Consider the following 111,938-nt stretch of genomic DNA (forward strand, 5'->3'; position numbering starts at 1 on the left):
GGGTCGATGAGGCGGGTGCGGAGGGGCGTGGGGTGGGCTCCGCGGAAGGGCGGCGAGGAGCGGAGCCGCACGCCGCTCCGGAGCGCCCACCGCGCCGCTCAAGACAGCCGGACGCCCGTCAGGGCGAGGCCCGCGGCGGCCGCCGCGACGGCGAGCGCCGCCGTGCCGACGCCGTACCCCAGGCCGGCCGCCCAGCGCCGGTCGAGCAAGAGCCGCGCGGTCTCGACGCTCGCCGTGCTGAACGTGGTGAAGCCGCCGAGCACGCCCGTCCCGAGCACGGCCCGCCATACCGGGTCGAGGACGCCGGCCAGCACGAGCCCGGTGACGACTCCGAGCAGCAGCGACCCGCTCACGTTGATCAGCGCGGTGCCGACCGGCCAGCGCGCCGGCACGAGCGACCGCGCGACCCCGTCGACGACGAGCCGTGCGGCCGCTCCGACTCCGCCCGCGAGAGCGACCGCGAGCAGCAGGCCGGGCGTCACGCCGCCGCCCTCCGCCGCCCCGCGACAGCGATGCCCAGCGCCGCGGCGAGCACGCCCAGCACGAGCGTGCCGCCGGTGTAGAGCAGGTACTCCACGACGTGGCCGCCCTCGAGCAGCGCGACCGTGTCGAGCGAGAAGGTGCTGTAGGTCGTGAATCCGCCCAGCACGCCGGTGCCGAGCAGGAGGCGCAGGGTGCGGCGCCCGCCCTCGTCCGGCCCGCGCCGCGCCAGCGCCTCGAGCAGGAGGCCCAGGAGGAACGCGCCCGGCAGGTTCACGGCGAGCGTCGCGACCGGCACGACGCCCAACGGGGGCAGTGCGGCGCCGATCGCGGCGCGGGCAGCCGTGCCGACGGCTCCGCCCGCCGCGACGAGGAGGATCGCGGAGGGGCGCAGGTGGAGGGGTCGCGTCACTCCGCGAGGTCCCAGGGCGCCGGGCGCGACGGGTCGCGGTCGGCGCGCGGGACGACGAGCACGGGGCGGTGCTGGCGGTGCGCGAGGTGGGCGGCGACGCTCCCGCTGAGGAACTCGGCGATGCTCGCGAGCACGCCCGCGTCGCGGGTGCCGACCACGATCATCCGCGCGTCGACCTCCTCGGCGACCTCGGCGAGCGCCAGGGCGGGCTCGCCCCGCGCCGCGCGCAGCGACCACTGCACGGTGCTGCCGTCCAGCTCGTGCTCGACCGTCTCGCGGAGCCCGGGCGGGAGGGACGGGGCCTCGCCGCGGTCGGCCGCGGCGCCGACGAAGCCGAGCGGGATGCCGCCGGTCATCGGATCGACGTACTCGCCGACGAGGTACGGATCGGCCGAGACCGACACGAGCAGCAGGGCGGCTCCGGCGTCGGCGGCGACGCGGGCGGCGGTGCGCAGGACCTCGGGTCGCTGGCCGTCGACGATGCCGACGAGGACGGGCCCGGTGGGGGTGGGTGCGGTCATGAGGAGCTCCTTCCCGGTTGCGCCCCATCCTGGCACCGCACGGGCGCGAGCGGTCGGAGCATCCGTGCCGGATCCGTCGTGATCGTTCCGTTATGCGCGGGCCTCGGGCTAGAGTGGCTCGTCGCCGGATCCCCACCGGCCCCCGACCCCCCCGTCACCACCGTCATCCGAGGAGAACGCACGCGTGTCGAAGCCAGGCATTCCCACCCCTGAGGAGAGTGCCGGCACCCCGACCACTGCACCCCTGACCCGGCGCGAGGCCCGCGAGGCCGAGCGCCGTGCGGCCCGGGCCGAGACGGAGACGGGCGCGGCGACCGCCGGTGCCGCGGTCGAGGGCAGCGGATCGGACGACTCCGCCGCTTCCGCAGGCGCTGGCGACTCCGCGGACTTCATCGTCGACGCCGCATCGGCCGTGGCGCCCGCTCCGACCGTGTCGGTCGAGGTCCCCGCCGTCGCCTCCCCCGCCTCCCGGTCGATCCCGGCCTCTCCGCGCCGCGCGTCCGCCTCCCGCCCCGTCGCTCCCCGCGTCGCCGAATCCGCCCGGGCCGGTGGCCTCAGCCGCCGCGCCCTGGCCTTCGGGACGTTCTCGGTGGTCGGCGGCCTCTTCGCCACGGCCGCGATCCCCGCGTACGGCGCCCGCAGCTCCTCCGCCACCGCGACCGGCCGCGCCGCCGCGAACCGGGTCGGCCTCCAGAACCTCACCGTCTCCTCCGACGCCGCCGGCCAGACCGCCGTCCGCGACGCCTTCGCCGCACCGACCCAGGCGCAGCTCGACGAGGCCAGCCGCCAGGCGGCCGTGCTCTCCGGATCCAACGGCGGCGAGTTCTCGACCGTGCAGACCCGCGCGGTCGGCGACGACTACCCGTGGCCCTACGAGACCATCGACGACGACGGCGGCGGACTCTCGCCCCTCGGCTACTACTACCGCGAGTGCGTCGACTTCGTGGCCTGGCGCCTCAACCGCGACGCCGGTCGCACCTCCGCGCCGTGGAAGTACACGTGGGGGAACATCACCCCGCTCGGCGGCAGCGCCTACGAGTGGCCGGACAACTGGGCCGCGAAGGGCTGGGCGACCAGCAGCGTCCCGATCGTCGGCTGCGTCGCGTGGTGGACCTACAACCACGTCTCGTACGTGCAGAAGGTCAACGACGACGGCACGGTGCTCCTCGAGGAGTACAACTACGGCGGCAAGCACAGCTACGTGACCCGCACCTTCCCCACCGCGCAGATCCCGCTCTTCCTGTACCCGCCGGTCCTGTAGGGGGCCTGTTCCCGTCCCGCCTCGGCGGGCGGAAGCGTCGCAGTCCCGCTCCCGGCGCGCGTCAGCCGAGCGCGGCGAGGAGGATCGCGAAGGCTGCCGTCGTCGGATCGACGAGCGCCATGTGGTCGGCGTCTGCGAGCTCGTGCAGCTGCACGGCGGGGTGCCGGTCGGCGTATCGGCGGCTGTAGGCGACGGGGACGTCCTCGTCGAGTACGCCGTGGATCAGCGTGGTCGGCTGCGGCGGCGCGGGCAGCTGCGCGGGGTCGGCGCCCGGGAGCAGCGCGAGGTCGCCGCCGAGGAGCTCCCCCACGGCGTCGCCGCTGAGGCGGTCGGCGGAGGCGGCGGCCAGGTCGAGCACGCCCGCCAGCGCCACCACAGCGGCGACGTGCGGCGACGGACGGGCGGCCTGCGACCAGACGGCGAGGTGGCCGCCGGCGGAGTGGCCGACGAGGGTGACCGGTCCGGCGCCGGGCAGCAGCGCCGGGAGCGTCGCGAGCACGGCCAGGACGTCGTCGCCGGTGCCCGGCCAGCCGCCTCCCGTGTCGCCCGCGCGCCGGTACTCGGGGAGGAGCACGTCGTGCCCGCGGTCGGCCAGCGCCGCCGCGAGCGGCCGGGCGTGCCGCCGGTCCCACCGCGCGCGCCAGAACCCGCCGTGCACGAGCACGATCGGCCGGCGCGCCCCGCCGGGCGCCCCGCGGAAGACGTCCGCGATCTGCTCCGGAGCCTCCCCGTACCGGCGCACCTCGTCCGGCTCGCGCCCCTCCGACTGCTGCATCCCCCCAGTACCTCCCCGCGAGACGCCACGTCGGTGCGCCCGGCACGGCGTGTCGCGTACCGGAGCGGCATCCCGCGGAGAGGGAGGGGACCGCGTCAGGACTCGAACCAGCCCCGGGGGTGGTGGTCGGCCGTGAGGGGCGTGCGCGGCCGGGTCGGGCGGGCCCAGCGGACGGCGTTCGCCAGCACGCGCCGGATGTCCGGGTGGTGGTAGACGGGGTAGTCCTGGTCGCCGGGCGAGAAGTAGAAGACCTTCCCGAGGCCGCGGGTGTAGGTCACGCCGGAGCGGAACACCTCGCCGCCGGTGAACGTCGACAGGAACACCGTCTCCTCCGGCACCGGGATGTCGAAGTACTCGCCGTACATCTCCTGCTCGGGGATGATCAGCGGGCTGGGCACGCCCTCGGCGATCGGATGCGTGGGCGCGATCGTCCAGACCAGCTCGCGGTCGCGGTCGTTGCGCCACTTCAGCGAGCAGGTCGTGCCCATGAGCGCTTTGAAGATCGACGAGTAGTGGCCCGAGTGCAGGACCAGGATCCCCATCCCCTCCTGCACGTGCCGCAGGACGCGCTGGACGACCTCGTCCGACACCTCCTCGTGCGCGATGTGCCCCCACCACAGCAGCACGTCCGTCGTCGCGAGCGCCTCCTCGGTGAGCCCGTGCTCGGGCTCGGGGAGCGTCGCGGTGCGCACCGAGACGGCGTCGCCGAGCGACTCCGCGAGTCCGTCCGCGATGACGCGGTGGATGCCGTCCGGGTAGTGGCGCAGCACGGTCTCGTCGCCGCGGGTCTCGTGGCGGAACTCGTTCCAGACGAGGACCTCGATCGGGGCGCTCATGCGACCGTCACCTCCTGCTTCTCGGCGGCGGAGCGGTAGATCGCGTCGACCACCCGGCTGCGGTGCAGCGCGTACTCGCCGTAGTGGCCGGAGTAGCGGGGGCCGCCCGCGGGCGCGTCGGCTCCCGAGGCGATCGCCTCCAGGAACTCGGCGATGACCGAGCGGTGGTGCCCGGCGGGGACCTTCACGTCGGGGTGCGAGACGGTCGGCGCTCCGGCGACCTCGGAGTAGAGCGTCAGAGTCCCCTCCGTGGCGTAGTCGGCGATGTGGAGGCGCGCGCCCCCGGCCGAGCCGAGCAGCTCGACCTCGATGTCCTCGTCGACCTTCGAGTAGCTGGCCCAGGAGGCGTCGAGCTGGAGCGAGCGGCCGTTGTCGAGGCGCAGCAGGGCGCTCGAGAAGTCCTCCACCTCGAACGCGTGCGTGCCGGTGGCGGCGACGCCGTGCGGGCGCCCTCCGCGGCCGGAGCGGCCGATCTCGCCGTACGCGACCGCCGAGACGCTGGTCACGCGCGGCTCGTCGAGCAGGTGCAGCGCGATGTCGAGCACGTGGGAGCCGAGGTCGATCAGCGGGCCGCCGCCGGCGAGCTCCTTGCTGGTGAACCAGGAGCCGATGCCGGGGATGCCGGTGCGCCGCTGCCAGCTCGCGCGGGCGTGGTAGACGTCGCCGAGCGGTGCGTCGTCGAGGTAGTCGCGGAGGAAGGCGACGTCGGCGCGGCGGCGGTGGTTGTAGGCGATCTCGAGCAGCCGGTCGTTCGTGCGGGCGGCCTCGACCATCTCGGCCGCCAGCTCGGCGGTGGTGGCGAGCGGCTTCTCGCAGAAGACGTGCTTGCCGCTCGCGAGCGCGGCCACGGCGATCGGGTGGTGCAGGTGGTTCGGGACGCCGATGGAGACGACGTCGAGGTCGTCGCGGGCGACGAGCTCCTCCCAGTCGGCGTAGAGGTCGGGGACGCCGCGGGTCGCGCCGAGTTCGTGCAGGCGCGCCTCCTCCTGGCCGGCGAGCGCGACGACGCGGGCGCCGGCCAGGGACTGGAAGGCGTCGAGGTGGGTGGTGCCGGCGAAGCCGAGGCCGACGACCCCGACGCGCAGCTCAGTGGTGTTCTCTGTCATGCGCCGAGCCTACTCGAATCGATTCGAGCACTCCACGGGCGGTGCGGCTTCCTAGAGCATCCGGCAGGCCGGCTTCAGGCCGCGAGGCGCGCCTCGAGCGCGGCGAGCGACGCGCGCAGGGCCGGCGCCTCGAGGGCGTCGCCGTCGGCGGCGGCGTGCGCGGCGGCGAACGCCTGGACCTGGCGGTGCAGCTCGACGCGGGTCCCGCCGCGGGCGACGACCGCGAGCCGCTCGGCGAGGCGCACGCCGGCGCGGACGACGAGCGGCTGCTCCATCGCGTACGAGCGCAGGGCGAGGAACACGTCGGCCAGAAGCTCGCCCGCTCGAGGCCACGGGACGACCAGGCGGACGACTCCGTCGGCGTCGGAGTAGCGGCCGCGCGCCTCCGGCCGACCGCAGAGGTCGACGAGCGCGCTGGTCAGGGCCTCGACGGCGCCGACCGCGGTGTACGGGTCGTTGGTGCCGGTCGCGAGCCCGCGGACTCCGATCTCGACCACCTGCTGGACGGCGTAGCGGAGGTCCTGGTGCGGGGTGCGGGCGTCGGCGACGACGACCGCGGCGACCGCCTCCTCCTGCGCGACGGACCCCTCCAGGACCTCGAGCACCGGGTCGCCGACGAGGACGTGGTCGCCGGGCAGCGCGAGCACCCGGAGCCGCGCGTCGCCGCGGCGGGCCAGGGCGACCAGCCGCTCGACCTCGAGCTGCTCGACGTAGCCCCCGCGCACCGCACACAGCACGACCGGCTCGCGCCCCGCCGGCGGCAGGGCCTCCTCCGCGAGCAGTGCCCCCTCCGCATCCGTCGGCTCCTCCCCGTCCTCAGGGTGCAGCCGCTCGATGACGTCGACGAGCTCGCCGAGCACCCGCTGCTGCAGCGTCGTCACCTGCACCGACAGAGCGATGTGGTGGATGAAGTAGACGAGCACCGCCACGTCGCCCACCGCGAGCAGCACCGAGAACGAGACGGCCACCACCGGCACGAACGTCAGCGACGCGTCCTCCTCCGTGTGCACCGCGCGCAGCACGATCAGGGAGTACAGGAACGTGGAGGTGAGCACCGCCAGGACGATCTGGTTGCCGCGGTCGGCCATGAAGTTGCGGACCAGCCGGGGCCCGTAGGCGGAGGACGTGGTCGCCAGCACCGAGATCGTGATCGAGAACGAGGTCGCGGCGACGCCGAGCATCGTCCCGCCGATCGCCGAGAGGATCGCCCGGCCGCCGGTCGGCGACAGGTCCTCGATCAGGGGGATGTCGCTGACGCCGGCGCGGACCAGCAGGTGGTCGACCTCGACCAGCCCCAGCGCCAGCCCGACGGCGAGGACGCCGAACAGGGCGGGGAGGAACCAGAAGGATTCGCGGAGGTGGAGGAGCCGGGAGCGCATCCTCGAAGGCTAGAGCGGCGCCTTTTCGCGGGCCGCGCCGCCGCGGAGGCTTGCGCGCCGGGCCGGGACGTGCCGCGGTGCCTGCCGCGGAGGCGACGTCGCGTCAGGGCCGTCCGCACTGCGGGGGCGTCGTCGCGACGGACGCCGGACGCGCCGGAGGCGCCGACCCACGGGGATCGGCGCCTCCACGGGGCGTCAGGTGACGTTGATGAGCGTGCGCTGCCAGCCGGAGGAGCCGTCGGGCGCGACCGGTGCGCGGTCCTCGATCTGGACCATGCCGTTCTTGTCGACCGCGCGTACCGCGACGTAGTGCGAGCCGGGCTGGGCGTCCCAGTCGACGAACCACTGCACCCAGGTGTCGAAGTTGACCGGGGTCGAGAGCGTCGCCTCCTGCCAGTCGCCGTTGTCGATGCTCACCTCGACCTTCTCGATGCCGATGCTCTGCGCCCAGGCGACGCCCGCGATCTTGAGAGCGCCCGAGGTGACGGGGACGCCGATCCGCGGGGTGTCGATCCGCGAGGACATCTTGATGGGGGCCTCGGCGGAGTAGCCGCGCGGGGTCCAGTAGGCCTGGTCGGCCTCGAAGGTGGTGACCTTGAGCTCGGTGAGCCACTTGGTGGCCGAGACGTAGCCGTAGAGGCCGGGCACGATCATCCGCACCGGGAAGCCGTGCTCGAACGGCAGGGGCTCGCCGTTCATGCCGACGGCGAGGATCGCGTCGAGGTTCTCGTCCGTGACCGCGGTGATCGGGGTGGACGCCGTGTAGCCGTCGCTGCTGGTCGAGAGGAGCATGTCGGCTCCGCTCTGCACGCCGGCCATCTTCAGCACGTCGCGCAGGGGTACGCCGAGCCACTTGGCGTTGCCGACGAGGTTGCCGCCGACCTGGTTCGAGACGCAGGTGAGGGTGATGCCGTACTCGTCGAGGCCCATGTCGAAGATCTGCTGGAGGTTCAGCGTCACCTCGCGGTCGACCATGCCGGTGATCTTCAGCGACCAGGCCGACGGGTCCAGGTTGGGCACGGTGAGGGCGGTGTCGACGCGGTAGAAGTCGGCGTTCGGCGTGTAGAGCGGCGTGATGCCCTCGATGTCGAGCTCGGCGCCCGCGGGGACCGAGACGGTGCTGCGCGGGGACGGCAGGCGCAGGGCGTCGCGGACGCCGGCGAGGGAGGAGGTCGCCGCGTTGACCAGGCGGGCGCCGGTGCCGACGACGGCCGCGCCGACGGCGGAGATCAGCGCGATGCGGAAGAAGCCGCGGCGCTCGAGGGCGCCCGGACGGGCCTCGGAGGATGTTCCCCTGGCCTCCGAGGCCCGGGCCGCACGCCAGCCGCGCAGGCGCGTGAAGAGGAGGTGCATGACGACGACGGCGACGACGAGTCCGACCAGCGTGGGTACCGCAGCGAGCGGCGACGCTCCGGTGCGGGTCACGATGGCGGCGATCGAGAGGCCGCCGGCGATCACGAGCAGCACCTGGCCGAGCGGCGGGCGGACCAGCTGGAGCACTCCGGCGATCGCGGCGGCGACGACGACCGCGGCGCCCACGCTGCCGAGCAGGAAGGTCTTGTCGTTCTCGCCGAACGTCTCGATCGCGAACTCCTTGAGCGGGCGCGGGACGATGTCGACGATGAAGGCGCCGAGCGCGAGCACGGGGCTCGCGGTGCGGGCGACCGCGAGGGCGATGAGCTCGGCGACGGCGAGAAGGACTCCGCCCGTGACGATGCCCGCGAGGGCGGCGAGCAGGAAGTAGAGAGCTCGATGCTCGCGCACGGGTGCCGCTGTCTGGTTCATGGAGGAGAGTTTTCTCCCGCGACCTGCCGTTTCCCAGGGTGTCCCTGGTTTGGTCGTGTAAACGCCTTTTTCATAACGAACAGGTAACGCACAGCGGCGGCATCTCGACGGGATCACCTCTCGCTCGGCCCGCCGCCGGGCCTCACCGCGCGCGACGCCCCCGCCGGAGGACCGCCGCGTTCGCGATGACGATGAGGGCGATCCCTATCCATCCGGCCGCGCCGACGTCCTGCCCGAGCACGACCGCGCCGATGAGGGCGGCCAGGACGGGATTGACGCTCATCAGCGTCCCGAACACGCTCGCCGGGAGCCTCCGGAGCGCGATCACGTCGGCCACGAACGGGACGGCCGTCGCCAGGACGCCGGCGCCGACCGCCAGGAGCACGGTGCCCGCGTCGGGGCGCGTCGAGACGAGCGTCCAGACGGCGACGGGCAGGAAGACGGCGGCGGAGATCCCGGTCGCCGTGGCGGTCCCCTGCGCTCCGGGCAGCCGGAGTCCGATGATCCGGTTGAGCAGGATGTACGCGGCCCAGCAGCACGCGGCCGCGAGACCGAGCGCGATCCCCAACTGGTCGGACGAGGGCCTCGGCCCGGCGATCGCGACGACGCCCGCTCCGGCGACGAGGGCGCAGAGCGCGCTGGTCCTGCTCCGGGAGCCGAGGAGCGCGACCGCCAGCGGCCCGCAGAACTCCAGGGTCACCGCCAGCCCCAGCCCGATGCGATCGATGGCCGCGTAGAGCGTGAGGTTCATCGCTCCGAACACCACGGCGAGGAGCAGGACGGGCCACCACTGCGCGCGGGTCAGGTCGCGGATCCGCGGCCGCACGACCGGGAGGAGGATCAGCGCGGCGACGATCTGCCGGACGGCGACCACTCCGACGGATCCCAGGACCGGGAAGGCCAGAGTCCCGGAGGCCGCCCCGAGCTGATTCGAGAGGGCGCTCGCGAGGGCGGTCGCGACGCCGACGGTCCGTCCGTCGCCGGGGAGCTGCTTCGTCATGCCGGAAGTCTGCGAGCCGTCCGGCCCCGGCTCACAATGCATCACCGGTCCGATCGATGCGGGAACCGCATGAATAGGATGCGGTCATGGATCTGGAACTGCGCCACCTCCGGTCGTTCGTCGGCGTCGTGGACGCCGGGACCTTCACCGACGCGGGGATCGACCTCGGCATCTCCCAGACGGCGGTCTCCCGCAACGTCGCGGCGCTCGAGTCCGTCCTCGGACGAAGGCTCCTCCACCGGACGACCCGCAGCGTCGAGCTCGCGCCGGCGGGCGAGCGGGTGCTGCGGCACGCCCGCCGCGTCCTGGCCGTCGTCGACGATCTGCGCGAGGAGGCGGCGGCCGGGACGGACACGATCCGGATCGGCTACGCCTGGTCGGCTCTCGGCGAGCACACCCAGGAGTTCCAGCGCCGCTGGGCCGCGGCGCTCCCCCGCCACGAGCTGCGGCTGATCCGCTCCAACACCCCCACCGCGGGGCTCGCGGAGGGCCTCAGCGACCTCGCGATCCTCCGGCGCGGATCTCCGGCTGCGGACGTCGAGTCGGCTCTGATCGGCACCGAGAAGCGCTACTGCGCCCTGTCCGTCGACGACCCGCTCGCCGCGAAGCGCACGGTCACGCTCGCCCAGGTGGCGACCGCTCCGCTCGCGCTCGACGACCGGACCGGGAGCACCCGGCTCGACCTCTGGCCCGAGCACGACCGGCCGCGGATCACCGTCCCGACGACCGACGTCGATGACTGGCTCACGGTGATCAGCAGCGGCTCCGCCCGCGGAGTGACCGCGGAATCGACGGTGAGCCAGTACCGACGGCAGGGCCTCGCCTACCGGGTCGTCCGCGACGCCCCGCCGGTCCCCGTGCACGCCGCGTGGATCCGGAGCGACCCGCCGCCCCTCCTGGGCGACGTCATCGGGCTGCTCCAGGGCCTCTACCGCACCTCCGACTGACGACGACGGCCGCCGGGGGCGATCCCCGGCGGCCGTCGTCGTCACGTCACTTGCAGGTGAGAGCGGAGTACGCGGCCTGCTTCGTGGTGGTCACCGATGCTCCGTCCACGGTCGCCGTCGCGGTCACCGTCGCCGAGCCCGCGGCCACCGAGGCGGCGCGGGTGGTGAAGGCGTGCGAGGCGCTCGACCCGGGAGCGATCCCGGTGAACGCCTTCGAGCCCCAGGCGGAGCCGAGGGTGATCCCCGCCGGGACCTTCGCATCGTTCCGAGCGGTGACCGTCACCACGACCTTGCCCGCCACGCAGCGGCTGGTGGCCGCCACGGTCGTCGGTACCGTCGCCGCGGAGGCGCGGACGATGGAGAGGCGGTAGGTCGCTGTCGTCGTGTGGTCCTGCGCCGACGACTCGACGACCACGCTCGTCGTCCCCGAGGCCGCGAGCGGCACGGTGCGGCGGACGGTGTCATCGATCAGCACGCCGTCGACCTTCACCAGGCCGCTGGGCACGGCCGGGTCCAGGTCGAGCGAGACGCTCGTCGTGCCGGCCGGCACCGTGAGCGTGTGGTCCCTGACCCCGGCGGCGAGAGCCGGCGAGAGCGTCCCGACGTCGGAGGAGAGCTTCGTCAGCTCCGGGTCCGCAGCGTAGGTGGTCGACTCGGTCGTGTAGACCCCGAAGACACCGCCGACGTAGCTGGATCCGGTGCCCTGGAAGCGCACCGTGACGACGGGGATCTTCTGCCCCTTCGCGTCGAGCACGTACTTCCCGCTCTGGTCGCGCTTGTAGCTGTCCTTCGCGGCGAGACCGCTGAGGATCGACGCCGGGATCCGGTCGTACTGGACGTACCAGCTCGTCGCTCCGGCCGCTCCCGAGACCACCTCGGTCTTGAGCTTCACGTCGTTGAGGTAGACGTCGAAGGTGCGTCCCGCGTCGCCGCCGTAGTAGCGGACCCCGAGGTAGTTCGCCGGCAGAGCCGGGTCGACGATCATGTCGTACTGGAAGTACGCCTCCGCCGAGCGCTCGCCGTCGCGGTACCCCTCGCCGCGCCAGGTCCCCACCGAGGACCGCGCGGTCTTGTAGTTCTTGTCGGCCTCGCTGTTGTTGTTGTCGAAGGAGGTGAGGGAGTCGATCGTCGTCTCGTCGACGCGCAGCTGCTCCTTCTGCGTCCGGATCAGCTCCTGGGCCGCGGCCGAGTCGGGCTCGATCAGGGTCATGTAGGTCGCGTATCGGGCGTTGTAGAGGCTGTAGTACGGAGTGAACACCCGGGCGGCGGACGCGGCGTCGACGTTCTTCATGCCGAAGCGCATCGTCGTGCGGCCGTTGCCGTCCGCGCCGTCGGGCAGGCGGACCAGGTTGCCGCGGACCGCGGACTTCCAGGCCGCGGAGTCCGCGACGACGACGTTCGAGTTCACGGACTTGTCGGCCGTGCCCATGCGCACCAGGACGCCGGCGACGTAGGACGCCTCGACGTTCGAGCGGTTGAGCTCGGTCGCCAGCAGCACCGGTCCGTAGCGGAACGCGGTCCAGTCGGGGTTCTCCGTGTCCGCGACCGCGCTGACCGCGGCGGGCAGCTTCCAGGTCAGCACGTCACCGGCGGCGACGGCGACCGAGACGTATCCGGCCTGGGCCGTGACGGCACGGACGGCACCGTTCACGGTGAGCGTCGGCGCTCCGTCGATCCAGGACGGCACGCGCAGCTTGAGGGTCGTGTCCGCGGCCACGGCTCCTCCGGCCAGCGCTTCGACCCTCAGGGTCGCCGTGTCCGTGCTCGGGATGTCCGCCGTCTGGGTCAGCCGGAGGTTGTTCGCGGAGGAGCGGAGGACCGAGGAGCGGAACTGGTTCACGAAGACGGTCTTCGGCTTCTCGAAGTAGATCGAGTCGCCGAGCTTGGTGAAGCTCTCGATACCCGAGCCGTGGTCGCACCAGAACTCGTCGAGCTCGTGCCCGAAGACCTTGGCGTAGCCCGCGGTCTGCGGCTGGAAGTAGGTCACCATGCCGGTGTCCGGGTTCTGCACCGAGAGGACGCCGTTGATGAACGTCTCCTCGTAGAAGTCGGCGTACTTCACGTCCTCGGTCACCTGGAACAGCGCCCGGGTGAGCTTGAGCATGTTGTAGATGTTGCAGCCCTCGGAGGTCGAGTTCTCGCCGTAGCCGGTGGTCTGGCCGTTCGTGGCGTACTCGTACAGGGTGCCGGGTGCGTGGAAGTGCTCGGACTGGCTGTTGCCGCCGTTGGCGTAGGTGTGGGTCTCGTCGACCATGCGCCAGAAGTTCTCGGCGGCACGGCGGTACATGTCGAGATCCGACTTCTCCGCGGCGGTGAGCGTGGCGTAGAGCGCCGGGTCGTCGGTGAAGACGCGGTAGCGCTTCAGCGCGCCGATCAGCTTCGGGATCGTGGTGTTCGCGTGCAGGCCGTTGAGGACGTCCTCGTTGTTCGCCAGCTTGCGGAACAGCGCCGTCTCGTCGAAGTACTCCGCCGCGCGCTTGTGCGCCGGGTCGTGCGTGGTCTCGTAGAGGCGGTAGAGCGCCTCGTTCATCCCGCCGTACTCGGTGTTGAGGAGCTGACCGGGGTTCGCCTGACGGCCCGCCCAGGCGGTGATCCAGCTGCCGAAGCCGCCGGCGACGGTGAGCGCCTTCTGCGAGACGGCGTCGGGCGCCTGGTCGTGGGCGTCGAGGAGGCCTGCGAGCACCTTGTGCAGGTTGTAGAAGGGGACGAGCAGGCCGTCGCCGCCCGAGGGGAGGTAGCGGGTCGGGAACGGCGAGACGTAGCCGGCGTTCGCGGGGTCCTTCAGCGCGTAGGCGTCCTGGACCTTCTTCAGACCGTCGACGGAAGCGGTGAGCTTCGCGAGCAGAGCCGCCTTGGTGGCCGCGTCCTCCTCGATCGCGTAGGCCTGCGAGAGCGCCGAGAGGTAGTGGCCGAAGAAGTGGCCCTGGAACCGGGTGCCGTTCTCGCGCTCCCAGCCCCCGTATCCGCCGCTGGTGGTCGGCGTGAGCCCGGCCTCGCGGTAGAAGGAGTAGAGGAACATCTCGGGGTCGAGGCTCAGCAGGTACTCGACGGTCTGCTGCTCCCCGTTCTCGAGGTAGGGGTCCTGCACGGAGACGTCGGACAGGCCGGCCTCCAGAAGGTAGTTCGACGTCTTCACTCCCCGGGGCTGCACCTGGAGAGTGTAGGTCTTCGTGACCGCGGTGCTGCCCCCGTAGGTGGCGGAGCCGGTGAGGACGACCTGCGTCGCGGAGCCGGTGGGCGGCGTGACCGCGGCCGTGCCTCCGCTGATCGCGACGGTCGCCGGGTCGGAGGAGGTCCAGCTGAGGGCGGACCCCTTCGCGCCGACGGTGGGCAGGGTGAAGCCGGTGCTGGTGCTCGCGGGCGGGGCGACCAGCTCGAGGTCGGCCCGTGCGATGCTCGCGGGGTCGAAGGAGGGGTTGCCGGCCTTCGTCAGGGCGACGACGTCGGTGGTGGTCGCGACGCCGTTGTAGAGCGCGTAGTCGTCGAGCAGGCCGCGCAGGTGCGCGCCGTTGTACTGGGGGCCGTTGAAGCCGAGGGTCTTCGTCGAGGTGCTCTCGGAGCCGAGGACGCCGGATGCGGAGGAGGACGGCGCGGTCTTGACGACGGCGGTCTGCTTCACCCCGTTGCGGTAGAAGGCGACGGCCTTGGTGCTCTTGTCGTACGTGGCGACCACGTGCGTCCACTCCCCCGCGGGGAAGAAGCCGGAGCGGGCGGTCTCGACGGCGACCTTGTAGGGCTGACCGCCGGACGGGCCGATCGAGAGGGCGAGCGGAGTGCCGTCGCCCTCGGAGGTGAGGTACCAGCCGTCGGAGTTGTAGGCGGTCTTGTTCCAGGTGAAGACCTGCTCACCGGTCATCGCGCTGGTCGGCTTGTACCAGAACGAGACGGTGAGGTCGGCGGGCTGCAGCGCCGCCGCAGTGCCGAGCGAGATCGCGTTCGATCCGGTGAACTCGAACGCCCGGCCGTTCAGGCCGGTGCCGTAGGAGGCGGTGCCCTTCTGCATCCCGAGGGCAGTACCACGACCGCTGGTGTCGGCGAGCGACCCGTCGAACGGGAGCTCGAGCACCTTCGCGGCGTCGAGCGAGGTGGTGGGGGCGGCCTGGGCCGTGGGGCCGACCGACAGGAGACCCGCCGTCAGCGCCATCACCGCCACGGTGGCCAGGGGGAGTCGTCGTCTCATTCGTGAGGCCTCTCGTCGTTGAGAAATCCGGCCCAGGGGGGCGGGCCGCCTCGAATGTTACCGTTAACAATAGTTTTCGGTGAGGTTTCGGTGAGAGGACTGACAGGGTCCTCGAGCGCTCAGCGGCGCCGGTCCAGAGCCGCCCGGAGGTACGGAGCGGTGCGGCTGCCCGCGGCCTCGGCGACCTCCTCCGGAGTGCCCGTCGCGACCACCGAGCCGCCGGCCCGGCCCGCCCCCGGGCCGAGGTCCACGACCCAGTCCGCGTCGGCGACGACGCGCATGTCGTGCTCGACGACGATCACCGTGTTGCCCGCGTCGACGAGGTGCTGCAGGTGCTCGAGCAGGCGGTCGGCGTCGGCGGGGTGCAGGCCCGACGTCGGCTCGTCGAGCAGGTAGAGCGTGTCCCCGCGCTGGGCGCGACGCAGCTCCGAGGCGAGCTTCACCCGCTGCGCCTCTCCCCCGGACAGCTCGGGCGCCGGCTGGCCGAGCGAGACGTAGCCGAGCCCCACGTCCACCAGAGCGTCGAGGTGGCGGGCGACCTCGCGGTCCTCGGCGAAGGCCTCGCGCGCGTCGGCGACGCTCAGCGCGAGGACGTCGGCGATCGTCCGGCCGCCGAGGGTGACCTCGAGGGTCTCGTCGTTGTACCGGGTGCCGCCGCACGCCGTGCAGGGCGCCTCGACGGTCGGGAGGAACAGCAGCTCCACCTCCACGGAGCCCTCGCCCTTGCAGACGGGGCAGCGCCCGCTGGGCAGGTTGAAGGAGAAGCGGCTCGCCGAGAAGCGGCGGCGCTTCGCCTCCGGGGTGGCCGCGAAGAGCGTCCGCACCCGGTCGAACAGACCCGTGTAGGTCGCGACGTTCGAGCGCGAGGTCCGGCCGATCGGGGTCTGGGTCACCTGCACCACCCGGCGCAGGCGGTCCGCGGGCCCGGACGCGGTGCCGCGGGTCGCCGCCGCGGCCGCGTCGAGCAGCGGGTCCGCCTCCCCGCCCTCCTCGGCCGGCGCGTCCTCGGCGACGTCGGCGCGGAGCGAGGCGCGCAGCAGATCGGGCAGCGCCTGGTTCACGAGCGTCGACTTGCCCGATCCGGAGACACCGGTGACCGCGGTGAGCACCCCGACCGGGAACGCGACGGAGAGGTCGTCGAGGGTGTGCCGCGAGACTCCGGCGAGCTCGATCCACTGCTCCGCGGTGCGGCGGGAGCGCAGCGGCGCCGGGTCGCCCTCGGGGAAGAGGTAGCGGCGGGTGACGGAGCCGCGGGCGCCCGGCAGGCCGTCGAGCGGGCCGGAGTAGACGACGGTGCCGCCCCCCGACCCCGCGCCCGGGCCGATGTCGACGATCCAGTCGGCCTCGCGGATGACGTCGAGGGAGTGCTCGACGAAGAAGACGGTGTTGCCGGTCGCCCGCAGGGTCCGCAGGATGCCGAGCAGCGCCTCCGTGTCGGCGGGGTGCAGGCCCGTGGACGGCTCGTCGAGCACGAAGACGACGCCGAAGAGGCGCGAGAGCACCTGCGTCGCGAGGCGCATCCGCTGGAGCTCCCCCGAGGAGAGCGTCGGCGTGGAGCGGTCGAGCGAGAGGTGGCCGAGGCCCAGGTCGACGATCGGCGCGAGGCGGGCGACGAGGTCCTCGACCAGCCGCTGCGCGGCCAGGCGGGTCTGCGGAGCGCCGTCGGCCGGGGTCCAGCCGGGCTCCAGCACGCGCCGCGCGACGACGACCAGCTCCTCGAGCGGGAGCGCTGACAGCTCGGTGATGTCGAGCCCCTCGAAGGTGACGGCGAGCGCGTCGGGCTTCAGCCTCCGGCCGCCGCACACCGGGCAGGCGACGCTGACGACGAACGAGGCCGCGCGCTCGCGCATCCGGGCGCTCTTCGAGCCGGCGAAGGTGTCGAGCACGTAGCGGCGCACCCCGAGGAACGTGCTCATGTAGCGCGGCTCGTCACCGGCGGCCACGGCCGCGCGCACCTCCGCGGGAGAGCGGTCGGTCCACACGGGAACCTGCGGGGAGTCAGGAGTGTGCAGGATCCAGTCGCGGTCCTCCGCGGGCAGGTCGCGCCACGGAGTGTCGATGTCGTGTCCGAGCGAGATCAGGCTGTCGCGCAGTTGCTTGCCGTGCCAGGCGGTCGGCCAGGCGGCGAGCGCCCCGTCGCGGATCGAGAGGGAGTCGTCCGGCACCATCAGCTCGTCGGGGACGTCGTAGACCCGGCCGATGCCGTGGCAGCTGGGGCACGCGCCCTGCACGGTGTTGGCCGAGAAGTCCTCTGCGAGCAGCATCGGCGCGCCCTCGGGGTAGGCGCCGATGCGCGAGAACACCATCCGCACCACGCTCGAGAGCGTCGTCGCACTGCCGACCGTGGAGCGGGCCGAGCCTCCGGAGCGCCGCTGCGGGAGGGCGACGGCCGGCGGCAGGCCCTCGATCGAGTCGACGTCCGGCACGCCGACCTGGTCGATCAGCCGCCGCGCGTAGGGGGCGACCGACTCGAAGTAGCGGCGCTGCGCCTCCGCGTAGAGCGTGCCGAAGGCGAGCGAGCTCTTGCCCGATCCGGAGACCCCCGTGAAGGCGACGAGGGCGTCGCGCGGCACGTCGACGTCGATGCTCCGGAGGTTGTTCTCGCGGGCGCCGCGCACGCGGACGTGGTCGAGGGGGTCGGTGGTTCCAGGCGCGCTCATCCGTACAGCCTGCCGTGCCGGGATGTGGGGCGGCCGCCGCGGAGCTCCGAGGCGCTCGACGCCGAGACGGCCCGCTCCCGGCCGAGGCACCACAGTGGGGCGGTGTCTCGGCGGGGGCGGGCCGTCTCGGCGTCAGCGGCGCGCGTGCGTCAGCAGGTGCGCGCCGGGTAGGCCGCGGTCAGGGCGCCCGCGGTGAGCGAGGCGGCCGGGACCGAGGCCTGACGGGTGGTGAAGGCGGCCGAGGCGCTGGCGCCGGGGGCGGCGGTCAGCGTCTGCGAGGCGCCGAACGGCGAGCGGATGACGACCGAGAGGGGCGTCGTGCCCGTGTTCTTCACCACTCCGGTGAGGACGACCTTGCCCGCGACGCAGCGGGTGGACGCGGTGAGCGTCGAGGTCGGTGCCGTCACCACCACGGTCGCGGTGACCGTGACGGCCGTGGAGCTCGAGAGCCGACGGTCGGCGGCGTTGTAGGCCGTCGATCCGTTCGCGCCCACCCACTGGTTGTCGTTCGCACCGATCGTGCGGACGACTCCGGTGACGGAGTAGCGGCCGGGCGCCGTCGCCACCGCGGAGGTGTTCCAGGTGACCGGCTGCGAGGCGGTGCCCCGGTTGTAGGCGAGCACGACGTCGGCGCGGGCGGGCAGAGCCGCCGCGGCGTCGGTGCCGGAGGCGACCGTCACCTCGCCGAGGTCCGAGCGGACCGCGGAGGCGGCGTCGGCCGAGCGGACCTCGGCGTACTGCCCCGCGGTCAGCGAGACGATGCCGCCGTGCTTGGTCGACGAGGCGAGCGAGAAGCCCGGGTCGGTGAGCTGGGTCCAGCCCGTGTCGAGGTCGTTCGTCACCATCGGCTTGTAGCCGGTCGCGGGGATCACGTCGACGTACAGGTACCAGGTGTCCTCGCCGTGGTCCTTGAACACCGCGGGGCCCTCGACCCCACCGGGGTTGCCGCCGGACCACACCGCGCCGATGCGCGACTGGATCTGCGTCCACGAGGTCGTCGGCAGCCACCAGGTCGCCGAGGTGGTCGACTCCATGTAGATGCCCTTGCCGGTGCCGTTGTCCTTCGAGATCCGGTAGGTCGTGCCGGAGTCCTGGATCAGCGTGGTGTCGATCGTGTCGGCCCCGGTGTCGATGAAGGTGCCGCCGTACGAGTAGGTGGCCTGCGTGAAGTCCGTGGTCGCTCCCCAGAGCACGCGGGAGGATCCGGTGCCCGGCGTGTGCGCCGCGGTCGGGTAGACCGTCGAGGACCAGTAGACGACGAACGCGCCCTTGCCGGGTCCCGCGTAGTCCGGCACCCACGTGGCCTCGGGAGCCCACATCATGCCGGCCTCGAGCTTCTTCGTCCCCGCGGCGTCGAGCGCCACGTCGAACTGGCGGACGTCGCTCCACGACACGAGGTCGCTCGACTCCCAGACGTTCATCTTCGTGCTGCCCTTGGTGGTCCAGTAGCACCAGGTGTCGCAGGTGCTGGGGCCCCGGTCGCCGCCGAAGACGCGGAGGTCCGTGGCGATGATGTAGTACTTCTTCGTGTCGGGGTTGTAGGTCAGGTACGGGTCGCGGACACCGGTGGTGCCGAGGTCGGAGGCCAGGATCGGCTTCGCGCCGTTGAGCGGGTCCCACTTCTCCGGGTCGTCGCCGCGGGAGACGTCGAGGTAGATCTTCTCGGCGTAGCCCTGGGAGTCCTCGACGAAGTGGACCATCATGTAGCCGTAGGGGGTGTCGACGCCGACCTGCGGCTCGACCGTCACGGCGATCGAGCGGGTCTGCACGATTCCGCGGATCGACGCCGTCGCGGTGAGCGTCGAGGCGCGCGCGGCCTGGCCCACGGCGGGGCGGTCGGCGCTGAGGGTGCGGCCGTCGGCCGAGACGCGCAGGGTCGGGTCGCTGGAGGACCAGGTCACCGCTCCCCCGTAGTCGGGCAGGTTCGTGGTCGAGTCGTCGACGGTGAGCGGGGCGACCCCGGCCAGCACGGCGGCGGCGATCGGGGAGAACGTGGAGGCGTGAGGCTTCGCGTCGACGCTCGACACGGCCACCACCTCCGCCCCGGTGAGCGCGCGGTCGTAGACGCGGAACGCCGAGACCTCGCCCGTGTAGAACGGGTCGGGGTACGGTGCTCGGCCGATCGTGTTCAGCGACTGGTCCGCCACCGACGAGGGGCGCAGAGCGGTGGGCGCCGAGGCGACCTGGACGCCGTCGACGAAGAACGAGATCGTGCCGGCGCTGCCGTCGATCACCGAGGTGAGGCTGTACCAGCGGTCGGCGGTCAGGGCGGAGGCGCTGCGGGCGTTGTTCTCGCCGTTCCCTCCGCTGGTCGTGATCGCGGTGCGCACCCGGTCGCGGACGGACGCGAACCAGTACTGGTTCGTGCTGTCGCTGCCGATGTTCCACAGGAAGTGGAAGTTCGAGAGCATCGACGCGTCGGCGCGGGTCTCGATCGTGACGGTGGCCGACGAGCGACCGGTCAGCAGGTTCGCGGGCAGCTGCACCCAGGGGGCGGTGGTGCTGCTCTTGGGGCCGCCGGTGAGGCGGAGCGACGTGCCGGTCCAGAGCGCGTCGGTCGCGTTGCGGACGGTGGCGGCTCCCACGCCTCCGCTCACGGTGTTCGGGACCGTGCTGCCGGTGGTCTGCGTGAACCGGTAGTCGGCGAGGAGGCCCTGCTGCGGGATCACGGCATCGGCCGCCTGCGCGGCCGGAGCCGGGGCGACGAGGCCCGAGAGCAGCACTGCTCCGAGGCCGAGCGCGGCGAGCGCTGCGCGCAGCGGCGCTCGCCGCGCGGGTGTGGTGGTGGGGGGCATGGTGCTCCTTCGGTGGAGTGGTGCGGTTCGGGGAGGGGGAGAGGATCTCGGGGTGCCGAGCCCTGCTCGGTCGAGCAGCGCCGTCAGGGGCGTGTCGGAACCTGTGTGCGGAGCACGAGGGGCTCGATACGCCGCTGGGCGGCTGCTCGACAGGCAGGGAGGGGCAGCCGCTCGACCGGCACGAGGGATCAGCCGCCGGGGTTCATGTCGGTGTACCCGGTGGTCGGGGCGGTGGTGCCGAGTGCCGCGAGGGTGGGCGCCCTCCGCATCACGACGGGGTTGCCCGGGCTGTCGCGACCATGGAGCAGTCGCCGTCGTGGAACTCGATCGCGGGGTCGGCGGTGTCCGGCGCGATCGGGTCGGTGGAGGTCGGCTCGCCGAGGGCGACGGCCGGGGAGGCGGCGGTGTAGGGCAGCGGAGCCACCGCGGCGAGGAGGATCAGCAGCCCGGCCGTGTGGTGGCGCCGGAGCCCCGCGGATCGGGGGAGCTCGGCGTCGACGGGCGTCGATGCGGTCGTCATCGTGACTCCATCGTCAAGGGGCGGCGTGGGGCCCGGAGGCGCACCGTGAGCGGCGCGCCCCCGGGGGCTGGGGGGCTGCGGAGAGGCGCCGGAGGGCGCCAAGGGGAGAGGCCCGGTGGACCTCGGAGAAGAACTCGCCGTGACTCGCAGGATCCGGCGCGACCTCCACCTCGAGGCCTCCGACGCCGCCAGCTGCACGGTTTGTTCACGGTAACAGGGCGTCTGCGCAAACTCAACGGCCCCCGTGAGCGGGGGTGGCATCACTTCACGGCGCCTGCGGTCCGCGCGGTCGCTTTCGTCACGGAGGAAGGATCCGCGGCGCCCCGTGGAACGGCGCAGGCGACGTGGGCCGGATCGGACGTTCGTCGTGAGTCGTGATCAGCACCGCCGTCCCGAGCCGCCGCCCTCGGCCCTCCACCGTCGCTCGGGCCTCCGCCGCCGCTGTCAAGAGGGGAGAGACGGGCCGCGCCCCTCGCCTAGGGTGCCGGGATGCCCCGCACCCGGACGTCCCGCGCCGCCCTCGCCTGGCGGGAGGCGGTCACCGGCTCGCGCCTCATGCTCGCTCTCAAGACGGCGCTGGCGGTCGGCATCGCCTGGGCCGTCGCGCCGCTCGCTCCCGGAGTCGCGGAGCAGTACCCGTACTACGCGCCGCTCGGCGCCCTGGTCAGCATGTACCCGACCCTGATGGGCTCGGTCCGCACCGGACTGCAGACCCTGCTCGGCCTGGCGGCGGGGATCGGGCTCGCCGCCCTCGTGGTGGCCACCGTCGGCCCGACCTGGTGGACGATCCCGCTCGTCGTCGGGATCGGCGTGGTCCTCTCGGGGACGGGGTGGTTCGGCGCGGGCCGCGAGTACGTGCCGATGGCGGCCCTCTTCGTGCTGATCATCGGCGGGGCCGACGCCGAGGACTACTCCCTCGGCTACCTCGTGCAGATGGCGGTGGGCGTGGTGGTGGGGCTGCTGGTGAACGTGGTCGTCGCCCCTGGGCTCACCGTCGAGGCGGCGTCCGCCCGGGTCGACGCGTTCCAGCGCGAGCTCGCGGAGCACCTGCGCCAGCTGGCCGCCGCGCTCGAGGAGACGTGGCCGCCCGAGCACGAGGCGTGGGCGCGCAACGGCGAGGAGCTGGCCCGGACGGCGGAGGAGGTCCGCGCGGCCCTCGCGGACGCGGACGAGAGCCGCAAGGGCAACCCGCGCGCGCTGCTGCACCGGCGCGACTCCCGACCCGACCACCTCCGCCTCGAGACGCTCGACGCGATCCTCTTCCACGTCCGCGATCTGAGCGGCGCCCTCGCGGACACCATCTGGGAGCGGCCGGGCGCGCTCCCGTTCGATCCGGCCCTCGGCCCGCCGCTGAGCGAGGCCTGCCGGGCGGTCGCCGACGCGATCGACCGCGATGACGCCGGCTCCCCCGCCGCGCACCGGGCGATCGGGGGCGCGGCCCGCGCGATCCGGCACCTCGTGCAGGTCGTCGACGAGCGGACCGCCGCGACCTCCCGGACCCTCGGGCCCGGCGTCCTCGCGGCGATGCACCTCCGCCGCGTCCTGGTGCGCCTGCAGCACGACGGCGCGGAGCCGCAGGAGGAGTGAGGGCTGGCGCCTCCTGCCCCATACTGATATGGTGATGGGACATCAGGAGGACGGGGACGACGTGGAGCGGACGGTGACGACGACGAGCCTCCGTGGTCGCACGCCGGAGCGGGTGACCACGGAGGCTCGTCTGGCCGTCGGGCAGGCGCTACTCGCAGACGAAGAAGGCGACCTCCACGTAGCCCATCGTCTGCGAACGGGTGTCGACGTCGGAGTTCTCGACGGTCACGCCGGACGCGGCGAAGCTGCTGCCTCCTGCGCCCGTCGACGCGTTGGCCGCGTAGGAGCCGCCACCGCGCACCCACAGGGAGGTGCCGCCGCCGGCACCGCCGAAGTAGCCGCCGCCGCCACCACCGGACGCGTAGGTCACCTGGCGGCTCGCGTTCGTCCTGGCTGCGCCGGCACCGCCGTCGCGCCCGGAGCCCGGGCTGCCGAGAACCGTCTCGGTCACGTTCACCGTCGTCACACCGGGCTGCCCCGGCCCGGTCTGGCTTCCGCCAGTGCTCCGGGCCTGCTCGGTGGAGCCGGTGCTGCTGTCCGCGCGCGAGACGGCGCTCTCGTAGCCGGAGCCGCCGACGGGACCACCGGACCCCGCGTTCGGCCCGACGCGGGCGGACCGGGTGAAGTCGTTCGAGGTGAAGCCGGCTGCGCTACCGCCGCCGCCGCCCGCGATGACGAGCAGGGAGCCCGCGGCGGTGATCCCGCTGGCCCCGCCCCCTCCTCCGGAGCCGATGTAGCCCGGAGTGCCCGGAGCCCCGCCGTTGCCGAGCCCCCGGCCGCCGGCCTGGTTGCTGCCGCCCGAGCCCGCGGTGATGACGATCTCGGACGCTCCGCCGAGCGCGTCGACGGGGATGGTGCCCGTCACCCGCGCACCGGCGCTGGTGACGTCCGACCCGGTGCGGACGCCGCCGCCGTCTCCGCCGACCGCCGTGAAGCGGACCCACTGGGTTCCCGCGGGCACGGGGATCGTCCGGGCCGCGAGCGCGGTGGTCGAGGTGGCGTCGATGCGCTGCGCGTCCTGCAGGGCGCACTGGGGGGCGGTTGAGGCCGACGCCATCGGAGCGGCGATCGAGGCGGCCACAACAGGAATCGCCCATGCGGCGCCCTTCACCACGGTTCGGCGCTGGGTCAGACGATCGGGGGCGCCGGTCGGCGTGCTGGTGTCTTCGTTCTGCATCGGAGTCCTTCTGTCATCGTGCACCCCTGGGTATCGGGGGCAGAGTCGGGTGAGAGGCGCGGGAGGATGCCCGTGCCGCTCCGACAGAGTCGCCTGCTCCGCGACGGGGCACGCCGCTCGAGGCCGCTCTGGCGCGAACCTGCCCTGAGGCGGCGCGCCGCGCCTCCCGCGCCTCATCCTCAGCAGCTTCTCCGCACCGCCGACCAGTCGTGCACGACGTCGCAGATGCCCCGTCGGACTCGCCGATACGGACCCTCCGAGCGGGCGGCCCGACTCGCGAGCACCCTGGACCGAGCGGCCCGGAGAGCCCGCGACGGCCGAGCGCAGAACCCGACGTCAGTCCGTCGCCGGCCCGCGACGGCCGAACGGGCAGCCCGGCATCAGCCCAGCGCCAGCCCGGCGTCAGCCCGCGTCGGCGAGCAGCGCCTCGCGGTCGAGCCGCTTCGCGTAGCAGCGCGCGCTCGGCTCGTCGCCCCAGTAGCCGTAGCCCGCGATCGGGTCGTAGCCGGCGCTCGCGTAGAGCGCCATCGCCTCCGGCTGCTCCGTGCCGGTGACCAGTCGGAGCAGCTCCACGCCCTCGCGGGCCGCCAGCCGCTCGACGCCGGCGAGCAGCACACGGCTGAGCCCGCGGCCCCGCGCGGCGCTCACCACGAACATCCGCTTGATCTCGCCGATGCCGTCCTCGACCGCGAGCGCCACGGAGCCGACGAGCCCGCCGTCGACCTCGAGCAGCAGGGTCGGAGCGTCGGCGGGCGGACGCGGACCGGTGTCGTCGCCGCCGTAGCGGGCGAGGAGGTCGGCCTCCTGCAGGGCGAAGAGGTCCGTGGCGGCCGGGTCTCCGGCCGTGGTCTCGATCAGGCGGTGCACGGCACGATGCTACGGCGCGGCGGCGAGCCCCGCGGCGATCCCGGTCAGCTGCTCGAGCACGACCCGCACGGCCGAGCGCTCCAGCGTCTCGGGTCGGGCGAGGCAGTCGATGTGGCGGCCGAGCCCCGGGATCCCGAGCGGCCGCAGCACCACCTCCGGCGTGCGCCGCAGGTCGGTCGTGTACCGCGGCAGCAGCGCGACGCCGTCGCCCGCCGACACGACCGCCGCCGCGACCAGGAAGTCGTTGATCCGGTGCGGGATGCGCGCGTCGCCGCCCGCGAGGACCGCGATGGCGTCGATCGCCCGCTCCAGGGGGAAGCCCTCGTGCACCGCGACCCACTCCTCGTCGCGGAGGTCGGCGGGACGGACGACGTCCTTCGCGGCGAGCGGATGGTCGCGCCGCAGCGCGAGGTCGAGCGGCTCGAAGAGGAGGGGCGTGGAGCGCACGGTCCCGGGCCACTCGGCGCTGCCGGCGAGCCGGTGCGCGACGACCAGGTCGTGGTCCGCGGTCAGCCCGGCGAAGGCGCTCTGCGCCACGTCGAAGTCGGCGAGCGCGACACCCGGCAGACCCGGTGCGCGCAGCGCCTCCAGCAGCGGACCGAACATCGCCAGCCCCGCGCTGTGGAACGCGGCGACCGAGACCGTGCCGCTCGGCTCCCCCTCGAAGTCCGCGACCGCCCGGGCCGCGCGTTCGAGCGCCACCTCCACCTCGACCACGGCCGCCGCGAGAGCGCGGCCGGCGGGGGTCAGCGCGGTCCGGCGCCCGTCGCGGAAGGTCAGCGCCGTCGGGGTGCGGCGCTGCAGCGCGCTGATCTGCTGCGAGACGGAGGAGGGGGACACCCGCATCGCGGCGGCGACGGCGGCGATGCTCCCGCGCTCGCCGAGCTCCCGCAGAGCCCTGAGCTGTCCGAGTTCCATGAGTTCCAACTTACGCGTCGGCGAAGAAGATGCAGTCTTGTCCTGCGGGTCTCCGTGCCGCCACGATGAGCCGTGCGCGCTCTCTTCTCCCGCTTCCGGGTCGACCTCCTCCTGCTCGTGGTCGCCGCCTCCTGGGGCTCGACCTACTTCGCGGCGAAGGAGCTCGTCACCGACTCCAGCGTGATGGCGCTGCTCGGCTCGCGGATGACCCTCGCCGCGCTGTGCCTGGCCGTGATCGTCGCGGCGCGGCGGCACCGGATCACCGCGGCGGAGTGGCGGGTCGGCGTGACCATCGGGGCGCTGCTCGCGACGATCTTCGCGCTCGAGACCTACGGCATCGCCGGCACCTCCGCCACCAACGCGGGCCTCATCATCAGCCTGACGATCGTGATCACGCCGATCCTCGACTCCGCCGTCTCGAAGCGCCGGCTCCCGGGCCGCTTCCTGCTCGCATGCCTCGTGGCGGTCGTCGGAGTCGCGCTGCTCGCGGGCAACGGCGCCCTCCGCCCGCTCTCCCCCGGCGACCTGCTGATCCTCGGCGCCGCCGTCGTGCGGGCCGTGCACGTCACGTCGATGCACCGCCTCTCGGCGCGGGCGCCGATGGACTCCCTCCGCCTGACCACGGTGCAGCTCGGCACCTGCGCCGTCGTCTTCAGCGCCGCGTCGCTCGTCGTCGGCGTGCCGATCCCCGAGTACGTCGCGGGGCTCGACCCCGTGGGCGCCGGCCTGTTCCTCTACCTCGTCCTGGTCTGCACCGTCTTCGGCTTCCTCGTGCAGACGTGGGCGGTCCGCCGCACCTCGCCCTCCCGCGTCAGCCTGCTGCTGGGCACCGAGCCGGTGTGGGCCGCGGTCGTCGGAGTCGCGCTCGCCCGCGATCCGATCGCGCCGGTCGGCTTCCTCGGCATCGCGCTGATCCTCGTGGGCACGGCCTGGGGCCGCTCCCTCGAGCAGCGGACGGCGCCCGACGTGCCGACCGCGGCGGCCGCTCCGGAGGCGCTGCTCGCCCCCGAGCCGGAGGACGAGCAACGGCGTCCCGTCGAGCGGTAGCCGGGTCAAGGGACTCGCGTGCGGCGTCCCGATGTGGGGGAATCGGGTCGGGAGGCGTCCGCCGCGGGCGCCGCCGGAGGAGGATCCATGTCGCTCAGCGTGCTGTTCATCGGCGGGACGGGCATCATCAGCGCCGCCTGCGTCCGCGAGGCGCTGCGGCTCGGCCACGACGTGACCGTGCTGAACCGGGGGCGGACGTCGCTCCGCCCGCTGCCCGAGGGCGTCCGCGAGGTGCAGGCCGACGGCCGCGACCGCGACTCCGTCACCGCCGCCCTCGGCGACCGGAGCTTCGACGCCGTGATCGACTTCGTCGCCTTCACGCCCGAGCACGTGCAGCAGGACATCGACCTGTTCGCCGGCCGCACGGGCCAGTACGTCTTCATCAGCTCGGCCTCGGCCTACCAGAAGCCGCCGCGCAGCCTCCCGGTCACCGAGTCGACTCCGCTCCGGAACCCCTACTGGCAGTACTCCCGCGACAAGATCGCGTGCGAGGACCTGCTCGTGGCCGAGTACCGCACGAGCGGCTTCCCGGTCACGATCGTCCGCCCCTCGCACACCTACGACCGGATTGCGCTGCCCGTCGACGGAGGCTGGACCGTCGTCGACCGGATGCGGCGCGGCCAAGAGGTGGTCGTCCTCGGCGACGGCACCTCGCTCTGGACGCTCACGCACGCCGACGACGTCGCCGTCGGCCTGGTCGGGCTTCTCGGCGCCTCCGCCGCGATCGGCGAGGCCTTCCACATCACCGGCGACGAGACCCCGACCTGGGACGAGATCCACCACGACCTCGCCGCTGCGGCCGGAGTCGAGCCGCGCCTCGTGCACGTCGCCTCCGACGCGATCGCCGCGGCCGACCCCGAGCTCGGTGCCGGGATCATCGGCGACAAGGCGCACTCGATGGTGTTCGACAACGCGAAGATCCGCCGCCTCGTCCCGGCCTACTCCCCCTCGGTGCGCTTCAGCGACGGCGCCCGCGAGATCGTGGAGTGGTACGACGCCGACGAGTCGCGCCGCGTGGTCGACGAGCGGATGAACGGCCTGTTCGACGCGCTGATCGAGCGGTACCGGCCGCGCCCGCTGTGAGGGTCGGGCGGGGGGTGCGCGAGTCCGCCGACTCCGCCCCTCCCGCCGCTGCGCCCCGCTCCGCTCCTCCGCCCGCGCCGGCGCCCCCGCTCAGCCGATCGGCTCGAGCCGCACCAGGAACCCGCCCGGCACTCCCGGCTGCAGCTCCTGGTACTCGGACGGCACGCGGTAGGCGCCCTCGCCGACCGCGGTCACGGTGAAGGCGACGTCCGTGCGCGTCCCCGCGAGGAAGACGGTGTAGACGTCGGTGCCGTCCTCGGCGGTGCGCTTCCCGGCCGCCGCGCCGACCCAGCGGTGCCCGCCCGGATCGGCCGTCGCCGTCTCCCCGAGGGTCGCGTCGATCGCGGCCGGGTCGACGCCCACGGTGCGGATCCCGTCCTGGCACTCGCGCCAGACGCCCGTGAATCCCGGATCGGGGTCGGAGTAGCAGAACATCATCGACCCGTCGGGCGCGACGTGCAGGTCGCCGTAACCGCCGACCACCGGCCCGGAGACGGGGGCTGTCGTGGGCCCGGTCGTCGGCTCGGGGTCGGCCGGCGCGGTGCACCCGGCGAGCGCGAGGACGAGCACCGCCACCGCTCCCGCTCGCCACCTCATGTGCGCAACCTACTGGAGCCGCGCCCCCGCCCGTCCGTGTGCCGGGCCGGGAGTCCGCCGGGAGGCGGCCCGCCCTCAGACCAGCCGGCGGCCGCTGAAGCGGTCGACGGGGGCGTCGTGGCGCATCGCCCGCTCGTACATCCGCCGGAACGGCTCGGTGAGCAGGCCGTTCGTGCGGTCCAGCGAGTCCTGCCAGGCCACGATCTCCCCCAGCTGCGCGGCGAGATCCGCGCGGAGGGCCGCCTCGTCGACGGTGGTCGAGACGCCCTTCGAGACGACGATCCGGCCCGCGACGATCACGGTGTCGATCGACGAGCCGTTCTCGGAGTAGACGAGCTGGTTCTCGAGCCGCTGGCGCGGGGTGAAGTTCAGCGTCTCGAGGTCGTAGACGACGAGGTCGGCCTGCTTGCCGACCTCGATGCTGCCGGTGACGCCGTCGAGCACGGCGCTGCGCGCGCCTCCGATCGTTCCGGCCGTGAGCACCTCGGACACGGTCGGCCAGGTGGCGATGTCCGGATCCGTGACCTTGTGCAGGAGCGCCGCGGCCTTCACGACGTCGAGCATGCGCGGCGAGTCGCTGCTCGAGCAGCCGTCGGTGCCGAGGCCGAGGTTCACGCCCGCGTCGTGCAGCGCGCGCCACGGGGCGATGCCCGAGCCGAGCTTGAGGTTCGAGATCGGGTTGTGCGAGACGGACGTGCCGGCGGCGGCGATCCGCTCCATGTCGGAGTCGGTGAGCCAGATCCCGTGGGCGAAGGTCGTGTTCGGCGAGAGCGCGCCGATCCGCTCCATGTACTCGACCAGGGTCGAGCCGTAGGACAGCTCCCCGGTCACCAGCTGCGTCTTCGTCTCGAGGACGTGGATATGGCACTCCGCCCCGTGCTCGAGCGCCAGCTCGGTCGCCCCCACGAGCAGCTCGGGCCCGCAGCGCTGAGGAGCGGACGGCGCGACCATGTAGCGCAGCCGACCGCCTCCCCTCCCGTGCTGGGTCGCGAACGCCTCGCGGCTGAAGGCGAGGTAGCCCTCCGTCGTCGGGCGCGACGCCGACCGCGCCTGGTCGAGGATCTCCGCGGGCACGTACTCCTCGAGGAACGGCATCGTCTCGTGGAAGGGCCTGCTGATCACGTGGCCCGAGATGTTGGCGCGGACTCCGATCTCGTCGTACGCGTCGAAGACCGCGGCGAGCTGCTCCGCGTCCTGGTCCGGGTTCTCGAGCACGTCGTCGACCAGGGTCGTGACCCCGGCCTTCAGCGCTTCGAGGGCGAAGAGCGACGAGCGCAGCCGCACCAGATCCGGAGCGACGCGGCTGTTCCCGAGGATCGGGTACGACAGCAGCATCCACAGCTCGAGCGGCAGGTTGTCGTAGCGGCCCTTGTAGAGGTACTCCCACGAGTGGGTGTGGGCGTTGATGAAGCCGGGGACGACCAGGCGGTCGCGCCCGTCGATCACCTCGTCGCCCGGCTCGGGGACGAGGCCCGGGCCGATCGCGACGATCAGCTCGTCGACGATGCGGATGCTCGCCGTGATCGGGACGGCGCCCGAGACCGGGTCCATGGTGATCACGGCGGCGTCGGAGAGGAAGAGGGGCATGGCGGTTCCGTTCGTGGTGCGGGGTGGGACGGGGCGGGCCGACTCGCGAGGGGGCCGGCCCGCGGAGGGGCTCGGGCTCAGCCGCGGACGGGCTCGGGCTCCGCGGCGACCGGCGCGGCCGACTCCCGGCGCTCGACCCAGGCGGGAGCGTCCCGGCCGAGCAGGAGGTAGGCGATGCCGGCCGAGACTCCGCCCGCGAGCCACGAGACGTCGACGCCGCCGAGGGCGGTCGCGGCCGGACCCTGCAGGGCGGGCACCGAGCCGTTCATGAACAGCCAGGTCAGGGTCGCGCCGATCGCGAAGGAGAGCAGCGCCCGCCAGCGGACGTCCGGCAGCAGCGGCGAGCCGACGGGGGCGAACAGGTGCCCGAAGGAGCGGACGCGCGGCTCGAACACGGTGTAGTGCACCAGCACGATCGCACCCCACGGGGCGACCCAGCCGACGAGGCCGACCAGCCACGCGTCGAGCGTGGTGGCGAGGTCGTCCTGGAAGACGAAGAACACCGCGGCCGCGAAGGCCAGGACGCCGACGATGAGGCTGAGCGCGCGGCGCCCGAGCCGGATGTCGAGGGCCTGGGTCGCCATGCCGAACGAGTAGATGTTGAGGACGTTGGTCGCGATCGGACCGTGCACCACCAGGAGCAGCACGGGGATCGCGAGGGCGCCGAAGTTCTCGACGATCAGCTCCCCGGGATCCACGGAGCCGTTCTTCGTCGCGAGGGTCGCGCCGAGGACGCCGAGCCAGACCACCGGGATGAACTGGCCGAGGACGCTGGCGAGGTAGAGCCCCCGCTTCGAGGAGCGGGGTCCGACGAAGCGGGAGTAGTCGCCGGCGTAGGCGAGCCAGGTGAGGCCCCAGCCGATGCCGATGGCGGTCATCACGATGGACATGGCCGCGATGCGGTCGCCTCCGGTGAGCGCGCCCTCCGCGGGGCCGGCGTAGGACCAGTCGATGTCGAGGAAGAACCAGGCGACGACCGACATGATCGCCAGCACCAGGAGGGTCGGCGGCACGGTCCAGCGCTCGAAGGCGGCGATCGCGCGGTAGCCGAGGAAGGAGATCGCGACCTGCACCGCCATGATCACCGCGGCCACCGCGATCTTCCAGCCGACGTTCGCCTGCTCCGGGTCGACGACGCCGACGGAGCCGAGGAGCGCGATGACCAGGTCGAGGACGATCCAGGTGTTGATGGCGCACCAGCCGATCACGACCACGGCCTGGATCGCGGCCGGGACGTAGTTGCCGCGCCGGCCGAAGATCGCCCGTCCCACGAGCATCCCGGTCGCCCCCGTCCGCTGGCCGAGGAGGACGAAGAAGCCGAACACCGCCATCCCGACGACGTTGCCGAGCACGAGGACGGTGACGGTGTCCGCCAGGCCGAGGCCCATGTTCACGCCGAGGGCGCCGAGCACCCAGTTGATGGGGGCGATGTTGGCGCCGGCCCAGATCCAGAACTGCCCGTCGAGCCGGGCGGTGCGCCGGGAGTCGGGCAGGGGACTCAGCGCGTCCTCGGCGTCGGCGGTGCCGTGCAGGGTGTCGGTGCTCATGGCGGATCCTCTCGGGGAGGGGGATGAAGGGGAGGGCGGGGCGCCCGGTGAGGCTCCACTCTCGTGCGGACCCGTTTCGGGCGGCGCGTCCGCGTGTAAATTCGCCGTGACGCGAGAGGACGTTCTGTATGGCCTACCTGCTGTCGGACGCGATGCGGGATCCGCGCCTCGCCGCCATGCTCCCGGTGGTGGCCGCCGGGCACGCGGCCGCCGAGCGCGCCGTGATCCGCTGGGCCCACACGAGCGAGCAGCTCGACATCGCGCCCCTCCTCCTCGGAGGCGAGCTGCTCCTGATGGAGGGCGCGCTCCTCTCGACCGACCAGGACCCGGCGGAGTGCCGCGAGTACGTGCGGTCTCTGGTGGATGCGGGAGTCGGCGCCCTCGCTCTCGAGCTCTCGCCGCGCCTGCCCGCGGTGCCGCCGCCGATCGTCGCGGCGGCCGACGAGCTCGGCCTCCCCGTGCTCGCCCTGCCCCGGCGCGTCCCCTTCGTGCAGGTCTGCGAGAGCATCAACACCCACCTCACCGAGCAGAAGTTCCGGAGCATCCGACTGGCGGACAGAGTGTCCGGTCTGCTGGCCGACGCAGCCTCCGGGGACGCGGGCGTCGACGAGCTCCTGCAGGTCGTCGCCTCCGCGACGGGCGCCTCCGCCTCGCTCGTCTCGCTCACGGGCGACGAGATCGCCCGCGCCTCGCCCGGGCCGGGCGTCGACACGGAGCCGACGGCCGGGACGTTCTCGAACGTGCTGCACGCGGGCGACTCCCTCCTGGGCACCCTGCATCTGCGGGCCCACGCCGACGCCGACCTCCACGCCGTCGCCGTCGCGCTCGACCGGGCGCCGGACGTCCTCGCGATCGCCGTGCTCCGGCACCGCCCGCCGTCGGTCACCGAGCGGCTGACCGCCCAGCTCTTCGCGATCGCATCTGTCGAGCGCGCGGACCCGGCGGCCGACCTCCAGATCGACGCCTTCCTCGGCCGCCTCGGCGCCGGATCCCGGGAGCGCTACCTCGGCGTCCGGGCCGACACCGGTCACGACGACCGGCGGCTCCGCGCTCTGCTCCGCCTCCTGACGGGCGCGGGAGCGGATCCCGGCCCGGTGCTCTGCGTGGTCGGCTCCGAGCTGCTGGCGCTGCTGCCGTTCGCCACCGCCGCCGCGATGGAGGAGGGCCGGACGGAGCTCCTGCGCCTCGGCGCCGCCCTCGACTCGGACGCTCTGCTCTGCGTCGGAAGCGGGCTCGGCGGGCAGGAGCGGGTGCCCCGGGAGCTGGCGGAGGTGCGCGGCGCGCTCGAGTGGGCGCCCGCAGGCGGAGTCGTCGACTCGCGCCAGTACCGCCTGGAGCGGTTCGCGAGCTCCCTGCAGGACGATCCGGAGGCGGACGGCCTCGTCGAGGAGGTGCTCGGGCCCCTGCGCGCCCAGCGCGGCGAGCTGCTCGCCACCCTCGAGACCTTCGCGTCGCTGTGGGGGAGCAAGACGGCGACGGCGTCCGCGCTCGGCATCGGCCGGCAGACCCTCTACGACCGGCTCGCGCGGATCGAGGAGCTGATCGGCCCGCTCGACTCGTCGCCGGCCCGCGCCCGGGTCGTCATGACCGCCGTCTTCCTGCACCGGGCGCGCGCGGCGCTCCCGGCGGGCTCGCCGCCGGTCGGGCGGACGTTCCCGCCTCCCGCCGAACGCTGACGCGGCCGGACGGGATCGACCGGCTCAGGCGGGCAGCAGCTCCGCGACGAGCGCCTGCACGCGGGCCCTGATGTCGTCGCGGATCGAGCGGACCTCCTCGAGCGGTCGGCCCTTCGGGTCGGCGAGGTCCCAGTCCTCGTAGCGCTTACCGGGGAAGACGGGGCAGACGTCGCCGCAGCCCATCGTGATCACGACGTCGGAGGCCTGGACCTGCTCGGTGGTCATCAGCTGCGGGACGGCCTGCGAGATGTCGATGCCCTCCTCCGCCATCGCCTCGATCGCGATCGGGTTGATGCTGTCGCCGGGCTCGGAGCCGCCGGAGCGGACCTCGACGGCGCCGCCGGAGAGGGCGCGGAGGTAGCCGGCGGCCATCTGCGAGCGGCCGGCGTTGTGGATGCAGACGAAGAGGACGGTGGGGGCGGCCATCGGGGCTCCTGGTGTCGAGGGGCGGTGCTCGGAGGAGCACGGGGCGAGGGTAGCGCGCCCGGGCGAACGGCTCGCGCGCCTGCGGAGCCGGAGGAGACTCCGACGGCCGGGTCGGGAATATACCCCCCGGGGGTATGTTGCACCCCCCTGGACCGAACCGGAGGAGACACCATGACCGACCACGCCCACCACCACCCGACCACCTGGCGCGCCGCCGCCCTCGCGACCCTGCACTGCCTGACCGGCTGCGCGATCGGCGAGGTCCTCGGCATGGTGATCGGCTCCGCCCTGGGGCTGCCCGCCCTGACGACGGTCGCCCTCTCGATCGTCCTCGCGTTCGTGTTCGGCTACGCGCTCACGCTGCGGGGCGTGCTCCGCTCCGGAGTGACGTGGCGCGCCGCCGTCGGCATCGCCCTGGCGGCCGACACCGTCTCGATCGCCGTGATGGAGGTCGTCGACAACACAGTGGTGCTCGCGATCCCCGGAGCGATGGACGCGGGGCTCTCGTCCGGCCTCTTCTGGGGCTCGCTCGCCGGCGCCCTGGCCCTGGCCTTCGTCGTCACGACCCCGGTGAACCGCCTGCTCATCTCCCGCGGCCGCGGCCACGCGGTCGTCCACGGCCTGCACGGCTGAGCCGCGCGGGCCTCGACAGGGCGCCTGCGGCGGCTGCTCGACCAGCAGGAGGCGCGTGCCGATCGAGCCGCCCGGGCCGCGGGCGCCGCGAGATCCCGCCGGGCGTCAGCCCTGCAGGCGGCGGTAGTGGCGGTTGCGGACCGAGAGGATCGCGCCTCCGATCACCGCCGCGAGGAACGAGCCGGCCAGGACGCCGACCTTCACGTGGTCGTCGGACTCGCTGCCCGCGCCGAACGAGAGCTCGCCGACGAGCAGCGACACCGTGAATCCGATGCCGGCCACGAACGCCATGCCGATCACGTCCACCCAGCGCAGCGACGGATCCAGGCCGATGCCGCGGAACCGGGTCAGGAGGAAGGTGCTCCCGGCGATGCCGAGCGGCTTGCCGAGCACGAGGCCCGCGATGATGCCCACGGCGATCGAGTCCTGGAACGAGTCGACCAGGCCCGCGACTCCGCCGACCGTCACTCCGGCCGAGAAGAACGCGAAGACCGGCACCGCGACCGCGGTCGAGAGGACGCTCCAGCGATCGGCGAAGTGCGCGGCGAGGCCGTCGTAGACCGGGCGCCCCTCCGCATCCGACCCCACCTGCACCCGGGCGCGCTTCGTCGCGACGACCGGCACGGTGAAGCCGAGCAGCACGCCCGCGACCGTGGCGTGGATGCCCGAGGCGTGCACGAGCGCCCACGTCGCCACTCCGAGCGGGATCAGCACCCACCAGGCGCGCACGCCGCGCTGCACGCAGACCGCGAAGACCGCCAGCGGCACCAGCGCGAGCAGGAGCATCAGCACGTCGATGCCGGCGGTGTAGAAGACGGCGATGATCGTGATCGCGATGAGATCGTCCACCACGGCGAGCGTGAGGAGGAACGTCCGCAGCGCCGGCGGGAGGAAGCGGCCGACCACGGCGATCACCGCGACGGCGAAGGCGATGTCGGTGGCGGCGGGGATCGCCCAGCCGTCCAGCGCGGCTCCTCCGCGGGGCAGGTTCACCGCGGTGAAGATCAGGGCGGGGACGGCCACGCCGCCGACGGCCGCGACGATCGGCACGAGCGCCGTCTTCGGGTCGCGGAGCTTGCCGGCGACGAACTCCTCCTTGAGTTCGAGCCCGACGACGAAGAAGAAGATCGCGAGCAGGCCGTCGGCCGCCCACGACCCGACGCTCAGCTCGAGGTGCAGGGCCTCGGGGCCGAAGCGGAAGTCGCGGACCGCGCTGTAGAGCGCGGACGCGGGGCTGTTGGCGACGATCAGGGCGAGGAGGGTCGCGGTGAGCAGGAACGCTCCGCCGACCGTGTCCTTCTGGAGGGTCTGGCGGAGTCCCCGCCAGATCGAGTGGGGGGCCTGATCGGCGGGCAGGGGCTCGTGCGGCATGAGGGGTTCCGTCCGGAGGGGTGGGTGAGCGCGGGGACGCGGCCGCGGGCTCCGGAGGAGGGGCGGTCGCGGGTCAGCCGCGCGGCGGCGGGCAGCCGGCGATCTCGCCGTGCGCGTTCGTCCCCCACGAGCTGAGCCATCCGTTCGTGCCCGAGGCGCGCTTGGTCAGCAGCTGCCGGGTGGGGTACGCCGCGGCGGCGCGCGCGCGGGCGCGGCTCAGCGGAGGGAGGGTCAGGGGCACCGCACCAGGGTACCGGTGGCACCCGCGAGGGGGCCGGGTGTGCACGAGCGCTCGGAGGAGGAGCCGCCTCTCCCGCTGCCGAGCCTCCCCGCCCCCTCCACTCAGGGGACCTCGTGCCCCGGGCCCGGCTGCCCGCCGAGCAGCGGGCGCAGCGCGGTCGCGACGGCGTCGGCGCGCTCCTCGCCGCCGAACCACGCGTTGCCGGCCCGCACGAGCGGGTAGGCGGCCGCGAGGAGGTCGCGCCCCGCCGGGGTCAGGGCGATCCGGGAGTGACGGCCGCGGCCGCGCTCGGCGCCCCGGTCGAGCAGGCCCCGCTCCGCCAGCCCGGCGACCAGGGCCGTCATGCTCTGCGGGCGGACGCCGACGGCGCGGGCGAGGTCGGCCTGCGTCAGCCCGTCGGCCGCCGAGAGCTGCGCCAGCACGCCGAACTCGACCGGGCTGAGCCCGACCGGCGCGAGCGCGTCGCCGACCCGCCTCGCCAGGTCGCGGGCGGCGCGGATGACCGTCCAGGCGGCGATCGCGTCGACGTCGTCGCGGGTCAGGGAGAACTCCGAGGACATGGACCGAGCGTAGCGGCGTAGTCTTCGAGTATCAGTTAGTTGATACCTAGGAGGAATCATGAGCGACGTGATCGCGATCACCGGAGTCACCGGCGACGTCGGCGGCAAGACATTCGAGCGGCTCGTGGCGGCCGGCGCGCCCGTCCGCGCGATCGTCCGTCGGCCCGAGCAGGCGGCGGCCCTCGCGGCCCGCGGCCTCGACGCGCGGATCGCCGATCTCGGCGACGGGGCCGCACTGACCGCCGCCCTCCGGGGCGCCGACCAGCTCTTCCTGGTCACCGCCGCCACCCCGCGCCAGGCCGAGCACGGCGCCACCGCCGTCCGTGCCGCCCAGGAGGCGGGCGTCCGCGCGCTCGTGCAGCTCTCCGGCGGCGACGCGGCCGAGCACTCGCCGCTCCCCTGGGGCCGCGCGATCTGGCGGACCGACGAGCGGGTGCGCGCCTCCGGGCTGCCCGCGACGATCCTCCACGCCTCGGGCTTCCTGACGAACCTCGAGCCCTCGGCGCCCGCGATCTCGCGCGGCCTGCTCCCGCAGACGATGGGGCGCGGCGTCATCCCGTGGATCGACACCGCCGACATCGCCCGGGTCGCCGCGCACGTCCTCGAGGCGGGAGGGCACACCGGCGCCGAGCCCGTCCTCACCGGACCGGCTCTGCTCGACGGGCCCGGCGCCGCCCGCGAGCTGACCGCGGGGCTCGGCCGTCGCGTCCGCTACCTGCACCTGCCCAGCCGCGTGTTCGCCGCTGTCCTGCGCCTCACCGGCATGTCCGCGTGGCAGGCGGAGGGGCTCCGCCGGCAGTTCGGAGTCGTCGCCCGCCGCGGCCTGGACGGCGTCGACGTGCTCACCGACGAGGTCGAGCGGATCACGGGGACGCCGGCCCGCTCGACGGCCGACTGGGCGCGGTCCCGCCGCTCCGTGCTCCTCGGACGGGAGCAGCCGCGACCCCTGCACGCTCCACCCGGCACCGGTACCCCTACCCGTGGATCCGCCGCAGGCGCATCGTAGGGCTATGAAGCAGATCCAGTACGCCGGCGCGACCTTCCAGGTGGGGGACGCGGTCGCCGACGCGCTCGTCTCCTACGCCTCCGGGCTCGCCGCCCACGGCCGCACCGACAGTGTCGAGCTCCCTGTGCTCGGCGGCGACGGCCACGCGACGGTCGTGACGCTGCTGCTCAACTCCGCGACGAGCCTCTTCGTCTCCGGCGCCGCAGGCCTCCTGCCCGGGCTCGACGAGAAGGCGGTCGCCGCCGACCTCCGCCAGCGGACGCAGTGGCTGGACGCGGTCCCGGCGGTCACCGCCGTGGAGCCGAGCGCTCCGGAGGACCTGATCTGGCTCGAGTTCCCGGAGGTCGCGGCCCTGATGGACCCCGAGACCGGCGCCCACTCCCCCGCGACGCTCCACCTCGTCGAGCACTCGCCGCGGCGCGACTCCCTCGTCTTCACCGTCGTCTACGTCAGCACCCTCGACCGCGACCTGGGCTCGGGGGAGATCCGCCGGCTGCTCGAGACCTGCCGCCGCAACAACGTCGAGCACGGCGTCTCGGGGATGCTCGTCTTCCGCGGCCGCCGCGTGATGCAGCTGCTCGAGGGCGAGGAGTCCGACGTGCGCTCGCTCTACGCGCGGATCCTCGCCGACCCGCGGCACGAGGGAGTGGTCACCGTCTGGACCAGCGTGCACGAGCAGCGCCGCTTCCCGGACTGGTCGATGGGCTTCGACGAGCTCGACCTGCCCGTCGAGCGGCCCGCCTCCTGGCCCGAGCCGGACCTCCCCGAGCAGTCGATCGACGCCGTGGCGGACGACTACCTCCGCCGCCGGTCGGAGGCGCTGCGGAGCGCGCTGGTGAGCAGCGACCCCCTCGTCGCGAGCCTCGCCGTCATCCTGCACGGGCACCGCCCCGAGCGCGTCCTCGAGGGCGGCGCCGGAGTGCGGCTGCGCTGCGCCGAGTGCCGCGCCTTCGACGCCCACGACGGGTACGACTCCTACCCCTGCGCGACCGCGAGGACCGCGATCCAGGCGCTCGAGGCGGCCTGACGCGAGCCGGGCGGCCGTGCGGGATCACCGTCCCGGGGCACTCCGAGCGCACCCCCCTTCCGCGGGTCTGCGCAAGCCCGTCCGCTCGCCCCGGCGCGCCCCTAGGGTGAGGCCATGACCGATCCCGGCGCGGCCCGCCACGACGTCCTCATCATCGGCGGCGGCAACGCCGGACTCTCGACCGCGGGACGGCTGCGGCGCTCCGGAGTGGACGACGTCGCGGTGATCGAGCCCCGGTCGACCCACGTCTACCAGCCGATGCTCTCCCACGTCGCGGGCGGCACCGCACCCGCCTCCGCGGCGACCCGGCCCCAGGGCTCGGTGACGCCGAAGGGGGTCGTCTGGATCCAGGACCGCGTCGAGACGCTCGACCCGGTCGCGCACACGGTCACCCTCCTCTCCGGCCGCACCGTCGGCTACGGGCAGCTCGTCGTCTGCCCCGGGATCCAGAAGGACTGGGCCGCGGTCCCCGGGCTCCAGGAGGCGATGGACTCGCCGTTCGGAGTGTCCAACTACGAGTACGAGTACGCCCGCAAGGCGTCGCAGGTGCTCCGCGAGGTCCGCTCCGGCACCGTCGTCTTCACGCAGCCCGGCGGCCCCGGCACCTGCTCCGGCGCCTCGCAGAAGCCGATGTACCTCGCCTGCGACTACTGGCGCGCGACCGGCGTCCTCGACCGCATCCGCGTCGTGCTCGTCGTGCCGACCCCCACCCTGTTCGGGATGCCGCTGATCGACTCCGAGCTCGAGCGGAAGGTGGCGGAGTACGGGATCGAGGTCCGCTACGGCCGCGAGCTGGTCGAGGTCGACGCGGCCGAGCGGAGGGTCGTCCTCGCCGTCGACGAGCGCGCAACCGCCCTCCCCGGCCCCGACCGCGCGCGGCGCTCGACCGACGGCCCGCGCGAGACGCTGTCGTACGACGTGCTGCACGCCGTGCCCCCGCAGTCGGCCCCCGACTGGCTGGCCGGCACCGGACTGGCCGCCGAGGGCGACGAGGGCGGCTTCGTCGAGGTCGACCCGCTGACCCTGCGGCACCCGCGGTTCCCCGACGTCTGGGGGCTCGGCGACGCGGCGGCCACGGTCAACTCGAAGTCCGGAGGAGCGCTGCGCCAGCAGACCACCACGCTCGCGAAGAACCTCGTCGCCGCGCAGAAGGGCCGCCCGCTCCCCCGCGTGTACAACGGCTACTCCGTCTGCCCCTTCGTGGTCTCGCGGTCGAGCGTGGTGTTCGCCGAGTTCGACGACCGCTACCGCCCGAAGCCGACCGTCCCCTTCTGGACGGGCCTGGCGAAGGAGCGGCGCCTCACCTACCTCGCCGACCGCCGCGTCCTGCCGTGGGTGTACTGGAACCTGATCCTGCAGGGACGGGCCTGAGCGTCCTCTTCCGGACATGTCCGGAAGAGGCGCTTGCCGCTGCCGGAGGCGCTCCCGAGACTGAGGGGTCGGCACCACCGTCCGACGTGCCCCCTCGTCTCCTGGAGGACCCGATGCGGCCCAGCCCGACTCCCGACCGCTCCGGCACCGCGCGATGACGACCGCGCAGGACTGGGGGCCCTCGACCGACGCGGACTCCGCCGGCGGTCCGCCTGCCTCGCGGAGGCAGCGCGTGCGCGCCTGGATGCGCGGCGGCTCCTTCGGGCCGACCGGCCTCACCCGGCGCGGCTGCCTCCTGGTGCTGGCGTCGGTGCTCGTGGTGGCGGTGCCGGTCGTCGCGCTGACGCTCGCGCACGTCGATCCGCACGCGTCGCTCAAGGTCTGGATCCTGGCGATCACGCTGATCGCGCTGGTCGGAGCGCTGCTCCGGGTCGTCGCCGACGCCGGTCCGGACCCGCAGGCCGACCTCGACCGCGCGGGCAAGGCGGTCGGAGCGGTGGCCGCGGCCTACACGGCGCTGGCCGTGATCATCGACTGGGGGATGCTGCACCTCTGAGGCGCGGTCAGCGGGCCTCGTCGCGCGGGTCGTCCGTGCCGTCGGGAGCGCTGCCGATCACGTCCGGTGTGCCGCCGGTGCCGCCCTGCGCGCTCCCGGTCCCGCCCTGCGCCGCTCGCTCGTCCTCGCGCCGGCTGAGCCAGCCCGGGCCCTCGCGCCGCAGCCGCTCCGCCTCCGGACTCGGGACGGGCGGCGCCGCCGGCCGCCGCAGGAGCCGCACCTGCCGGACCGCGCCGAGCACCACTCCGGCGCCGAACAGCGGCAGGCCGAGCAGGAGCACCAGCCACAGCGGCGCGTGCCGGCGTCCGCCGCCGACGACCGCGCCGAGATCCCAGCCCGCGTCCGCCGCCAGCCAGAGCATCCCCGCCACGAAGACGGCGCTCACCAGCGAGAGCGCCCAGGGCTGCGCGAGGAGGAGCGCCTGCGTGCGCTCCGTGCGGAAACCCTTCGCCATGCGCCGATCCTAGGCGGGCGTCAGTCGGCGAGGATCCGGTCGACCAGCCCCTGCGCGTCGCCGTCCGCGGGAACGATCTGCACGGTGTCGCCCTCGATCGGCTGCATCACGGAGAGCGCAGACTCGACCCGGTCGCCCACGCGGAGGAGGAGCCGGGCGTCGACCCCCTCGTCGATGGCCGCCTGGGAGCCGCGGCGCAGGAGGGCGGCGCCCGCCTCGTCGAACCGGACGTCGACGACCCCCGTGCTCGGATCCGCCTCGACCGCGACGACGCCCGCGCGGGTGAAGTCCTCGGGATCGACGAGGACGTCCTGCCCGCCGACCGGGACGCACTGCGGATCGGAGCCGGCCTCGCAGAGCGCCGAGACGGCGACCCCCAGGCCGCCGACCGGCTCCGGAGTGGCGGCCGGGGACGCCGCGGGCGACGACCCGGCGGAGCAGCCGGTCAGGGCGAGCAGGAGGAGCGCGGCGGCTCCGGGGGCGGTGCGGCGGATCACGGGATCTCCTCGGGTCGCGTCGGAGCGCGCCACGATACCGAGGACCCTGCGCGGCGGCCACTCCGCGGCACGGCTCGGGCTGGGCGGCTGCGGCGGGCGGCGGCGGACCGGAGGAACCCGGCCGGATCCCCGGGCTGGTCGCTCGGCGCCGGACCCCGCCCGATCCCTCCGCACGGGGCCGGTCCGGAGCCCGGCCTGCCGGAGCCCGCCCCTCAGAGCCGGACGACCAGCTTCACCGCCGACACACCCTCGTGCAGCCGGTCGAGGGCGGGCTGCAGCGCGGCGAGCCCCTCACCCACCACCTCGGGCGCCGGGGCGCAGACGTGACGGCCCTCGGCGAGCGCCGCCGGCAGGTGGTCGCGCCACAGCATCGGCCCCACCTCGTTCGTCATCAGCGAGCCGCCCCAGACGAAGCGGGCGCGGATGCCGCGGCGCCGGGCCGCGATCTGCAGCGCCGCGGTGCCGCCGACCACGCGCAGCATCGTCCGTACGAAGGCGGCGCTGACACCGCGCCGACGCGGGAGCGAGCCGAACGAGACGGAGGGGCTGGCCAGGGCGACGCGTCGCGCTCCGGTGCCCGCGGCCACCGCCACCGACGGAGCACCGGAGCCCGTCCCGATCGCGAGCACCCCCGCGACCTCATGGCCCGCGAGCGCCGCCACCAGGTCGGCGACGACGGTGGGGCTGCGGTAGTCGAGCACGATCTCGGCGCCCAGCTCGCGCATCCGATCGTGGTTGCGGGGGGACGCGGTCGTCGCCACGCGGTGCCCGGAGGCGACGGCGAGCTGGATCGCGTTGCTCCCCACGCTCGTCGTCCCGCCCCAGACCACGACCGTCCTGCCCGTCGGCCGGACCGGGACGCTCGGGTGCAGCAGGGCGAGGTGGTCCCGCTGGAACAGCGCCGTCGCCGCCGTCGAGACCGCGAGCGGCAGCACCGCCGCCTCCTCGAAGCCCAGCCGGTCGGGGATCGGCGCCGCCAGGTCCTCGCGCACGACCGTGTACTCCTGGAAGGCGCCCTCGTCGCGGTTCCGCCGCCCGCGCTCCATCCCGACCGCGTACGCGACGACCCGGTCGCCGACGGCGAAGCGCGTCACTCCAGGGCCGACCGCCTCGACCACTCCCGCCACGTCCTCCCCGAGCACCGCCGGGTACGGCACCCACCGGAACATCAGATCGCCCGTCCACTGCTTCATCTCGTCGACCGGATTCACGGCCAGGGCGCGGTTGCGCAAGAGGACCTCCCCCGGACCGGGGACGGGCATCGGAGCGGGGCGGACGACGAGGTCGGCCCGCGGGGCGGTCAGCAGGGCGGCGGCGTTCTCGGGCACGGGCGGCTCCAGTCGGAAGTGATGGCAGGACGTGTCGTCACACTACTCCTGATGACACGTCGTGTCGTCAGCTATCCTGGGCGGATGTCACGCTGGGCCCCCGATGCCGCCCTCCGCCTCGAGCAGGCGGCGATGGAGCTCTTCGCCGAGCACGGCTACGCGGGCACCACCGTCCCCGCGATCGCGGAGCGCGCCGGGCTCACCACCCGCACCTTCTTCCGCCACTTCGCCGACAAGCGCGACGTCCTCTTCCTCCGCGAGCGCGAGTTCCCCGAGATCGTCGGCCGCCTGCTCGCCGGCGCCCCCGCCGGCCTCGCGCCGATGGACCTCGTGATGCACGGCCTCGAGGCGGCCGCCTCGGGCGACCTCCAGACCTGGCGCGCTCCGATCGCCGCCCGCCGTGCCGTCGTGCGCTCCGAGCCGCAGCTGCGCGAGCGCGAGCTCCTGAAGTCGGCCGCCCTCGCCGAGAGCATGCGCGCCGCCCTCGTCGACGCCGGAGTCGCGCCGGAGGACGCGGCCCTCGCCGCCCTCGCGGCCTCCGCCCTCTTCGACCTCGCCCTGGAGCGCTGGCTCGCCGCGCCCGAGGGGTCCCTCCTGGTCGACGTCCTCCGCGCCGAGCGCGCACGCCTCGGCGCGCTGCTCGCGCGCTGACCCCGCATGACGCTGTCGAGGCGTCGCGAACGGTCGTCCTCCGCGGCGGGAGGCGGCCGTTCGCGACGCCTCGGACCGGCGAGCGGGGGACGATCCGCTCAGAGCGCCCAGGGGAAGGCGGGGGCGTTCGAGCGGGCGCCCTGCGCGGCCTTCGAGCGGCCGGGCTCGCCGAGCTCGGCGAGCAGCGCCTCCGACTCGCCGACGAGGACCGCGAGCGCGCCGGGCGTGAACCAGTCGGGGCGCAGGGCGAACAGGAGGTCCTCGGTCGCCGTGTTGCCGCTGGCGCCCGGTGCGAAGGGGCAGCCGCCGAGGCCGCCGAGCGCGCCGTCGACCACCGCGGCCCCGGCCTGCACGGCGGCGATCGCGTTCGCGACGCCCGAGCCCCAGGTGTCGTGGCCGTGGAACACGATCTCGCGGGGCGGGGCCTCCGCGGCCACGCGCGAGACGAGCGACGCCACCTGGCCGGCGTGCGCCTGACCGAGCGTGTCGCAGACGACCACGTCGGCCGCTCCCTCCGCCCGCGGGTCGCGCGCGATCGCGAGCACGCGCTCCGGGTCGACCGGGCCCTCGAACGGGCAGGTGAAGGAGGTGGCGATGCACAGCTGGATCCGCCCGCCGACGCTCTCGGCGAGCGCGACCGCCTCCGGCATCGCGGCCATGCTCGCCTCGGTCGGTCTGCCGACGTTGGCGAGGTTGTGCGAGTCGGACGCGGAGAAGCAGTACTGGAAGCGGCGCGCCCCCGCAGCGGCCGCACGCTCGACGTGGCGCGGAGTCGCGACCCACACCCAGCACCGCTCCAGCTCCTCGGGAGTGAGCGCGGCGATCACGTCGAGGGTGTCGGCCATCGGAGGGACGAGGTCGCCGCGCGCGAGCGAGCCGATCTCGAGCTCGGGCACTCCCGCGGCGAGCAGCGTGCGCGCGAGGTCGACCTTGCGCTCGGTCGTCAGGAGCTTGCCGGTGAGCTGCAGGCCGTCGCGGAGGGTGACGTCTCGCAGGCGCGCGGTGGCGAGCGCGGTCACCGGCCGGCCTCCTCGGCAGCGGCGGCGGAGGGAGCGGCAGGAGCCCCGCCGGCGGAGGGAGCAGCGGGACCGGTGCGCCGGAGCATCCCCAGCACCTCCTCGGTGTCCTGGCCCAGGTCGGGCGCGAGCGAGCGGATGGGGAGGGAGCGGCCGCCGAGCACCGGCACGATCCCCGGGAAGCCCACGCCGCGCAGAGTGCCGCCGGCGTCCTCGACGTCGAAGGCCTGGATCATGTCGCGCGCCGCGTACTGCTCGCTCGCGCTGATGTCGGCGGCCGTGTAGATCGGGCCGGAGGGGACGCCCTCGTCGTCGAGGACCGCGAGCGCCTCGGCGGCGGTGCGGCCCGCCGTCCACGCGCCGATCGCCGCGTCCAGCTCGTCGCGCCGGGCCCAGCGCTGCTCGTTCGAGGCGAGCGCCGGGTCCTCGCCCAGGTCGGCGCGGCCGATCACCGCCATCAGCCGCTGGAAGATCGCGTCCGCGTTCCCCGCGATCACGATGCTCGCCCCGTCGGCGCAGGTGTAGGCGTTGGTCGGGGCGATGCCCTCCATCCGCCCGCCGACGCGCTCCCGGACGATGCCGTGCGCCTGGAAGTCGGGGATCAGCGACTCCGTCATCGAGAACATCGCCTCGTGCAGCGCCACGTCGACGACCCGCTCCGCCAGCGGTGCCGGATCCAGCCCCGCGGAGCGGCGGGTCTCGCGCTGGAACAGCGCCATCATCACTCCGTAGCCCGCGTACAGCCCGGCGATCGAGTCGCCGATCGAGACGCCGACGCGCACGGGCGGCCGGTCCGGGTCGCCGACCAGCTCGCGGAACCCGCCCATCGCCTCCGCGACCGCCGCGAACCCGGGCCGGGCCGACAGCGGGCCGGTCTGCCCGAACGCGGAGATGCGGCCGATCACGATGCCGGGCCGGGCCTCGTCGAGCACGTCCGGCCCGATCCCCCAGCGCTCGAGCGTGCCGGGCCGGAAGTTCTCGAGCACCACGTCGCACTCGGCGACCAGGCGGCGGACGGCGTCCCGCCCCTCGTCCGTGCGCAGGTCGAGCGCGATCGAGCGCTTGTTGCGGTTGATCGTGTGGAAGAGGAGCGAGGTCTCGGACCCCTCGTGCAGCCGCCAGCGGCGCAGCTCGTCCCCCGTGCCGGGCCGCTCCACCTTGATCACCTCGGCGCCGAAGTCGGCGAGCAGTCGGCCAGCCGTGGGCGCCGCGATGAAGTTGCCGAGCTCGAGGACGCGGACGCCCGCGAGCGGGAGGGGTGCGGTCATGGCACGGCCTTTCGCTCCCGTCGAGGCTAGCGCGGAGGACGGCGCCACCCCCTGCCCTCACGCGGACGCCCGACCTACACTTGCCGGACATCATGCGCAGACACACCCTCACTCCGCGACCGGACTGGCGAGCCCGCTGCGACGAGATCGGCTTCAGCTTCTACGACCTCCCCTCCGAGGGCGGCCGCCCCTACTGGAACGAGTCCGCGGCGTACTCCTTCGAGCCCGCCGAGATCGACCTGCTCGAGCGCACGACCTCGGAGCTCTTCGACCTCTGCATGGAGGCCTGCGAGCTCGTGGTGCGGAAGGGCCGCTTCGCCGAGTTCGGCATCCCGCCCCGCTTCCACGAGCTGGTGCGCACCTCGTGGGACGAGGACGACCCCACGGTCTACGGCCGCTTCGATCTCGCCTACGACGGCGCGGGCGCGGTGAAGCTGCTCGAGTTCAACGCCGACACCCCGACCTCGCTGGTCGAGACCGCCGCGGCCCAGTGGCAGTGGCTCGTCGAGACGAAGGGTCCCGACGCCGACCAGTTCAACAGCCTGCACGAGCAGCTCGTCGAGCAGTGGCGCCACCTCCGCCTCGAGCGCTGGAGCCTCGACGAGGGCGCCCGGCTGCACCTCGCGTCGCTGCACGACTCCGGAGACGGCGAGCTGATCGTCGAGGACGCCGACACCGTCGCCTACATGGCCGAGACCGCGGCGCAGGCCGGCTTCGACCCCAAGCTGATCTTCGTCGAGGACATCCGCTACGAGCTCGACGGCGCCGGCTTCCTCGACGGCGACGGCGAGCCGATCCGCCACGTCTTCAAGCTCTACCCGTGGGAGTGGATGCTCGGCGAGCAGTTCGGCGGCCTCCTCCTCGACCGGCGCGAGCGCACCCGCTGGGTCGAGCCGGCGTGGAAGCTCCTGCTCAGCAACAAGCAGCTGCTGGTGGTGCTGTGGGAGATGTTCCGCGGCCACCCGAACCTGCTGCCCGCCTCCGTGCATCCGCTGCCCGGCACCGCCCAGGTGCGCAAGCCGCGCCTGGGGCGGGAGGGCGCCAACGTGACGGTCCTCGACGCCGACGGCTCGGTCGTCGCCGAGAACGGCGGGAGCTACGGCGCCGAGGGCTTCATCCACCAGGAGCGCGCCGAGCTGGCCCGGGTCGACGGGAAGACCGTCGTCATCGGCAGCTGGATCGTCGGCGAGACCCCGGCCGGCATCGACGTGCGCGAGACGAGCAGCCTGATCACCGGCGACCTGGCGGAGTTCGTCCCCCACTACATCGAGGGCGGACGGAGCGACGGGGCCGCGACGGACGCGGACGCCGCGTCGGCCGCCTCCCGCCCCGGGCACGGCGCCACCCCCGCCTACGGCGCTCCCGCGTCCGGCACCCCCGCGCCCGAGTACGGCGCCCCCGAGCACGACCGGCCGCAGGACACCCGCGCGGCCCGCCCGCAGGACGAGGAGACCCGATGACGGACGACGACCGCACCCCCGGCGATTCCGGGACGCCGAACTCCGGGAACGACTGGGGCAGCCGCGAGCCCGCGGCGGGCTCCGGCACGCCGAGCGGCGGCTCGAGCGGCGGCACCGGCCGCGGCGACGGCCCCACCCGCACCGCTCCCCACCGCTCCCGGAGCGTCGGCATCAGCGGCATCGCGAAGAACCGCCGCGGCCTGCTCATCGGCGGCGCGGTCGCGGTCGGCGCGGTCGGCCTCGCCGTCGCCCTCGCGAACGGCGGCCCCTCGACCGACGGCGTCGTCGCCACGGGAGCGGACGGCCAGGACTACGTCATCCCCGAGAACGCCGAGCGCCCCGTCTACGCGAGCCGCGAGGACTGCCTCGCCGACGTGCGGGAGCAGATCGCCCAGCTCCAGGCGCAGGGCGAGGAGGTCGGCGACGACCCCGAGCAGCTGTGCGAGGCGACCGACGAGTACCGCGGGCACTACGCCGGCGGCTTCTGGCTCGGCCCGCTGATCTTCGCGTCCTCGCGCTGGAACTCGACGCGGGCGACCAGCTGGGCGCCCGTCGCGTCCGGCGGCTTCGCGGCCCGCGGAGCGACCCAGCCCGACGTCGTGCAGCGCGCGCCGGCCGGCTCGACCGTCGGCTCGAAGGCGACCCTCTCCGGCGGCTTCGGCGCCTCCGGCAAGTCCGGCTTCGGCTCCACCGTCGGCGGCTGACCGCGGCGCACCTCCGCCCTCGCGCCCGGGACGCGGGGCGAGACATCCGCCGAGACACCGCTCGCACGCCGGCCGTCTCGTCGATCACGGGGACGGCTCGCCGCCGCTCCCGCTCTCAGGAGGAGGGCGTCGCGCTCGGGAAGAAGTGCCGCTCGACGGGATCGCCGTCGGCGTGGGTCAGCGCCGCCGCGCGGATCTCGCGGTCGCGGCCGGTGAGCCGCTGGGTCTCCTGCCGCCGGAACTCGCCCCACGAGGGCACCATGAACGTCTCCAGCTGCACGTCGGCCTCCTCCCCGCTCCGGTAGAGCGCCCACCGCGAGGCGCCGGTCCGGCGGCGGGAGCTCTCCAGCAGCCGCATGGCCGATCGGAAGTCCGCGAGGGAGTCGGGGCGGACCGTCCACGAGATCTGCACCATCACCGGCCCGTCCGTCGGCTCCGGCTCGAACACCAGCGTGGGCGTGGGCCACGACATCGAGATGCTGCGGTCGACGGTTCCCGTCCCCGGCAGCAGGGGCAGCACCCGCACGCTGGCCGCCACGAGGAGGAGCAGAGCGGCCGCCGCGGCGTACGCGGGCGCGGTGCCGAGCACCTGCGCGGCCAGGCCCCAGCCGATCGACCCGACCGCCATGGTCCCCATGAAGACCAGGATGTAGATCGAGGCTCCGCGGGACCGCACCCACTGCGGCAGTGTGAGCTGCAGTGCCGCGTTCAGCACGGTGAGGGTGCCGATCCAGGCCAGCCCCGCGAGGACCAGCAGCAGCAGCGCCGGGACGAGGGGCAGGAAGGCCGCCGCGAGCGTCCCCGCCGCGAACAGCACGGCGCTCGCCCCGATGACGACGTCGTCCGAGAGCTTCCGGCGGGCGAGCGGCAGGGCGAAGACGCCGAGCACGGCACCGGCACCGAGGGCCCCGAGGAGGAAGCCGTAGCCGCTGGAGTCGAGCTGGAGGCGCTTCGCGGTGAGCGGCAGCAGCGCCCAGAGCGCACTGGCCGGCAGGGCGAAGAGCGCGGAGCGGAGGAGGATCCGGCGGACGAGGTGCGCGGAGGCGACGTACCGGATCCCTCCCTTCAGCGCGGCGCCGAACTGCTCGCGGTCGTCGAGGCCGGTCTGCGTCGGCCGCTTCCACCAGAGCAGAGCGAGCACGGCGCCGATGAAGCTCAGGGCGTTGATGCCGAAGACCACCGGAGCGCCGAACGCCGAGAGGACGACTCCCGCCAGGGCCGGGCCGACCGCGCGGGCGCCGTTCACCGTCACGCCGCCGAGGGCCGACGACGCCGCGATCAGGTTCCGGGGCACGAGCTCCGGCTGGATCGCCTGCCAGGCGGGCGAGGTCAGGGTGGAGGTGATGCCGAGGAGGAAGGTGAAGGCCAGGATCGTCCACGGCGTCAGCGCGCCGACCGCCGCCACGACCGTCAGAGCGGCCGCCAGCAGCGCGCTGGCCGACGACCCCCAGATGAGCAGCCGCCGCCGGTCGAGCGAGTCGGCCAGCACGCCCGCGGGGAGGGCGACGAGGATCGAGGGCGCCAGGCTGGCCGTCTGCACGAGCGCGACGACCGCCGCGCCCGCGGCCGCCTCGACCAGGTACCACTGGGCTCCGACGGTCTGCATCCAGGTGCCGATGTTGCTGCCCAGCTGGGCGAACCACAGCACGCGGAAGGCGGTGATCGCCATGGGCGCCCAGGCCGACGGCTGCGCCGGCGCGGACGTCTGCGCCGGGGCGGCAGGAGCCGGAGCGACGTCCTCAGTCACGGGGCACGGCCTGCCGCACCGAGAAGAGGTTGCCGAACGGGTCCAGCAGCTGGCACAGCCGCTCCCCCGTGAACACCGTCTTCGGACCGCGGTGGGCGACGGCGCCGTTCGCCGTCCAGTCGGCGACGACGGCGTCGACGTCGGGGACCGTCCAGTACGGGCTCGTGCCGTCGGGTCCGGGCCGGTTCAGCTCGTCCCGCTCGTGCAGCGTCAGGCGGGTGCCGTCCAGGTCGTAGGCCACGAGCGCCTCGCCGCGGACGACGGGCTCGCGCCCGAGCCGCGCCGAGTACCAGTCGATCGCGGCGTCGAGGTCGTCGACGAAGTAGAAGACGTTTCCGACTCCGGCGAACTCCGTCGTCGTCATGCTCGGGCCGGCGGGAGGGCGTCGCGGAGGAAGGCGAGCGAGGGGCCGATGGCCGCCTCCGTGTACCCCTCGGCGTGACGGGTGCCCGGGATCAGCTGCAGCGTGCTGGCGACTCCGACCGCGGAGAGCGCCGCCTGCATGGCCTGCGCGTCGCTCACGGGGACGAACTCGCCGAGCGAGTTGGCCAGGAACACCGGCCCGCCGTCCGGGGAGGCGTGGCGCGTCGTGGAGGCGGCGGTGAGCAGCCCGCGGTCGCCCCCGACCTCGTTGAGGATCGTCCAGCGCAGGAAGGCGTCGTTCCGGCCGGTCTGGTTGATGTCGGCGCTCTTCATGGCGTCGAGGTCCTGCGTCGTCGGCGTGGCCGGGAGGTCGTCGGTCGCCTCGACGATGCCGAGGAGGTCGAACATCCCCGACCAGCTGACGGCGGGCCGGCCGGTGGCGATCGCGGCCTCCACGACCAGGTTCCCGCCCGCCGATCCGCCGAAGAACGCCAGTCTGCTCCGGTCGAACGCCCACTCGGACGCGACCGCCCACCGCTCCGCGGCGAGCACGTCGTCCCTGCTGGCCGGGAAGACCGAGTCCGGAGCCTCGCGGTAGTCCGCCGCGAACACGAGGTAGCCGGCGTCGACCAGCATCGTCGCGAGCGCCCGCTCCTTGCTCTTGTCCCCCCGGAACCACCCGCCGCCGTGGATCAGCACGACGGCCGGCCGAGCGGCGTCCTCGGCCGGGGACACCGACCTGCTGTACACGTCCAGCACCTGCGGCGACGACCCCCCTTCGACGTACGGAACCCCGATGCTCACTGACGGCTCGTCCGACACGGTGACCCCCTCCGGTCCAGATTCTCGACTGCAGTCAGACCGTAGGAGCCGGGGGCGGCGCGAGCCAGGCCCTGCAGGGGTCACCCAGGAGGGCGCCCGCAGGCCCGCCTCCCGCGGCGGCGCCGATCGCGACTAGCCTCGGAGGGTGTTCCTGACCGAGCCGTACGGCTTCCGCGACCGCTCCGCCCTCGACGAGCGCCGGGCCCTGCTCGAGGACGAGCCCTCGGTGCAGCCCCTCCGGGCGTTCCGCGAGGAGCTCCTCGCCCGGCGCATGCGCAGGCATCCGGGTGCCGTGGTGCCCGACTTCGACCCGGCCGAGGCCGGCGTCGAGGCGCGTGCGCTCATCGTGCTGGAGGCCCCGGGACCGATGTCGACCGGCCCCGACGGCTCCGGCTTCGTCTCGGTCGACAACGACGACGCGACCGCCGCCTCGACCTGGACCCTCCGCGACCAGGTCGGACTGCACGCCCGCACCCTGGTCTGGAACATCGTGCCGTGGCAGCTCGACGGCGCCCCCGACGCGGACGAGGTGCGGCAGGGCGCGATGGAGCTGCGCCGGCTCCTGCCGCTGCTCCCCGACCTGCGGGTCGTCGTCAACGCGGGGACCGCGCCGACCAGCGGCTGGAAGAAGAACATCGAGCCGTACCTGGTCGACGGCCCGACCGTCATCGACTCGTGGAGCCCCGGCCAGCGGGCGATGAGCCAGCCCCGCAAGCGCGACGAGCTGAAGCGCGCCTTCGAGCGCGCGACGCACCTGGTCGGCTGAGCCCCCGGGGCTCCGAGGCGTCACGAACGGTCGTCATCCGAGCCGGGAGGCGGCCCTTCGCGACGCCTCGACCGCCGGCGGGCGGTCCGCTCAGGCCGAGCGGGCGTCCCGCAGCGCATCGGCCGACTGCTGCGCGGCGCGGCGGACGTCGCGGTCCGGGTCGCGGAGCATGCCCGTCAGGACGGCCTCGACGCTCGCCGCGAACTCGCCCTTCGCGTCGCGACCGGAGGAGATCCCCGCCAGAGCGGCCGCCACGAGAGCGCGGGCTCCTGCCGCGCGGACCCGGGGGTGCTCGTCGGTGGTCAGGCGGGACAGCTTCTTCTGCCCGCCCAGCACGCGCTCGGCGCAGACGCGGGCGCACATCTCGCGGACGCGCCAGGAGGGGTTCGCGAGTCCGGCGGTCACCGCGTCGGCGGCGTCGTCGTCCCAGACGTAGAGGAGCGCGCGGGCGCCCCAGAGCTCGGGCCAGTAGAGGGAGGGTGCTCCCTTGAGGATCCCGTCGGCGTGCTCGCCGCCCACGGTGAGGAGGAAGGACTCGCCCTCGTACCCGCCGGTGAGCAGGGCCGCGGATCGCAGAGCGACGTTGCGCTCCCCCTCGCGGGCGACCTGCGCGCGCAGGCGCTCCTCGAGCGGATCGGTGAGGGTGACGGTCGGTTCGTTGTCGCGTGCCATGAGGCTCCCGAGAGTACTCGCCCGCCCCGCGCCTTCGAAGACCCGCAGCGTTCGGCGCCGCGGCGGTCGGCCCTCTCCGTCCTGCGGCGATGGTCCGATCAGCACTCGTGCCACCTGCTGGTCGAGTGGCGCCGCAGGGACCACGGCTGAGGGACGCCTGGTAGATTCGATCCGATCGACCCCCTCCCAAGCCTCTCCGCGATGCTCACATGGGAGGGGCCTTTTTCTTCGGCACCGAGGTACTGCGATGGCACGGAAACCGAGCCTGTCGTGGAAGCAGCAGGTCCAGCTCCTCCGAGACCGCGGGCTCGGCATCGCCGACGGGGAGGCCTGCACGAGCTACCTGGCCGCGCAGAACCACTACCGCTTCTCCGGGTACGCCCGCTAGTTCCAGCAGGCTCCGCACGACGGGGACGACTCGTTCGCGGACGGAGTCTCGTTCGAGGACGTCCGAGCGGTCTGCGACGCAGATGAAGCGCTGCGGCAGAGCCTGCGTGCTCGACTGGCCCGTGCCGAGATCCTTCTCCGCAGCCGTACGGCTCATGTCATCGCTCGTGAGGACGGCCCGCACGAGTGCTCTCTCGAGAAGAGCTTCTACTCCGAGTCTCCGAACGCGGAATCGACAGTCGATTCGTGCCTCCGCGACATCGAGCGCAGCAGGGAACGGCATGTCCTCCGCTTCACGGAGCTCCCCGGCGGCAGGGGCGCGGCCGCCTTCGGCGAGCTACCGGTGTGGTCGGCCGTCGAGGCCTGGTCCTTCGGAACTCTGTCGAGATGCATCGAGCGAGGGGCACGAGGATCGCTTGCGGGGGGACGTCGCGTCCGGTCTGGGAGTCGCCCGAGCCGGTTTCGCCTACCGGGTCCGCGCACTCGTCTACCTGCGCAACCGGTGCGCTCACCACAGCCGGCTCTGGAACCACTCCGTGATCGATGCGGGCCCCACGCCCAACAACGTCCGTGCGAAGGCGAAACGTCTCGCCGGGCAGTTCACTCCGCGCTCGGTCGTGGACGTCATCGCTTCGTTGGACGACATCCTCCTACGAGGAGCGGACGCGGCCCCGATCCTTCCGGAGCTCGTCGCCGAGCATTCCCTGCACGACGTGTTCTGGCGAGGGCTCACGACGCCCCGGACCCCCCTCGATCATCGAGGACCGCAGTGGGAGCGACGCGTCCGGGACGGTCCCGCCCGCCCCGCGCCACGGCGGATGCCGCAGCGGATCGGACGATGCCCGCCCGCTCAGGAGGCGCCCACCGGGAGGTCGGCCCCGCCTGACTATGCTGGTGCCACCCCCGGCAGCCGAGCCCTCTGAGCCTCGTCCGCGCCGGGGTGGCGCGGCTCACCCGCCCGGGGAGCGGAGGAGGTCCTCTCATGGCCGATCGGCCGAACCTCCGCCATGTCGCGGCGGTCGCGGGCGTCTCGCACATGACCGTGTCGCGCGTGCTCAGCGGGCACCCCAACATCAAGGAGTCGACCCGCCAGAAGGTCCTCGAGGCGGTCGACGAGCTCAACTACAGGCCGAACATCGCCGCCCGCTCCCTCGTCACGCAGCGCACCGACCGCATCGGCGTGATGATCGAGAGCGGCGCCGAGTACGGGCCGTCGAGCACCCTCCGCGCGATCGAGCGCGCCGCCCGCGAGAAGGGGTACTCGATCACCTCCGTCGCGCTGCGGCCGGACCTCGAGATGACCCCCACCGACGCGATCGCCCACCTGATGGGCCTCGGGATCGACGCGCTCTGCGTGATCGCGCCGCGCTCCTCCTCCGTGGCGACCCTCCGCACCGTCGAGATCGGCGTGCCGACGCTCGTGGTGAAGAGCGATAAGGATCCGAGCTTCCTCACCGTCTCGGTCGACCAGCAGGCCGGCATGTTCCAGGCCGTCGACCACCTGGGGAACCTCGGCCACCGCGACGTGCTGCACCTCTCCGGCCCCCTCGACTGGCTCGACGCGCGCGCCCGCGAGCGCGCCTTCCACAGCCGCGCGAAGTCGTGGGGGATGCACGAGCGCCCCATCGTCATCGGCGACTGGACCCCGGACTCCGGGTACGACTTCGCCGCGAGCCTGCAGTCGGTGCCCGACTTCACCGCGATGGTCGTCGCGAACGACGAGATGGCGCTCGGAGTGATCCACGGCCTCGTCGAGCGCGGGATCCGCGTGCCCGAGGACATGAGCATCGTCGGCTTCGACGACCTGCCCACCGCCCGCCACTTCCTCCCGCCGCTGACGACGGTCCGCCAGGACTTCGACAAGCTCGGGACGACGGTCGCCGAGGTGATCCACGCGAGGATCCGCGGCCAGGAGATCCCGCAGCGCACCCGGATCCCCACGGAGCTGGTGATCCGCTCCTCCACGGCCGCTCCCCGATCGTGACCCTCCTGTTCCCGTCCCGCCGCATGCGCTCGCGTATCATCGGCGGCAGCCCCTGGCACGCCGGACCCTGACGGCGCGCCGCACACGAACCGAGGACGGCACGTGGCGATCTCATCGAGGACGACCCGGAGCTCCGCGGCACCCGTCGTCGAGATGACCGGCATCCGCGTCTCCTTCGCCTCCGGACCCGCTCTGACGGACGGGAACCTGCGGCTGGTGCCGGGCGAGATCCACGGGCTGATGGGCGAGAACGGCGCGGGCAAGTCCACGCTGATCAAGACGCTCACCGGCATCCACCAGCCCGACGCGGGCGAGATCCTCGTCGACGGCGTCGCCCGGCGCTTCAGCGGCCCGGCGGAGGCGAAGGCAGCGGGCATCACGGCCGTGTTCCAGGACGAGCGCCTCACCGACAACCTCAGCATCGGCGAGAACGTGATGCTCGGCCACGAGGTCCGCGGCCGCTTCGGCATCTCCTGGTCGCGCACCCACCACCGCGCGGCCGAGATGCTCGCCGAGCTGGGCCTGGAGGACCTCGATCCGCACCTGCCGCTGCGCTCGCTCTCGCCGGCGATCCGCCAGCTGGTCGCGATCAGCCGCGCGATGGTCGACCGTCCGCGCGTGCTCGTGCTCGACGAGCCCACCTCCAGCCTCGACCTCAGCGACGTGGCCCGCCTCTTCACGGTGCTGCGGAGGCTGCGCGACCAGGGCGTCGCGATCCTGTTCGTCTCGCACTTCCTCGAGCAGGTCCTCACCCTCAGCGACCGGCTGACGGTGCTCCGCGACGGCGGCACCGTCGGCGAGTACCCGGCGCACACCATGGACCGCGCCGAGCTGATCGCGAAGATGATCGGCAAGGACATCGATGCGCTGCGGCAGATCGGCTCCGACCGCCGCGAGCACCGCCGCCAGCCGGTCGGCCCGGCGATCTACCGCGCGCACGGGATCGGCCGCCGCGGCGCCGTGGGTCCGACCGATCTGGAGCTGCACCGCGGCGAGATCGTGGGCTTCGCGGGCCTGCGCGGCTCGGGGCGCACCGAGCTGGCGTCGCTGGTGAGCGGGGTCGAGAAGCCGGACACCGGCGAGGTGCTGATCGACGGCCAGCCCGCGCACATCTCCGACCCGGTGTCGGGCCTGCGCCACCGCATCGCCCACTCGAGCGAGAACCGCCGCGAGGACGGGATCATCGGCGACCTCTCCCTCCGCGAGAACCTCGTGCTGGGCCTGCAGGCTCTGCGCGGCTGGGCGCACCCGCTCTCGGCTGCCGAGACCGACACCCTGGTGCGCACCTACGTCGAGGCGCTGAACATCTCGCCGGCCGACCCGGACATCCCGGTGAAGTACCTCTCCGGAGGCAACCAGCAGAAGGTGGTCCTCGCGCGGTGGCTCGCGACCCGTCCGCGGCTGCTCGTGCTCGACGAGCCGGCGCGCGGGATCGACGTGGCGTCGAAGGTCGAGATCCAGGCGCACATCGCGCAGCTCGCGAAGGAGGGGGTGACCGTCGTCTACATCTCGTCCGAGCTGGAGGAGGTGGTGCGCCTCAGCGACCGCATCGTCGTCTTCAAGGACCGCGAGAAGATCGGCGAGGTCAGCAACGGCCCCTGGCTCACCGTCGACACGATCGTCGAGATGATCGCCGCCGACCGCGACGACGACCTCGACGACGACGACTGACCTCCCCCGCCGGCCGAGCGGCCGCACCGTCCACCGGGTCTCGATGAGCCGTCCGGGCTGCTCGACCGCCAGGACCTCGGCGCGCCGGCGGGTCCCGCTCGGGCGCCGGGCCTGCGAGGATCCGGGGGTGGACGATCAGCGACCGGACGAGCTCGCGGAGCTGCAGCGGCGCGCCTACGGCCGAGGCTCCGACATCGAGCGGGACCCCGGCGCGCTCGCCCGGCTCTCCGCGCTCGAGGCCCGCGTCCGTCCCGCCCTCGGCACCGCACTGCCGGGCGCGGTGGTTCCCGCGGACTCCGGGGACGCGGCGCCGGAGGACGCGGCACCTCCCGCGGACGCCTCCGCCGACGAGGCGTCCGACCCCCTCGGCCACGTCCCGCCCCGCCGCTCCCGTCGGCGCGGCCTCCTCCTCCCCGCCGCGCTGGCCGCGACGGCCGCCGTCGCCGCGGGGGCCACCCTCCTCGCCACCGCCGAGGACGGACAGCCCGGCCGCGAGGTCGCCGTGCTGCCGCTGTCGAACGGCACCGACCTCCCCGGCTGGGAGGGACTGGGGTTCGACGGATCGGTCACCACCGAGGACTTCGGCGGGCTCACCGTCGTGCGGCAGAGCCTGCCCGCCGACACGGGGCTCACCGTCGTCCGGCAGCGCCGCTCCTCGAGCGCCGGCTCGTGCCTCTCCATCGTGCGGACCGCCGAGCCGCAGGACGGCCTGTTCTTCCAGGGCTGCACGGCCGGAGCGTTCCCCGCGGTCGCGCAGTTCACCGTGACGTCGGCGGCGCCGGAGGCCCTGCGCGAGCGGTTCCCGATCGGCACGTCCCTGCGGTTCGCCCTCGAGGGCGACGAGATCCGCGTCCGATCCGACGCACCCTGACCACTCAGATCCCCGTCCGTCCGTGCGGATCGCCCACCTTCTTCGACTCGCTCGACCCGCGCTCGCGCAGGAACACGGCGAGCGCCGCCATGCTGCCCGCCGCGAGGAACTCCGACTGCCAGTTCTGGAGCGTCCGGTTCCAGAAGTCGGCGGAGGAGACGTAGCCGAGCCAGTCGACGGGCGCCTCCAGGCTCGTCAGCTGCTCCTCGTTGTAGGCCACGACGCCCGTCACCGACTGCGCCGCCCAGGACAGCAGGAACACCGCCCCCATCACCAGCAGCAGCGAGTGCGAGAACAGCGCCTGCCGCAGGCCGCCGGCGGACGCCGAGGGCGGCGAGTCGTCCTCCGCGGACGCCCCCGCCTTCTGCTGCTCGTCGGTCTCGAGGCCCTCCTCGCCCACCCGCTTCGACTCGGGCGAGCCGCGCTGCACGAGCCAGACGGTCGCGCCGATGTAGAGGAAGAACTGGAGGTACTCCGACTGCCAGTTCTCGGCGACGTCGATCGCGAAGTCGGAGGAGGTGACGAAGCGCCAGTAGCCGACCTCCCGCAGCCCCTCCGCGACCTGGGTGTCGTTGTACGCGGCGAGCCCGGCGAACGACTGCCCGAGGAGAGCGAGCAGGAAGATCGCGAGGAAGAACAGCGAGAGTCCGTTCTCGCGCGGGAAGCGGCGCATCCGGCTCACCTCCCGAGGATCCCGACGGCGAAGAACCCGATCAGGCCGAGCACGATCACGGCGTAGTACAGGGCGGAAGCGGTGCGCACGTCAGCTCCCGTCCAGGACGCAGTCGAAGGGCGCGTCCGCCACCGGCGTGCACCCCGCCGCGCGCACCAGCCAGCCGTCGTCGCCCGGGGTGAGGAACACCGCGCTGCCGCCGGAGCGCACGATCGCCGCCCGGCCGTAGACCTCGGCGTCCCCTGCTCCGTCTTCCGCGATCCCGAGCTCCAGCACGCCGCCGGGGCAGTCGCCCTACCGGTCCTCCACGGCCTCGCGGGCGGAATCGGTGAGCAGCGCGCACGCCGCGCGGCCGTCGCCGTCGGCGAGCGCGGAGAGGAAGGCGTCGGCCGCGCGGCGGGCCGCCGTGCCGTCCGCGGAGCATCCGCAGAGCGCGAGCACGAGGGCCGCCGTCGCGGCCGTCGCGGGGACGGAGCGCGATCGAGGGAGCATCATGGCCAGGGAAGCTACTCCCGGGCCCGACCACCGGGCAGAGGGTTACCATCGGGCCCTGCGGGCCCCGCGACCGGATCGTTACCGAAGCGCACCGCCGTGCTGTTGCGTCACAAGAATTGTTCACGGTAACATTTCGACGTGGCGCTGCTTCGGCCGGCGCCCACTGCACATCCTGCACTCACCGCACCTCGGGCCGCTAGGCCCGCATTCGAGGCCCTTCGGGGTCCACCATCTCGGGCACTCTCTTCGTGCCCGCGATCTCAAGGAGGAGATCTATGTCCAAGACGAGGCGTATCGGCCAGTTCCTGGGTTTCGCAGCAGTCGGCGCACTCGCGTTCGGACTCGCGGGCTGCTCGGGCGGTTCCGGCACCGATTCGGGCTCCGGCTCGAGCGGTGACCTCACCACCGTCGGCTTCGTGGCCGTCGGCCCCGAGGGCGCGTGGCGCCAGGCGAACGAGACCAACATCGAGGACACGTTCACCAAGGACGCCGGCTTCGACCTGAAGTACGCACCCGCCACCAACGGAGACCAGAAGTCGCAGATCGACTCCTTCACCTCCTTCGTGGACGAGGGCGTCGACATCATCCTGCTCTCCGCCACGGAGGGCTCCGGCTGGGAGGACTCGCTCGAGCGCGCCCAGGAGGCCGAGATCCCGGTCATCCTGATCGACCGCGGCATCGAGCCGGACAACACCGACCTCTACGTGACCCGCATCGCGCCGGACAACATCGCGGTCAGCACCTCGGTCGCCGACTGGGCCAAGACCACCTTCCCGAGCGGCGCGAAGTACTTCACGCTCGAGGGCCCCGCGGGCGTCTCGGTCGTCAACGAGCGCAACGAAGGCTGGGACGAGGTCATCGGCGCCGACTCGAAGTTCACCAAGATCGGCGCGCAGACCGCGAACTGGTCCACCGAAGAGGCCAAGAGCGTCTTCGAGACCGTCCTGAAGTCGAACAACAACGACGTCCAGCTGGTCTTCGCCCAGAACGACGAGATGGGCCTCGGCGCTGTCCAGGCCGTCCAGGAGGCCGGCCTCACCCCCGGCACCGACGTCAAGATCGCCACGATCGACGGCACCAAGAACGCCCTGCAGGCGCTGGCCGACGGCGAGCTGAGCTTCGTCGCCGAGTACAACCCGCTGTTCGGCGAGACCGCCCTCGACGCGGTCGAGAAGACCCTGGCCGGCGAGACGGTCGAGTCCTCGATCGTCGTCCCGAGCGAGACCTTCGACTCGCCCGAGGCCGCCACCACCGCGCTGCCCGACCGCAAGTTCTAGTCGCTCAGCACCACCGGTCGCCCGGCGTCCTCCTCGACGCGGCACCACTCCCCCGGAGCGACCGGGGCCGGCCCACCCGCCGGCCCCGGTCGCTCCGACCCTTCGGCGCACCTGTTCGGCTGCGCCCCGCTCGAGAACGGAACGACGCGACATGACAGGTTCGCCTCCGATCGTCGAGATGAAGAACATCTCGATCAGCTTCCCCGGCGTGAAAGCCCTCGACGGCGTCGACTTCCGCCTGTTCCCGGGCGAGGTCCACACCCTCATGGGTGAGAACGGCGCCGGCAAGTCCACACTCATCAAGGCCCTCACCGGCGTCTACCGCATCGACAGCGGAGACATCGTGATCGACGGGGAGACCCGTCGCCTGACCGGCACCGCCGACTCGCAGGCCGCGGGCATCTCCACCGTGTACCAGGAGGTCAACCTGGTCACGAACCTCTCCATCGGAGAGAACGTGATGCTCGGCTACGAGGTCCGCGGACCCTTCGGCATCAACTGGAAGGCCACACACCAGGCCGCGAAGGTCGCGCTCGAGAAGCTCGGCCTCGGCCACCTCAACACGCGCCAGTCGCTCGCCTCGCTCTCGATCGCGATGCAGCAGCTGGTCGCGATCAGCCGCTCGACGGTGAGCGACTCCAAGGTGCTCATCCTCGACGAGCCGACCTCGAGCCTGGACGCGAACGAGGTCGAGAACCTCTTCGTCGTCATCCGCCGCCTCCGTGCGGAGGGCGTCGCGATCCTCTTCGTCTCGCACTTCCTCGACCAGGTCTACGCGATCAGCGACCGCCTGACGGTGCTGCGCAACGGCACCTTCGTCGGCGAGTACCTGACCCACGAGCTCGACCGCACCTCGCTGATCTCGAAGATGATCGGCAAGGACATCGCGGCGCTGCGCTCCCTCGACTCCGAGCGCGAGAGCCAGGACCACCTCTACCGCGACGCCCCGCTCTACACCGCGAAGGGCATCGGCAAGAAGGGCTCCATCGAGAGCACCGACCTGACGCTGCACCGCGGCGAGGTCGTCGGCTTCGCCGGGCTCCTCGGCTCCGGCCGCACCGAGCTCGCGCGCCTGATCTACGGCGTCGACAAGCCCGACACCGGCGAGATCACGATGCACGGCAAGAAGATCGACGTCCCGACGCCGACCGCCGGCCTCGCCCACAAGATCGCGTTCTCGAGCGAGAACCGCCGCGACGAGGGCATCATCCGCGACCTCTCGGTCCGCGAGAACCTCATCCTCGGCGTGCAGGCCAAGCGCGGCTGGGCCCGCCCCCTCTCCAAGAAGGAGAAGGACGAGATCGTCGGCAAGTACCTCGTCGAGCTCAACGTGCGCCCGGCCGACCCCGACCGCCCGATCAGCAAGCTCTCCGGCGGCAACCAGCAGAAGGTCCTCCTCGGCCGCTGGCTCGCCACCGCCCCCGAGATCCTCATCCTTGACGAGCCGACCCGCGGCATCGACGTCGGAGCGAAGGCCGAGATCCAGGAGAAGGTCGTCGCCCTCGCCGGCGAGGGCGTCGCCGTGGTCTTCATCTCGTCCGAGCTCGACGAGGTCGTCCGCCTCAGCGACCGCATCATCGTCCTGAAGGACCACCGCGTGATCGCGGAGATCCTCAACGGTCCCGCTGTCACTGCGGAGTCGATCGTCACTACCATCGCCGCAGAGGGAGTCGTCGACGAGGACGTCGTCGTCCTCGAGAGCGCCACGCAGGAGGCCGCATCATGAGCAGCGACACCCGACCCGCCCGGGGATCAGTCCTCGGCGGGATCATCCGCCGCCAGTACTTCTGGGGAGTCGTGGCGATCGCCCTGCTCCTCCTCGTCAACGTCGTCAAGGACCCGGGCTACCTGGCCGTCTCGGTCAGCCCCACCACCGGCTACCTCGTCGGCAACGTCATCGACATCGCCCGCGCCGCCGCTCCGATCCTGATGATCGCCGTCGGCATGTGCCTGGTCGTCGCGACCGGGGGCATCGACCTCTCGGTCGGCTCGATCATGGTCGTCGCCGGCGCCGTCTCGATGGAGTTCCTCAACTCCGCGGGAGCGCCCGACTCGCTCGGCGCCGCAGCGGGAGCCTTCGCGGTCGCCCTCCTGGTGGCCGCCGTGCTCGGAGCCGTGAACGGCATCCTCGTCTCGGTGGTGGGCCTCCAGCCCTTCATCAGCACGCTCGTCGTGATGCTCGCGGGCCGCGGCCTGGCGAAGGTCATCACCGGCGGCCAGAACACCGCCGCCACCAACGAGCCCTTCCGCTGGCTCGCGAACGGGTACGTCTTCGGGCTCCCGGTCGTGTTCCTCCTCGCCATCGCCATCGTCGTGGTCGTCGGAGTCCTGGTGCGCCGCAGCGCCCTCGGCCTGATGATCGAGGCCATCGGCATGGACCCGAAGGCGGCCCGCCTCGCGGGCATCAACCGCCGGGGCCTGCTGATGACCGCCTACATCGGCAGCGGCATCCTCGCCGGAGTCGCGGGCGTGTTCGCCACGGCGAGCGTGATGACGGTCGACGTCTCGCGCACCGGCTACCAGCTCGAGCTCGACGCGATCCTCGCGGTCGTCATCGGCGGCACCTCGCTCGCCGGCGGCAAGTTCAACATCACCGGTGCCGCCGTGGGCGCGATCCTGATCGCCACCCTCGACAAGACCGTCGTGTTCCTCGGAGTCTCGTCCTCCGCGACGCCCGCCTTCAAGGCGATCGTCATCGTCGCGCTCTGCCTCCTGCAGTCCGAGCGCGTCCGCTCCGCCTTCAAGTCCCGTCGCGAGGCGCACCGCAGCGTCCCGCAGAAAGAGGCGATCCCCGCATGAGTGCCGTGATGACCCGCTCCGCCCCTCCGGCGAGCACCAAGCGCACCTCCGGGGCGCGCGGCTGGCTGAGCCAGCACCTGGACAAGCTGCCCACCCTGGCCGCGCTGATCATCTTCTTCGGGATGATCGTCTACGGCGAGGCCGCCTACGGCCGGATCCTGCAGGCGAGCACGATCTCGAACCTGCTGGTCAACAACGCGCACCTGATCATCCTCGCCGTGGGCCTCACCTTCGTGATCCTCACCGGCGGCATCGACCTCTCGGTCGGCGCGGTGATCGCGTTCAGCAGCGTGAGCGGCGTGCTCCTGATCAACGCCGGCTGGAACCCCTGGCTCGTGATGGTCCTGATGGTCGTGATCGGCGCCCTGTTCGGCGTGATCTCCGGCGTCCTGATCCAGTACTTCAACGTGCAGCCGTTCATCGCGACGCTCGCGATGATGTTCCTGGCCCGCGGTCTCGCCTCCATGCTGAGCACCGTCCCGGAGCGCCTCCCCGAGGACTCGGCCGTGCTGAGCCTGGCCACGCCGATCAAGCTGATCGACGGCCCCAAGGTCAACGACTTCGTCATCAGCCCCGGCGTGATCATCGCGATCCTCGTCGTGGCCGGCGCGTTCTTCGTGCTCCACCGCACCCGCCTCGGCCGCACGGTCTACGCGATGGGCGGCTCCGAGCAGTCGGCGGCCCTGATGGGCCTCCCGGTCGTGCGGACCAAGCTGTTCATCTACATCATCAGCGGCACGCTCGCCGGTCTCGCCGGTGTGGTCTACACCGCCCGCCTCGGCAGCGCGCAGAACATCACCGGCACCGGCTGGGAGCTCGACGCCATCGCGGCGACCGTCATCGGCGGCACGCTGCTCACCGGCGGCGTCGGGTTCGTGCTCGGCTCGGTGGTCGGCGCCCTGGTGCTCGGACTGATGAACGTCCTGATCACCCGCGACGGCGGCATCCCGCCGGAGGCGACCACGATCATCACCGGAGGCATCCTCCTGGTCTTCGTCCTCCTCCAGCGCGCCGTCATGGCCCGCAGCAAGACCTGACCGGGCTCCCGCCCGATCTCCCCCGGCGCCCCCTCGTCCCTCCGCGGACGAGGGGGCGCCGTCGTGTCCGGGGCGCTCCGCCGGCCTCAGGAGGCGGAGCGGCTGAGCGTCAGCGCGGCCTGCTCGCGGGTGGCGTAGCCGCACTCCTCGGCGAGGCGGGCGAAGTCGGCAGGGCCCCGCCGCCGCAGGCCGATCCGGCGCCGGAGGGTGCCCGCCCGGCGCGTCTCGATCTCCTCCGCCGGCGTGCGGCCGAGGAACGCGAAAGCCTGCGCGAGCATGCGGGGGCAGACGAGCAGCTCCCGGGCGAGCACCGCGGCGGAGAACGCCGGGTCGCGGTGGCGCGCCTCGATCACCGGGATCGCCTCCGCGTAGACCTGGTCGGCGCTCCGGGTCCGGACCCGCGGAGCGCTGTGCTCGACGATCCCCTCCAGCAGCAGTTCGCTCGCCCGCCTCACGCCGGCGGCCCCGAGCACGGCCGGATCGCCCTCGATCAGACTGTTGGCGAGGGCACGGGCAGGCGTCCAGACCGACTCGCGCACCAGCACGACCTCGTTGATCCGCTCGCGGACCCACCGGTGCTCGAGCACGGCGGCGTCGAAGCTCCAGGTGTACGAGAGGGTGGGCCGCCGGTAGTCGATGCGCACCGGGACCCTGGCGTCGAGGAGCAGGACGCTGTTCGGCGTCGCCTCGAGCACGCCCTCGTCGAGGACGACCTCGCCCCCGCCCTCGACGATCAGGGAGATGTGAACGCCCACCGGCCTGTCCGCCCTGTCGACCGACGGCGAGAGGGCGACCCTGATCCCGTTCGGCCCCCACACCCGCGTCAGCGCGAGTCCCGGTCCGTCCGCTGCGTCCATCCGCAGACCGGGAGCGCCCGTCCCGCGCTCGTCCCCTGCGCGAGCGAACGCCTGCATCCGCTCCTCTGCGGCCCCCATCTCCCGCCTCCTCCGCGTCGAACGAACAGAATCCCTCATCTGTCGATCACCGCCGGACGTTCGCACGGATCTCCCAGGCCTCCGCGCCTCGCGCTCGGAATCCGGCCGCACGCCGTCGCCGGACCGGGAGGACGGCCACGGGGACCGTCCCGGTCAGCAGCGCTGGGAGAGCCGCCGCAGCGCGCGGTGAGCGCTCCCCACGGAGGCGAAGCCCGCCTCCTCGGCTGCGCGCGCGAAGTCGGCGATCGCCAGGGACCGCCCGCCGATCAGGAGCAGGAGGGTCCCCGCCCGGCGCCGCTCGAGCTCGTCGTCCGCCGTGCGTCCGAGGAAGGAGAACGCGCGAGCCAGCGTCAGCTCCGACACCAGGAGCTCGCGGGCGAGCCGGGCGGCGGTGAGGGCGGGATCGCGGTGGCGCTCCTCGATGAGGGCCATGGCCTCCCCGTAGACCTCCTCGGCGCGGGGACGTCTGCGCGGCGCGGAGCTCTCGACCAGCTCCTTCAGGAAGGCCTCGCCCGCCCGGGCGACGGCAGGCTGCTCCGCCAGAGCGGGGTCGCCGTCGAGGAGACCGTTCATCAGCGCCCGCGCCGGGGCCAGGAAGCAGCCGGCGACGGGCAGGATCTCGCCGAAGCGCTCCGTGAGCCAGCGCTGCTCCCGCGCCCGCTCGCCGAGCACCCAGGCGTAGATCACGGTCGAGCGGGGGAAGCGCGCCCCGGTCCGCGGCTCCGCGTCGATGACCACCAGATCACCACTGCCGCACTCGAGCGTCCGTCCGTCCTGTCGGATGCGTCCTCCGCCCTCGACGACCAGCAGCAGATGCGCGCCCGGCGGGCAGCGCGACTGCGGCTTCTGCTCGAGAACGCAGCCACCGGGGATCCACAGTCTGGCGATCTCGAAGCCGAGCGAGCCCGTCGCCTCGACCCGCAGTCCAGAACGGGCCTCCACGCCGTTCCAGTGCTCGGCCATCCGCCGGTACATCTCGGCCGATCTCGACCTCATCGGGCGCCCCCTCCTCGCGGGCACGCTGACGCCTCACCACGGGAGTGATTCGCAGCCCGCGCGTGCTCCGTTTGTCACCGGATCGGTCACAGCGGACGGCGACGCTCCCGCTCACCGCGCCGGCGGCGCCCCGGCGGCAGCGTGCGACCGACGGGATCACCGGGTCAGGAGGGCGATCGCGACTCGGAACGGCGCCGGAGCACACCACTCCCTCCTCACGGCGGCGCCACTTCCTCCTCACCTGCCCCCGAGCGCTTGGGCCGACCGACCGCCCGCGGGAAGACTCCCCAGCGGTACGGCGCCCGTCGTACCCGCCGAAGCGGCCGAGCGGACGACGACCGTCCTCCGAGCAGGCCGCCGGCGCGAAGACAGACCGAGGAGCTTCACTGTGACTTCCGACAACTCTCCCGCTGAGCAGGGTCCGCTGAGGCGACGCACCGTCGTCGCCGGCGCCACCTGGTCCCTGCCCGTGATCGCCGCAGCGACGGCCACCCCGGCCGCCGCCGCCTCTGCCACGCAGACCCTCGTGTTCAGCTCCATCCCGACCATGATCGCGTGCATGCCCAACACGGCGCCGATCACGCTGACCCTCACCGGCGGCAACGTCGCGAACGTCCCTGTGCGGGTGAACACCCCGCCCGGCTTCCGCTTCGGAGGGAGCGGGACCGACACCTTCATGACCGACGCGAACGGAGTCGCCACCATCCCGGTCGGCGGCGTCATCGCGGGCCCCTCGACCGGCTCGGCCCTCGCCTTCGGCGGCTCGGCGAAGACGAACGCCCCGTTCCCGGTCCGCCAGACCGGCGACCTGCAGTACAGCACGGGCCTCGCCACTGTTCCCGACAACTCCGGATTCATCCACACCTCCTCGCAGGGTGTGAACGGCAACGTCTCCGTCAAGGCGAACGGCGACATCTGGCAGTACCGGCGGTCGGACGGCTGGCAGAAGCTCGGCACGGGCGCCTCCACGGAGCCCAGCACGTCCGGGCTCACGCAGCAGCCGGACGGAACCTACAACGCGCACTGGATCAAGGACGGAGTCCTCCAGTACGGCAAGGCGCTCGCGACCGTTCCGAACAACTCCGGATTCGTCCGCACCTACGGTCAGGGCGCGGACGGGAACGTCTCCGTCAAGGCGAACGGCGACATCTGGCGTTACAACCGCCAGGCCGACGAGTGGACCCTTCTGGGCACCGGCGCCAGCACCGAGCCGAGCGCGGCCGGCATCTCCGCGAACCCGGCCGGGACCCTGAACGTCCACTGGATCAAGAACGGAGTCCTGCAGTACGGCACCGCAGCGGCCACGGTGCCGACCAACTCCGGATTCGTCCGCGTCTACGGCCTCGGCACCCGCGGCACGATCGCCGTGAAGTCGAACGGCGACATCTGGCGGTACACCCCGCAGGGCAACGTGTGGGACCTCGTCGGCACCGGAGCCAGCACCGAGCCGAGCGCCGCCGGACTGACCCAGCGGCCGGGCGGGACGTTCGAGATCCACTGGATCAAGGACGGGGTCCTGCAGTACGGCACCCGGCTCGCGACCGTTCCGGAGAACTCCGGGTTCGTCCGCACCTACGGTCAGGGAGCGGATGGGAACGTCTCCGTGAAGGCGAACGGCGACATCTGGTACTACAGCACGGCGCAGAACACGTGGACCAAGATCGGCTCCGGTGCCAGCACCGGCCCCGATGCGGCCGGGATCACCGCCCAGGGAGACGGCGCGTTGAACCCCCACTGGATCAAGGCGAGAACCGACTGCCGCTGATCCGCGCCCGGCGGCCCTCTCCGCCCGCGTCCTGCCGGACCGCGGGCGAGGAGGGCCGCCTCCGCCCTCCCGCCGAGGACGGGCGCCTCGTCCGAGGAGGAACGCGCCACCCCGTCTCGGCGCCCCTCCCCCGGCCTAACGTGGTCACCGCCCGCGCACCCCGTCCCCGCTGCGAAGGAGCCCGGTGACCGCTTCCGAGCAGCCGGCCGCCCCGCGCGGTCTCGTCGAGACGCTGCAGCTGAGCGGTCCCCGCGTGGAGGCGTGGCTGAGGAGCCTCGGCTGGGCGAGCGACGGAGCTCCGCCCCTGCACCTCGCCGGGGACGTGCTCGCCGTCGACGGCTTCCGGCTGAGCCGCCTCTGGCACACACCCGGCACGCTCCGGACCGACCCGCCCCTCCCCGCCCCCGACCGGGCCGAGGTCGACCTCATCGTCCCGGTCGCCGGCGAGATCGTCGTCGACGGCCCTCTCGAGGCCGCTCGTCTGCGGCCCGGCGGGCTCGCCCTCCTCCGACGCGACGACTCCGCTCGGTTCCGGGCGGAGGAGGACTCCGCCTGGCTGGCGCTGAGGACGTCGTGGGGCAGGCTCGGCCTCACGAGCGCACAGTCCGACGGGCCGTCCTGCACCCTGCTCGCCGCCGACAGCTACAGCGGCGCCTTCGTCTCCCTCGTCAACGCGACCCTCAACGCGGACCTCGCGGCGGGCGATCCCGGCTTCAGCGAGCTGCGCCGGGCGCTCGAGGCGACCGCGTCGGCCCTGATCAAGCAGAGCCTGCCGCCCGCCCGTCCGGAGGACGGACTCGAGGGCGTCCTCCTCCGCGCGATCGCCGTCATCGATGCGGAGGCGGGTGACGCGGACTTCACCGCCGGCGTTCTCGCGATGCGGCTCCGCGTCTCGCGGGCGACGCTGGACCGCGCCTTCCACCGCCGGGGCACGACCGTGGCCGCGACCCTCCGCGAGCGGCGCGTGCACCTCGCCGCGTCGCTGCTCGCCGCGAGCCCGTCGCTCTCGCCCTCGGCTCGCGCGGCCGTGGCCGAGCGGGCCGGCTTCCGGACGCTGAGGGCGATGGACCGCGCGCTGAGCCGTTCGCGAGACGTCGACCGCGGCTGATCCGACCGGACATCGGCGTACGCGTCGCTCCAGGATGCACCCGGGATTCGTCGAACCGGTTCGCCTCTCCTCTGGAGTGTCGGGAAATGATCCGGTTAGGCTCTTCACGTTGTCGTCAACATAGTGTTACCGTGAACATTGCCGCGTACGAAGCCGGCACACTCCCTCCCCTCAGCAATGGTGCCGACCCTGGAGCAAAGCGCGATGAAGCCTTTCCTGCGACCACTCGTCCTCGTGACGGCCGTGGCCCTCACCGTCCCCCTTCTGACGGCCCAGTCGGCGAGCGCAGCTCCCTCCGACAGCCTCGTCCTGCGCTACGCGCTCGACGAGACGAGCGGCACGACCGTCGCCGACAGCTCGGGCAAGGGCCGCACCGGCACGCTCGTCAACGGAGCCGCTCCTCGCGGAGCCGCGGGCGTCGCCCTCGACGGGACCGACGACTACGTCAAGCTGCCCGACGACCTGCTCGCGGGCCTGAACTCGATCACGGTCAGCACCGAGGTCCTGGTGAACGCGAACCAGGGCACGCCCTACTTCATCTGGGGCCTCGGCAACACGACGAACGGCGCCGGGAACGGCTACCTCTACACGACGGGCAACGGCTACAAGGCCTCGATCGCCACCGGCAACTGGACCACCGAGCAGACCGTCAACTCCAACGCGAACCTCGCGCGCAGCGTCTGGAAGACCCTCACCTACACGCTCGACGACGCGAGCGACACCGCACGCCTCTACCTCGACGGCACCCAGGTCGCGCAGCAGACAGGAGTGACCATCACTCCCGCCGCGATCGGCAACGGCACCACCACCGCGAACGCGATCGGCCGCTCCGTCTACACGGCGGACAAGACCCTCGCCGGCTCGGTCCGCGACTTCCGCGTCTACAGCACGGCGCTCAGCGCGGCCGACGTCGCGACCCTCCAGGCCCCGGACAGCACGCGCGTCTCCCGCGACTCCGCCGCCCTGGACCTCGGGAGCCTCTCCTCGGTCTCCGCGAACCTCACCCTCCCGACGACCGGCCCCAACGGCTCCGCCATCGCCTGGGCCTCGAGCAACTCCGCGGTCGTCTCGACCAGCGGAGTCGTCACGCCGCCCGCGACCGGGGTCGCCTCGGTCGAGCTGACCGCCACGACCACCCGCGGCTCGGCCACGGCCACCCGCACCTTCACCGCCACCGTGCCCGCCAAGGACGTGAACGCCGACGCCCAGAAGGCGCTGGACGCCCTCTCGATCGTCAACTCCGGCGACGTCCGCGGCAATGTGACGCTGCCCGCGAAGGCCGGCTCCTACGACGTCGCCTGGGCCTCCTCGAACTCGGCCGTGCTCAGCACGACCGGCGTCGTGAAGCGCCGGTCCGCCGCCACGCCCGTCACACTCACCGCGACGATCGCCGGCACGACCGCGACCCGGCAGCTGCCCGTCACGGTGACCGCGGCTCCCGCGGACCTCGACACCGAGTACGACGCGGGCTACCTCTGGACCCACTTCGCCTCGACCGACTACGAGAAGATCTACTTCGGCTCCAGCACCGACGGCCTGCACTGGTCGAAGCTCAACAACGACAAGGCCGTGCTCGCCAACCTCGGCGGCACCCTCGGCGTCCGCGACCCGCACCTCGTGCGCTCCCCCACCGGCGACGAGTACTGGATCATCGGCACCGACCTGCACGCCGAGGGCACCGCTCCCGGCGGCACCTGGGACCAGACCAACGCGAGCAAGAACCTCGTCGTCTGGCGCTCGACGGATCTCGTGAACTGGAGCGATCAGAGCATCGTCTTCGCCGGCTTCCCCGACGCGGGCAACGTCTGGGCTCCTGAGGCGATCTGGGACGACGCGACCGGCCAGTACTACGTCTACTGGGCCGCCCGCGACAAGACGCTGACCGGCGGGGCCTCCGCCCAGCGCGTCTACGTCTCGACCACGCGCGACTTCGTCGGCTTCTCCACCCCGAAGGTCTGGCTGGACGAGAACCCCGCCGCCGGCGGCGGGAGCCGCGGCAGCATCATCGACACGACCATCGCGAAGGAGGGGGACACGTACTACCGCTTCTCCACCGCCGACTGGCGCACGGTCGTCGACAAGGCCCCGAGCCTCGCTGGCCCGTGGACCCGCGTGATCGGCTTCGGCGAGGAGAAGTCCCGCGGCCTCTCCGACCACCTCGAGGGCCTCACCGTCTACCAGCTGCCCGACGGCCGCTGGGTCGTCATGGGCGACTCGTTCGGCTACTCCGCCTACGTCACCGACACCCTCGCGGACATGCGGTTCACGGCCCTGCCCGTCGGCACCACCGGCGCGAACACGTACTCGTTCTCGAAGCCCTTCCGCCACGGCTCGGTGCTCCGCCTCTCGAGCGCCGAGGAGGCGCGCCTGACGGCCGCCTACGGCACCAGCAGCACCGGCCCCGCCGCGAAGCCGATCAACGCGGCGGGCGAGATCCTCCGCTACACCTTCGACGGCGGCTCGGGCACCACGGTGCGCGACAGCTCGGGCAACAACCAGAACGGCACGCTCCCCTCGGGCGGCACCTGGAAGGACGGCGCCCTGCAGCTCGACGGCACCGACGACTACGTCAAGCTGCCGAACGACCTGCTCGCCGGAGTGACGGACCTCACCATCCAGTCCGACGTCTGGATCGACCCCGCGCAGGGCGGCGCCTACTTCCTCTACGGCCTGGGCAACACCACGAACGGCGCCGGCGACGGCTACCTCTTCACCTCGGGCAACAACTACCGCACCAGCATCGCGACCGGGAACTACACCACCGAGCAGACCGTCGCCGGCGGCTCGGCCCTCCCCCGCGGCACCTGGGCGCACCTGACGTACACGCTCTCCGGCACCACCGGCACGATCTACCTCGACGGAGTGAAGGTCGCCAGCGGCACCGTCACGACCGACCCGAAGGACATCGGCGGCGGCTCCACCTCGGCGAACTACATCGGGCGCTCGAACTACGACGCCGACAACCGCTTCCGCGGCCAGATCCGCGAGTTCTCGGTCTACAACCGGGCCCTCAGCGCCTCCGAGGTGCTCGCCGCCTCCGGCAACACGTCGGCCCTGGTCGACCTGTCGCTCAGCGGCGACGTCCTGAAGACGGCCCCGATCGTCGACTCGGCGAGCAGGACGGTCACCTTCCCGGTGAAGCCGGGGACCGACCTGACGAAGCTCACCCCGACCTTCTCCACCGCGGCCGGCGTCACGGCGAGCCCCGCCTCCGGCACCGTCCGCGACCTCTCCACCCCGCAGACGGTCGTGCTCACGCCCGCCGCCGGCGGCACCGCGACCACCTGGACCCTGAAGGCCGTCGTCATGAAGTCCCCGGTCCTCGCGGGCCTGAACGCCGACCCGAACATCGCGGTCTTCGGCGACACCTACTACCTGTACGCGACCTCGGACGGCTTCGCCGGCTGGGGCGGCAAGACCTTCTACGCCTGGTCCTCGAAGAACCTCATCGACTGGACCCGCTCGGAGCAGCCCTTCCTGACGCTCGACGGCGCGAACGGCAACGTGCCGTGGGCGACCGGCAACGCCTGGGCGCCGACGATCATCGAGAAGAACGGGAAGTACTACTTCTACTTCTCCGGCGAGAACTCCTCGCTGAACCGCAAGACGATCGGAGTCGCCGTCTCGGACAGCCCGATGGGCCCGTTCACGGCGCAGCCGACCGCGATGATCACCAACGGCGAGTCCGTGCGGTCCGGCCAGGCGATCGACCCCGCCGCGTTCACCGACCCGAAGACCGGCAAGAGCTACCTCTTCTGGGGCAACGGCGACCCGCTCTACGGGGAGCTGTCCGACGACATGCTCTCGATCAAGACCGGCACGATCAAGAAGATCAGCGGTCTGACCGACTTCCGCGAGGGTGCGTTCCTGAACTACCGCGACGGTCTGTACCACCTCACCTACTCGATCGACGACACCGGCTCGGAGAACTACAAGGTCGGCTACGCCACCTCGACGAGCGTCGACGGACCGTGGACCTACCGCGGCGTGGTCCTCGAGAAGGACACCTCGCAGGGCATCCTCGCCACGGGCCACAACTCGATCGTCAACGTGCCCGGCACGGACGACTGGTACATCGCCTACCACCGCTTCGCCATCCCCGGCGGAGACGGCCAGCACCGCGAGACGACGATCGACCGGGTGACCTTCGACAAGACGACCGGGCTCATGCAGAAGGTCGTCCCGACCCTCACCAGCGTCGCCGCGCAGACGATCGTCGACACCGCGCCGCTCGCAGCCTCGATCACGGGGAAGGCGACGGTGGGCAGCACGCTGACCGCCTCCGCCTCCTCCCCGTGGACGGCGACCGGCTTCCAGTGGAAGCGCGGTGGGACCGCGATCAGCGGGGCGACGGCGTCGAGCTACACGCTCACCGCCGCCGACCGCGGAGCGACGATCTCGGTGGCCGTGACCGCCGCGAAGCCGCAGTGGACGCCGGCGACGGCCTCCGCCTCCGTCGGTCCCGTGACCGACTCGGCACCCGCGATCGCCGTGACCACGACCTCCACGACGCGCTGCGCCGCCGGGAAGATCGTCGTCACCGCGACCGCCACGAACCCGAACGCCTTCGCCGCGAAGATCGTGATCGGCACGACGTGGGGCTCCAAGAGCTTCGCCGACGTCGCTCCCGGCGCCACCGTCTCGGCCGCCTTCACCACCCGGGCGACGAGTGTGACCGACGGATCCGCGACCGCCACGGCGACCGCGTTCATCAGCGGGAAGCCGGCCACGGCCTCCGCGACCGCCCCCTACTCCGCGGCCAGCTGCAGCTGATCCGCGGGCACGACCCACACCCATTGAGATCGAGCCGGCGACGACGCCGGCCGGAGAACGGAGAACACCCGACATGAACACCCGATCCCTTCTGATCCGCGGAGCCGCTGGACTGGCCGGAGGCGTCCTCCTGCTCGGAGTCGCCGGAACGGCGTTCGCCGCCGAGGTCAACTACGGCAACGATGACGTCGACATCAACGTCGAGATCGCCGACCTCCCCGGTAACGGTGCCCTCTCGATGACCGTCGCCGCGGACTCGACGACGCTGACCGAGACCGGCTCGGACAACGTCCGCCGCCAGTTCACCGGCACCCTGCCCACCGTCACGGTCACCGACACCCGTGACGCCGCGGACGTCTCCCCCGACTCCGCGTGGTACGTCATCGGCACGGCGAGCGACTTCACGTCGGCCGACGGATCGACCATCGGCGCCGAGAACCTCGGCTGGACCCCGGACCTGGTCGACGGTGGAGACCTCGGCGAGGTCGCCGCGGGCGATGAGGTCGGCACCGCCATCGACGGCGGCGCCAACGGCGTCGGCCTGAAGGGCAAGGAGCTGCTCGCGATCGTCGCCAGCAACTCCCAGCAGGTCAACCCCGAGGGCTCCTGGAGCGCCGACGCCGACCTCTTCCTCCGCACCCCCGTGAACGTGGACGCCGGCGCGTACTCGTCCACCATCACCCTGTCGCTCTTCGAGTGACCCGTCGCGGCCGGGGGACGCACTCCCTCGGCCGCGATCCCACCACGGCCGACGCGGCCGGGCCCGCCCGCCCGGCCGCGTCGTGCTTCCCCCGTGCGACCATGAGGTTCTGATGACTGCTCCGCGCCGCTCCGCCGCTCCCCGCCGCCCGCTCCTCCCCGCGCTGCTCGCGCTGATCGTCGCCCTCCTCGGCGCGGGAGTCGCTCCGGCGGCCGTCGCGGCCGACGGAGCGATCACCTGGGCGGTCAGCCCCTCCACCGACGGCGTCCCCGACAAGCGCGCGTGGGTCGAGCTCGAGCTCGCCCCCGGCGCGAGCGCCTCGGACGAGGCGGTCGTGCGGAACCTCAGCGACCAGCCCGTGACCTTCAGCATCACCAGCGCCGACGGCTACTTCACCGACACCGGCCGCTTCAACATGCTCAACTCGGACCAGGAGTCGGTCGACGCCGGGCTGTGGATCTCCGCCCCCGAGACCGTGACCGTCGATCCGGGCAGCAGCGGCGTGGTGCCGTTCACCGTGACGGTCCCCGACAACGCCACCCCTGGCGACCACGCCGCCGGCATCGCCGCCTCCGTGCTCTCGCAGGGCACCGAGGCGGGAGGCGCGAACGTCGGAGTGGAGAGCCGCATCGGCTTCCGCGTGATGACCCGCGTGACCGGCGAGGTGACCCCCTCCTTCTCCGTCGAGGACCTGGCCAGCGACTACCGCCTCTCCTGGAACCCGTTCCAGCCCGGCTCCCTCTCGCTCGTCGCCGACGTGGTGAACACTGGCAACGTGCGCCTGCTGCTCGACGGCACGGCGAGCGCCCAGGGCGCCACCGCCCCCGTCGTCGCGGCCGACGCGCCCCAGCAGGAGCTGCTGCCCGGCGACCGGCGCAGCGTCTCGGTGCAGCTCGACGGCATCTGGCCCCTCTTCGGGGTCGGCGCCGACCTGACCATCGCACCGACCGTCGCCGCCGCCGATCAGGAGCCGGTCGCCACCGCTCCCGTGACGGAGTCGATCACGGTCGCCGCCGTGCCGGTCCCGCAGCTGCTCGTGATCCTCGGGGTCGCCCTCATCCTCGCGGCGCTGCTCGCCGGGCGCTCGCGCTCGCGCCGCCGCATCGCCGCCCTGGTGCAGCAGGCCAAGGAGGAGGGCCTGCGCGAGGGCGCGCGCGTCTCCTCCTGAGCACCCCCTCCGCACGCTCCCTCCCCCCTCCCTGCCGCCGAGGGGCCCCGGGCCGTCGAGGGGACCCGCTACACCGGGTTCCCCCGACGGTCCAGGGTTCGCTCACCGCGCGGCCATGCGTCAGAGTAAGCGGATGACCACCACCTCCCTGGAGGCGCCGACTAAGCGTCTCGGCCTCATCGCGCTCATCGCGACCCTCGGCGGCCTCCTCTTCGGCTACGACACCGGCGTCATCAACGGCGCCCTGGAGCCAATGTCGACCGAGCTGGGCCTCACCGCGCTGACCGAGGGGGTCGTCACCAGCTCGCTCCTCTTCGCCGCCGCGATCGGCGCGATCTCGGGCGGACGCCTCGCCGACGCCCTCGGGAGGCGGACCACGATCCGCCTGCTCGCCGTGCTCTTCCTCGTCGGCGCCCTGGTCTGCGTGGTGGCGCCGGGCTTCGGCGCGATGGTCCTCGGGCGGGCGGTCCTCGGACTGGCCGTCGGCGGCGCCTCGGTGGTCGTGCCGATCTACCTCTCCGAGATCTCCCCCTCCGAGATCCGCGGCTCGCTCGCCGGCCGCAACGAGCTGATGATCGTGATCGGCCAGCTCGCCGCCTTCGTGGCCAACGCCGTCATCGGCACCGTCTGGGGCGAGCTGCCCGGCGTCTGGCGGATCATGCTCGCCGTCGCCGCGCTCCCCGCCGCCGCGCTCCTGCTCGGCATGACCCGGGTCCCGGAGTCGCCGCGCTGGCTGATCGCGCACGGCCGCCGCGACGAGGCGCTCGACGTGCTCACGACCATCCGGACGCCCGACCGGGCCCATGCGGAGGCGGAGACCATCGCCCGCTCGATCGGCGCGAAGGACGGCCCGAGGATCCCCCTGCTGCAGGCGCTGCGCGAGCGCTGGGCGGTGCGCATCCTGCTGGTCGGCATCGGGATCGGAGTCGCCCAGCAGCTCACCGGCATCAACTCGATCATGTACTACGGCCAGTCGGTGCTGAAGGAGGCGGGCTTCGACCACGACGGCGCGCTCGTCGCCAACATCGCACCCGGGGCGATCGCCGTGATCGGCGGCCTGATCGGGCTGCGGCTCATGCAGACGATGAACCGCCGCACGACCCTCCTGCTCGGCTACTCCCTGACCACCGCGATGCACTTCCTGATCGGCATCGCCTCCGTCGCGCTCCCCGTGGGGAACCCGGCGCGGCCGTACGTGATCCTGGTGCTGGTCGTCGCGTTCGTGGGGAGCATGCAGACGTTCCTCAACATCGTCACCTGGGTGATGCTGTCCGAGATCTTCCCGCTGCGGATCCGCGGCGTCGGCGTCGGCATCGCGATCTTCTGCCACTGGATCACGAACGCGGTGCTCGGCCTGTTCTTCCCCACCCTCGTCTCCGGCGTCGGCATCACCGGAACGTTCTTCCTGTTCGGCGCCGTCGGCCTGCTCGCGCTCGTCTTCATCTGGAAGCGCGTGCCCGAGACCCGCGGCCGCGCCCTCGAGGAGGTCGAGGCGGGCGTCGTCTCCGGCGAGCTCTTGCGCCGCTGACGCCCGCCCTCGGGATCCGCCTACTGGTAGGTGACGAGGTCGGGGAGGGGGCGGACCTCGGCCATGGTCTCGGCGGGGGTGAGCATGGGCGCGTCCTCGTCGTAGAAGTTCTTCCAGCCCCAGCCGATGCCCTCGGGGGCGCCCTCGTGCAGCGCGTCCCAGGTCGCCTGCTTGTCGGGCTGCGAGCCCTGGCCGTCGACGTGGATGAGGAACTCCAGCTCGGGCCGGTCGCGGCGGATGCTGTCGCGGTCCTGCAGCATCGACAGCCGGAACTGGTGCAGCACGAACATCTTCGGCGGCAGCCCCTCGCTCTGCACCAGGTCGGCCAGCCACTCCGACACGCTGTCGACCTCGGCGGCCGAGACGCGCCCGATCTGCTGCAGCGGCTTCTGGCCGGGCAGCAGGCGCCACTCCGGGTCGAGCGCGAGGCCGACGTTGGGCAGCGACAGGAGGTCCGCGTACTGCTTCGCCTGGGTGAGGAAGTCGGTCAGCCCCGACTGCAGGTCGAGCACCACGTACATCCCCGCCGCCTGCGCCGCGTCGATGTAGGGGCGGATGTCGGCGGCGTCGAGCTCGTTGGAGTAGTCGCCGTCCTTGCCGGGGTCGCCCGCCGCGACCGTGGTGATGATCTCGAGGCTCGGCACGACCTGCTTGTCGGTGAGCGCCCGGTACGGCTCGGCCACCGCCTCCGCCCGCGCGATCGTGGGCTCGAGGCCCTGCTCCCCCAGCACACCGAGGACGGGAGCGCCCGGAGTGCCGTAGATCGCGACGAAGAGGTGCCCGCCGAACATCCGCTGGCCGCCGCCCGGCAGCTGCCAGCCGCTCGCGGCCGCGCGCACGGCCCACTCGGGCTCGGGCTGGGCGGCGAGCACGGGGCCGAGCAGCAGCGTGCAGGAGGCGTCGGCCTCGGCGATCGCGGTCACGGCTCCGCCCGAGGCGAGCAGGTCGTCGCCGTCGACCACGGTGACGGGCACGCCGGCCGCGCGGGCGGTCGCCAGTGCGGCGACGTCGGCGTCCTGCGCGCGGGCGAGAGCGTGCAGGCCGGTCAGGGCGTCGGCCCGGGCCGGGAGGGCGCCGAACGGAGCGTCGGAGGCGGTGGACGGCGCGGCGGCGGCGAGGTCGGCGAGCGCCAGGTCGGTCACGGTCACGCCGGACGCGCTGCTGAGGGCGGCCGCGTCGGAGGCGGAGGCGACGACGTCGACGCCCTCGGGCGCGGTGACGTCGCCGATCGCGAGCACGCGGGTCACGCCGAGGCGGGCGAACTCGGCGGCGAGGGCGTCGGAGGTCGGAGCGGCGGAGGACGGAGCGGCGGACGGGGTGGCGGATCCGGGCGCGGAGTCGGACGGGCCCCCCGGATCGGACGGCGTGTCGGAAGCCGTGGATCCCGCGGCCGCGGCGTCCGCGGTCGGGGCGGCCGTCGCTCCGGATCCCGCCGAGCCGACCAGCAGCGGCACGCCCCAGGCGATGCTCACCTGGGCGGCGCGCAGGCGGGACTCGGCGACGTCCTCGACCAGGACGACCAGCGGAGCCGCGGCGAAGAGGGCCGCACTCGCGGCGAGCGCGTCCGGGGCGAGCGCCACCGGCCCGCTCGGAGCCGCGGTGCGGGTGCGGGGCGCCTCCTGCTGAGCGTCGTCCGGAGCGGAGGAGTCGGGCGTGCAGGCGCTGAGCAGCGGGAGCACCGCGAGACCGCCGATCACGACGCTGCGGCGCGAGAGCCCGGAGCGAGAGGGGACGGAACGGGGTGTCGAGGGCATGGCAGGCCTCTCCTCTCGGAGCCCGATCGGGGCTCTCTGGTGCGTGGCTGGTCCTCTCGACTATCGCAGGCCCGGCGGCGGTGAGCGCCGAGGGGGCCGTCCCGGGCGCGCCTCCGAGGCCGTCCGGACAGGCAGAAGGGGAGCGGCGCCGCAACACCGCTCCCCTTCGAGAGGCTGGATCAGACCGTGCGGGGAGCCTTCGCGAGGTTGGCCTCGAGCTCCTCGCGGTTCTGCCGCACCACGTAGGCGGGGCGGTCGCGCTCGACGCGCCACGACTCGCTCAGCGGCGTGATCGCGACGGTGTCGAAGCCGATCCGGTCGTAGAGGTCGGTCACGAAGTGGATCGCCTCGGGGTAGTCGCTCGACGTCGCGAGAGCGCGGCGGTCGGGCGTGCCGGCCGGGGTGCCGTCGGTGGTGATGTCGGCGGCCATGATGTGGTTGAACGCCTTGACGACCTTCGACTCCGGGAGGTGCTGCTGGAGCATCTCGCTGGTCGTGGTCTCGCCCTTGTCGAGCGCCTCGATGCGGCCGTCGCGCTCGAAGTAGTAGTTGTTCGTGTCGAGGACGATCTTGCCGGCGAGCGGGGCGACCGGCACCTCCTCGAGGTTCTTCAGCGGCACCGTCACCACGGCGATCTCGGCGGCCTCGGCCGCCTCCTGTGCCGTGGCGGCGCGGGCCTTCGGGCCGAGCTCCGCGATGAGGTCGGCGAGGGTCTCGGGGCCGCGCGAGTTCGCGATGACCACCTCGTCCCCGAGGGCGATGACCGCCCGTGCGACCTGGCTGCCGATGTTGCCTGCTCCGATGATTCCGTACGTCGTCATGCTGAGGAGAACGCGGAGGATGCCCAGGCATTCCGCTCTGCGGCGTTCTCCCACGCCGCACCCAGGTGGGCCCGTGCCTCCAGTAGCCTCGATCCTCGGGCGCCGCTGCCCGAGAAGGAGTCCGTGATGCCGCAGTACGACCTCCCGCTCGACCTCCTCGAGCAGTACGCCCCCGAGATCGCCGAGCCCGCCGGGTTCGCCGAGTTCTGGCGCGACACGATCGCCGAGGCGAGGGCCGTCGCGACCGAGCCGCGCCTCGAGCGGGTCGACGCCGGCTTCGGACTGCTCGACACCTTCGACGTCACCTACTCCGGCTTCGGCGGCCACCCGATCCGCGCGTGGCTGATCCTCCCCCGCGGCGTCGAGGGCCCCCTCCCCGGGCTCGTGACCTTCATCGGCTACGGAGGCGGCCGCGGGCAGCTCGCGGAGTGGACCGCGATGTCGGCCGCCGGCTACGCGCACCTGGTCATGGACACCCGCGGCCAGGGGTCCGGGCACCGCTCCGGAGCGACGCCCGACCCGGTGGGCAGCGGGCCGCACGTCTCCGGCTTCATGACGCAGGGCATCGAGTCGCCCGCGGAGCACTTCTACCGCCGCGTCTTCACCGACGCCGTCCGCGCGCTCGACGTGCTGCGCGCGCACCCCGCGGTCGACGCCTCCCGCGTGGCCGTCTCGGGCGGCAGCCAGGGAGGCGGGATCGCTCTCGCCGTCACCGGGATCCTGGGCCTGCTCGGCGAGTCGGAGTCGGCGCGCGCCGCGATCGTCGACGTGCCGTTCCTCTCCCACATCCCGCACGCCGTCCGGCTGGTCGACACGATGCCGTACGGCGAGATCGTGCAGTACCTGCACACCCACCGCGGCGCCGAGGCGCGCGTGTTCGACACCCTCTCGTACTTCGACGGCACCTCCTTCGCCCCCTACGCGCAGTCCCCCGCGCTGTTCTCAGTCGCGCTCCGCGACGACATCTGCCCGCCGTCCACCGTCTACGCCTCCTACAACCGCTATGCCGGACCCCGCGAGATCCGCGTCTACCCCTTCAACGGCCACGAGGGCGGCGAGGCGTTCCAGATCGGCGAGCACGTGCGCTTCCTGGGGCGCGAGCTGGCGTAGGAGGAGGAGCCGCCCGGTTGGCGGACGGGGGCGGTGCGCCCCGGCGCATCACCCGTTCCGACTCTCGATCGTCGCGCTGCCGATGCGGTCCTCGAGGTCGGCCAGCTCGTCGAGGACGTCGCCGACCACCCAGACCTGCCGGGCGCCTTGACGGGCGTCGCATTGTGACGCCGTGCGTCGCGCTCGGTACCCGTTCGCTGCTCTTCTGGGCACTATCGACTCCATGACCCGCCAGATCCGCTTCAACGCCTTCGACATGAACTGCGTCGCCCATCAGTCCTCGGGCATGTGGCGCCACCCCCAGGACCAGTCCTGGCGCTACAAGGACCTCTCGTACTGGACCGACCTGGCGAAGCTGCTCGAGCGCGGCACGTTCGACGGCATCTTCATCGCCGACGTGCTCGGCACCTACGACGTCTACGGCGGCTCGAACGAGGCGGCGATCCGCCACGGCGCGCAGGTCCCCGTCAACGACCCGATCCTCCTCGTCTCGGCGATGGCCGCCGCGACCGAGCACCTCGGCTTCGGCATCACCGCGGGCACCGCCTACGAGCACCCGTACCCGTTCGCGCGGCGCATGTCGACGCTCGACCACCTGACGAAAGGCCGCGTGGGCTGGAACGTCGTCACCGGCTACCTCCCCAGCGCCGCCCGCAACATGGGCCACGAGGACCAGCTCGAGCACGACGACCGCTACGACGTCGCCGACGAGTACCTCGAGGTGCTCTACAAGCTGTGGGAGGGGTCGTGGGAGGACGACGCGGTCGTCCGCGACCGCGAGTCCGGCGTGTTCACCGACCCGGCGAAGGTGCACGAGATCGGGCACCGCGGCAAGAACTTCACCGTCCCCGGCATCCACCTCTCGGAGCCGTCGGTGCAGCGGACCCCCGTCATCTACCAGGCGGGAGCGTCACCGCGCGGCATCCGCTTCGCGGCGGGCAACGCGGAGGCGATCTTCGTCGCGTCCTCGACGAAGGCCGGCCTGAAGGCGACCGTCTCGCGCATCCGCGACGCCCTCGAGGCGGCCGGCCGCGACCGCTACTCCGCGAAGATCTACACGCTGCTGACGATCATCACCGCCGAGACCAGCGAGGCCGCGCACGAGAAGCACCGCGACTACCTCTCCTACGGGAGCGAGGAGGGGGCGCTGGTCTTCATGTCGGGCTGGATGGGCATCGACCTGTCGCAGTACGACCTCGACGAGCCGATCGGCAACGTGAAGAGCAACGCGATCCAGTCGGCCGTCGCCAACTTCCAGGAGGCGAACGAGGACGGCTCGGAGTGGAAGGTCCGCGACATCGCCAAGCTCAGCGTGATCGGCGGGCTCGGCCCGTTCGTCGTCGGCTCGCCCGCGGAGGTCGCCGACCACCTGCAGGAGTGGGTCGAGGAGACCGACGTGGACGGGTTCAACCTCGCCTACGCGATCACGCCCGGCACCTTCGAGGACGTGGTGGAGTTCATCGTGCCGGAGCTGCGCCGCCGCGGCGCGTACCCGGAGGAGTACGTCGAGGGCAGCCTCCGCCAGAAGCTGCACGGCCGCGGCGACCGGCTGCCGGAGGAGCACCTCGGCGCCGGCTTCCGCTACGCGCCGGCGGCGGTCTGACGACAGGGGGCGCCGGGCGGCCGGTGGGGGCGGGGGTCTCCATAGGCCGCTCCGCGGCCGCGCCGGACGCACGAGCACCCCGCCGCGATGCGCGACGGGGTGCTCGGGACGTGCGGAGGGGCTCAGCCCTCGAAGGTGGCGTCGAGCGTGATGTCGACTCCGGTGAGCGCCTTGCTGACGGGGCAGGTCTCCTTGGCCTCGTCGGCGGCCTTGAGGAAGGCGGCCTCGTCGATGCCGGAGACCTCGCCGCTCACGATGAGCTTGATGCCGGTGAGCTTGAATCCGCCGGCCGAGTCCGGGCCGAGCGAGACGTCGGCGCGGACGTCGAGCGCCTCGACGGTGCCGCCGGCCTGGCCGAGGACGGCCGAGAACTGCATCGCGTAGCAGGCGGAGTGGGCGGCCGCGAGGAGCTCCTCGGGGCTGGTCGAGCCGTTGGCGTCGTCGGCGGCGCGCTTGGGGAACGAGACGTCGTAGGTGCCGATCTTCGAGCTCGAGAGCTCGACCTGGCCCTCGCCGGTCTCGAGCGAGCCGTTCCAGGCGGTGCGTGCGGTACGAGTGGGCATGAGTCCTCCTTGGGGGGCGGGGAGAACCGAAGAACGATCGTTCTCCCCTGATGCGCCGAGCCTAGGTGGAACGCGCGGCGTCCTGCAACCACCGGCCTCGGACCCTCGGCGAGATGCCAGTCCGGCGCGCCTCCGTCGGCGTGTCGCGTACGGGAGCGGCCTGTCGCGGAGGAGAGGACGGCCGCCAGGTCAGTGCACGAGCTTCAGGCCGACGACGCAGCCGACGATCCCGAGGACCAGCAGCGTGCGCACGAGCGAGAAGCCCTCGCCGCCGAAGAACATGCCGTAGAGGACGGTCAGCGAAGCGCCGATCCCGACCCAGACCGCGTACGCGGTGCCGGTGGGCAGCTCGCGCATCGCGTAGGCGAGGCCGGCCATGCTCGCGACGACGCCGACTCCGAAGACGACCGACGGGCCGAGCCGCGTGAATCCCTCCGACTTGCCGAGGGCGGTGGCCCACACGGCCTCGAGGACACCGGAGAGGATGAGGACGATCCAGGACATGACAGCTCCTACGAGTCAGTCTTGTCGCGTTCCGGGTACTGCTCCCTCGTCCGGTCGCCGTCATCGGCTCCGGACAGTCTGCCCGTGCGCGCTGGGCAGGCCCTGGGCAGCGCGCGGCTGAGCCGGGTTCGTCGGCACTCCGTGCGAGGGCGGATTGATCGCCGGACCGGACGTCGCCGGCGAGACCGGCGATCCGGACGACGAGCGGGACACCTCGGGCAGCGACTCCGGCACGCTGCCTGCCGGCTCCGCTCCCCCGCGCAGCTGCTCGAGACGCGAGTGCAGGATCGTCGTCACCGGCAGGCGGTGCCCGTGCGCCTCCTCGTAGGCGAGCAGCACGCCGAGGCCGGCCTCGTCGAGCGGGCGGATGCGCTCCGCGAGCGTGCCGAGCGGGATGTCGTTCCAGTCGGGGAGCGGCAGCTCCTCGCGGGAGGGTGTGTCGGTCATTCGTACTCCTTCCGTTCCCTCCATCCCACGCCTCGGACGGCCGTCCGCCCAGGGGCTTGACCGGTCGCGGGGAGAGCGCGGCGGTCGGGAGGGACGGTCCGGCGGAGCGGCGGCCCCGCCGGGACCGTCAGCGGATCAGGCGGTGCGGCGGGACGAACGACGGGTCGCCAGGTGCACGAGGACTCCGACCACGAGGAGGATCCCCGCGTAGAGCCAGACGATCGGGTCCTGCTGGCTGAGGAGCAGCACGCACGAGGCGACGCCGAGCACGGGGATCGCCGTCCACACGCGGAAGTGGTCGTGCTCGACCTTGTCGCGCCGCAGCACGAGCACCGAGACGTTCGTGCTGATGAACACCAGCAGGAGGAGCAGCACCACGGTCTCGGCGAGGGTCGCCAGATCGCCGACCAGGGTCAGGAGGCACGCCGCCAGCGTGGTCACCGCGATGGCCACCCACGGCGTCCGGCGCTTCGGCAGCACGCGGCCGAGCACGTCCGGGAGGAGGCCGTCCTTCGCCATGCCGTAGGTGACGCGGCTCGCCATGATCATGGTCAGCAGCGCTCCGTTGGCGACCGCGACGAGCGCGATCAGGCTGAACAGCCACGCCGGCACCCCGGCTCCGCTCGCCGTCACGACGTCGAGCAGCGGGGCGGAGGATCCGGACAGCTCGTCGGCGGGCAGCGCGATCGAGCTCGCGAGGCCGACCAGGACGTACACCGCACCGGCCGTCAGCAGCGAGCCGAACAGCGCGCGCGGGTAGACGCGGCTGGGATCGCGGATCTCCTCGGCGATGTTGGCCGAGGTCTCGAAGCCGACGAAGGAGTAGTACGCGATGATCGCCGCGCCGAGCACCGCCAGCGCCGGCGCCTGCTCGGAGCTGAGCTCGACCGTGCGGGCGAGGTCGCCGCCTCCGCCCGCCACCAGCAGCGCGACGCATCCGATCACGATCAGCAGGCCGCCGACCTCGATCACGGTCATCACCGTGTTGCTGAGCAGCGACTCCGCGACGCCCCGCGCGTTGAGGCACGCGACGAGGATCAGGAAGACGATGGCCGTCGGCACGGTCGGCACGTCGAGGAAGGTGCCGAGGTAGTCGCCGGCGAACGCGAGCGACAGACCGGCCGCGCTGGTCACTCCGGCCGCGAGCATGGCGAAGCCGACCAGGAACGAGACGATCGGGCGCTTGAACGCCCGCTGCGCGAACACCGCCGCGCCTCCCGCCTTCGGGTACTTGGTCACCAGCTCGGCATAGGAGCCGGCGGTCAGCAGCGCGAGGCCGAGCGCGAGCAGGAGGGGCATCCAGACGGCGCCGCCGACCTCCGCCGAGAGCGTGCCCATGAGGGCGTAGATGCCCGCGCCGAGGACGTCGCCGAGGATGAAGAAGTAGAGCAGCGGGCCGGTGATGCGGCGGCGCAGGGAGGTGCCGCCGGCCGCTCCGGTCGCGGGGGCGTCGCTCGTGGTGGCCATGTCGTCCTCTCGTCGCGCGCTCGGGAGCGAGCACGACGGGCCACGCTAGGGAGGAGGGGGCCGGGAGGTCGAGAAGGTTGACCGGGCGGGGTCGGGGGCGCTACACGCGCGGGACGGGGCGTCTGCGGAGCGGGCGCCTGCGGGCCGGGCGCGTCCCCCGGCCGGGCACCGCATGCCGCGCCCCGCGCCGGCCGTCAGCCGAGGACGACGTGCTCCCCGCCGCGCTGCTCGGCGATCTCCTCGCCGACCTCCTCCGCCTCCTGGCGCGACTCGTGGTGGCTCAGCGGGACCTGGGCGTGGGCGATGCGGTTGTGCCAGCCCTGCTCGTCGGAGTAGGTCTCGATGGGGAGGACGGTCGTGGTGCTCATGGTGCTCCTTCGTGGTGGTCCCTCCATGGCACCTCGCGCCCCCCGCCGCTCGGGAGAGGGTTGACGCGAGCCCGTGTCTCGAGCAGGACGGAGGCGTCTCGGCAGCACACCAGCGAGCGGCGGCGCCGCGGCGTGTCAGGGCGAGACCATGCCGCCGTTCACGTTGAGGGTCTCGCCGGCGACGAAGCTCGACTCGGCGGACGCGAGGAACACGTAGGCCGGGGCCTGCTCGGCGGGCTGGGCGGCACGGCCCATCGGCGACTCGCTGGAGCCGAAGTCGGGCAGGCTCTCGGGGTCGACGCCGCCGCTCACCTGCAGGGCGGTCCACGTCGGGCCGGGCGCCACGACGTTCACGCGGATGCCCTTCGCGGCGAGCTGCTGCGCGAGGCCCTTCGAGAGGTTGTTGATCGCGCCCTTCGTCATCGCGTAGTCGAGGCGGTCGGGGGCGGGCTTGTGCGCCTCCGCCGACGCCGTGTTGATGATGGTGGCGCCCGCGGGCAGGTGCGGGAGGGCCGCGCGGATGATCCGGAACGGAGCGAAGACGTTGACCGCGAAGGTCGCCTCGAACTGCTCGTCGGTGATGTCGAGCAGGTCCTCCTTCCAGATCTGCTTGCCGGCCACGTTGACCACCGCGTCGAGCCCGCCGAGGCCCTCGACCGCCTCCGCCACGAGCCGCGTGCAGTACTCGGCACTCGTGAGATCGCCGGGGATCGGCACGGCGGTGCGCCCTTCCGCGCGGATCAGCCCGATCACGTGCTGCGCGTCCTCCTCCTCGCTCGGGAGGTAGGCGAGGGCGACGTCGGCCCCCTCGCGGGCGAAGGCGATGGCCACGGCTGCGCCGATCCCGGAGTCGGCTCCCGTGATGAGCGCGCGGCGGCCCGCGAGCCTGCCGGTGCCGCGGTAGCTCTCCTCGCCGAGGTCGGGCACCGGGGTCATCCGCGACTGCAGCCCGGGCTCGGGCTGCTGCTGGACCGGCGGAGTCACGTCCGGGTACTGGGTGGCGGGGTTCGTGAACGTGTACTGGTCGGGCATGGCTCCTCCGTCCGCGGCACCCGGATCGGGCCGCTCCCCTCCATCCCAGGCGAGCCGCGCCTCCGGGGCCACCCCGTGCACGGGCGGGCGGCGCTGTGGTAGCCGGCGCCGCGCCTGCTCGGAGGACCGGCACGGCGACCCGGACGTGCCGGTGCTCCGCTCCGCGGATGAACACCGGACGACAGTGGGCTCCCCCGCGCGCCGAGGCCGCGCGGGCGTGCGAGGCTTGATGGTCGTCCCCCTCCCGCCCGCCCCCGACCTCAGGACACCGTGAACCCTCAGGACACCGCGAAAGCCCCCGCCTTCCCCTGGATCGGCCTGCTCACGCTCGCCGGCGCCGTCTTCGTCTCCGTGACGAGCGAGTTCCTCCCGACCGGGCTCATCCCCGACATGTCGCGCGACCTCGGGGTGAGCATCTCGCTCACCGGCCAGCTCGTCACGATCTTCGCCGCGACCGTCGTCGTCGCGACGACTCCGCTGACCCTGGTGACCCAGCGCTTCTCGCGCAAGAGCCTCCTCCTCGTGGCGCTGTGCACCATCGCGGTCGCCAACGTCCTCGCCGCGCTCGCCCCCACCTTCGGGCTGCTCATCGGCGCCCGCATCCTCGGCGGGCTCGCCCACGGCCTCTTCTGGGCGATCGTCGCCGCCTACTCCGCGCATCTCGTCGCTCCGAAGCAGCTCGGCCGCGCGACCGCGATCACGGCGGGCGGCGGCTCCGCGGCCTTCGTCCTCGGCGTCCCCCTGGGCACGGCGCTCGGGCACGCGTTCGGCTGGCGGCCCACCTTCGCGATCCTCGGCGGCGTCGTGCTCGTGCTCGCGCTGATCGTGGTGAAGTTCCTGCCCGCGGTCGACCACCACATCCCGCTGCGGACCGGCGAGATCCGCCTGCCGGCGCGGAAGGACCGGACGCTCCCCCGCATCATCGGCGTCTGCGTCGTCATCCTGCTGGTGCTGATCGGCCAGAACACCCTCTCGACCTACATCACGCCCTGGCTCGAGAACGCCTCCTTCGCCCCCGACACGGTGCCGCTCGTGCTCTTCGCGTTCGGCGGCGCAGGGGCGGTCGGACTCGTCCTGGCCGGCTTCGCGACCGACCGGTTCCCCCGCTCGGGCTTCGTGGTCGCCGCGATCGCGGTCGTGCTGGCGCTCGCGGGCCTGGCCGTCGCCGCGGGCACCGGCGCCGCCACGGCCGTGGTCGTCGCCGCCGTGGTCTGGAACATCGCGTTCGGCGGCATCCCGGCGATGCTGCAGACCCGGATGCTGCGCACCTCCTCCTTCCAGCTGCGGAGCCTCGCCGCGGCGCTCCAGACGACGGCGTTCAACATCGGCATCGGCGGCGGCGCGGTCGTCGGCGGACTGGCGATCGACGCGAGCGGGCTCGACGTGCTGCCGTGGGTCGCGATCGTCATCGTCACGGTGGGGCTCGTCGTCAGCCTGATCGTCGACGCCCGGGCGACGGCGGCGGTGCGGGCGGAGGCGGTTCCTACTCGCTGATCGTGTTGATGACGGAGGAAGAAAGTGCTCCGGCGCATGCCGATCCGCGCGTTCACGCTCGAGCTGGAACGATCTTCCTCCGTTGTGAAGACGGCGGCCTCCGGCTTCGTGGACACGGCGGCGTTCCTCCGGCGCGAACACCGGGATGTCGTCCGCACGGCCGACGCGGCGGCGCGGGGAGCAGGGGATACGGTCGAGGGATGAGAGACGGAACCCGATGAGCCCGAGCACCCTCGAGCCGCCGCTGACCCTCCCCTACTACGGGGCTCCGCCGATGGCGGCGCTCCGCCGCTTCTTCGGCAACTACCTCCGCTTCCGCGGGAGGGCGAGCCGGGCCGAGTACTGGTGGATCATCCTCCTCGGCAGCGTCCTCACCGCGCTCCTGCAGCTGGCCGACGGCGGTCCGTGGCGCCTCGACTTCACGCTGACCCCGTACCCGAGCGGCGCGCCGTTCCAGACCTTCTGGGTGTCGCTCGCCGCGAGCGCGATCGCCCTGGCGACGTTCCTCCCATCGCTCTCGCTGATCTGGCGTCGCTTGCACGACGTGAACCTCAGCGGGCTGTGGATCCTCGCGATCCTCGTGCCGATCGCCGGCTACGTGTTCCTGCTGATCCTGTTCGTGCTGCCGCCGCGGCCGGAGGGCGCGCGGTTCGACTGACCGGCGGACGCGTCGGCGGCGGAGTGCCGGACCCGGCCGACGAGTCAACGGCCGGCAGACCGGCCGGCGCCTCGACGGGCGCACCAGGCCGCCACCTGTAAGCGCTGGCGCATCGGATGGAAACCTCCGCGGGTCGCCTGATACCGTGCTGCGCAGGTCAGGGTCTCCGCGCGCATGTCTGGGCGTGAGCGCTAGGAATCCGGCCGCACACCTCGGCCCATTCGACGAGAACTCGAGATACTGCACAGCAGTCCTCTTCGCCGGAGACGGTGGAGGAAACCTCCGGACCTCACGAGTCGACGGACGGCCTGGAGGCCCTTTGTAAAGGCGCAGCGGGGCCGTGGGAGCCCCCCGCCTCATCCGGGTCGGCTCGGGGCTCCAGGAGCCTCACCGCGAGCCGGTCGGTCGCAACGACCACCCTCGAAGACGCGCCGCATCAAGTGACCGTTGGGCACTCGGCTTCACTGCTCTCCCTCAGGGAGCGGAAGGGTGACGTCGACGGCGCGCAACTCCGTCATGTTCGAGCGCTCGACCGCCCGGTAGACCGCCGAGCGCGTCGCCCCAAACTGCTCCGAGAGCTCGGCCACGATGTAGTTGCCCTAGCGGCACTCCGCCACCAGGTGCGCCTCGATCTTCGGGAAGCGCTTCGGCTGGCGGCCGCGCAGGCGCCCCTTCGCCTTCGCGATCCGCATCCCCTCGCGCGTGCGCGACCGGATCAGGTCGCCCTCGAACTCCTCGATCATCGCCAGCACGTTGAACAGCAGCCGGCCCATCGGGTCGTTCGGGTCGTGCAGCGACCCGCCGATATTCAGTCGCACTCCCCTGCGCGCGAGCTCGTCCACGACGTCGCGTGCGTCGGTGGTCGAGCGGGTGAGCCGGTCGAGCTTCGTCACGAACAGAGTCGAGCCGGCGTCGCACGCCGCCAGGTCCTCGCGCAGCGCGGGCCCCTCGCGGTTGCTGCCGGTGAGGCCGGGTCAACGTAGATCCGCTCCGCCGGCACACCGGTCGCAAGCAGCGCGTCGCGCTGCGCCTGCGCGTCCTGCTTATCCGTCGAGACGCGGGCGCCTCCGACAAGCTCATGACGTCCGCCTACGACCACAAACCGGGCCTCAGACCGACCGCCCCTCTACGGACCTCGAGCTGATCGCGGTCCAGATCGCGCTGAACCTCGCGTCATCGGCGGCCTTCATACCGAAGAACGAACGGTCACCGTAGGGGGCGAGCACGACCGATCCGCCCTCCTCGAGGACGACCTCGATCGATCGCCGGGTGAAGAACCGGTCGAGCAGCGGAGTCGGCCGGACGGACGCGATTCGCGACCACGGGAAGGTGACCCGCCGCGCATTCGCCTGCGACAGGATGCTCAGCCCGGTCTCGTCCAGGTGAACGACCGGGTACGACCCCATGCTGACGTCCGGGTCCAAGCCCCTCACCAGCGACCGCAGGTGCTGATGGTAGACGCACGCGAAAGCCTCCCCCGAGGTCCCGGGATCAAGTTCCGCCACCCTCCGCGCGGAGCGCCCGGCTGACGCCCTCGCCCAGAGGAAGAGCCCCACCGCCAAAACCACTAGAGCCCCATCGATGACAGCGACCACCGAATATGACCCGCTCCGGCTCAGAACGAAGAAGTGCTGCGCGACGACGGCACCGACCGCGAGCACGAGCGGAAACCAACGAACCCGGAGAGCAGGAATCGCAGAAACGGTCACGGCATTGGTCATTTGTTCCTCGCTTGTCGCCGAAGTAGCGCCGCAGTCTTCCAGTCCAGATGCGGCTCGCCTGCCTCCCGCAGGATGACACCGGTTCTCGAATCCACCGTAGGAACCGTGATGCGCCCGAACCCCAGGGTCGTGTAACTGGCTTCCTTCTCAGCGGTGACCCTGGATGTGCCGATCGCGAGACAGATCATTGACCAAGCGAGAGCGGCGAAGAACAGCACCAGCGGCACGAAAAGGGGCAGACGCGATCCCGGAGGAAGGACCGCGAACCCGATGACGAGCCAGATCCAGGCGATCGCCTGGGCGAGCGTTCCCCACCCGGTGTTGAGAATACGTGTACGCGCAGACCACCCGGGCAGCACTTCCACCCTCCCCGGCACCAGCGCAGGTTCCCTCTCCGCCCCCGACATCACGCGCCCTCCGTCGGCAGCGCCAGGGCGACGGCCCCAGCGGCGCGCGCATCAGCCCGCTGCACCGCCCGATAGACCGTCGAACGCGCGACCTTGAACTCCGCCGCGAGCTCGGCAACGGTGTAGTTCCCGGCACGATGCTCTGCGACCAGATGCGCCTCGATCTTCGGCGACAGCTTCGGCTGACGGCCACGCAGACGCCCCTTGGCCTTCGCGACCTTCATCCCCTCACGCGTGCGGGCGCGAATCAGGTCCCCCTCGAACTCCGCGACCATCGCGAGCACGTTGAACAGCAGCCGGCCGATCGGATCCTCCGGATCATGGACCGACCCCCCGATGCTGAGCTTCACGCCGCGGCGGGTCAGCTCATCAACGATGTCGCGAGCGTCTGTGATGGACCGCGCGAGCCGGTCGAGCTTCGTCACGAGCAGAGTCGATCCGGCGTCGCATGCCGCCAACGCTTCCCGCAGCGCGGGACGCTCGCGGTTCCGGCCCGTCAGACCGGAATCGACGTAGATCCGATCGGATGGAACGCCGGCCGCCCGGAGTGCGTCGCGCTGCGCGGTCGCATCCTGCTTGTCGGTTGAGACGCGGGCGTATCCCACGAGAGCTGCCATGCGCTCAGTGTGTCAGTTGACGCCCCATCATCGGGCATTTCATCGGGCGGGTCTATTGCGACGAACAGCGCCGCGAGATTCCGGTCTCATTGTCAGTTCTCGAGGTCCTCTGCACAGATCTTCGAGGTCGTCTGCACAACTATCGGAGCCGTCATTTGGAGCCTACGCCGGTGTCAGCGAGCTGCGTCTAGGTGCTCTTGCGTCCGAGGACGCGAAGGCCGTCCGGCCGCACTTCGCCGGTTGGCGAGACGTGGCGGTAGAGCGTCTGGCGCGAGATGCCGAGTTCTTTGCAGAGGGCGCCGATGTTCGTTTCCGGCTTGCCCATCGATGCCATCGCGAGTCGCACCTTGGCGGGCGTCATGGTGAACGGGCGCCCTCCGACCCGACCGCGTGCTCGTGCTGACGCGAGGCCCGCCATGGTTCGTTCGGAGATGAGCTCGCGCTCGAACTCGGCGAGGGCCGCGAAGATCCCGAAGACGAGCTTGCCGGCCGCGGTGGTCGTGTCGATCGCCGCCCCCTGCCCCGTGAGCACTTTCAGTCCGATGCCGCGAGCGGTGAGGTCATGGACGGTATTCACGAGGTGGTGAAGGTCGCGTCCGAGCCGGTCGAGCTTCCACACCACGAGCGTGTCGCCCTCACGGAGCGCTTTCAGGCACGAGAGCAGACCCGGCCGATCATCCTTCCGGCCGGACGCGAGGTCGGCGTACAGCTGCGCGTCATCGACGCCGGCCGCGAGCAGCGCATCGCGCTGCGGATCTGTCGTCTGCGTTCCATCGGTCTTCGAGACGCGCATGTACCCGACGAGCATCGCGGACCCCTGTCACTTATACGGCCGAATACGTGACATGGAGCTGTCAGGCCGGCACGCCGAAAAGAGTAGTCACGTAACTGGTCACTCATTCTAAGTGTCGTGAACGGCCAGTATCCGATTCCGTGACGGCGCGCGGTCAGCGAGAATCCGATTGCACCTTGACTGTCTCGCCGTCGAGCGAGAACCGGAGCCCAGTGCCCTGTCGGAACTCGGCTACGAGCTGCGCAGGCATCTCCTCGGCAACGGTCATCTGCACGGCAGCGGGAAAAGACCCGGCGGTGCAGCCGCGCGAGGCCAGCCCTCCGTCTGCCGAGTCGGTAGGGAAAACGAGAAGACAGAACTCTTGGCTGTCTTCAGTTCGGATGACGGTGAGGCCGTAGAAATCATCCGTGGTGAGGGCGTCCCCGAACCCACTGTCCGCCCCCTGCTCCACCTCGCGCAGTTGCAACGCGCCGACCTCACGTCCCCGATCGCCCGTCGCCCACACAGTCGCGGCGAATACGAGCAGTCCGGTCGCGACGATCGACACCGCCCACAAGGCGATTCCTCCCCTGCCGAGTCGTCTCGCGATTGACGCCGGCGCCTGATGCGATCCGTCACCTGATGACTCCGTGTCCGCCCGCGCCGCTGATTGCTGGCCGGATGACGTACTGAGGGTTCCTGTGTGATCGGCGGGCTCCGCGGGCCCCTCGAGGAGTCGCAGGCGCTCTCGCTCCTCGGCGTCGATTCCCGCTGTGGCGTCTCGCCCGTACGCGCGACTTCGAAGGCTCTCCAGTTCGGTCCGCTCTGACTCGTCCATCTGCTGGATTCTTCCAGCAGACAGCGCTCACGACCGGCAGTCGATCCCCTACGGGACGGACACCCGAAGGACGATCCCGTACGGAACGGTTCAGTGGCGCCCGCATCGCGCGTGCAGGGGACCCTGAACATCTAAATGCTCACGGTTGTCTGCACGAGTGGCGCGATAGCGCGAAGAGTCGTACAGGCGACCGCGAGGAACGACAGCAATTGCCAGCACCCGCGCACGCGTCCCGTTGCGGCAGACCCAACCTCCATGAGGCAGTGGGTGTCGTGCTCAGAACGTGCCGGCGGTGGAAAGCGGCAAGCGCTCGAACTGTTCAACTCCGAAGTCGTCGTCCCATCGGAGTCCGAGGACATACATCCGAGCTCGGCTCGGCGCGCCGGGACGAAACGTGAGGGGCACCCCGGCGGGAAGCACCGGCACAGGGATCGTGACACCTACTGGCCGTGGTCGGCGGCCGCGGGTGAAAACGTCGACGCGGAGGTCGTGGACTGGTCCCGGTCCGCGGTGCTCGAGGCTGTATGCGGCAAGGTTCGGCTCGTACGTCACGAACCATCGCGCCGGCCCGTCCCGGTGCACTCGCCTCGTCGCCATTCGGTTCAAGAAGCGCTGTCCGGCGCGACGATTCGCGGCACTCGCCTTCGGAGTCCTCGCTGCGTCGGCAGCCTTACGATCAGCCCGCCGATCCAGCAGCTTGTTCAATCGGTAGAAGACGAAACCCACCACGCCTACCGCCGCAGCGCCGATCACCGCGCCAGGCGCCTCAGCGATGCTGCGCACCATGTCCTCGATCACGTTCACCACTCACTACCGACCTTGAATCGCATGTTGACGACTCCACGGCTCGCCGGATCCGACGGTACCTTGGACTTCCACGCTGAGCGTGTGATCGGGTCAGGAAGGCCGCAGGTGCAAGAAGAGGGCTCTTCGCAGCAAGTCTCTGGGGTCGACCTCCTGGCTGCTGATCTTCGTCGGCTACGTCTGAGAGCGGAAAGTCCGACGCTCGTCCACCTGGAGCAGCTGACGGGAGTCTCGAAGTCGTCGCTGTCAGACGCGTTCAAGGGCAAGCAGCTGCCGTCCGAACGGACTCTCGATTGCCTCGTCCGCGCACTTGGCGAGGACCCGTCCGCGTGGCTGGACCGGCGCACCCTACTAGCGTCCCCCACCACCAAGACGCGCTCGGCGCCCGATGAGCCGGCGCCACCGACCGCCGGTCCGCAGCCACAGCACGCGTTGACTCTTCGCGGGGCTGTGGTTCTCGCTGTCGTAGCGTTCGGGGCGGGAGCCGCAGTCGCGACCGGCATCACTGCCCTTGTTGATCGCCCCGAGGCAGTTGCTGCCACCGAGCCGGATCCGGGAAGCCCGTCGATGCTTCCCGTCGAGAACGGCGTCGACCCCGCAGCGACCTCCTGCCTGGACGACGCCCGACCGGCCGCATCGGAGACACGCAACGAGAGCGTCCTACTCGAAGTCATGTGGTCAGATCGCTGCCAAGCCGCATGGGGTCGGATCACGCGATACGACAACCAGAGCTTCAACAACAGCGTCCACATCGAGATCTACCCACAGAGCGCTGACCGCGACAACCACCGACAGGAATCCACAGTCGAAGGAGTCCAAAGCGCCTACACCGCCCTCATCGTCCGGTCAGACGCCGACACACGCATCTGCGCGCACGGGAACATCACCCTCAACGGCGACACCATCGACGTTGGCGACGCACTCTGCACCTGACTGAACGGACCGGAACCAGCGCAGCTCTAATCCGATCACTCAGGAACGCCCATTCAAGGCCGGCCGGGTCGACATCGACACACCTGGTCAGAGCACCAGGACCCGTCCCACGCCACCCACGCTCCGCTCGCTTCGATGCAGCTGATTCTCCAGCTTTTCCGGAAATGACGGTTCTTCCAACGAGGACCCCAGAACCGCCCCACGCCTGTCACCGTCACGTCGACGGCAGATCGCCGGCTCATCGAGGAGGTAACACCCATGAAAGTTTCCCGACGTCTGGCCTCACTGGGCGCAGCACTCGCGCTCGCAGGTGGTCTCTCAGTCGCCACCGCAACTCCCGCTCTCGCAGCCGACTACGGCGTCAACATCGCCAACTACTGCGCCAGGAACGTCAGCAGCGGCACCCTCGCACCCAGCCAGGCCACCAACATCAACAACCGCTACGACGGCTGGCGCTGCGGCACCCGCTACGGCCTCGTCGGCGTCAACGTCGCCGTCGCCTGCCAGCAGCAATACAACTCCCGAGCGGTCGCCGTCACCGTCAACACCAGCGCCAGCGGCTGGCGCTGCCGCTTCTAACCCGACACCACACCAGCCAGCAGATCAGGGCCGGCCGAGCGCTCAACTCGGCCGGCCCTCCGCCGTGCCCGCGACACCACCGTTGTACCCACGTGCCGCCCTGCGGCCGGCAGGTCGGCTCAGAGGTGCTTCTTGAGCCACTCAGTGGTTGACGCCCTCAGCCCACGCCAGCTACCCGCGCCGCTGAGCTTCAGTACGAGGAGCTTGTCGTTGGCATCGACGTACTTCGTGGCAGCGTCCCTCACCTCGTTGCTGGTCATGTCTGTGACGACGACCCATGTGCTCTCGAGCGTGTGCTTCAGATGAGCGATGAGCTCGTCATAATTACGTCCCGGTGCAGAGAGGTCATAGCTCACGAGGTAGCTCGTCATCGGTTCCTCCATCGGGGGCGGTAAGAGAAGTCTTCCACCATCGCGACGCCGAGCATCCCCGGCGCATCGCCCCGCCTGCGCACCCCGCAGGAGGCCGCCTTCGCTCACGGCTCGACGTTCACACGAGACCATCTAGTTGGGGTACCCCTATCGGACGCCCGCTCAGCGATCACCTTCGAGACGTGATCCGCCCCTACCGGTGATGCGGTTCACTGTGGACATGAATCAACGTCGCCTCGTGGTCCTTGCTTGCGCAGCAGCGCTCGTGATCACAGCAGGAGGTGCAGCTGCCCTCCTGCTGACCGCGCAGAGCTCGCTACCACCCGCTGGCTCCGCGCGCTCCACGCTCACGGCTCTCGAGCCGGGCGTTCTGACCGGGGATGTCGAAGCGATCCGTGCTGCCGCTGGCGCGACGTCGGAGGAACAGGCTTCCGGGATCCTCGATTCCTGTGCTGACGTATCAGCGACGGATACGCAGTTCGACGTGTTCGATGAGCTCGTGCCGACCTCTGCCCACGCTTACCTCGCCGGCGCATCCCGCTCTGGAGCCGCCGCGCGCAGTGCGTGCGAAGTGTGGATCAGCTGGGATGGCGAAGCATGGGTCGCCAGCTCGAAGCACACCACCGCATCTCCGACACCTCTCCCCACGAGCTGACCGGACCTGCCGCGCTGTGGGAGACGGAACAAGCATCGGCGCCTCAAGCGACCGGTGAACGACCCGCTAACGGGCGCGTGGACCACGGTGGTCGAAGCGGGAGGCAGAATGGGCGCGTGGCTTCACGGATCTTGAACACGCTCACGGAGATCTCGACTGCCTCGGCGCTCGACCCGACTCTTCAGGCATTATTGGCGATTTTCGGGGGCGCCCTGCTTGCCGCTCTCGCTGGGTTGGCGGGCGCCGCGGTTGAGGGTAAGCGTGAACACAAGCGGTGGCTCCGAGAACGTCGGCACGAAGCGTTCATTCGCGCATACACCCTCATAAAAGGCTTCGACCTCAACACGTCGAAGCAGAACAAGGTTGCCGCGCGTCTACTCAGCGCCAACAAGATCGACGAGAGCGCGGCAGCGGACTTGGCGAAGCTTCAGGCTGAGGCAGATGCGCTGTTTGGTACGGTTGCGGCAGAACTCGCTCCGATCCTTGTCTTAGGTCCTGCCTCGGTCGCACAGCAGGCGATAGACATGCAGCTTGCCTATGAGGCGGATGACAAGCAAGCGCAACAGCGCGCGGAAGCCTCTTTCATCCTCGCCGCCCAACAGGCTCTCGCAGTACCCCGGCATCAGCGCCCAAGGCGGACCCGCCTGTAACCTCGCGCCCTGGACCAGTCGAACCAACGAACTACCCTCCTACGGAACGACTGCGGTGACCACCGACGACTCCCGTCCAGGAATCACTAGGCCCGTCTTAGCTTCTTTTTCCACCCAAGGTTTGAGCGTTGGCGCACTTCAAGTCGAACCTCAGCTAGCACCTGACGACCCCATCATTAGCAGGGGTCTGCAAAAATGTGCAACGTATTCCTAAAGCGCCACCAAGAGGGATCCGCAGCGTATTCGGCTCTATACGTCGGCCCCACCCCCTCAAACGTAGATGTTGATCAGAACTCCCACCACAACTTCCACCGATAGCACGCCAAGAACACCCATTGCCGAAGCGCCTCGAGGCTTAGACCCGCCGTCTGTAACCTCGAACGGAGGTACTAAGTTCTGAATAGCGAATCGCCCCCAGATCCCAGAACTCATCACGACAAGCCATACTACAATGCTTGCAACAATATTTGTGAGATTATTGAAGCCTATGGCGTTAGTTATCGCTGTGCCAAGAACTGAAGTAGCGGCGACCACACCCAGAGCACCCCAAGTTCCACGGATACCACTCCACCAGGCGACCGATTTTGATATTTCCTCAGAGACGGCCGCAAACGCGGATGTTGTCCAATCCTCCGGGCCAGCGACCGAAAGTCTCAAGCCGGCGCGAGTGACTTCGATGTGTATTTTCGCGCTACTCCCGTAATAATCAGGAGCTTTGAGCAGAAAATCTCCAAGAGTACGAGAATCAAATTTCCCGGCGAGCATTTCCGTGTCACCCTGATGATCGACACTTCCGGTGGAAGTATACATTCTCACACTTATCGAGTGCTTCTCGACCGCGGCGATTCGAGCCTCTGCGAGGGCCTTCTCCGCGGCGTCAACTTGCTCGATATTAACTTCGACTTTCTTTTTCGAGAAAGCTACTTCCTTTTCTAAATAGGTTAAGTATGTGGATTCTTCTCCAGTCCCCGCCGGGCGATCATCAACTTCTTTTGCAACGCGCTGTTCGTCTGCTTCAAGAGTTTTGCCAGCTCGATCAAGTTCATTTTCTGCACTCGATAGACGCGACTTCGGCCACGCGAGGTCATTCTCGACTGCATCATCCCGAGCCGTTGCTATGAGCCTGTCCAGGAGTTCCAGCAACGACCGAAGGTCTCGGCGCGTCCCAGCCCATGCATTCCATCTCTTGTTCTTTGTCGACGTCGTTACCATCATCACTCTCCACAAAACTTCTATGCCGTCTTAGACAGTACTCGATCAGCACGCTCAGGCTTCCGCTCGGCAACCAGCTTGACCACCGGGCAGATTGAAACGGAGGGAGACCATCGCTGAGACCACTGTCATGCGAAGGAGCACCCCTCGCGATCACGTTCTCGGTCACAATTTCAGACCCTTCGTTCTCGTAGAAACGCACCCACGATTATCCGGTGAGCCTCGACCGATGGCGAAGGCGAGTGGTCCCTCGGGCCGGCCGCCTTCGCCACCTCCGTTCACTGGCCGTAGCGCTGAAGCGTCCGGTGAACGATCCCCTATCGGTACGCAGTTCCCGTGGCTCGGAGCTCGGGATCTCGTCACGCTCTCCAACGAGTAGGTGTGGGAAGGTCTCATTCATGAGCAGTGACGAGGAGCGGCGAAACGACGCAGTACAGATTCGCGTGTTCACCAGCGCCGCGTGCGTTTACCTCGCCGCTGCCGTCGCGTTCGTGGTCCTCGAGCTCACGACGGACCTCAACGGCGCGAGTGGCGCGATTTCCTGTCTGACGTTGTTCGTCGTGAATGCCGCAATCGTTCTCGTGCGACGGCGACAGCGGCGTCGCGACGGCGCATGAGACCGCGCTCCTGATGGAGCGCCGCAGCTCTGGAGTCGGGGTCGTCGCATAGGTGGCCACACGGAGGCGGTGGATCGCTTGGTCACCGATCCCCCTGTGGGACAGCGCCTCGACCGGCTCCCGCTAGAGCGAGCGCGACCTCGTACGCTCTGGTAAGCAGTGGGTGTGATCTTCACCCAGGGCCAACTCATCACCGGAGGTGGCGTCTTCATCACACTCTGTGGCATCGGCGTCGTGACGACGGGCCAGGCAGGCGGCTGGTTGATCGCCGTAGCCGGTGCTGTGATCGCCGCATCGGGTGCCATCCTCTGGCGCCGCGAACGTCGTTTCTGACGTCCGGTCGCACGGATCACAGCGACCCGCTGAGAGATAGTTCACCGGTACACGCAGACGCGACACCGAGCACCTGTTGTTTCTCGAGGTCGCCTGCACAATCGACGCGAGCGCGGCGGAACCGTTTCTGCAGGGGATCGTCAAACCGTTGTTCGCGGATGCCTCGGGTTGCAAAGCCCGATGGCGCGATGTCGACCGGGTGCGGAGCGCGATGACGACGACGGCCGCGCAGGTGCTCAAGCTACGGGCGCAGCTCTTCGCCTGTTCGACCGGTGGCCTCACTGGGGACTCCGAGCGTGACGACCAGGTAGCCGTCGCCGTCATCGCGTGGTCGGGGTGACTCCTCCACGAGCGGGACTGTTGAGGGCGGAGGCAGCAGATCGGCGTCGACCGCCGGCAGCACTTCGTCATCGTCGAGCGGCCACTCAAGCCGCCCGGCGGTCACGACCGGGCTGAAGTGGAGGAAGTGCGTGCGGCCGACGACGGCGGCGGTGAGCGCGTCGAGCAGTGAGGCGAGGTTCGGGTACAGCGTTCCGCCCGTGTCCGCATTCTCGGCCGCGAACTCCGCTATGCAGCCGTGGGCTGCGCCGGGACGTGCGTCGCAGAAGAGCAGGTACCCGTCCAGCCCGGCGAACGGCAGGAATGAGGGCAGGAACGTGTTCGCAACCATCCCCGCTTCGATCGGTGGCGTTGCGTAGAAGCTCGCGGCGTCGGCATCATCCGGCCGTTCCCACGAGTCCAGAAACATTGCGTGCTGGCTCACGACGTCATCAAGGGAAAAGAGCGTGAAGCCGGGAAGGAGGAACCCTGCCTCTCCCCACGTCTCCGGAGTCTGCGTCGAGCCGTTCACGCAGGCGAACCACTCCCGATAGGAGTCCGGCCAGGACACTCCGGTCCGTTGCTCCGCGACCGCGATCTCCTCCGGCCGCGCTCCGGGCCGCAGCGCGGCAAGAGTGATCGGCGCCTCCACCCGGAGTGCGTCAACGAGCCGGCCCCATGCGTCGGTGACATCCACGCGGTCAGCATAGAACGCGGGCACTCAACACAGGCTTTTGAGCTCGTGGCCCTGCGATCGACGGCGCTCTGTGGCGAGGTTCTCGCACTTTGCCTTGTTGCTCAGGCAGGAGGTTCGGAAGTGATGGTGACGAGAAGTTCGGCGCCGAGTCCACCTTCGACAGCGAGGAGGGCCGGGCCCACAGCGAGGTCAGTCGGTAGGTCGAAGGATCCGCTGACGGTCGCACTGGGCGGCTCGGGCTTGGATCGGCCGAGAAGGACACGATTGCCATCCGCTGTCGGAGTGATGCTGATGATGGTGTCTGATGCGGCTGGGGAGAGTCCGCCGCCGGTGTCTTCGCAGTCTTCGATCAACCCGTCAACGGAGAACTGCACTACCCCGCCGGGATGCAGGGAAGACTCTTGAAGCTCGATCGTCGGTGCAGCGCAGGCCGCAGATCCACTGTTGCCGTTGACGCCTGGCGCGCAGCCGTTGACGCACAGGGCGATGAGAAGAACGGCGGCGCTTGATCCATACGCTCGTGACCGATTCCAGCTCATACCGGTCAGCTAAGCACGGTCGCGGTGCGGTGCCGGTAACGATTAGAAGTTCCCGAGACGGTCAAGGTGCCGTGCTCTCGCGACTCCCGAACCTCAACTGGCGCCCGACGTCCATCCGGGGCCGACCAGGCCGTCCCGCATGGAGATCCCCATACGGGACGGCCGGTACGCCGGCTCTCTCCCCGACAGAATCGTGCGACGATCACCGCGTGAATTCACAAATCAGGGCCTTCGAGAAACGCTGGCGAGCCGAGTGGGGCGATGACGTGGCGCCAATCGGATGGCACATGCGCGCGCTCGACTCCGGGGCTGACCGCTGGAGGAGATTTCACACTCTTCCGAAGTCGAAGCAGTACCCCGAGAGCCCGGAGGAGATGCAGACGGTTCTCGATCGCTACGTCACCTTGCTGACCGAGGTCGCGGGCGATTCTGCAGCCTCTCTGCTCGTCATTGCGCAGGAATGGGATCAAGACGACCTCGCCCGGACTCCGTGGATCGAAGCTCTTCTTCCCGATGCCGTCCACTGGAGAAGCTCCGTGCACGACGAGGACCTCTACGATCTACCGGCTCTGACGATCAGCTTCGGGCCACACCGACCCGAAGAACTCGAGCCACTGTTCCGCGCCGTCTCGAACGAGGAAGCGCACGTCGCCGTCACCGACGCCACCGCTAGCTGGCTCTTCGCCCCCTACGACGGAGGCGTCGACGTCTTCCTCAAGGACGAGCGACAGCAGGAAGACCTGCGAGCGAGATTTTCGGACTGGCTACCGGCGCCAGGACTTCCCGGTTCACCACTCGACAGCAACTGACGACCGGAACGGGTTCCAGCAATCGCAGAGGAGCGTTCGGTGAACGATCCTCATACTGGACGAGGCGGTCGCGGGGTGGAACACTCTGCGGTAGCTTCACGACCGGGGGTGGTCAGGGTGGAAGTGCTCAAGGGCGTGAGCCTGCTCGCGTCGGGTGTCGTGATCGCCTTCCTCTGCTCGGTGTCGGGGTTTCAGGCCGGCGTTCGTGCGGACCTGGATCAGACCGGGGGCCACCTCAGCCCGGTCCTGCTCGTGGGCTTTCTGATCGGACTCGTCGTGTCAGCCGTCGGCGCGATCGTGCTCTACCGGTGCTACGAGCGTGCCCGCGGCGTTCGCTAGCTGCTAGCCGGAATCCGCAACCGCGGCGTCACGCGCTGTGGACACGCGGCCTGTGGCGGGTGCAGTCGAGAAACGGAGACTTCGCTGACGCCTCACGCGACAGACCGACGGGGGCCGCCGGCGCCGCCCTGCTCTGGGCCGCGACGCACAGCGCGGCCGAGAGCAGTACCCGCCCGCTCACCGGCCACTGAACGATCCCTATACGGAACGACGAACGGGCGGGCGCCCCCTAAAATCAGCGCTCGTGCGGTTTCGCCCGAATATCCAGCTCCGTTTCGGCATACTCCTGCCCGCAGCTCTGATCTGCGTGCCGGCAGCGACAGTATGGAAGCCCGGCCTCGCGCTGGACGAGCAGCTGGTCTTCATCGTCATCTTCGCGGTCGTCATATCGCTCGCTGCGCGGTGGGTTGTTTTCAGCGGTGTCAGCCTGCGAGAGAACGACCTCACCGTCCACGGGGTCTGGTGGTCCCGACGCGTCCCTCGCGACCAGACCATCCGAGTGCGCCAAGAAGCCGGCTTGATGGTCCTGCACTGGCGCGACCGTCACGGCCGCATCCGGCACACACCGATGATCGCCTTCACATCCGCATCCAACGATCCCTCATGGGCCGCAAGTCACAACACTCACGTAGCTCGAGCGGTCAACGACTGGATTGCCGGCGGAGACGGGCGCGGCGCGGGTCGCAGAGTCAAGGAAAACTAGAACCCTGCGTGCCGGTGAACCATCTTCTTTCGGGACGGCCGGAATGCCGGTCCTCCCGCTGCTACACACGGGGGCCAGGACGCTGCCGATCGGAAGGTTTCTTGGCGGCGAGAGTCCCGTCGTGGTCGATATGCTCGCGGCAGCCGGTCATCGGCTTCCCGTGAGGAGAGAGCCGTGCGTCCTGCCAGAGTGCTTGTCATAGCCCTGAGCGCTGTGTGCGTTGCGGGAGTCGGTGCAGCGGTGGTCGTCGGCCTCGCGTCCTCGTCGTCGCAAAACGAGGCGATCTCGACGGCAGTAATCGCAGACCTCGAGCACCGGAACGCTCAGAGCCTGGTCGAGGGATCGCCGCAGCTCACCGGCCTCGGCGTCCCGGAGTCGACCTCGACGCCGAAACGACTTGCTGCGGTCATGGAGGACGACGCCCGACTGCGCGCTCAGCGGGACCACTACCTCGAGCTCGGGGAATCCTTCACCGCGTTCGAGACCCAGGTGGCGCTGAACTCGGTGCAGATCACGGGCGACTCGGCCACGGTGACGTTCACCGAGAGCACCACCCTTCAGCGGAGTCCGTACGAGACCGGCGAAGCGGCTCCGGAGTACGCCTATTCCTTCCCCCAGGAGGCGACGCTACGGCTGCACGCGGGCACCTGGTCAGTCGACACCCTCACCCACGAGACGGCGCACACACCAGCAGATTTCCCGGAAACCGTCGCACCGGACGTCTCCCCCGCCAGCTGACGGCGCGTCCCCTTGACTCGGATCGATCTGACCGCTCTCCCTTGCAGCAGACCCGGTGAACGATCCCCATGCGGGACGGTGTTCCGGTCGAACAGAACGCTGGTACGAGAACTACGGGGTCCTCGTGCTGCAGAGGGTCAGAGTCCGAACCCATCGAGCACTCGGTCGGCGTGGAAGCCCGACCGGATGACGGCTGCACCTAGTTCGTGGAGCAGGTCGTCGAGGGCAGTATCGGAGAGGTCATAGAAGCCGGCGCTCGGACGTCGGGCGATCAGCTTTCGCGGCGCGACGATGACGGACCAGCAGTCGTCGTCACGAGAGATGATCGCGTACTCACCGCTGTAGGGTCCCTTCGTGACCAGGGCTGCATGCGGCCGGTCGCGTTCGAGGCGACGAGCGGGAACGTTGATCGAGTACTCGCGAGAGCGCGAGTCGGTCACGGCTCGGGGCGCCGACTCGGTGCTCCAGAAGTTGTAGACGATGCCGATGGCTGCACCCGCCAGGACGAGCAGGGCCCACTGAAAGTTGCCGTTCAGAAGTGCAAGCACGAGCATGACGAGACAGCAGGCGATCGCGAACACGAACTGCACGTTCGAGATCCGCAGACGGCGCTTCGTTGGGGTCACCCTGACGATCATCCTCCCGACAACGCAGGAAGGATGACATCGCCGCCGGCCCAAAAGGCGCCATCGCGACTCGAGCCCAGCGTTCCGGTGAGCGATCCCCATCCGGGATGGCGCGGCCGAGCGCAGCCGGCTAAGCGACGGCTCATCTCAGTCGGCAGACTGTGCTGGTGTCCTCTACGAAGGAGATCCAAGCACTGCTGACCACCGCGCAGCGCGACCAGACGCACGTCACGGTCCGTTTCGCGTTCGGGAACCGATGGTCGATCGACGGGTTTGTCGTCGGTGTGGGTCGGAAGTGGGCGCTCCTCGCGGAGACGATGACCGGCGGCTTCTTCGACGGGTACGCCGCCGTCCGTCTCGCGGAGATCGAGCGGGCGCGACCGAGTCGATCCTGGGAAGCACGATTCTCGCGCACCCGACCGGAGTGGCCCCCTCGCCCGCCAGCCGATCGCCCCGCGATCGATCTGGACACAACCTCGGGGCTGCTGGCCACCTTCCTCGACCCGAAGAACCTGGTCAGCATCGAACGCCGCAAGAAGTACAGCGCGATGTGGGTGGGCGTCCCCTACGCACTCACGCGCAACTGGCTCTCCCTCTGGGAAGTGGACGCGAAAGCGATCTGGCATGAACGGCCGCTCGGCTACCGACCCCGAACCATCGCCCTCGTCCGGACCGGTGACCACTACCTCAGAGCACTCTCGGCCGTCGTCGGCGATCGACCTCCCCAGGACCTGCCGTACGACTGGGCCGCACGCTCGAAGCACGCACGACGCCAACTGTGACGACAGACTGCCGATGGCCGGTCGACCACCCCTCATCGGACGCCGGACGCATCGACGCACTAGCCCTCCGAGGCTCGCGCCGCACTACCGTCGAATGCGCCCGCCCAAGGCACCCCTAATCCAGTAAGGGGGTGTCCTGCCCGCAGCACGGTGAGGGTGGCAGCCCGTTCGAGCCGGGCCGGGTCAGAGGAGCCTCGCGCTGCGGGCGCGAGGCTCCCGCTCGACGCGGAGAGCGATTCCCTATCGGTACGCATGTCCAAATCCTCGCGCATCGAACAGGGGCCGGAGAGGCTCCTCGACGCCGGAGCGGCTGTCCTCATCTACTCCGGAGGTGTCCGTTAGGGGGACTTGGGTTCAGCCGGTCGTTGCAATACCACCGTGAGTCGGAGTGTTGGCGATGGGATCGAAGTTGAAGCAGCGTGCCCGGGGTGGCGCGGTTCTGGGAGCTGCCGAGGGAAGGGTCGAGTCGGTCGGCGGCCCGTGATGCTGTCGGCGTGCCGGTGAAGAGCCGCTCAACGGAGCAATCAGCTGCTTTCCGTCCGTCGCCTCGCAGGGGGTGTCTGCTCGGATCTTATGCTTGATTCGTCACATTGTTTAGTGGTTCAGTATCGCGTCGACGTTTTCGGTCGTTCCGTATCCCACCATTCGATGAGGTTGGCGTGCAAGATTAGCGCGAAGGCTTCGACTGCAAGGTCGCCTCCGGTGGTCAGGGAATCGATTGCGGCAGGGTCCCACTGGTCGAGATTCACTGCCTCGTCAGTGGAGGTGGGTGTAGCTCGAATGGTTGTGTCAACGCTCCATCCGTTTGAGCTGTGGGTTGCGGTAGCCGCGATGACGTCGTACGGGGTGGAGTAGTGGCGGCGCATCCACCCCACGACGTCGGCGAGGTCGCGGGTGTCGGTCAATCGTTCTCGATCGGGGTGTAGACGGGGCATCCGGTCCCGTAGGGCGGTTGGATGATGGGTGCGGCGGTGGTGCTGCTGGTAGATCGGGTGTTTATGGTGCTGTCGATTTTGTAGGCGTTGACGATGCCGATGGGGTTAGCGAGGGCATCGGAGCCGTTGTAGGCGTTATATCCGAAGAGAACGAAGTAGACGGGTGTGCAGTTCGCGTCGTAGAGCGTCTTAGAGCCTGAGCTCCCGGGTGCGTAGAGGCCATAGCTGAGTGTCTGCTGAATATCGAAGTTGGTGTCCGCGTCAAAGTGGCCGCGAGCGATGATGTGATTCAGTCCGAACCGGGAATTTCCGCAACGCAGCGGCAGGTGCGACAACCGTACCCAGGACGAGCGCAACGAACACCGTGGCGATTTTGCCAGCGGACCGATTTCGTGAGGTGTGCATGACTATTACGACCTTCATCCAAGTCCCCGCGCTCACCCCTTGTGAGCGGTCGTCGTGCACGTCTAGGTCTACTCCGCATAGCTCGGCAATACAACCCTGGGTGTTGCCGACACCCGGGCTTGGCAGCGGGACACGCATGCCCTTCGAAGATCATCAGTGGGACAGTGTTCGTGGCAGCGAGCTGCAAGTTGGCGTCTGCGGGAGGGCCGTTCCCCGCACCAGCCCGGCGCGCGGGATGCGCCGCGCGCGGGCGCGGGCGGCAGCGTTCCGCAGGACAGCCGCTCGCGGCCATCACTGCTACTGCAGCGACCAGCGCCAGTTCCGAGCGCAGTAGGAACATCCCGCGCTGATGTCCTCCGGCCCGAACGTCGGAGTAATGATCGACGGTGCGAGCTTCACCGCCACAGGCTTCGCGGGACGATACCGCTGCCCGCAGACGTCTAGGCGCCCGGCCAACCATCCCCATACGGGACGTCGGCCGCGCGGCGGAAGCCAACCATTTAGAACTTGGACGGCGTTCCTGAGACGTTCCGCGCCCGACCGGCCATGTCCATAGTGAAGAGCAAGGTCTGCTCGAGGAGGAAACGATGGACGACGACGGATTCGATGAGTTCCTGGCCCGCTCGGGACGTAGTCCGATAGGTGGGCTCGCGTCTCGCACTGTTATTGAGGACCTGGTGTCTGCCACCGCGGAGAGCGCGACACCACGGCGTCCGTGGTGGCGTCGCCCGCTTCTAATCCTCCCCGTGATCGGTGTCCTCGCCGCGACGACAGCCGGGGCCGTCGTCTTCACCGTGGGATTCGATGCGGACGCGATCGTCCCGATCAACTACACGACCGACTCGGGTCGACAGGTCAGCTGTCACTACGCGGTCGAGGCCGGCATCGGCGGCACGAGCGACCCGGCAGCGGTAAAGGACTTCATCGCTGAGCACGACTGGTCAGGGATCGGCCAGCGCGTCTACGAAGAAGCCCTCGCACATCCCTACATCCCACGGAACAGCGAAGAGGCCGCCGGCCTCACGCAGGCCAACCTCGACAAGTTCTCGTTCGGGGCGGCTCTGACCACGGTGATCTGGGCCGAAGTCCCCGACGAACTGGTGCCCGAGGACATGCTGAGCGGAGCCGAATCCGACTGCGAAGGAGAACTGCGGTGACCCTGGACGACCAGCTGTCATCGAAAGCCTCCTCGACGCGGCGAGGCGACGACGAGCGCGCCAGACGGGTGGAGCTCCTGCTTCTCGCCCAGGCGGAACCGCTACTGCGCTACTTCTCCCGCCGAGCTCCCCTGGATGACGCCCCCGACCTCCTCAGCGAGACCATGCTCACCGTCTGGCGCCGCGCGAAAGACGTACCCGCCGGCAACGAAGGGACGCTCTGGATCTACGGGGTCGCACGCCGAGTCCTCGCTACTCACCACCGCTCGAATCGCCGCCGAACCAGCCTCGTTGACCGCCTCCGAGACCAGATTGTCGTTCACAACCCGGCCCACGACCAGCTGGACGACATCAGCGCGCACCTCCACCACCTCATCGAGAGGTTGCCCGCCGTTGATCGCGACATCATCGGCTTGGTCCACTGGGAAGGCTTCACCCTCGAAGAAGCCGCACGCATCCTCGAGAAAAACCCCTCCACGATCCGGACCCGATACGCGCGACTTCGACAACAGCTGAAGTCGGAACTCCAAGCCGAGGTCTAGCTCCGTCAGATGGCCATCCCCTTACGGGACAGACTCTCGACTGATTCCATCGTCGCGTCGTCAATTCGGGGTCCTGCCGGACATGTACAGAGTGAAGGCCACTCGAGCGCACAGGAGCAGATCATGACCACCGAACCTCACGACGCGGGCAGCGATCGGGCGATGAACGCGCTCCTGGACGAATCGGCGCCGCCGACCCCACTGGCGGAAGCCGTCTCCGACTCCTCTCTTCGAGAGATGATTCGCGGAGCGGAGTGGAACGCGCGACGCGGCAGGCGACAGGCGACGCCTCGTGCGCTCGTGATCGGGACCGTCGTCGCTCTCACGCTGGGCGGCACGGGTGCAGCAGCGGCAGCGACGCTCTCGGGGTGGGAGCCGTGGGTGGCGAATCCGGATTCCGTTGTCCACTTCACCCTGCCCAGCGGAAGAGAATGCGAGCTCCGAAGCGTCGCCAAGGAAGGCGACCCGGAGGACATCAAGGAGATGCAGGACGTGCTTCGCACCACCGACGTGCTCGCCCTCGCGGACGTCGACGGCGAGCTTGCTCGGATCGTCGCCCGGGACGTGACCGTCCGCGGCGACGACGGCGACACCGTGGTGCCCGCGACCGAGTTGTACTCCGAAGATGAGCTGTACCGCCAAGCCGTGGAGGGCGCGATCATCAACGTCGTCTGGGACGAGCTCGAAGATCGAGGAGTGGTCGATCCCGTCACCGGATCGGATCTCTCCTTCGGAAGCCAGGACGACTGCGCAGACCTCACCCAGGCAGACCGCACCCAGTGAGCCGCCGCGACACCCGAGCCGATCGCGTGGTCACGATCCTCGACGCCACAGCCCGTGACCTTCTGAACTACCTCGAACGCCGAGTCGGCGCCGACGACGCTCCCGACGCGCTCTCCGAGACAATGACGATCGCGTGGCGCCGATCGTCATCCATGCCCCTGCCAGACGAGGACGCCCGCCTCTGGCTGTTCGGGGTCGCGCGGAACGTCGTCCTGAACACCAGCAGGACCCGCCGGCGCCAAGACCTCCTCGCCGAGAAGCTCCGCGGCACCATCGACCCCACCGTCGTGATCGCAGAACCCTCCGACATCGCCCTCGACGTACGGGCAGCTCTGGACAAGCTCGCTCCAGAGCTCGCAGAGCTCGTGCGACTGGTGCACTGGGACGGCTTCTCTCTCAGCGAGGCAGCTCAGATCGTCTCCGTCCCGCCGTCAACGGCGCGCAGTCGGTACCAGACGGCGAAGCGCGAGCTCGGTGACCTGCTGTCCCCGCAGCCCTCGGAACGAGCACTTAGGTCTGCAGAGAAACGCTGGGTCTGACGCGCTAGCCCATCGGCTATCGAGACAAGTTCCGGCAGCGGCGGGGGTGTCGGACCACGCGGCCGTTGGCGAGAACCGCACTTTGCGAGCCGTATTTCCTGAGTCCGACGACCCACGTCTGAGCGATCCGTCCGACCAGGCTGTGACCATGACTGAATCGCCCATCACTCGATCAACTCTTCTCCACCAGTCGCTTGCAGGCGGCATGGACGTGTCCCACGTCGAGGTGCGCCGAATCTCAATCGCAGCTGGCACGAAGGGCGGTGCTCACGTTCACAACGGCCCTGTCTTCGGAGCCATCGAAAGGGGGTCGGTCACATTCCAGATCGGTGAGGAGGCACAAACCACCCTTCGCGCCGGCGACGTCTTCTACGAGCCTGCCGGGGTCATCGTCTCCAAGTTCGACACCACGAGCGAAGACGTCGTGTTCATCGGCTACTTCCTCCTGGCGGACGGGGCAGCACCCGAGATCGAGTTCACTGCGCAGGACTGACCGCTAGCCCGTCCCCGTACGGGCGGCCTCCCGCGACGGATCGCACGCGCACATAACGCTGGTCGAGTGGTCGGAACGTGGAATCCTCGTCCCATGATCGTGAGCGACGGACAGGCCTGCGCCCCAGGGGACCTCGACGTGCTCACCGACCGACTCCGACTGTGCCGGCCCGCCGAAACCGACCTCCACGAGCTGTCCCGCCTCTACACCGATCCGCGGATCGCGGAAGAAGATCCGCTCCTCCTCCATCTCTCCGCCGATCAGACCCGGGCCGTCATCGCGTACCGGAGGACCCAGTGGACACAAGACGGACTCAGCAGCTGGGTGATCCGCCGGCGCGACTCCCCCACCGACAACCATGATCTGATCGGAATGGGCGGATGCACCCTCCTCTCCGACGCGGCCTGGAACGTGGCGTTCACCCTCGACCCCGACCACTGGGGAAAGGGCTACGCGCAGGAAGTCGCCCTCACCGGCATCGAACTCGCCCACTTACTCCGACCGGAGCTGCCCGTCACCGCGGTCGTCGCAGAACGCAACGCACGCTCCCGCCGCACGATTGAGCGACTCGGCCTCCAGCGGAGGTGGGAAGGTCCGGATGCGCACAGCCCAGACCCGACCGCTCGAATCGTCCTCTACGCCGACCGCCAGCTCTCCATCGAACAAGTCCGCCAACTCACCAGCTAAATCCGGCCACAGCACGACCTCATCAGCCGGCCAGGGATCCCTCACGGGACCGTCAATGGTGATGAGGCGATGAGTGAGCACGTTCGTGCCTGCGTCAAGACAGTGGATCTGTCGCGGTGGAGCATCCCCTACCGGACGCATGGTTGACGGTCCCATGGAGGGCGGCCGCCTCCACTAGACCTCTTTATCCGACTGGGGTAGCTACCCTCGAGCCCATGACCGACCAGCAGAACGATGCACGGTTGCGCGCGAGGCGGATCGCCGGTGCGACGGCGATTGTTCTCACCGTTGTCGCCGCGCTTCTCGTTCAGGCCGGCGCGAGCTTGCTGACCCTCGCCTCACCAGCCATGACGGACTGCCGGCCGCGCGAGATCCCGCTGAGCGCAGCAGCCTGGTACCTCGGCGCCCTGCTCGTTATCGGAGGATCCGTCTATGCGGCGGCGAAGACCGCGCGTGCGCTCACATCGACCGCGCTCCCCTACGCCCTCCTCCTCACAGCGATCCTCGGAATCGTGACGTTCTCGGGACTAGCGATCCTCATCGCCGGGCTGATGGGCTTCGCGGAGATGGATGACCCTGGACCGCCTCCGACAGGCGGACCCGTCCTGCTCCTCATCGCCGCACTCAGCACACCTGCCTGGGCGCTCGGCGCATCCAGCATCCTCATGCTGTCCAAGAGACGCAGAGTGCCGTCTCGTCCGGCGGCGTCGCTCATCGCGTTCGCTGCCATCACTGCGACGAGCGTTGGTCTCCAGCTCGTCAGGTTCACCCTGACCTGCTGACGGTGATCACAGAGGTCCTCTACGAAAGGGGCAACGACGGTACCGCCACACGGCACCGATCATCGGCACCGCGGGACTCGAGAAGTTCCTGCTCAGCGACCCCCTTACGGGACGCCAGAAGCGATGGAAGCACGGCGGAGCGCGCGACGGCGTGGCGATGCGCTCGCTACGCTCACGGGATGTTCGGCCTCTCGCGTTGGCGCCCGCGAGCTGACGCGCGCCGTTCGCGCCGCGCTCGGTTCCGCTCCCTGCTCGCTGAGGCCTGTTGCGCGTGCTCTCACCCGTGGGTGGAGCACGTCGCGGATGCCGGACCGGCCGGCGGTCACGTCTGCTCGGAATGCGTCTACGAGCTCGAGCACGGGTTCAGCCACGGGCCGACCTGTCACCGACCGGTTCCGATCGACGTGTCGAGTCGCGCTGACGCCGCCGCCGCGACAGCAGCGCGGGGCGGCAGCGAGCGACTGGTCGGAGGAGGTCGGATGCGAGACGATGCAGAAGACCGTGATGACCCTTCGATCCCGACCCTGCGCGAAACGACAGCCGCTCTCTTCTTCGGGCTGGTCCAGCCCCGAGACGTGATCGCTCTGGCAGCGAATCTCGTCGCAGCAGGGAGTGACAGCGAGTCCCTTGTCGCTCTCGCGTCCCTCTACTCCAGCGCCACTCCCGCCGACGTCTTCGACCTCAGCTCGGCGGCACTCATCGAAGCGGGCGCGCGGCCATTGGATCGGGACGGTGAGGAGATCCCGCTTCTCGCGCTGCGCGTCGCATGCCGTCGTTTCCTCACCGGCGACTGGGATCTCCGCTCCTTCTCATCCTGGGTGCACGACCGGATCGGTCACGACGGACCGGCAGCTGCGCAGCCGCTTGTCGAGGTCGATGACGAGCTCGACGCGCGAGGCATCGGAGCCGGCGAGCGATACCGCCAGAAGGTCGCTCGACTCGCCGCCGCCTTCCTCGCTGACACAGAAGGGCCGGCGAGCGAGAACCCCTAACGAATCCGTCCGGTGCACGATCGGCTATCGAGACTGAAACTCCTACCGCCTTGGTACGGGACTGGTTCCCCCGCATCGACCGCGACGCCTGCTGACATGATCGTGGTCATGCCCTCAATTCGTTCGGCAAAGTTTCGGGCAGAGTCGTCGGTGGACGCTGTGCTCCTGCGGGCACTCGCCGGGCACGAGTCGAAACAGGTGCGCATCGCTGTTGCCGAGAACGCCGCTGCGGATGACCTGACGATCGGGCGTCTCCTCGCTGATGACGTCGACGCCGTGCGCCTCGCCGCCGCCAGCAGCCTTCGTGAACGCCCGCAACTCCACGAGATCGCGGCGAAATCAACGGACAAGTGGGTCCGTGCGATCCTTGCCCACCTGTACGCGGACGACGACCAAAGGTCGCTCGCCCTTGCGGTACAGAGAACACTCGCGGCGGATCCCTTCGGGGAGACTCGTGGCCGGACGGCTCAGACCACCGACGACTTGGAGATCTTCGAGTCGCTTCTCACCGACCCGTCACCGGTTGTCCGCGGCATGTGCGCGCGCAACCCCCGCATCTCCCTGACACAGATGGAGCGTCTCATCACCGACCGCGATCGCGCCGTCCGCGCCGGAGCCGCAGAGGGCGGACTCCAGTACCCCAATGACGAGCAGTTGCTCCGGCTGGCGCGCGACCGGTCGGTCGAGGTGCGCTGGGCAGTACTATTCCGCGCCGACCGACCCAGACGAGCAATCGAACTCATCGCAGAGGACAGCGACGAGATTAACCGACACCACGCGCGGATCGCCCTCCACGACGAGCACGACATCATCGCGCCAGCGGTGACGCACCGTGCACGCGCAGAACGTCGACGGGCACAGCTTGTTCGCTCATTCGGTGAGTGAACGGCGGG

The 111,938-nt window shown here is 71.3% G+C and carries 109 protein-coding genes, 2 pseudogenes and 1 riboswitch; of the genes and pseudogenes, 53 read left to right on the forward strand and 58 right to left on the reverse strand.

All coding sequences use genetic code 11. The features are described 5' to 3' along the window. Positions 1-98: 98 nt before the first annotated feature. The 3 genes from C5B98_RS07995 to C5B98_RS16905 are packed head-to-tail and all read right to left on the reverse strand — an operon-like array spanning position 99 to position 1,413. Positions 99-482, reverse strand: coding sequence for a CrcB family protein (locus C5B98_RS07995; protein ID WP_104226584.1), 384 nt, complete (start codon positions 480-482; stop codon positions 99-101). Next, complete coding sequence (locus C5B98_RS16900) at positions 479-892, reverse strand: CrcB family protein (protein WP_104313543.1); 414 nt, start codon at positions 890-892, stop codon at positions 479-481. The genes C5B98_RS07995 and C5B98_RS16900 overlap by 4 nt, the downstream gene beginning before the upstream one ends. Continuing rightward, the gene (locus C5B98_RS16905) at positions 889-1,413 is read right to left on the reverse strand and encodes a universal stress protein (protein WP_181065491.1); all 525 of its coding nucleotides are present in this window, start codon (positions 1,411-1,413) and stop codon (positions 889-891) included. The genes C5B98_RS16900 and C5B98_RS16905 overlap by 4 nt, the downstream gene beginning before the upstream one ends. A 184-nt stretch (positions 1,414-1,597) precedes the next feature. On the opposite strand from C5B98_RS16905, the gene C5B98_RS08005 reads away from it, so the two are divergent. Continuing rightward, positions 1,598-2,674 (forward strand): CHAP domain-containing protein, encoded by a 1,077-nt coding sequence (locus tag C5B98_RS08005; RefSeq protein ID WP_104267466.1) that lies wholly within the window; start codon positions 1,598-1,600, stop codon positions 2,672-2,674. 61 nt (positions 2,675-2,735) lie between these two features. Here the strand turns inward: C5B98_RS08005 and C5B98_RS08010 are convergent, their stop codons facing one another. The 6 genes from C5B98_RS08010 to C5B98_RS08035 all read right to left on the reverse strand — a co-directional run bounded on the left by C5B98_RS08010 (position 2,736) and on the right by C5B98_RS08035 (position 9,555). Continuing rightward, complete coding sequence (locus C5B98_RS08010; RefSeq protein ID WP_104267467.1) at positions 2,736-3,449, reverse strand: alpha/beta fold hydrolase; 714 nt, start codon at positions 3,447-3,449, stop codon at positions 2,736-2,738. Between the two features lie 95 nt (positions 3,450-3,544). Further along, positions 3,545-4,285, reverse strand: a complete 741-nt coding sequence (locus C5B98_RS08015; RefSeq protein ID WP_104226581.1) for a ThuA domain-containing protein — start codon at positions 4,283-4,285, stop codon at positions 3,545-3,547. Beyond that, positions 4,282-5,391: a Gfo/Idh/MocA family protein gene (locus C5B98_RS08020; RefSeq protein ID WP_104327611.1), complete on the reverse strand. Its 1,110-nt coding sequence runs from the start codon at positions 5,389-5,391 to the stop codon at positions 4,282-4,284. The genes C5B98_RS08015 and C5B98_RS08020 overlap by 4 nt, the downstream gene beginning before the upstream one ends. A 74-nt stretch (positions 5,392-5,465) precedes the next feature. After that, entirely contained in the window at positions 5,466-6,770 is a 1,305-nt protein-coding gene (locus C5B98_RS08025) for a DUF2254 domain-containing protein (protein WP_104327612.1), read from the reverse strand. 195 nt (positions 6,771-6,965) lie between these two features. After that, a complete protein-coding gene (locus tag C5B98_RS08030) occupies positions 6,966-8,555 on the reverse strand; it encodes a molybdopterin-dependent oxidoreductase (RefSeq protein WP_104327613.1) in 1,590 nt (529 codons plus the stop codon). Positions 8,556-8,697: 142 nt separating this feature from the next. Next, the gene (locus C5B98_RS08035; RefSeq protein ID WP_104327614.1) at positions 8,698-9,555 is read right to left on the reverse strand and encodes a DMT family transporter; all 858 of its coding nucleotides are present in this window, start codon (positions 9,553-9,555) and stop codon (positions 8,698-8,700) included. 86 nt (positions 9,556-9,641) lie between these two features. On the opposite strand from C5B98_RS08035, the gene C5B98_RS08040 reads away from it, so the two are divergent. Continuing rightward, positions 9,642-10,502, forward strand: coding sequence for a LysR family transcriptional regulator (locus C5B98_RS08040; protein WP_104222432.1), 861 nt, complete (start codon positions 9,642-9,644; stop codon positions 10,500-10,502). 46 nt (positions 10,503-10,548) lie between these two features. Here the strand turns inward: C5B98_RS08040 and C5B98_RS08045 are convergent, their stop codons facing one another. From C5B98_RS08045 to C5B98_RS08060, 4 genes are all read right to left on the reverse strand, one after another. Next, a complete protein-coding gene (locus tag C5B98_RS08045) occupies positions 10,549-14,682 on the reverse strand; it encodes a beta-L-arabinofuranosidase domain-containing protein (RefSeq protein ID WP_104327615.1) in 4,134 nt (1,377 codons plus the stop codon). A 119-nt stretch (positions 14,683-14,801) separates the two neighbouring features. Further along, positions 14,802-17,342, reverse strand: a complete 2,541-nt coding sequence (locus C5B98_RS08050; RefSeq protein WP_104267472.1) for an excinuclease ABC subunit UvrA — start codon at positions 17,340-17,342, stop codon at positions 14,802-14,804. A gap of 149 nt (positions 17,343-17,491) precedes the next feature. Next, a complete protein-coding gene (locus C5B98_RS08055) occupies positions 17,492-20,137 on the reverse strand; it encodes a LamG-like jellyroll fold domain-containing protein (RefSeq protein ID WP_104257749.1) in 2,646 nt (881 codons plus the stop codon). A gap of 268 nt (positions 20,138-20,405) precedes the next feature. Next, positions 20,406-20,657, reverse strand: a complete 252-nt coding sequence (locus C5B98_RS08060) for a hypothetical protein (RefSeq protein WP_104263513.1) — start codon at positions 20,655-20,657, stop codon at positions 20,406-20,408. A 489-nt stretch (positions 20,658-21,146) separates the two neighbouring features. Here C5B98_RS08060 and C5B98_RS08065 point away from each other — a divergent pair, with 489 nt between their 5' ends. Beyond that, positions 21,147-22,244: an aromatic acid exporter family protein gene (locus C5B98_RS08065; RefSeq protein WP_104263512.1), complete on the forward strand. Its 1,098-nt coding sequence runs from the start codon at positions 21,147-21,149 to the stop codon at positions 22,242-22,244. 148 nt (positions 22,245-22,392) lie between these two features. On the opposite strand, the gene C5B98_RS08070 is transcribed toward C5B98_RS08065, so the two are convergent. The 3 genes from C5B98_RS08070 to C5B98_RS08080 all read right to left on the reverse strand — a co-directional run bounded on the left by C5B98_RS08070 (position 22,393) and on the right by C5B98_RS08080 (position 25,206). Then, on the reverse strand, positions 22,393-23,421 hold the full coding sequence (locus C5B98_RS08070) for a hypothetical protein (protein ID WP_146076912.1): 1,029 nt from the start codon (positions 23,419-23,421) through the stop codon (positions 22,393-22,395). A 402-nt stretch (positions 23,422-23,823) separates the two neighbouring features. Next, positions 23,824-24,288 carry a GNAT family N-acetyltransferase gene (locus C5B98_RS08075; protein WP_104263510.1) on the reverse strand — a complete coding sequence of 155 codons (465 nt, stop codon included), beginning with the start codon at positions 24,286-24,288 and terminating at the stop codon, positions 23,824-23,826. 9 nt (positions 24,289-24,297) lie between these two features. Next, entirely contained in the window at positions 24,298-25,206 is a 909-nt protein-coding gene (locus C5B98_RS08080) for a LysR family transcriptional regulator (protein WP_104263509.1), read from the reverse strand. Positions 25,207-25,278: 72 nt separating this feature from the next. Here C5B98_RS08080 and C5B98_RS08085 point away from each other — a divergent pair, with 72 nt between their 5' ends. Then, complete coding sequence (locus C5B98_RS08085) at positions 25,279-26,253, forward strand: DMT family transporter (protein ID WP_219814192.1); 975 nt, start codon at positions 25,279-25,281, stop codon at positions 26,251-26,253. 87 nt (positions 26,254-26,340) lie between these two features. Then, a complete protein-coding gene (locus C5B98_RS08090; RefSeq protein ID WP_104263508.1) occupies positions 26,341-27,336 on the forward strand; it encodes an SDR family oxidoreductase in 996 nt (331 codons plus the stop codon). 90 nt (positions 27,337-27,426) lie between these two features. Here C5B98_RS08090 and C5B98_RS08095 read toward each other — a convergent pair whose 3' ends face one another. The 3 genes from C5B98_RS08095 to C5B98_RS08105 form a co-directional block, all read right to left on the reverse strand. Further along, a complete protein-coding gene (locus C5B98_RS08095; protein ID WP_146076913.1) occupies positions 27,427-27,933 on the reverse strand; it encodes a hypothetical protein in 507 nt (168 codons plus the stop codon). A gap of 75 nt (positions 27,934-28,008) precedes the next feature. Further along, positions 28,009-29,520, reverse strand: coding sequence for an amidohydrolase family protein (locus C5B98_RS08100; protein WP_104263506.1), 1,512 nt, complete (start codon positions 29,518-29,520; stop codon positions 28,009-28,011). Positions 29,521-29,597: 77 nt separating this feature from the next. Beyond that, positions 29,598-31,067: a cytosine permease gene (locus C5B98_RS08105; RefSeq protein WP_104234359.1), complete on the reverse strand. Its 1,470-nt coding sequence runs from the start codon at positions 31,065-31,067 to the stop codon at positions 29,598-29,600. A gap of 128 nt (positions 31,068-31,195) precedes the next feature. On the opposite strand from C5B98_RS08105, the gene C5B98_RS08110 reads away from it, so the two are divergent. Further along, entirely contained in the window at positions 31,196-32,743 is a 1,548-nt protein-coding gene (locus C5B98_RS08110; protein WP_104263305.1) for a PucR family transcriptional regulator, read from the forward strand. A 24-nt stretch (positions 32,744-32,767) separates the two neighbouring features. Here the strand turns inward: C5B98_RS08110 and C5B98_RS08115 are convergent, their stop codons facing one another. Beyond that, positions 32,768-33,169: an arsenate reductase ArsC gene (locus C5B98_RS08115; RefSeq protein ID WP_104222419.1), complete on the reverse strand. Its 402-nt coding sequence runs from the start codon at positions 33,167-33,169 to the stop codon at positions 32,768-32,770. Positions 33,170-33,340: 171 nt separating this feature from the next. Here C5B98_RS08115 and C5B98_RS08120 point away from each other — a divergent pair, with 171 nt between their 5' ends. Beyond that, a complete protein-coding gene (locus C5B98_RS08120) occupies positions 33,341-33,802 on the forward strand; it encodes a DUF4396 domain-containing protein (protein WP_104263306.1) in 462 nt (153 codons plus the stop codon). 105 nt (positions 33,803-33,907) lie between these two features. On the opposite strand, the gene nhaA is transcribed toward C5B98_RS08120, so the two are convergent. From nhaA to C5B98_RS08130, 3 genes are all read right to left on the reverse strand, one after another. Then, entirely contained in the window at positions 33,908-35,173 is a 1,266-nt protein-coding gene (gene nhaA / locus C5B98_RS08125; RefSeq protein WP_104263307.1) for a Na+/H+ antiporter NhaA, read from the reverse strand. A 73-nt stretch (positions 35,174-35,246) separates the two neighbouring features. Further along, on the reverse strand, positions 35,247-35,414 hold the full coding sequence (locus C5B98_RS16910) for a hypothetical protein (RefSeq protein WP_181027217.1): 168 nt from the start codon (positions 35,412-35,414) through the stop codon (positions 35,247-35,249). Positions 35,415-35,515: 101 nt separating this feature from the next. Beyond that, on the reverse strand, positions 35,516-35,974 hold the full coding sequence (locus C5B98_RS08130; protein ID WP_160035578.1) for a MarR family winged helix-turn-helix transcriptional regulator: 459 nt from the start codon (positions 35,972-35,974) through the stop codon (positions 35,516-35,518). A 58-nt stretch (positions 35,975-36,032) separates the two neighbouring features. Between C5B98_RS08130 and C5B98_RS08135 the strand changes: the two genes are divergently transcribed. The 4 genes from C5B98_RS08135 to C5B98_RS08150 all read left to right on the forward strand — a co-directional run bounded on the left by C5B98_RS08135 (position 36,033) and on the right by C5B98_RS08150 (position 39,934). Next, positions 36,033-36,980, forward strand: a complete 948-nt coding sequence (locus tag C5B98_RS08135; protein ID WP_104263309.1) for an NAD(P)H-binding protein — start codon at positions 36,033-36,035, stop codon at positions 36,978-36,980. A gap of 4 nt (positions 36,981-36,984) precedes the next feature. Continuing rightward, positions 36,985-38,007: a BLUF domain-containing protein gene (locus tag C5B98_RS08140; RefSeq protein ID WP_104263310.1), complete on the forward strand. Its 1,023-nt coding sequence runs from the start codon at positions 36,985-36,987 to the stop codon at positions 38,005-38,007. Positions 38,008-38,121: 114 nt separating this feature from the next. Next, on the forward strand, positions 38,122-39,378 hold the full coding sequence (locus tag C5B98_RS08145; protein ID WP_104327616.1) for an NAD(P)/FAD-dependent oxidoreductase: 1,257 nt from the start codon (positions 38,122-38,124) through the stop codon (positions 39,376-39,378). Positions 39,379-39,610: 232 nt separating this feature from the next. Next, positions 39,611-39,934, forward strand: coding sequence for a hypothetical protein (locus C5B98_RS08150; RefSeq protein WP_104305349.1), 324 nt, complete (start codon positions 39,611-39,613; stop codon positions 39,932-39,934). A 7-nt stretch (positions 39,935-39,941) separates the two neighbouring features. Here C5B98_RS08150 and C5B98_RS08155 read toward each other — a convergent pair whose 3' ends face one another. The 3 genes from C5B98_RS08155 to C5B98_RS08165 all read right to left on the reverse strand — a co-directional run bounded on the left by C5B98_RS08155 (position 39,942) and on the right by C5B98_RS08165 (position 42,213). Continuing rightward, the gene (locus C5B98_RS08155; protein ID WP_104247793.1) at positions 39,942-40,388 is read right to left on the reverse strand and encodes a hypothetical protein; all 447 of its coding nucleotides are present in this window, start codon (positions 40,386-40,388) and stop codon (positions 39,942-39,944) included. 20 nt (positions 40,389-40,408) lie between these two features. Further along, positions 40,409-40,885: a hypothetical protein gene (locus C5B98_RS08160; protein ID WP_104327617.1), complete on the reverse strand. Its 477-nt coding sequence runs from the start codon at positions 40,883-40,885 to the stop codon at positions 40,409-40,411. 212 nt (positions 40,886-41,097) lie between these two features. Then, positions 41,098-42,213, reverse strand: coding sequence for a zinc-binding alcohol dehydrogenase family protein (locus C5B98_RS08165; RefSeq protein WP_104263313.1), 1,116 nt, complete (start codon positions 42,211-42,213; stop codon positions 41,098-41,100). 84 nt (positions 42,214-42,297) lie between these two features. Between C5B98_RS08165 and C5B98_RS08170 the strand changes: the two genes are divergently transcribed. After that, a complete protein-coding gene (locus C5B98_RS08170; RefSeq protein WP_159940693.1) occupies positions 42,298-42,864 on the forward strand; it encodes a TetR/AcrR family transcriptional regulator in 567 nt (188 codons plus the stop codon). 98 nt (positions 42,865-42,962) lie between these two features. On the opposite strand, the gene C5B98_RS08175 is transcribed toward C5B98_RS08170, so the two are convergent. Both C5B98_RS08175 and C5B98_RS08180 read right to left on the reverse strand, forming a co-directional pair. Next, a complete protein-coding gene (locus C5B98_RS08175; protein WP_181065492.1) occupies positions 42,963-43,883 on the reverse strand; it encodes a hydroxymethylglutaryl-CoA lyase in 921 nt (306 codons plus the stop codon). Then, entirely contained in the window at positions 43,880-45,148 is a 1,269-nt protein-coding gene (locus tag C5B98_RS08180; RefSeq protein ID WP_104263314.1) for a CaiB/BaiF CoA-transferase family protein, read from the reverse strand. Before C5B98_RS08180 ends, C5B98_RS08175 begins: the two co-directional genes overlap by 4 nt. Before the next feature lie 92 nt (positions 45,149-45,240). Here C5B98_RS08180 and C5B98_RS08185 point away from each other — a divergent pair, with 92 nt between their 5' ends. Beyond that, positions 45,241-46,608, forward strand: a complete 1,368-nt coding sequence (locus C5B98_RS08185) for a glutathionylspermidine synthase family protein (protein WP_181065493.1) — start codon at positions 45,241-45,243, stop codon at positions 46,606-46,608. Further along, on the forward strand, positions 46,605-47,312 hold the full coding sequence (locus tag C5B98_RS08190) for a hypothetical protein (RefSeq protein ID WP_104263316.1): 708 nt from the start codon (positions 46,605-46,607) through the stop codon (positions 47,310-47,312). Before C5B98_RS08185 ends, C5B98_RS08190 begins: the two co-directional genes overlap by 4 nt. 115 nt (positions 47,313-47,427) lie before the next feature. On the opposite strand, the gene C5B98_RS08195 is transcribed toward C5B98_RS08190, so the two are convergent. Genes C5B98_RS08195 through C5B98_RS08205 form a run of 3 tightly spaced genes read right to left on the reverse strand, consistent with a single transcriptional unit; the run spans position 47,428 to position 50,157 of the window. Continuing rightward, entirely contained in the window at positions 47,428-49,059 is a 1,632-nt protein-coding gene (locus C5B98_RS08195) for an MFS transporter (RefSeq protein WP_258062150.1), read from the reverse strand. Beyond that, complete coding sequence (locus tag C5B98_RS08200; RefSeq protein WP_104222402.1) at positions 49,052-49,423, reverse strand: VOC family protein; 372 nt, start codon at positions 49,421-49,423, stop codon at positions 49,052-49,054. The genes C5B98_RS08195 and C5B98_RS08200 overlap by 8 nt, the downstream gene beginning before the upstream one ends. Continuing rightward, positions 49,420-50,157: an alpha/beta hydrolase gene (locus C5B98_RS08205; protein WP_159940689.1), complete on the reverse strand. Its 738-nt coding sequence runs from the start codon at positions 50,155-50,157 to the stop codon at positions 49,420-49,422. Before C5B98_RS08205 ends, C5B98_RS08200 begins: the two co-directional genes overlap by 4 nt. A gap of 232 nt (positions 50,158-50,389) precedes the next feature. Between C5B98_RS08205 and C5B98_RS08210 the strand changes: the two genes are divergently transcribed. Further along, complete coding sequence (locus C5B98_RS08210) at positions 50,390-51,010, forward strand: hypothetical protein (RefSeq protein ID WP_104222400.1); 621 nt, start codon at positions 50,390-50,392, stop codon at positions 51,008-51,010. Positions 51,011-51,100: 90 nt separating this feature from the next. On the opposite strand, the gene C5B98_RS08215 is transcribed toward C5B98_RS08210, so the two are convergent. Further along, the gene (locus C5B98_RS08215) at positions 51,101-51,682 is read right to left on the reverse strand and encodes a HEAT repeat domain-containing protein (protein ID WP_244230570.1); all 582 of its coding nucleotides are present in this window, start codon (positions 51,680-51,682) and stop codon (positions 51,101-51,103) included. A gap of 247 nt (positions 51,683-51,929) precedes the next feature. On the opposite strand from C5B98_RS08215, the gene C5B98_RS17255 reads away from it, so the two are divergent. From C5B98_RS17255 to C5B98_RS08235, 5 genes and pseudogenes are all read left to right on the forward strand, one after another. Beyond that, positions 51,930-52,070: a hypothetical protein gene (locus C5B98_RS17255; RefSeq protein ID WP_181068391.1), complete on the forward strand. Its 141-nt coding sequence runs from the start codon at positions 51,930-51,932 to the stop codon at positions 52,068-52,070. 78 nt (positions 52,071-52,148) lie between these two features. Next, positions 52,149-52,955: pseudogene (locus C5B98_RS08220) on the forward strand (Abi family protein); the annotation flags it as partial. 96 nt (positions 52,956-53,051) lie between these two features. Further along, positions 53,052-54,053 (forward strand): LacI family DNA-binding transcriptional regulator, encoded by a 1,002-nt coding sequence (locus tag C5B98_RS08225; RefSeq protein ID WP_104222399.1) that lies wholly within the window; start codon positions 53,052-53,054, stop codon positions 54,051-54,053. 153 nt (positions 54,054-54,206) lie between these two features. Next, a complete protein-coding gene (locus tag C5B98_RS08230) occupies positions 54,207-55,724 on the forward strand; it encodes a sugar ABC transporter ATP-binding protein (RefSeq protein ID WP_104222487.1) in 1,518 nt (505 codons plus the stop codon). Between the two features lie 127 nt (positions 55,725-55,851). Further along, complete coding sequence (locus C5B98_RS08235) at positions 55,852-56,595, forward strand: hypothetical protein (RefSeq protein ID WP_104222398.1); 744 nt, start codon at positions 55,852-55,854, stop codon at positions 56,593-56,595. Between the two features lie 4 nt (positions 56,596-56,599). On the opposite strand, the gene C5B98_RS08240 is transcribed toward C5B98_RS08235, so the two are convergent. The 3 genes from C5B98_RS08240 to C5B98_RS08250 all read right to left on the reverse strand — a co-directional run bounded on the left by C5B98_RS08240 (position 56,600) and on the right by C5B98_RS08250 (position 57,763). Beyond that, a complete protein-coding gene (locus C5B98_RS08240; protein WP_104222397.1) occupies positions 56,600-57,268 on the reverse strand; it encodes a DUF6766 family protein in 669 nt (222 codons plus the stop codon). A 90-nt stretch (positions 57,269-57,358) separates the two neighbouring features. Continuing rightward, the gene (locus C5B98_RS08245; RefSeq protein ID WP_104222396.1) at positions 57,359-57,544 is read right to left on the reverse strand and encodes a hypothetical protein; all 186 of its coding nucleotides are present in this window, start codon (positions 57,542-57,544) and stop codon (positions 57,359-57,361) included. A gap of 18 nt (positions 57,545-57,562) precedes the next feature. After that, positions 57,563-57,763, reverse strand: coding sequence for a hypothetical protein (locus tag C5B98_RS08250; protein WP_104222395.1), 201 nt, complete (start codon positions 57,761-57,763; stop codon positions 57,563-57,565). Between the two features lie 275 nt (positions 57,764-58,038). Between C5B98_RS08250 and C5B98_RS08255 the strand changes: the two genes are divergently transcribed. From C5B98_RS08255 to C5B98_RS08270, 4 genes are all read left to right on the forward strand, one after another. Further along, the gene (locus C5B98_RS08255) at positions 58,039-59,040 is read left to right on the forward strand and encodes an ABC transporter substrate-binding protein (protein WP_104222394.1); all 1,002 of its coding nucleotides are present in this window, start codon (positions 58,039-58,041) and stop codon (positions 59,038-59,040) included. A gap of 151 nt (positions 59,041-59,191) precedes the next feature. Continuing rightward, positions 59,192-60,766 (forward strand): sugar ABC transporter ATP-binding protein, encoded by a 1,575-nt coding sequence (locus C5B98_RS08260; RefSeq protein ID WP_104222393.1) that lies wholly within the window; start codon positions 59,192-59,194, stop codon positions 60,764-60,766. Next, positions 60,763-61,839 (forward strand): ABC transporter permease, encoded by a 1,077-nt coding sequence (locus C5B98_RS08265; protein ID WP_104222392.1) that lies wholly within the window; start codon positions 60,763-60,765, stop codon positions 61,837-61,839. Before C5B98_RS08260 ends, C5B98_RS08265 begins: the two co-directional genes overlap by 4 nt. After that, positions 61,836-62,876, forward strand: coding sequence for a sugar ABC transporter permease (locus C5B98_RS08270; RefSeq protein WP_104222391.1), 1,041 nt, complete (start codon positions 61,836-61,838; stop codon positions 62,874-62,876). The genes C5B98_RS08265 and C5B98_RS08270 overlap by 4 nt, the downstream gene beginning before the upstream one ends. Positions 62,877-62,962: 86 nt before the next feature. Here the strand turns inward: C5B98_RS08270 and C5B98_RS08275 are convergent, their stop codons facing one another. Together C5B98_RS08275 and C5B98_RS08280 are read right to left on the reverse strand one after the other, a co-directional pair. Further along, positions 62,963-63,811, reverse strand: coding sequence for a hypothetical protein (locus C5B98_RS08275; RefSeq protein WP_104222390.1), 849 nt, complete (start codon positions 63,809-63,811; stop codon positions 62,963-62,965). A 153-nt stretch (positions 63,812-63,964) separates the two neighbouring features. Next, entirely contained in the window at positions 63,965-64,807 is an 843-nt protein-coding gene (locus C5B98_RS08280; protein ID WP_104222389.1) for an AraC family transcriptional regulator, read from the reverse strand. A gap of 388 nt (positions 64,808-65,195) precedes the next feature. Between C5B98_RS08280 and C5B98_RS08285 the strand changes: the two genes are divergently transcribed. From C5B98_RS08285 to C5B98_RS08310, 6 genes are all read left to right on the forward strand, one after another. Next, positions 65,196-66,572, forward strand: a complete 1,377-nt coding sequence (locus C5B98_RS08285) for a hypothetical protein (RefSeq protein ID WP_104222388.1) — start codon at positions 65,196-65,198, stop codon at positions 66,570-66,572. Positions 66,573-66,756: 184 nt separating this feature from the next. Next, positions 66,757-67,680, forward strand: coding sequence for a helix-turn-helix domain-containing protein (locus tag C5B98_RS08290; RefSeq protein WP_104222387.1), 924 nt, complete (start codon positions 66,757-66,759; stop codon positions 67,678-67,680). A gap of 204 nt (positions 67,681-67,884) precedes the next feature. After that, positions 67,885-72,453 carry a family 43 glycosylhydrolase gene (locus C5B98_RS08295; RefSeq protein ID WP_181065494.1) on the forward strand — a complete coding sequence of 1,523 codons (4,569 nt, stop codon included), beginning with the start codon at positions 67,885-67,887 and terminating at the stop codon, positions 72,451-72,453. A gap of 73 nt (positions 72,454-72,526) precedes the next feature. Further along, positions 72,527-73,153, forward strand: a complete 627-nt coding sequence (locus tag C5B98_RS08300; protein WP_104222385.1) for a hypothetical protein — start codon at positions 72,527-72,529, stop codon at positions 73,151-73,153. Positions 73,154-73,265: 112 nt separating this feature from the next. Then, on the forward strand, positions 73,266-74,321 hold the full coding sequence (locus tag C5B98_RS08305) for a WxL protein peptidoglycan domain-containing protein (RefSeq protein WP_104222384.1): 1,056 nt from the start codon (positions 73,266-73,268) through the stop codon (positions 74,319-74,321). A gap of 133 nt (positions 74,322-74,454) precedes the next feature. Then, complete coding sequence (locus tag C5B98_RS08310; RefSeq protein WP_258062148.1) at positions 74,455-75,849, forward strand: sugar porter family MFS transporter; 1,395 nt, start codon at positions 74,455-74,457, stop codon at positions 75,847-75,849. 20 nt (positions 75,850-75,869) lie between these two features. Here the strand turns inward: C5B98_RS08310 and C5B98_RS08315 are convergent, their stop codons facing one another. Together C5B98_RS08315 and C5B98_RS08320 are read right to left on the reverse strand one after the other, a co-directional pair. After that, the gene (locus C5B98_RS08315) at positions 75,870-77,603 is read right to left on the reverse strand and encodes a hypothetical protein (protein WP_104327618.1); all 1,734 of its coding nucleotides are present in this window, start codon (positions 77,601-77,603) and stop codon (positions 75,870-75,872) included. A 179-nt stretch (positions 77,604-77,782) separates the two neighbouring features. Further along, complete coding sequence (locus C5B98_RS08320) at positions 77,783-78,424, reverse strand: NADPH-dependent F420 reductase (protein ID WP_104227021.1); 642 nt, start codon at positions 78,422-78,424, stop codon at positions 77,783-77,785. Positions 78,425-78,550: 126 nt separating this feature from the next. On the opposite strand from C5B98_RS08320, the gene C5B98_RS08325 reads away from it, so the two are divergent. Continuing rightward, the gene (locus C5B98_RS08325) at positions 78,551-79,534 is read left to right on the forward strand and encodes an acetylxylan esterase (protein WP_104222380.1); all 984 of its coding nucleotides are present in this window, start codon (positions 78,551-78,553) and stop codon (positions 79,532-79,534) included. A gap of 48 nt (positions 79,535-79,582) precedes the next feature. Here C5B98_RS08325 and C5B98_RS16915 read toward each other — a convergent pair whose 3' ends face one another. Beyond that, entirely contained in the window at positions 79,583-79,747 is a 165-nt protein-coding gene (locus tag C5B98_RS16915; RefSeq protein ID WP_181065495.1) for a hypothetical protein, read from the reverse strand. 10 nt (positions 79,748-79,757) lie between these two features. On the opposite strand from C5B98_RS16915, the gene C5B98_RS08330 reads away from it, so the two are divergent. Further along, positions 79,758-81,137, forward strand: coding sequence for an LLM class flavin-dependent oxidoreductase (locus C5B98_RS08330; protein ID WP_104247810.1), 1,380 nt, complete (start codon positions 79,758-79,760; stop codon positions 81,135-81,137). A 122-nt stretch (positions 81,138-81,259) separates the two neighbouring features. On the opposite strand, the gene C5B98_RS08335 is transcribed toward C5B98_RS08330, so the two are convergent. The 6 genes from C5B98_RS08335 to C5B98_RS08360 all read right to left on the reverse strand — a co-directional run bounded on the left by C5B98_RS08335 (position 81,260) and on the right by C5B98_RS08360 (position 85,518). Beyond that, positions 81,260-81,700, reverse strand: a complete 441-nt coding sequence (locus tag C5B98_RS08335) for an OsmC family peroxiredoxin (RefSeq protein ID WP_104222378.1) — start codon at positions 81,698-81,700, stop codon at positions 81,260-81,262. A 189-nt stretch (positions 81,701-81,889) separates the two neighbouring features. After that, positions 81,890-82,204, reverse strand: a complete 315-nt coding sequence (locus tag C5B98_RS08340) for a multidrug efflux SMR transporter (protein WP_104222377.1) — start codon at positions 82,202-82,204, stop codon at positions 81,890-81,892. Between the two features lie 9 nt (positions 82,205-82,213). Beyond that, positions 82,214-82,277: riboswitch (guanidine-III (ykkC-III) riboswitch) on the reverse strand. Further along, the gene (locus C5B98_RS08345) at positions 82,265-82,651 is read right to left on the reverse strand and encodes a hypothetical protein (protein WP_104327619.1); all 387 of its coding nucleotides are present in this window, start codon (positions 82,649-82,651) and stop codon (positions 82,265-82,267) included. It overlaps the preceding riboswitch by 13 nt. 135 nt (positions 82,652-82,786) lie before the next feature. Further along, a complete protein-coding gene (locus C5B98_RS08350) occupies positions 82,787-84,118 on the reverse strand; it encodes an APC family permease (protein ID WP_104327620.1) in 1,332 nt (443 codons plus the stop codon). Positions 84,119-84,312: 194 nt separating this feature from the next. After that, positions 84,313-84,486, reverse strand: coding sequence for a DUF2188 domain-containing protein (locus C5B98_RS08355; protein ID WP_181065496.1), 174 nt, complete (start codon positions 84,484-84,486; stop codon positions 84,313-84,315). Positions 84,487-84,621: 135 nt separating this feature from the next. Beyond that, positions 84,622-85,518, reverse strand: coding sequence for an SDR family oxidoreductase (locus C5B98_RS08360; protein WP_104227027.1), 897 nt, complete (start codon positions 85,516-85,518; stop codon positions 84,622-84,624). Positions 85,519-85,788: 270 nt separating this feature from the next. Here C5B98_RS08360 and C5B98_RS08365 point away from each other — a divergent pair, with 270 nt between their 5' ends. Both C5B98_RS08365 and C5B98_RS08370 read left to right on the forward strand, forming a co-directional pair. Further along, entirely contained in the window at positions 85,789-87,012 is a 1,224-nt protein-coding gene (locus C5B98_RS08365; RefSeq protein WP_104327622.1) for an MFS transporter, read from the forward strand. A gap of 217 nt (positions 87,013-87,229) precedes the next feature. After that, positions 87,230-87,670: a DUF805 domain-containing protein gene (locus C5B98_RS08370; protein ID WP_181065497.1), complete on the forward strand. Its 441-nt coding sequence runs from the start codon at positions 87,230-87,232 to the stop codon at positions 87,668-87,670. A 461-nt stretch (positions 87,671-88,131) separates the two neighbouring features. Here C5B98_RS08370 and C5B98_RS08375 read toward each other — a convergent pair. The 7 genes and pseudogenes from C5B98_RS08375 to C5B98_RS16920 all read right to left on the reverse strand — a co-directional run bounded on the left by C5B98_RS08375 (position 88,132) and on the right by C5B98_RS16920 (position 92,832). Continuing rightward, positions 88,132-88,769 (reverse strand): annotated as a pseudogene (locus tag C5B98_RS08375) (recombinase family protein). Positions 88,770-88,779: 10 nt separating this feature from the next. Continuing rightward, positions 88,780-89,391, reverse strand: coding sequence for a hypothetical protein (locus C5B98_RS08380; protein ID WP_104257712.1), 612 nt, complete (start codon positions 89,389-89,391; stop codon positions 88,780-88,782). Then, complete coding sequence (locus C5B98_RS08385; protein WP_104327624.1) at positions 89,388-89,801, reverse strand: hypothetical protein; 414 nt, start codon at positions 89,799-89,801, stop codon at positions 89,388-89,390. The genes C5B98_RS08380 and C5B98_RS08385 overlap by 4 nt, the downstream gene beginning before the upstream one ends. After that, the gene (locus tag C5B98_RS08390; RefSeq protein ID WP_104292875.1) at positions 89,798-90,415 is read right to left on the reverse strand and encodes a recombinase family protein; all 618 of its coding nucleotides are present in this window, start codon (positions 90,413-90,415) and stop codon (positions 89,798-89,800) included. Before C5B98_RS08390 ends, C5B98_RS08385 begins: the two co-directional genes overlap by 4 nt. 187 nt (positions 90,416-90,602) lie before the next feature. Further along, positions 90,603-91,223, reverse strand: a complete 621-nt coding sequence (locus tag C5B98_RS08395; protein ID WP_104226407.1) for a recombinase family protein — start codon at positions 91,221-91,223, stop codon at positions 90,603-90,605. Between the two features lie 139 nt (positions 91,224-91,362). Then, on the reverse strand, positions 91,363-91,755 hold the full coding sequence (locus tag C5B98_RS08400) for a hypothetical protein (RefSeq protein ID WP_104226406.1): 393 nt from the start codon (positions 91,753-91,755) through the stop codon (positions 91,363-91,365). Between the two features lie 546 nt (positions 91,756-92,301). Further along, a complete protein-coding gene (locus tag C5B98_RS16920) occupies positions 92,302-92,832 on the reverse strand; it encodes a hypothetical protein (RefSeq protein WP_181065498.1) in 531 nt (176 codons plus the stop codon). A gap of 105 nt (positions 92,833-92,937) precedes the next feature. Here C5B98_RS16920 and C5B98_RS16925 point away from each other — a divergent pair, with 105 nt between their 5' ends. Together C5B98_RS16925 and C5B98_RS08410 are read left to right on the forward strand one after the other, a co-directional pair. Then, the gene (locus C5B98_RS16925) at positions 92,938-93,762 is read left to right on the forward strand and encodes a DUF2690 domain-containing protein (RefSeq protein WP_181065499.1); all 825 of its coding nucleotides are present in this window, start codon (positions 92,938-92,940) and stop codon (positions 93,760-93,762) included. 258 nt (positions 93,763-94,020) lie between these two features. Next, the gene (locus C5B98_RS08410) at positions 94,021-94,341 is read left to right on the forward strand and encodes a hypothetical protein (RefSeq protein WP_104226404.1); all 321 of its coding nucleotides are present in this window, start codon (positions 94,021-94,023) and stop codon (positions 94,339-94,341) included. Between the two features lie 119 nt (positions 94,342-94,460). Here the strand turns inward: C5B98_RS08410 and C5B98_RS08415 are convergent, their stop codons facing one another. Then, positions 94,461-94,712 carry a SinR family protein gene (locus tag C5B98_RS08415; protein ID WP_104327625.1) on the reverse strand — a complete coding sequence of 84 codons (252 nt, stop codon included), beginning with the start codon at positions 94,710-94,712 and terminating at the stop codon, positions 94,461-94,463. 771 nt (positions 94,713-95,483) lie between these two features. Between C5B98_RS08415 and C5B98_RS08420 the strand changes: the two genes are divergently transcribed. Further along, entirely contained in the window at positions 95,484-96,017 is a 534-nt protein-coding gene (locus tag C5B98_RS08420; protein ID WP_104226402.1) for a hypothetical protein, read from the forward strand. Between the two features lie 270 nt (positions 96,018-96,287). Here the strand turns inward: C5B98_RS08420 and C5B98_RS16615 are convergent, their stop codons facing one another. Beyond that, entirely contained in the window at positions 96,288-97,160 is an 873-nt protein-coding gene (locus tag C5B98_RS16615; RefSeq protein WP_146076915.1) for a hypothetical protein, read from the reverse strand. Positions 97,161-97,627: 467 nt separating this feature from the next. Here C5B98_RS16615 and C5B98_RS16620 point away from each other — a divergent pair, with 467 nt between their 5' ends. Both C5B98_RS16620 and C5B98_RS16625 read left to right on the forward strand, forming a co-directional pair. Further along, positions 97,628-97,846 carry a hypothetical protein gene (locus C5B98_RS16620; protein WP_146076916.1) on the forward strand — a complete coding sequence of 73 codons (219 nt, stop codon included), beginning with the start codon at positions 97,628-97,630 and terminating at the stop codon, positions 97,844-97,846. 165 nt (positions 97,847-98,011) lie between these two features. Next, on the forward strand, positions 98,012-98,179 hold the full coding sequence (locus tag C5B98_RS16625; RefSeq protein ID WP_181065500.1) for an LPXTG cell wall anchor domain-containing protein: 168 nt from the start codon (positions 98,012-98,014) through the stop codon (positions 98,177-98,179). Positions 98,180-98,420: 241 nt separating this feature from the next. On the opposite strand, the gene C5B98_RS08425 is transcribed toward C5B98_RS16625, so the two are convergent. Continuing rightward, positions 98,421-99,194 (reverse strand): SMI1/KNR4 family protein, encoded by a 774-nt coding sequence (locus C5B98_RS08425; RefSeq protein WP_181065501.1) that lies wholly within the window; start codon positions 99,192-99,194, stop codon positions 98,421-98,423. A gap of 826 nt (positions 99,195-100,020) precedes the next feature. On the opposite strand from C5B98_RS08425, the gene C5B98_RS08430 reads away from it, so the two are divergent. From C5B98_RS08430 to C5B98_RS08445, 4 genes are all read left to right on the forward strand, one after another. Beyond that, positions 100,021-100,542: a hypothetical protein gene (locus C5B98_RS08430; protein WP_104226400.1), complete on the forward strand. Its 522-nt coding sequence runs from the start codon at positions 100,021-100,023 to the stop codon at positions 100,540-100,542. Between the two features lie 117 nt (positions 100,543-100,659). Continuing rightward, a complete protein-coding gene (locus C5B98_RS08435) occupies positions 100,660-100,881 on the forward strand; it encodes a hypothetical protein (RefSeq protein ID WP_146076918.1) in 222 nt (73 codons plus the stop codon). 244 nt (positions 100,882-101,125) lie between these two features. After that, the gene (locus tag C5B98_RS16630; RefSeq protein WP_104351280.1) at positions 101,126-101,584 is read left to right on the forward strand and encodes a hypothetical protein; all 459 of its coding nucleotides are present in this window, start codon (positions 101,126-101,128) and stop codon (positions 101,582-101,584) included. Between the two features lie 240 nt (positions 101,585-101,824). Continuing rightward, positions 101,825-102,322, forward strand: a complete 498-nt coding sequence (locus C5B98_RS08445) for a hypothetical protein (protein WP_104327628.1) — start codon at positions 101,825-101,827, stop codon at positions 102,320-102,322. A 137-nt stretch (positions 102,323-102,459) separates the two neighbouring features. Here the strand turns inward: C5B98_RS08445 and C5B98_RS08450 are convergent, their stop codons facing one another. Next, complete coding sequence (locus C5B98_RS08450) at positions 102,460-102,912, reverse strand: hypothetical protein (protein ID WP_146076919.1); 453 nt, start codon at positions 102,910-102,912, stop codon at positions 102,460-102,462. 197 nt (positions 102,913-103,109) lie between these two features. On the opposite strand from C5B98_RS08450, the gene C5B98_RS08455 reads away from it, so the two are divergent. Next, entirely contained in the window at positions 103,110-103,730 is a 621-nt protein-coding gene (locus C5B98_RS08455; RefSeq protein ID WP_104226395.1) for a hypothetical protein, read from the forward strand. Between the two features lie 901 nt (positions 103,731-104,631). On the opposite strand, the gene C5B98_RS16635 is transcribed toward C5B98_RS08455, so the two are convergent. After that, on the reverse strand, positions 104,632-105,000 hold the full coding sequence (locus C5B98_RS16635; protein WP_146076920.1) for a hypothetical protein: 369 nt from the start codon (positions 104,998-105,000) through the stop codon (positions 104,632-104,634). A gap of 816 nt (positions 105,001-105,816) precedes the next feature. Here C5B98_RS16635 and C5B98_RS16930 point away from each other — a divergent pair. The 9 genes from C5B98_RS16930 (at position 105,817) to C5B98_RS08495 (ending at position 111,930) form a co-directional block, all read left to right on the forward strand. Beyond that, positions 105,817-106,227 (forward strand): hypothetical protein, encoded by a 411-nt coding sequence (locus C5B98_RS16930; RefSeq protein ID WP_181065502.1) that lies wholly within the window; start codon positions 105,817-105,819, stop codon positions 106,225-106,227. Further along, on the forward strand, positions 106,224-106,769 hold the full coding sequence (locus C5B98_RS08460; RefSeq protein WP_181065503.1) for an RNA polymerase sigma factor: 546 nt from the start codon (positions 106,224-106,226) through the stop codon (positions 106,767-106,769). Before C5B98_RS16930 ends, C5B98_RS08460 begins: the two co-directional genes overlap by 4 nt. 162 nt (positions 106,770-106,931) lie before the next feature. Further along, entirely contained in the window at positions 106,932-107,552 is a 621-nt protein-coding gene (locus C5B98_RS08465; RefSeq protein WP_146076921.1) for a hypothetical protein, read from the forward strand. A gap of 26 nt (positions 107,553-107,578) precedes the next feature. Then, positions 107,579-108,091 carry an RNA polymerase sigma factor gene (locus tag C5B98_RS08470; protein WP_146076922.1) on the forward strand — a complete coding sequence of 171 codons (513 nt, stop codon included), beginning with the start codon at positions 107,579-107,581 and terminating at the stop codon, positions 108,089-108,091. 148 nt (positions 108,092-108,239) lie between these two features. Further along, positions 108,240-108,584 (forward strand): cupin domain-containing protein, encoded by a 345-nt coding sequence (locus C5B98_RS08475; protein ID WP_146076923.1) that lies wholly within the window; start codon positions 108,240-108,242, stop codon positions 108,582-108,584. A 93-nt stretch (positions 108,585-108,677) separates the two neighbouring features. Next, positions 108,678-109,271, forward strand: coding sequence for a GNAT family N-acetyltransferase (locus C5B98_RS08480; protein WP_104327629.1), 594 nt, complete (start codon positions 108,678-108,680; stop codon positions 109,269-109,271). Between the two features lie 215 nt (positions 109,272-109,486). Beyond that, positions 109,487-110,053, forward strand: a complete 567-nt coding sequence (locus tag C5B98_RS08485; RefSeq protein WP_104223345.1) for a hypothetical protein — start codon at positions 109,487-109,489, stop codon at positions 110,051-110,053. A 479-nt stretch (positions 110,054-110,532) separates the two neighbouring features. Continuing rightward, complete coding sequence (locus C5B98_RS08490) at positions 110,533-111,045, forward strand: hypothetical protein (RefSeq protein ID WP_104223346.1); 513 nt, start codon at positions 110,533-110,535, stop codon at positions 111,043-111,045. A 96-nt stretch (positions 111,046-111,141) separates the two neighbouring features. Next, positions 111,142-111,930, forward strand: coding sequence for a hypothetical protein (locus C5B98_RS08495; RefSeq protein WP_104308778.1), 789 nt, complete (start codon positions 111,142-111,144; stop codon positions 111,928-111,930). Positions 111,931-111,938 lie beyond the last annotated feature (8 nt).

The organism is Rathayibacter sp. AY1A5, from assembly GCF_002930875.1.
Lineage (GTDB): Bacteria > Actinomycetota > Actinomycetes > Actinomycetales > Microbacteriaceae > Rathayibacter.

Excerpts from the sequence above, each read along its gene's own strand:
- C5B98_RS16905 (WP_181065491.1), bottom strand. The coding sequence starts at position 1,413 with ATGACCGCACCCACCCCCACCGGGCCCGTCCTCGTCGGCATCGTCGAC.
- C5B98_RS08010 (WP_104267467.1), bottom strand. The coding sequence starts at position 3,449 with ATGCAGCAGTCGGAGGGGCGCGAGCCGGACGAGGTGCGCCGGTACGGG.
- C5B98_RS08015 (WP_104226581.1), bottom strand. The coding sequence starts at position 4,285 with ATGAGCGCCCCGATCGAGGTCCTCGTCTGGAACGAGTTCCGCCACGAG.
- C5B98_RS08020 (WP_104327611.1), bottom strand. The coding sequence starts at position 5,391 with ATGACAGAGAACACCACTGAGCTGCGCGTCGGGGTCGTCGGCCTCGGC.
- C5B98_RS08025 (WP_104327612.1), bottom strand. The coding sequence starts at position 6,770 with ATGCGCTCCCGGCTCCTCCACCTCCGCGAATCCTTCTGGTTCCTCCCC.
- C5B98_RS08030 (WP_104327613.1), bottom strand. The coding sequence starts at position 8,555 with ATGAACCAGACAGCGGCACCCGTGCGCGAGCATCGAGCTCTCTACTTC.
- C5B98_RS08035 (WP_104327614.1), bottom strand. The coding sequence starts at position 9,555 with ATGACGAAGCAGCTCCCCGGCGACGGACGGACCGTCGGCGTCGCGACC.
- C5B98_RS08040 (WP_104222432.1), top strand. The coding sequence starts at position 9,642 with ATGGATCTGGAACTGCGCCACCTCCGGTCGTTCGTCGGCGTCGTGGAC.
- C5B98_RS08045 (WP_104327615.1), bottom strand. The coding sequence starts at position 14,682 with ATGAGACGACGACTCCCCCTGGCCACCGTGGCGGTGATGGCGCTGACG.
- C5B98_RS08050 (WP_104267472.1), bottom strand. The coding sequence starts at position 17,342 with ATGAGCGCGCCTGGAACCACCGACCCCCTCGACCACGTCCGCGTGCGC.
- C5B98_RS08055 (WP_104257749.1), bottom strand. The coding sequence starts at position 20,137 with ATGCCCCCCACCACCACACCCGCGCGGCGAGCGCCGCTGCGCGCAGCG.
- C5B98_RS08060 (WP_104263513.1), bottom strand. The coding sequence starts at position 20,657 with ATGACGACCGCATCGACGCCCGTCGACGCCGAGCTCCCCCGATCCGCG.
- C5B98_RS08065 (WP_104263512.1), top strand. The coding sequence starts at position 21,147 with ATGCCCCGCACCCGGACGTCCCGCGCCGCCCTCGCCTGGCGGGAGGCG.
- C5B98_RS08070 (WP_146076912.1), bottom strand. The coding sequence starts at position 23,421 with ATGCAGAACGAAGACACCAGCACGCCGACCGGCGCCCCCGATCGTCTG.
- C5B98_RS08080 (WP_104263509.1), bottom strand. The coding sequence starts at position 25,206 with ATGGAACTCGGACAGCTCAGGGCTCTGCGGGAGCTCGGCGAGCGCGGG.
- C5B98_RS08090 (WP_104263508.1), top strand. The coding sequence starts at position 26,341 with ATGTCGCTCAGCGTGCTGTTCATCGGCGGGACGGGCATCATCAGCGCC.
- C5B98_RS08095 (WP_146076913.1), bottom strand. The coding sequence starts at position 27,933 with ATGAGGTGGCGAGCGGGAGCGGTGGCGGTGCTCGTCCTCGCGCTCGCC.
- C5B98_RS08100 (WP_104263506.1), bottom strand. The coding sequence starts at position 29,520 with ATGCCCCTCTTCCTCTCCGACGCCGCCGTGATCACCATGGACCCGGTC.
- C5B98_RS08105 (WP_104234359.1), bottom strand. The coding sequence starts at position 31,067 with ATGAGCACCGACACCCTGCACGGCACCGCCGACGCCGAGGACGCGCTG.
- C5B98_RS08110 (WP_104263305.1), top strand. The coding sequence starts at position 31,196 with ATGGCCTACCTGCTGTCGGACGCGATGCGGGATCCGCGCCTCGCCGCC.
- C5B98_RS08115 (WP_104222419.1), bottom strand. The coding sequence starts at position 33,169 with ATGGCCGCCCCCACCGTCCTCTTCGTCTGCATCCACAACGCCGGCCGC.
- C5B98_RS08120 (WP_104263306.1), top strand. The coding sequence starts at position 33,341 with ATGACCGACCACGCCCACCACCACCCGACCACCTGGCGCGCCGCCGCC.
- nhaA (WP_104263307.1), bottom strand. The coding sequence starts at position 35,173 with ATGCCGCACGAGCCCCTGCCCGCCGATCAGGCCCCCCACTCGATCTGG.
- C5B98_RS08130 (WP_160035578.1), bottom strand. The coding sequence starts at position 35,974 with ATGTCCTCGGAGTTCTCCCTGACCCGCGACGACGTCGACGCGATCGCC.
- C5B98_RS08135 (WP_104263309.1), top strand. The coding sequence starts at position 36,033 with ATGAGCGACGTGATCGCGATCACCGGAGTCACCGGCGACGTCGGCGGC.
- C5B98_RS08140 (WP_104263310.1), top strand. The coding sequence starts at position 36,985 with ATGAAGCAGATCCAGTACGCCGGCGCGACCTTCCAGGTGGGGGACGCG.
- C5B98_RS08145 (WP_104327616.1), top strand. The coding sequence starts at position 38,122 with ATGACCGATCCCGGCGCGGCCCGCCACGACGTCCTCATCATCGGCGGC.
- C5B98_RS08155 (WP_104247793.1), bottom strand. The coding sequence starts at position 40,388 with ATGGCGAAGGGTTTCCGCACGGAGCGCACGCAGGCGCTCCTCCTCGCG.
- C5B98_RS08170 (WP_159940693.1), top strand. The coding sequence starts at position 42,298 with ATGTCACGCTGGGCCCCCGATGCCGCCCTCCGCCTCGAGCAGGCGGCG.
- C5B98_RS08180 (WP_104263314.1), bottom strand. The coding sequence starts at position 45,148 with ATGACCGCACCCCTCCCGCTCGCGGGCGTCCGCGTCCTCGAGCTCGGC.
- C5B98_RS08185 (WP_181065493.1), top strand. The coding sequence starts at position 45,241 with ATGCGCAGACACACCCTCACTCCGCGACCGGACTGGCGAGCCCGCTGC.
- C5B98_RS08190 (WP_104263316.1), top strand. The coding sequence starts at position 46,605 with ATGACGGACGACGACCGCACCCCCGGCGATTCCGGGACGCCGAACTCC.
- C5B98_RS08200 (WP_104222402.1), bottom strand. The coding sequence starts at position 49,423 with ATGACGACGACGGAGTTCGCCGGAGTCGGAAACGTCTTCTACTTCGTC.
- C5B98_RS08215 (WP_244230570.1), bottom strand. The coding sequence starts at position 51,682 with ATGGCACGCGACAACGAACCGACCGTCACCCTCACCGATCCGCTCGAG.
- C5B98_RS17255 (WP_181068391.1), top strand. The coding sequence starts at position 51,930 with ATGGCACGGAAACCGAGCCTGTCGTGGAAGCAGCAGGTCCAGCTCCTC.
- C5B98_RS08225 (WP_104222399.1), top strand. The coding sequence starts at position 53,052 with ATGGCCGATCGGCCGAACCTCCGCCATGTCGCGGCGGTCGCGGGCGTC.
- C5B98_RS08230 (WP_104222487.1), top strand. The coding sequence starts at position 54,207 with ATGACCGGCATCCGCGTCTCCTTCGCCTCCGGACCCGCTCTGACGGAC.
- C5B98_RS08240 (WP_104222397.1), bottom strand. The coding sequence starts at position 57,268 with ATGCGCCGCTTCCCGCGCGAGAACGGACTCTCGCTGTTCTTCCTCGCG.
- C5B98_RS08250 (WP_104222395.1), bottom strand. The coding sequence starts at position 57,763 with ATGATGCTCCCTCGATCGCGCTCCGTCCCCGCGACGGCCGCGACGGCG.
- C5B98_RS08255 (WP_104222394.1), top strand. The coding sequence starts at position 58,039 with ATGTCCAAGACGAGGCGTATCGGCCAGTTCCTGGGTTTCGCAGCAGTC.
- C5B98_RS08260 (WP_104222393.1), top strand. The coding sequence starts at position 59,192 with ATGACAGGTTCGCCTCCGATCGTCGAGATGAAGAACATCTCGATCAGC.
- C5B98_RS08265 (WP_104222392.1), top strand. The coding sequence starts at position 60,763 with ATGAGCAGCGACACCCGACCCGCCCGGGGATCAGTCCTCGGCGGGATC.
- C5B98_RS08270 (WP_104222391.1), top strand. The coding sequence starts at position 61,836 with ATGAGTGCCGTGATGACCCGCTCCGCCCCTCCGGCGAGCACCAAGCGC.
- C5B98_RS08275 (WP_104222390.1), bottom strand. The coding sequence starts at position 63,811 with ATGGGGGCCGCAGAGGAGCGGATGCAGGCGTTCGCTCGCGCAGGGGAC.
- C5B98_RS08280 (WP_104222389.1), bottom strand. The coding sequence starts at position 64,807 with ATGAGGTCGAGATCGGCCGAGATGTACCGGCGGATGGCCGAGCACTGG.
- C5B98_RS08295 (WP_181065494.1), top strand. The coding sequence starts at position 67,885 with ATGAAGCCTTTCCTGCGACCACTCGTCCTCGTGACGGCCGTGGCCCTC.
- C5B98_RS08300 (WP_104222385.1), top strand. The coding sequence starts at position 72,527 with ATGAACACCCGATCCCTTCTGATCCGCGGAGCCGCTGGACTGGCCGGA.
- C5B98_RS08305 (WP_104222384.1), top strand. The coding sequence starts at position 73,266 with ATGACTGCTCCGCGCCGCTCCGCCGCTCCCCGCCGCCCGCTCCTCCCC.
- C5B98_RS08310 (WP_258062148.1), top strand. The coding sequence starts at position 74,455 with ATGACCACCACCTCCCTGGAGGCGCCGACTAAGCGTCTCGGCCTCATC.
- C5B98_RS08315 (WP_104327618.1), bottom strand. The coding sequence starts at position 77,603 with ATGCCCTCGACACCCCGTTCCGTCCCCTCTCGCTCCGGGCTCTCGCGC.
- C5B98_RS08320 (WP_104227021.1), bottom strand. The coding sequence starts at position 78,424 with ATGACGACGTACGGAATCATCGGAGCAGGCAACATCGGCAGCCAGGTC.
- C5B98_RS08325 (WP_104222380.1), top strand. The coding sequence starts at position 78,551 with ATGCCGCAGTACGACCTCCCGCTCGACCTCCTCGAGCAGTACGCCCCC.
- C5B98_RS08330 (WP_104247810.1), top strand. The coding sequence starts at position 79,758 with ATGACCCGCCAGATCCGCTTCAACGCCTTCGACATGAACTGCGTCGCC.
- C5B98_RS08335 (WP_104222378.1), bottom strand. The coding sequence starts at position 81,700 with ATGCCCACTCGTACCGCACGCACCGCCTGGAACGGCTCGCTCGAGACC.
- C5B98_RS08340 (WP_104222377.1), bottom strand. The coding sequence starts at position 82,204 with ATGTCCTGGATCGTCCTCATCCTCTCCGGTGTCCTCGAGGCCGTGTGG.
- C5B98_RS08345 (WP_104327619.1), bottom strand. The coding sequence starts at position 82,651 with ATGACCGACACACCCTCCCGCGAGGAGCTGCCGCTCCCCGACTGGAAC.
- C5B98_RS08350 (WP_104327620.1), bottom strand. The coding sequence starts at position 84,118 with ATGGCCACCACGAGCGACGCCCCCGCGACCGGAGCGGCCGGCGGCACC.
- C5B98_RS08355 (WP_181065496.1), bottom strand. The coding sequence starts at position 84,486 with ATGAGCACCACGACCGTCCTCCCCATCGAGACCTACTCCGACGAGCAG.
- C5B98_RS08360 (WP_104227027.1), bottom strand. The coding sequence starts at position 85,518 with ATGCCCGACCAGTACACGTTCACGAACCCCGCCACCCAGTACCCGGAC.
- C5B98_RS08370 (WP_181065497.1), top strand. The coding sequence starts at position 87,230 with ATGAGCCCGAGCACCCTCGAGCCGCCGCTGACCCTCCCCTACTACGGG.
- C5B98_RS08380 (WP_104257712.1), bottom strand. The coding sequence starts at position 89,391 with ATGACCAATGCCGTGACCGTTTCTGCGATTCCTGCTCTCCGGGTTCGT.
- C5B98_RS08390 (WP_104292875.1), bottom strand. The coding sequence starts at position 90,415 with ATGGCAGCTCTCGTGGGATACGCCCGCGTCTCAACCGACAAGCAGGAT.
- C5B98_RS08395 (WP_104226407.1), bottom strand. The coding sequence starts at position 91,223 with ATGCTCGTCGGGTACATGCGCGTCTCGAAGACCGATGGAACGCAGACG.
- C5B98_RS08410 (WP_104226404.1), top strand. The coding sequence starts at position 94,021 with ATGAAAGTTTCCCGACGTCTGGCCTCACTGGGCGCAGCACTCGCGCTC.
- C5B98_RS08415 (WP_104327625.1), bottom strand. The coding sequence starts at position 94,712 with ATGACGAGCTACCTCGTGAGCTATGACCTCTCTGCACCGGGACGTAAT.
- C5B98_RS16620 (WP_146076916.1), top strand. The coding sequence starts at position 97,628 with ATGAGCAGTGACGAGGAGCGGCGAAACGACGCAGTACAGATTCGCGTG.
- C5B98_RS08430 (WP_104226400.1), top strand. The coding sequence starts at position 100,021 with ATGCGCGCGCTCGACTCCGGGGCTGACCGCTGGAGGAGATTTCACACT.
- C5B98_RS08465 (WP_146076921.1), top strand. The coding sequence starts at position 106,932 with ATGAACGCGCTCCTGGACGAATCGGCGCCGCCGACCCCACTGGCGGAA.
- C5B98_RS08475 (WP_146076923.1), top strand. The coding sequence starts at position 108,240 with ATGACTGAATCGCCCATCACTCGATCAACTCTTCTCCACCAGTCGCTT.
- C5B98_RS08480 (WP_104327629.1), top strand. The coding sequence starts at position 108,678 with ATGATCGTGAGCGACGGACAGGCCTGCGCCCCAGGGGACCTCGACGTG.
- C5B98_RS08485 (WP_104223345.1), top strand. The coding sequence starts at position 109,487 with ATGACCGACCAGCAGAACGATGCACGGTTGCGCGCGAGGCGGATCGCC.
- C5B98_RS08490 (WP_104223346.1), top strand. The coding sequence starts at position 110,533 with ATGCGAGACGATGCAGAAGACCGTGATGACCCTTCGATCCCGACCCTG.
- C5B98_RS08495 (WP_104308778.1), top strand. The coding sequence starts at position 111,142 with ATGATCGTGGTCATGCCCTCAATTCGTTCGGCAAAGTTTCGGGCAGAG.